Source organism: Edaphosphingomonas haloaromaticamans, assembly GCF_001853345.1.
Classification (GTDB): domain Bacteria; phylum Pseudomonadota; class Alphaproteobacteria; order Sphingomonadales; family Sphingomonadaceae; genus Sphingomonas_E; species Sphingomonas_E fennica.
Genome location: NZ_MIPT01000001.1, coordinates 618,235 through 707,376, shown reverse-complemented (window position 1 = coordinate 707,376; position 89,142 = coordinate 618,235). Strand labels below are relative to the sequence as shown.

Here is an 89,142-nt window from a genome sequence, read left to right as displayed (position 1 = left end):
AATCCACGGCAGTTTTTGGCGAAACCCCTGAATCAACGACAGGCTCAGCCGTCAAGCTAACCTGCTGATACCACTCAACTTAATTTCCGATCGGGCTCTCAGAGATACTTTCTGCTTCGCCAGCATGGCTTTGATGAACGTCCATGGGCCACCCTCATTATAGGCTAGCGTTCGGCCGACCAGATCCTGAGGAGTATGTATCTGCGACTTCGCTAGTGAAATGACGCCAACGGGATAGCGTTGAAAGCAGGCGCCAATGATCCTGAGGTCCATCCCTTGGCTGACGCCAAGAATGATGTTCCCAATATCGTTGGTGCCAAAGGTATTGGCTCCTGAGGCCACCAATGCGGCGGAATTCAGGTTTGGCCCGCCGGGCAGGATGTCGACATCGAGGCCGACTTGTCGATAAAATCCCTTCTCTCTGGCCATGATATAGCCAGCAGCCTGCGCGTTGATGAGCCAGGGCAACCGGAGCGAGATTGCTTTGCCATTCGCGCCCGATCGGACGCCGGCCATCTCGGTCGCGCGCAGCGCCAGTCCCATCGCAATCAGAAACGCCAATGCGAGGGCGGTCAGGCCGAGCTTGCGATAGCGGCTCATATCCGATGCGCCCCGCCGAGAACTTGCCAGACCATCAATCTTCCGCCTGCGCTTCAGGCCAATAGAGGCAGAGTTTTTCCGCCAGAACCACGATGTAGAAGAGGATGATCGTGGCTATGGAAGAGATCACGATTGCTGAGAAAAGCATGGTGGTGTCTTGCTGATAGCCGGCTGTGACGATTACCGTTCCGATGCCGAGATTTGCTCCTGTGAACTCTGCGACGATGGCGCCGATTACTGCGGTGCTTGAACTGATCTTCGCTGCGGCGAAGATGTAAGGGAGCGCCGCGAACCAGCGGGCATGGAAAAAACTCTGGCGTTTGCTCGCTCCGACTATGGCTAGAAACTCCATTGCCGGGCGTCCGACCGTCCTCAAGCCCTTTGCTGCGTTGACGAGAACCGGGAAATAGCATGCGATAGCCGAGATCGCGATTTTCGGTGCGAGCCCAAAACCAAGCCATATGGTAAGCAGTGGCGCAATCGCCAGGATTGGAACCGCCTTGATGATAAGCGCCCATGGGAAGAGCGCACGTTCCAGCGTCCGCGAATAGAGAAAAACCACCGCGGTCAGGATCGCTAGAAGGGTACCGATCAGGAAGCCGGCCATGCTTGCCGCCATCGTCGAAACGAGATTCTGAAAGAGCATCGCACGCGCTTCGATCATCTTCGTCAGGATCGCGCTAGGCGCCGGCAGAAGGTAGGTTGCGATATTGAAGGTGCGGACGATCAGTTCCCACGCTACGCCGACTGACAGGAACAGGGCGAACGCTGGCGCGGAACTTCGGAGTTGCGATGCAAAGCGCGGCATAAAGGCGGACTGCTCAGGCCGCATGGATCGACGCCTCGAGTTGGTCGAGCTGGGCGAGGTAGTTCTCTCCATGCTGGCCCCGTCCGCTTGCCTGACGCGGGTTGAGCACCGCCACGATCTCTCGAACCCTGCCCGGCCGTGGCGCCATGATGACGATCCGATCCGACAGATGCAGTGCTTCCGGGAGTGAATGGGTGACGAGGATGATCGTCATTGGCCGCCTGCTCCATATCCGAATCAGCTCATCATGGATTTCACGGCGCGTGAAATCGTCGAGAGCACCGAACGGCTCGTCCATGAGCAGGATCTCCGGCTCGTAGGAGATCGCCCTAGCAATCGAGATGCGCTGGCGCATGCCGCCCGAAAGCTGAGCCGGATAGTGATTGGCGAAATCGCCAAGCCGCATCATGTCAAGCAGCGATCGCGCACGATCAAGGCGTGTATGTGGCTGGCCGATTTCTGCAATGTCGAGAGGCAAGAGGATGTTCTGAAGAACGGTCTTCCATGGAAAGAGCCCGGCCTCCTGGAAGACAAAGCCGAATTTGGTATGGCGCTGATAATCCTCGGTGGTTGTTCCCATAATCGACAGGTGCCCTCCCGATGATTTAGCCAGACCACTAATGATCCGGAGCAGCGTTGACTTTCCACAGCCGCTTCTGCCGACGATAGAAACAATCTCTCTTTGCTGAATTTCGAGGTTGACTTCCGACAGCGCTTGGACGGGACCGCTGCGTCCTTCAAAGGACATCGACACATGCCTTAGCGCTACCGCAGGAACCGCCGATGAAGAAGTGGGAGCGATATTTGAGACGGAATCAGACTGCACTAGCGCCCCCATTTGTAGCTCACACACATAGCTCCGCGCGCATCGTGACCGATCCGCACTAAACATGCTCACGATAATGAAGCATTTTCGCCCTTTCGCACCAGCAGCATTTTTGCGACAAAGTGCTCGAATTTTAGCAGCGGAATGAAAGAAGGGAATCGTCGATGGCAATGATCCGAACGGCGTTGCTGTATTTCGATCAAGCGGTGAAGGATGGTTCGATCCGAAAGGCTGCGGACAACCTGCATGTCGCGTCTTCCGCCGTGAATCGACAACTTCTTCAGCTTGAACATGAACTCGGTGTTGAGCTGTTCGTACGTCTTCCGAGGGGAATAAGGGCAACCGCCGCTGGTGAGGCGGTCTTAGGATATGTCCGTCGATGGAACCGGGAGGCGATCGCGCTCAAGCAAGAGATCGGCGGGCTGCGGGGTGGTATCCGGGGTACGATCCGGATAGCGGCCGCCGAGAGCCTGACGGAGCAAGTGCTGCCCCATGCCATGAGTGCGCTCCAAGTCCGCTTTCCGCTTGTCGACTTTTCGCTTATATCGGGCGACAATTATCGGATCACATCTGAATTACTTGCCAAGGAAGCGGACATCGTTCTTGCCTATGATGCAAAGGCAAGTAGGCGCGCTGACATAATATATACTATCACGTCTGATATCGGTGTCGTAACCACACTTGATCATCCTTTGAGCAAATTAGATAGAATTTCGTTGGCGGATTGTGCCGCATTTCCAATTATTGCGCCGGGTGATGACTGGCTTCGGCATAGCGGATTGGAAGATCTCTTCGCCCAGGATGCCACGGCTCGTCGTGTAGTCGCCCGAGCCGAACGTCCGGGAATGCTGAAATCGCTTGTCAGAGCTGGCTTGGGCATTGCATTCCTATCGTCTCTTGGCGTCAAGCAAGACGTAGAGGAAGGAAAGCTTGCATGGACGCCTATGGCCCCGGGGATCGTTAAGCCCTCCATCGTGGCGCTGATGATCGCCCGGGGGAAGTCGCCGTCTATCTACACGAGTGTATTCATTGAAATTCTCAAGGAAGAGCTGAGAAATTTACAAGAAAGTTAGGCAGTGACTTCCCTCGTGCAGTCACGAAATGGCGGGGTTTCGCAGTCCTCCTCAATATAAATTATCCGCCTCCCAATGAAATCCAAGTATCTTGAATTATTTGCCGGAAGAATCCGACCCCTTCTATCTCGCTCAATTTGACTTTGATTATTTGGCTGTAAAGCGGCGGCATGCCCTGAGTTATTGCATCAATGGCCGATTGCGATATGCGAGGCACAGCGTACTGATATTGCTTCACTGTGTCGAAGGGGCCCTCCATGGTAGAGCCGTAGGCACCGAGTCCCATGTAGCTTTGGCTGGACTCGTTGGGGCTAAGGGCCGTTAAGAATCTACAATACTTCGGATGAGCGAGATATTCGAGTGGATCTTCTGGGTACTGGTCGGGATCGGCCTGATGCGCCTGATGAAGAGTGTACCTTAGCTTCGCATAACCGCGAGTGAGGATCATGAAGGCCGTCATTATCTTGCTGACATTCAAGGCCCCAGAGGTCATGAAGAGAAAGTTATCAAAGGGGTCTATAAGTGCTATGGCCTCGCCCGGCCCTCCATTGGCATGATCTTGTCGCATCGTGTCGGCCATTGCATTCGCAAATGCTACCTGATCGCGTGGCTGGGCTTCTCCATGGAATTCATATTGTAGCGCCCTTTCATCAACGTCAGAAACGGCTTTTCGAATATAGTTATCCTCTGGCAGATCGGCGATGTTTTTGAGCTTGTCGGGTGGAAGATCATGATTGATATCGTCACGCACAGTCTGCAGCGTATCATCAAAGATAACCTCGCAAAGTGCAGCGGTCTGGTCATCGATCACCCCATCGCCCACCGGGAACAAGATAGAAGCGCCTTTGCTTGGCCGGGCAAAGCAGGTCTCTCCACCGATAGCGGGGTAGGAAAATGTCGCCTTGGCTTGGGGTCGGAGTACCGATGGCAGCGTATTGAACGTATCTGAACTGTCGAAATTGATACCGGAGGTATTATCTTCGGCAACCGTAACAGCCCGAAAACCAGCGGTGAGAATTGCGCCGGTACACATGCAACACGGATCTAGGGAAGTCACTATGGTGAGATCCTCCGGCGGCGGGAGCATCACGCCACCATATATCTGCTGATAGTACCAGTCGACCATTTGCCTCTCGCCGTGCGCGGTTGGATCGTGGGGAAATCCATCGACGATTACGGCATTGTGCATCTGCTTAACGATGGTTCCATCCTTGGCTACCATGATGCCACCGACACTGAATGTGCCGCTGCAATAGGCAATGATAGCTTGTTCCGCTGAGAGCTTGGCGGCTTCATCGACTGAACTGATTGTCGCCTTCTCCGATGCCATTTCCATCTCCTCATAAATGCACGCCCAAGGGATTCCCCACAGGGCCTCCTTCCTCAAGGAGAGCAAAGGGCGCGACGGAGGGCTAGAACAGTTTTGAGCGCGACCTGCTCGAAGAAATCGACTGCTCGAAATTGTCACGCGGCGTCTATGACGTCTTAGCGCCTGACACGGAAGCTCCTAAAGCGAAGCAATATCTTACGGTTCTGGGATGCTCATGGTCAATCTTACCGCCGCCGGCGTCTCCGACAGGCCTGACGCTCAAGCGATCGTCGCGTCCGCTGCTAAACAATGGCTCTGAACCAAGCATCTATTTGCTGACGGTGCATACGACCGCACTTGCGTAGACACCGATCCGATTGACGACGTGATCTTGTACGACTTGGGGCGAGACCAACGCTGCACAAGCCGCGTTCGAAACGAGCAGATCGAAAGCGCCGCCTCATCCGTCAAAGTGCGGCATCGCTCCAACGTCAGATAGGGGATTTTACCGCTTTCCAATAGCCTACGGGTGGGGATGCAGCGCTTGATAGGCGTCGACCACTTGCGCAAGGACTGATAATGCCAGCACCCCCGGATCCCTGGCATGGGGGATCACGCCGATTGGGCCGTTGATCCGCGCGATTTCACCCAAGCCATAGCCTGCTTCGACCAATCGGCGGCGCCGCGCCTCACGCACGCCTGCTCCTCCCTGCGCTCCGATGAAGAATGCGGGCGTCTGCAGCGCCCACTTCAGCAAAGCATCTTCCCAATCGTGGTCATGGAATAGCATCACGAGAGCCGTCCAACGATCGACGCGGAGAGAGGTAGGTTCCCTTCCGAGTGCAAGGCCGGTTTCCGGGCCAAGCACGATCGCATCGATACCGAAGGCGGCCGCGAGCTTTTTAAGTGCCCAGCATTCCGGACCCGCTCCCAATATGGCGATGCGCAGCGGCGGTAAATAACATCGTGTGGTCAATAATCCCGGCGACGCATGTTCGGGAAGCGCAAGTTTGATACCCGTGACGGCCCGAGCGTCGATCCGGTCCACAGCCTCCTGCAAGGATCGTTGGTCGGGAAAAGGATCGATGAGGACATCCAGTCCGCCGCCGCAGGGCAAGCGAATATCGATGTATGGCGAGCCCCTCCCATAACGCAGCAACCGAGCTTTTCCTTCAGACCAGGCGATGCTGGCTTGGTTAGCGAGTTCGGCCTCGAGGCAACTGTCGGCGAGGCTGCCGACAATCCCGCCGTCTTGGCCGATGGCAAGTTGGGCGCCACAACGGCGGGAGAAGCTGCCGTCTATTCCGACGATCGTGCAGAGGGCGGCCGGCGCGATCGCCGCGTGCCTTAAGGCATGTTGATCATCGCCGGCTAGGTTCTCCTGTTCGTCCAGTTCGATGCGATGCCTGTCATCGAGTATGCGAGACAATCCAGTAGCCTCATGACCTTCAGTTCGACCCTTGGCGGAATTATTCTTCATGGCGTGGACATGTTCGTTCACGCCATGCCTCGTTCGGCGCGTCGCGAAGACGTCCAAGCCCTATAGACGGAATAGCTGAGGCCGGAGATAAAGACCGCCCACGCGAGCGCTGCGCCAATGATCCTGTCGATATTAGAAGAAGGAGATGTCATGATTGCGCTGCCTGAAGAAAGGTCACAGCTCTCCGTGATCTCCCTTGGGGAGGAAGTTGACTCCAACCGAGAGGGGAGAGAGCCCGAGATGGGAGGCTAGGGATTGGCCTATGTCGGCGAAGGTTTCACGCTGGCCGATATCTCCAGGCTTGATTTTTGGCCCGGTTGCTATGATCGGCACAAACTCTCGGGTGTGATCGCTTCCGGGGTATGTGGGGTCGCAGCCATGGTCCGCCGAAAGAATCAGAATGTCGTCGTCTCTCATACAAGCCAAGAGGGTAGGCAAATCTTGATCGAATCGCTCCAGGGCGCGAGCGTATCCTGGGACGTCCCGACGATGTCCAAATAGGGTGTCGAAGTCGTTGAAGTTGGCGATAATCAAGGCGCCGTCGGGCGCGCGCTGCATTTCCTTCATTAGGACGTCCAGAACGGAGGCGTTCCTTCCCGCCTTGAGAGATGTGCTAATCCCGCGATGGCCGAAGATATCACCCACCTTGCCGATCGAGATCGTTTCGTGACCGGCGGCCTGTGCCATGTCCAATAGCGTCGGACCGTGTGGGGGTGTGACGAGATCCCGGCGATTTATTGTGCGTTGGAAGCCCTGTGCGCTGCTTCCGATGAAGGGGCGAGCGATCACCCTCCCGATGTTCCATCGGTCGGCAATCGAGCGAGCTATTCCGCACACCTCGTAGAGACGCTCCAACCCGAAATGCTCTTCATGAGCGGCGATCTGCACCACGGAGTCAGCAGAGGTGTATACGATCGGACAGCCAGAGCGCACGTGCGTTTCGCCCAGTTCGGCGACAATCTCCGTGCCCGACGCATGGCAATTGCCGAGAATGCCAGGAAGGTCTGCTTCCATGATTAGGGCATCGGTGAAATCATTTGGCATCGCTGGCACAGTCTTAGGAAAGAAGCCCCAATCGAATTCCACTGGAAGGCCGAGCATTTCCCAGTGGCCGCTCGGGGTATCCTTGCCGCGGCTCAGCTCCGCGGCAAATCCGAAAAGTCCCGTAGCTTTTTTGGGTCGTTGTAGAGGCAATGGACCTCCAGCCGCTTCAGCCGCAAGGCCAAGACCCAATTCGATCAGATTGGGGATCATGATCGGTCCTTCACGGAACCCCTCTCGGTCGCCCTGCCCCGAAGAGCAGGCGCGAACAATGTGCCCGAAAGTGTTGGCACCAGTGTCGCCAAACGAGGCGGCATCCGGAGCTTCTCCTACACCCAGCGAGTCCAGGACACAGAGAATGGCGCGCATGAAATATCCCAATCCAAAGTGAGGAGGGGGGCATCCTTCTGCGACACCACCCCATGAAAGATTCGAAATCTTTACCGGAACCAGAAGCTCAGATGCCCGCCATCGCTGCGTCTTGCGTCCGTTGCCGGAGTGTTCAAATAGCCGTCGAAAATTCTGTCGATCTTTGCGATGCGGTATTTGTCGAAGACATTCCGAGCGAAAATTCCCACACGCCACGTGCTGTTGTCAGTGCAAACGCTGATATTGAGATTGGCCACCGAATAGCCTGGAATCGGCAAGTAGGGATCGACTGACGACAGCGCATGCCCCTTCCAAAACAGTTTTCCATTCAGGTCAGCGCAGTAGGCATCGACAACAGGCGGCGTACCAGCGGCTTGGAATTGGCTGTGGATGCACCCAAATCCCGGCCGGCAAGGTGCGCCTAATTTGTTAGCGACACTGGCCGAAGGAGATGAGCATATCATCTCTTCATCACCGCGATTGGAGAGCATTGATCATCATGTCCTTGAATCGAACTGGATCGATATCCTCGACGATCTCGACCAGATGCTCGCCCTGATGGGGGCGGGTCGCCTCGGGCCAGACGTGGGCGGTGCCATAGTTCATGCCGTGGTCGGTATCGACGCGCATGTAAGCCTTGGTCGAGCGGGTGATTAACGTCGGGTCGACGAAGATCGCCGCCGCCAGTTCGTCCCACAGGGGCAGGCCCTTGAGCGAATACTTCGCGTAATAGTCGGACAGAGGCGTCTTCACCGCCGTGATCCGGGCGAGCAGTTCGGGCGTCAGGCGGGTCTTGTTGGTGACGTTGCCGACGATGGTGATGCTAGGGAAGTCCGAGGTCATCACGATGTCCGCCGCTTCCGGGTCGGCCTTGAAGTTAAAGTCGTTGTAGAAATTGGCGTCGTCGGTCACCTGCTTGAGGTTGTTGTCGACCAGCCCGCCCATGATCACCAGCCGCTTCACGTTGGCAGCGAACGTGGGATCGAGGCGCTGCGCCAGCGCGAGATTGGTGAGAGGCCCGGCGGCGACGATCGACACCTGCCCTGGATGTTTGCGGACCTGATCAATCAGGAACGCGACGGCATGGCCGGGCGCGGCCTTGAGCTTGGTCTCGCCCGCGACCATCGGCTGGATGTCGTTCGGCCCGACGGCGGCATGGCCGGGCTGCGGCTCGTTCCACGCGCCCTTCCACGGGAAGATGCCGTGCAGCCGCTCCCACGCGAGGAGTTCGGACTTGCTGCGCACCAGCGGGCGGTCGGCCCCGGCGTGAACGGGAATGTCGGCGCGGCCGATGATCTCAAGGAAGCGCAGCAGGTGGGTGGTGTCGTCGGGGACGTAGCTGTCGCCGAACAGCGNCGTGATGCCNAGCACCTCGACCGAGGGATCCGTGATCGCGGGGACCGCCTGGATGCCGCTTACGGGTACACCGAAGTCGTTGTCGACGATCACCAACTGCTTGGGTGTGGCAGGCTTGGTTGCGGCTGGGGCAGGCGTTGCGACCGTCGAGAGCAGCAGCGTGGCGAAAAGGATGGAGGCAACTTTCATCGCGTGGTCTCTGCGTTCAGGGAATTACGTGTTCGGCGTCAGAAGCATCCTTGCCGAAGAAGAGGTTGAGCAGTACCGCCGAGATCGTCGTCAGCACGATGCCCGAATGGGTGATCGGCGCGAGGGCGGCGGGGACGTGCTGGAAGAAGCGCTCCGAAAGCACCGGGATCAGCCCGACCGCGATCGACACCGCGATCGTCAGCAGCCGCGCGGAGGTTATCTCGACCGAGCCGAGTATGCGCACGCCCGATGCCGCAATCATCCCGAACATGATCAGCCCCGCACCGCCCAGCACCGAGACCGGTACGGCGGCGACCACTGCCGCCAGCTTGGGACACAGTCCGAAGGCGAGCAGGATCACCCCGCCCGCCGCGCACACGAAGCGCGAACGGATACCGGTGACGCTCAGGAGGCCGATGTTCTGGGCGTAGGAGGTATAGGGAAAGGTGTTGAACACGCCGCCGATTAGCGTGCCCAACGCATCGGCGCGCAGGCCGCGCACCAGCGCGGGGCGGTCGGCGGGGCAATCGACAAGTTCGCCCGCAGCCAGGAACATGCCGAACGATTCGACCAGTACGGTCGTCATCACCAGACACATTGCCAGCGACATGGACAGATCGAAACGCGGCATGCCGAACTGGAACGGCTGGACGACGGCGAACCAGTGGGATTGCGCGACGTCGGAAAAGTCGGTCTGGCCGAAGATCATCGCGATCACCGTGCCGATCACCGCCCCCAGCAGCACTGCGCCGCTGCGCACCAAGCCCTTGCCGAAGCGCATCAGCAGCAGCACGACGACCAGCGTGGTCAGCGCCAGCAGCAGGTTGCCGGGCATGCCGTAGCCGGGATCGTTCGACTGCCCGCCTGCGGCCCAATCGACCCCCACGCGCATTAGCGAGAGACCCATCATCAGGATCACGGTCCCGGTCACCACCGAGGGGAACAGCCGTGCCATGCGTCCGACCACGGGCGCGGCCAGCAGCCCGAACAGTCCGGCGACGATCACCGATCCGTAGATCGTCGATAGCGTGATCGCCGGCGCCTGCCCCATCGCGTTGCCGCTGGCGATCAGCGCCAGCATCGGGCTGACCGAGGCGAAAGTGACTCCCATCATGATCGGCAGGCGGATGCCCACCACGCGGCCAAGCCCCAGCGTCTGGACGAGGGTGGCGATGCCGCAGGAAACGAGGTCGGCATTAACTAGCAGCGTCATCGCCTGGGCATCGAGATTGAGCGCGCGCCCGATGATCAGCGGCACCGTGATCGCGCCTGCGTACATCACCAGCACGTGCTGGAAGGCGAGCACGGCCAGCCGTCGCAGCGGCGGTATTTGATTGACGGGATGGATGAAAGCCGAAGCGATGCCGCCGGGGCGGGGAACGGCAGCGGCATCGCTCATTATGCCGTCCTCTCGCCGCCGGGGCGGAGCCTCCTCGTCGGAAAAATCAGGGGTACGGCACAGAGAGACAATGCGCCGACCCCATGCCGCCGTCATGTCAATGCACCGCCCAGGAGAACTGCACGCCGATCGTGCGCCGCGCCTCGGCGGTGGGGGTGTTCAGATAGCCGTCGGTGAAAGCATGGGTGATTTTGGCGACGAAATATTTGTCGAACAGGTTGCGGGCGAACAGGCTGAGCTTCCAGGTGCCGTCCTCCGCGCCGAAGCCGATGTTGCCATTGACGATGGTGTAGGCAGGAATAAGCGTGCCAGGATCGAGCGAGGACAGGGCCGAACTCTTGTAGAAGAGGTTGGCGTTTACCTCGATCATCTTGCCGCCGCCGACCGGACGGTTGTAGCCGCCCGCCAGCGTGTAGCTCCACTTGCCAGTCAGGGGCAGTGAAACCCCGTCCGCCTGGTAGTAGGCTGCCGAACCGCCCGAGGCGGGCACGCAACCCTGAGCCGCCGTCTGGCCGACATAGCAGGCGGCGCGATAGTCGGTGAACTTGGCATCGGTGTAGGACAGGTTGCCCGAAAGATTCAGCCCCTCGATCGGGCGCGCGGTGACTTCCAGTTCCACACCCTGTGTGCGTTGCGCGCCCGCGTTGGTCAGCGACACGATCTTGGTGACCGGGTCGAGCGCCTGGGTCTGGAAGTTGAGGAACTTCGAGTAGAACACCGAGAGGTTGGTGGTCAGCATGCGGTCGAACAGACTCGCCTTGATCCCGCCTTCGACCGACTTCACGATCTCTGGCTTGATGCGCACCAGCGCGGCATTGGTGCCCGCGAAGCCTGGCCCTTTATATCCGCGCGCATAGCTTATGTACGTCATGAGGTCCGGCGTGAGCTTGTACTGCAGCGAGCCGCGATACGAGAAGTCGTCGTTGCCGTAGCGGTCGTGATAGCCGTTCGCCGGGATTGCGGCGCCCAGCACAGTATAACCCGCAATCGGGGCTACCGAGTAGTCCGCCGAGACGGTATCATGCGTATAGCGACCGCCCGCCTCCAGGTTGAGGCCCGGCAGGATGTGCCAGGTCGCATCGCCGAACACGGCGTAGTTCTCGTTCATAGCCTGGTCGTGCTGGAGGCCGCCCGAGTAGGAGTAATACTCTGTGCCTGCAGGCAGGGTGCGGTAGAACGTGCCGTGAGTCTGGAAGAACTGCTCGCCCTTGCGATGGTAGTAGAACACGCCCCCCTGGACGTCGATCACATCGTTCTTCGGCGCCTCGACGCGCAGTTCCTGGCTAAACTGGTGTGCGTTCGACCAGTTCGGGCTGAGGCTGACCTCCAACGGGCCGCCGTCATTATCGGTCTGGTATCTTGTCTTCACCTTGCGATAGGCGGTGATGGACGTGATGGTGAAGTCGCCCGGCTTGTAGGTGAGCGTCAGTGCGCCGCCGCCGCGACGCGACGAGAAGTACGTGTCTGAATCCTGCGCGACGGTCGTGTTGTCCGCGCCGGGGGTGATGTTGTACGGGTCGGCACCCGATCCGTAGCCGTTGGCCGGGGCGCTGGGACCATAGCTGCGGAAGGTGTAGACATAGGCCGGATCGCTGCCGCTGCGCTCTTGGTAGTCGCCGCTCAGGCGTGCCTCGAAGGTCGCGCTGGGCTTCCACAGCAGCTTGGCGCGCACGGCGCGGTCGGTGTAGTCGCCTAGGCGCTTGCCGGTGTAGAGATTGTCGATGAACCCGTCCTGGTGCTGGTACGCGCCCGAAACGAGCGCCGCGACCGTCTCGCCCAGCGGCATGTTGAGGTTCGTGGCCACCCGCATGTCGCTCCGCGAACCATAGGAGATGCGCCCGTCGGTGGAGACAGCGTCGAAGGTTGGTTGCCGGGTGGTGATATTGACGAGGCCAGCGGACGCATTCTTGCCGAACAGCGTCCCTTGTGGCCCACGCAGCACCTCGATCTGCGCCACGTCGGGCAAGGCGCCAAGACCGATGTCGCTCGGCAACGCGATGGGCACGCCGTCGACGACGACACCGACTGATTGCTCCAGATAATAACCGGTGATCGGCGTGCCGACGCCACGTACCTGGAAGACTTCCGAACCGGCGCGGTTCACCTGCAGGCTGGGCGTTAGATACTGGATGTCCTGCGCATTGGTGAAACCTGACTTCTGCAACGTATTGGCCGAAATGGCGGCCACTGCAATGGGCACGTCGAGCAGTCGGGCCTCGCGGCGCTGGGCTGTGACTATGATCTCGTTGCCCCCCTCGGCCGTCCCCGCAGCCTCCTGCGCGCCCGCAGCGGCCGGAAGAATGCACAGCGAGGCAACGCCCGCACCGAGAAACCCTCTGAAATTTTTCATACCGTTAGCCCCCATTATATGTATCAGCAACGGCGCCAGCGCGCCCAGCGAAGTCTTTGATCCTGCCCGGAAATTCGCGCGGCTCGTGCAACGACGTTCAGCCGTCGGGACCGCTTCTCTCGCTGTAATTTGGGTATCGCAACGGTAGCGGCCAGAGAAGCAGCATATTGGGCGCGGATTGCGCGAATTATTAGCGCGCTGCTCCGTACGTGCGCATCTGCGGTCCCATAAGGTTCCGTCAAATCATTTGCGGTCACATGGGTAAAAAGGTGCCACGTCTCCTGCCGGAGCGCTGCTTTGAAGCGGGCGGATTCGCAGACTAGGTCCGTGCATGGCGTCACAGGCCGCGCGAAGGCGGTGACCTGCTATTCCCAGCGATATTCGGCAGTTCTAGCGTAGTAGAAGCGGCGCTTCATATTCGTCGCTTTCGTCCTGCTTGGGGCACCATTTTCCAGATAACGCTGGAAACGTCTAAGAGCTGTCCTGGGGCAACCCTCTCGGCGCGTGCACGCGCCCTCTCCCCGATCGACATTTTGATACATGCTTCGCGCGTGCGGATGGGCCAAGATCGCGTATCCGGTGGATTCGGTCGCGCGCCTGTATCGCACGTCGCAGATGTCGGCGGGCGGGCACAATCCGCGTCCGGCCGCGTTTGGAACGGGTCGGATCCCGGGAATTGGCGACGAAGATGAGGGCGGATCATGCTGGAAGCGGACGATCTGGAGCTCACGCGCAGGACCGTGCTGGTGGGTAGCGCCGCGTCCGTGGCGGCGACGGCCGTGCCCGTGACGGCGGAGGCGCAGCCGCCCGCCCCGCCTTCGCCGGCGATGGCCAGGGTGGCTTTCGTGGTGAACGGGCGCGAGCATGCGCTGGAGCTCGACACGCGCACGACGCTGCTCGATGCGCTGCGCGAGCATCTCCGCCTCGCCGGCACCAAGAAGGGTTGCGATCACGGCCAGTGCGGCGCCTGCACGGTGATCGTCGACGGGCGGCGGATCAATTCCTGCCTGACGCTGGCGGTGATGCACGAGGGCGACCGGATCACGACGATCGAGGGCCTCGGCACGCCGGAGGCCCTGCACCCCATGCAGGCGGCCTTCATCAAGCATGACGGCTATCAGTGCGGCTATTGCACGCCGGGGCAAATCTGCTCCGCCGTCGCGGTGCTCGACGAGATCAAGGCCGGCATTCCCAGCCATGTCTCGGCCGACCTCACTGCCCGCCCCAGGGCGACCAACATGGAACTGCGCGAACGGATGAGCGGCAATATCTGCCGCTGCGGCGCCTATTCCAACATCGCCGAGGCGATGGCTGAAGTCGCGGGGGTGAAGGCATGAAACCCTTCACCTACGAACGCGCCGCCACCCCCGCCGAAGCCGCCGGGGCCGCCGCGCGCACGCCGGGCGCGAGCTTCATCGCCGGCGGCACCAACCTGCTGGACCTGATGAAGCTGCAGATCGAGGCGCCGGCCCACCTGATCGACGTCAACGGTGTCGGGCTCGACCGGATCGAGCCGGCCGGAGACGGCGGGCTGCGCATCGGTGCGCTGGTGCGCAATACCGAACTCGCCGCCGACAAGAGGGTGCGCCGCGATTATGCGGTGCTGAGCCGGGCGCTGCTGGCCGGGGCATCGGGCCAGCTACGCAACAAGGCGACGACGGCCGGCAACCTGCTGCAGCGGACCCGTTGCCCCTATTTCTACGACACCAACCAGCCGTGCAACAAGCGCCGGCCGGGCAGCGGCTGCGCGGCGATCGGCGGGTTCAGCCGCCAGCTTGGCGTGATCGGGGTGAGCGAGGCCTGTATCGCGACGCACCCCAGCGACATGGCCGTGGCGATGCGGCTGCTGGATGCGACGGTGGAGACCGTGAAGCCGGACGGCACGACCCGCGCCATCCCGATCGCGGACTTCCATCGCCTGCCCGGCGACACGCCGCATATCGAGACCGCGCTGGAAGCCGGCGAGCTGATAACCGCCGTGACCTTGCCGAAGCCGCCGGGCGGACGGCATATCTACCGGAAGGTCCGCGACCGCGCCTCCTACGCCTTCGCCTTGGTATCGGTTGCCGCCGTGATCCAGCGCGACGGCAGCGGCCGCGTCGCGCTGGGCGGCGTGGCGCACAAGCCGTGGCGGGTGGAAGCGGCCGAGGCGGAACTGCCGCGCGGCGCGAAGGCGGTCGCCGCCGGGCTGCTCGCCGGTGCCCGGCCCACCCGCGACAATGCCTTCAAGCTGCCGCTGGCCGAACGCACCATCGCCGCGGCGATCGACGAAGCGAGGGCCTGAGCCATGAAGTTCGAGACCCCGGCAGGCGCCAACCCGATCGATCGCGGCAAGGTGGTGGGCCGCCCGCTGGACCGCATCGACGGCAAGCTGAAGACCACCGGCACGGCCCCTTATGCCTATGAGCGGCACGACGTGATCCCCAACCAGGCCTATGGCCATGTGGTGGGCGCGGCGATCGCCAAGGGGCGGATCGTGGCGATCGACCTGGCCGAGGCGAAGGCCGCGCCGGGCGTGCTCGCGATCGTCACCGCCGGCAATGCCGGCAAGCTCGGCAAGGGCCAGATGAACACCGCCCGGCTGATCGCCGGGCCGGAGGTGGAGCATTATCATCAGGCGGTGGCGCTGGTCGTCGCGGAGACGTTCGAGCAGGCGCGCGCCGCCGCGCATCTGGTGCGGGTGGATTATGCCCGGACCAAGGGCGCGTTCGACCTTGCGGCCGCGAAGGATGCCGCCACCATGCCTAAGGGCGACGAGGATTCGCTGGTGGGCGATTTCGCCGGTGCCTTTGCCGCGGCGCCCGTCCAGCTCGACGCCGAATATCGGACGCCTGACGAAAGCCATGCGATGATGGAGCCGCACGCCTCCATCGCCGCCTGGGAGGGCGACAGGCTGACGCTCTGGACATCGAACCAGATGATCAACTGGGGCAAGGGCGATGTCGCGCGGAACCTGGGCATCGCGCCGGAAAATGTGCGGCTGGATTCGCCCTATATCGGCGGCGGCTTCGGCGGGAAGCTGTTCGTCCGCGCCGATGCCGTGCTGGCCGCGCTCGGCGCCAAGGCGGCGGGACGGCCGGTGAAGGTGGCGCTCGCCCGGCCGATGATGGCGAACAACACCACCCATCGCCCCGCAACCATCCAGCGCATCCGCATCGGCGCGACGAAGGACGGCAGGATCACGGCGATCGGCCATGAAAGCTGGTCCGGCGATCTACCCGGTGGCGGGCCGGAAACGGCGGTGCAGCAGACGCGGCTGCTTTATGCCGGCGCCAACCGGATGACCCGGCTGCGCCTTGCGGTGCTGGACCTGCCCGAGGCGAATGCCATGCGCGCGCCCGGCGAGGCGCCGGGGCTGATGGCGCTGGAAGTCGCCATCGACGAGATGGCGGAAAAACTGGGCATGGACCCGATCGAATTCCGCATCCTCAACGATACCCAGGTCGATCCCGAAAAGCCGGAACGCCCCTTTTCCCAGCGCCAGCTCGTCGCCTGCCTGCGCCAGGGGGCGGAGCGCTTCGGCTGGAGCAGGCGCAACGCCACGCCGGGCGCGGTTCGGGACGGGCGCTGGCTGGTGGGCATGGGGGTGGCGGCGGGCTTCCGCAACAACCTGCTGCAGAAATCCGCCGCGCGGGTGCGGCTGGAAACCGACGGCCGCGTCACGGTGGAAACCGACATGACCGATATCGGCACCGGCACCTACACCATCATCGCCCAGACGGCGGCGGAGATGATGGGCGTGGATATCGGCAGGGTGGTGGTGAAGCTCGGCGATTCCGACTTCCCCGTTTCGGCCGGATCGGGCGGGCAATGGGGCGCCAACAATGCGACGGCGGGCGTCTATGCCGCCTGCGTGAAGCTGCGCGAGGCGGTGGCCCAGAAGCTGGGCTTCAACGCGGACGCGGATTTCGCGGACGGGCGCGTCACCAGCGGCAATCGATCGGTGCCGCTGGCGGATGCCGCCCGCGACGGGCCGATCGCGGCGGAAGACCTGATCGAATATGGCGATCTCCACCGCAAATATCAGCAGTCGACCTTCGCCAGCCACTTCGTCGAGGTGGGGGTCGACCGCTTCACCGGCGAGACGCGGGTGCGCCGGATGCTGGCGGTGTGCGCCGCCGGCCGCATCCTCAACCCCAAGTCCGCGCGCAGCCAGGTGATCGGCGCGATGACGATGGGGGTGGGCGCGGCGCTGATGGAGGAGCTGGCGGTCGACAAGCGCTTCGGCTTCTTCGTCAACCACGACCTTGCCGGCTATGAGGTGCCCGTCCATGCCGATATCCCGCACCAGGAAGTGATCTTCCTCGACGAGGTCGATCCCATATCCTCGCCGATGAAAGCCAAGGGCGTGGGCGAGCTGGGCCTGTGCGGCGTGGGCGCGGCCATCGCCAACGCGATCTACAACGCCACCGGCGTGCGCGTGCGCGATTATCCCGTCACGCTCGACAAGCTGATCGCCGGGATGCCCCTTTCGGTCTGACCGTCCGCGCCAACTTAGGATCGGTCGATCGCCCTTAGAACGCCTCCGCAATGCTGAAATAGAGCGCGTTGGAATGCTTGCCCACGGCGAAATCCAGCCGGAGATTCACATTGGTCTTCCGCGATGGCTGGAACCGCAGGCCGCCTCCCCCGGCGGGCAGGAACTTGGTGTCCGTAAGATGGCCGAGGCTGGGGGAGACGCCGCCGACACCGCCGAAGACGACCGCGCCGATCCGCCAGAACAGGTGCTGGCGGATCTCGGCCTGCGCCGCCCAGGTGGCGCCGTCGCGATAGCGCCCCGCCTCGTAGCCGCGCAGATCGTTGTTCATGCCGTAGAGGCACAGATCGTAGAAAGGCGTCCCCTTGGACGCCCCGCACACCGAGGCGTGGAGCGCGAGCACGGTGGTTTTCGACAGCGGCCGATAGACGTTGCCGGCAATGGTTATCTTGTCGCTGGAAAAATCGCTGCCCAGCGCCTTCACGTTGAACATCCACTGGATGTTGAACAGCTCGCCATTGCGGGGGTTCAGGCTGTTGTCGCGACGGTCATAGGTGAGGACGGGGCCGATCTGCGACAGCTTGCTGTCCGCCTCGAACGGCGGAATGTTGAGATCGGGGAAGATCGGATTGGGATTCTTGATCGTCGTCTTGAGATCGAGGAACTGGTAGCGCGGCCCGATATAGACGTTCTTCACGATCCGCATCTGCGCCTGGAGCATCGCGCCCGTGCCCTTCTCGTCCAGCTTCACGGAGACGCCGCGATCGCCGGCATGGGGGCCGATGCCGTAGAATTTGATGTTGGCATTGCCATAGCCTGCAAAGCCGGTGATCCGGAACCGATCATGGTCGAGCGACATGCTGTGGAAGGCGCCGGCTCCCCAGCTGCCGTTGCTCGTCTTCATCACGCCGACGCCGGTTATCCACGGTTCGGGCGACTGGTTGGGGTTGTAGAACATCACGCCCGCCAGCGTCAGCCCGCTGCCCAGCGTGGGGTTCGAAAGCGGGATCGGCACTACCAGCAGGTCATGCCCTCCCGCCATCGCACCCGCGGCCTTGGCGTTCTCGCTCATCTCCTTCACCGGCTCGTCCGGGGGATAGGCGCGGGCGGGAGCGGCCCAGAGGAGGGCGAGGCCGGCGATGGCGACCAGCCGCGAACATATAGTGCAGCGGGTTCCCATCGTCACCTCCGGCCGGATGCCTGGCATGTCGGGATCATAAGGCCGGGCACCGGCGCCCCATATCCGGCTTACTCGGGAGTTGGGCGCGGGGCTTACCCCTAGAAAGGGCCGATCCCGGCGTTCCATCCGCCGATCCAAGAGACTTGCCGATCCAAGAGACTTTATGCCCGCGAACCAGGGTTATCCCCGATGGCAACGGGCGGCCGCGCATTCGATCATGCGGCCGATATTCGCCCGGCCGGCGAAGATGTGGCCGATGGGAGGTCGTATGAAATCCTTGCCCCTGATCGCTCTGCTGCTCACCCTTCCCGCCGTGGCGGCGGCCAAGGACACGCCCACGAAGCAGCGCCCCCCCGCAGGCATGGCCGAAGCGGCCATGATGGCCCACGACAAGCCCAAGAGCGAATCCTGGACATATAAGAAGCAGGGCCTGAGCCTCGCCCCCTACAGCAAGATCATCATCGACAAGACGGTGATCTACAACGGGCCGGACGCCCAGTTCGGCAAGATCAGCGCCGCGGATCAGGCGCAGTTCGGCGAATATATCACCGCCGAGATCGAGATAGAGGTCCAGAAGAAATTCCCTGTGGTGCAGACCGCCGGACCGGGCACGCTGCGCCTCAGGGTGACGCTGCTCGGCGTCGAGGCCACCGCCGGCGGCGTCGCCACCGTCACCCATGTGCTGCCGATGGGGCTCGCCCTCAACGCGCTGAAGAGCGTGGCCGGCAAATCGGGCACGATGACCGGATCGCTGCTGTTCGCCGTAGAGGTATGGGATTCCCAGACCAACGAGCTGCTCTATGCCGCCGTCCGGCGCAAATCCCCCGGCGCGATGGACATACCGGCCACCGTATCGACCGGCGATACCGTGAAGGAAGTGGCCAAGGATCTGGGACGGGACATAGCCGACCGGCTGGACAAGGCGCAGCACCCGGCATCATGATCGAAGGACGCTTCATGGCGTCGATCGCCGACAGGACAAGCTGATCGAAAGGCGCAAGCGATGTTGAAGGGAACTGCCGTCCGGGTGGCCGCCTTGTGGCTTCTGGCCGCCCTGCCCGCCACCCCCTCATCGGCGGCCAAGCCGCCCGACACCTGGGATAATCTCCACAAGATCCATTCGAAGAAGATGGATTATGTCTATCTGCTGCCCGGCGCCGATTTCCGCACCTATACCAAGGTGATGCTGGATCCGACCGAGGTGGCGTTCGAAAAGAACTGGCTGCGCGACTATAATAATTCATCCGTCGCCATGACGATGCGGCTGAGCGATTCCGATGCCCAGCGCATCCTTTCGCAGGTCCAGACGGGCTTTCACGACATATTGAGCAAGGCCTATGCCAAGGGCGGCTACCAGGTGGTGAACGCCTCCGGCCCGGATGTGCTGCGGCTACGGACGGCGGTGATCAACCTTTCGGTGACGGCGCCCGATACGATGCCGGCGGGCCGGGTGCGGACCTTCTCCCGCGATGCCGGCGGCGCGACATTGGTGCTGGAAGCGCGGGATTCGCTGAGCGGGGCGGTGCTGGGCCGCGCGGTCGATTCCCGCGATATCGGCGACAGCATGCCCTATTTCCGCAACAGCGTGACCAACCGGGGCGCCTTTTCGGACGTGTTCGATCGCTGGGCGAAGATCAGCGTCGACGGGCTGGGCGAACTGAAGGCGCAATCGCCGATCGACGCCGACGGCCTCCAGAAACGCTAGGCCGGGTGGGCAACCCCCGGCCGGAACGACTACCGGATAACGAAGCGCCCCCGCGCGCCTGCCTGATGGCCTGAATGTCCGGGGAAACAGCCCCCTCCTCCGTGATTCCCGCGCAGGCGGGAATCCATTGTCTGGGGCGCTATCGACTCAATCAAGCGAGCCGCGTCCATGGATCAGCCAGGCTGGCCCGCGGCTCCCGCCTGTACGGGAATGCCGGGGCCGCTTCCTTCGGCATCATTGCGGCGGATTGACCACGATATATTGCACCGTGGTCCCGGAATATTGCGGTTGATACCAGACCGAGCCGCAACGCTGATAGGCGAAGTTGTTGACGACCACGGTGGAGCAGCCGGAGGGCAGCGCCGTCACCACCGATCCCGTCGTCACCACGGTGGTGGTGGAGTGCGATGAGGCCGCGGCCGCGCCGACCACCGCGCCGGTGACGGCACCGACAGCCAGGCCGGCGCCGAAGCTGCCATTGTCATCCCAGTCGCCACCATAATAACCGCCGCCATAATAGCCGCCATGCACGTCGACATTGACGTTGCGATTGACGTTGCGGTTCACGTTCCGATTGACGTTGTGGTTCAGGCTGACGCGCGATGAATCGCGCACGCGCAGCGTGCCGGCATTGCCGCCGCCGGGCCGGGCCACGGCCGGGCGGGCGGCGGGCCGCGCCATCGCCGGCCGCGCCGCGCCCCCGCCGCGCCTTGCGCGCTGCGGCGCCATTGCGAGCTGGGTGGGCCGTTCTATGCCGGGAGGCGTCGCCAGCGCGGGCGCGACGGGCGTCAGCGTCGTGGCTGCCAGCAGCAGGCCGGCGATCGCGCCGATACGAAACGTGCCGTTCATTGCCTTCCTCCCTTGGCGGCGCCGGGATCGACCTGCCCGAACGTGATCTGGTGGCTGCCCGCAGGCGGCGCGAAGGTGAATTGCGCATCGGTGAAGCGCTTGCCGGTCGTCCAGTCGAGCACGACCGTCGTCTGCGGTTGCGCCGGATCGTCGGTGTTGACGATGACGAGCTTGCACGGCAGCGCGGACTCCGCCTGGTCTATCCACAGCTGCCAGTCGGCGCCTTCCTGCCGGAAGGCATAATGATCGCAGGAGCGGGTGCCGATCCGATCCCATCCGGCGTAGAGCGCCTCCTCGATCCGATCGACGGGGAAATCGGGCGTGCCCCATTCGAACAGGTCGGCCAGCGGCGTTTCGAGACCGTAGCGATCGGTCGCGATCCGCAGCATCTCGCGGATCGTGGGGGGTGCGTCGAAGCTGGCATAATAGCCGGTCTTGGGGCCGAAGACGGTGAGCTTGCGCCCGTCATAATAGATGCTGCGCTGCTTGCGCGCGGAATCCACGGTGATCAGCAGCCTGTCGGGCTGGCGCACGTCCATGGTGAGCAGCGACGATCCCTGCAGCTTCTGCCCGGTTTCCAGCACGTCCTCGGTGGTGAGGTCGGCACGAAGCTCGAACGCGGTGAGGGCTCGCAGCGCCGTGCCCATCCGATCCAGCGCCTGCTTCACGCGCGGCGGGATCGGCTGGGCCTGCGCGGCTTGCGGGGCGGCGGCGGAAACCGCGGGTGCCGTTTGCGCGGCCGCCGCGCCCGGCGCGGCCCCCGGCGCGGCCATCGCCATGCAGATGGCGACGGCAACCTTGCCTGAACCAGCACGCATCTTCGTCCTCCTATGTCCTATGTCCAGGCTGCCGGCCCGCCGGTAACGCCATCCCGGAACGCAGGCCGGCAGGCGGCATGCACCGCCTTCCGCGGCCGGGGATCGGGCCGCCTTCAAGGCGCACCCGGCGGCGGCGCGACGACGAGATATTGCACCGCCGTCCCCACGAACTGGGGCTGATACCAGACGGTGCCGCATCGTTCGTAGGTGACGGCCCCGATCGGCGTCGCCACGCAACCCGCCGGCAGCACCGTAACCACCGTGCCCACGGTGCCCGTGGCGGCAGCGGGAACCACCACCGTGGTATCGGACGAGGCGGCTGCCGAGCCGATCACGGCCCCCGTCACCGCGCCAAAGGCCATGCCCGCCGCGAAATCGTCATCCCCCCAATCGTCCCAATAAGGGCCCCAGCCCCATGCCGGCGGCGGCGGTGGGGGTGGAGGCGGCGGCAGGGGCGGCCCCGGCGGGCGGGGGCCGGGACCAGGGCCGGGATGGGGGCCTGGCGATGGATCGGGATGCGGGCCGGGGCCGGGCTTCGGCGGCGGCACGCCTCCGCCGTTCCAGCCCGGATCGACGCCGTGATCGAAATGGCGGACGCTGCCGGAATCGCCGCCGGGCCGCATTCCGCCCGCCGGCCCATGCTGCGGCAAGGCCCGGCCATGCATGGCGCCACCGCCCATCCGGCCGGCGAAATTATGGCCGATCCCCATGCGGGCGAGGCGCGCTTCCGCCGCGGAACCGGCGATCGATGCCGCGACCGCCACCAGCGCGGCGCCGGCAAGGACGATCCCGCGCGCGATCATGGCCGGTCTCCCTGTTCGGCGACCGTGGACAGCTTGACCGGCGTCACCGCCGCCGTGGGCTTGAAGGTGAAATGGTCGGCCGGCAGCGCCACGCCGGGATTCCATTGCAGCAGCGCCGAGAATGCCGGCTTCATGGGATCGTTGCGCGAGGTGATGACGATCTTGCGCGGCAGGGGCTGGCTGCCGCGCTGGATCCATATCTGCCAATCGAGATCGGACTGGCGATAGAGATACTGGTCGGTATCGACGCCCGCTATGCGCGCATAGCCGACATAGACCGCTTCCTGCAGATCATCGGCGGTATCGTGGCCCGCCGCCCAATAGAAGAAATCGGGCAAAGGGAAGATGAGATCATATTTTTCCGCCGCGTCGACCAGCAGATCGCCGACCGCGCCGGTGCGGGAAATGGTGGCAAAATAGCCGTAGCGCGGCGCATATATGGTCAGCGCCTTGCCGTCATAATAAAGCCGCCGGATCATCCTGTCCGATCGCCAATCGACGAAAAGCTTGTCCGGCTTGGAGAATTCGTAGCGGACCCGGCCCGAATACTGGACCTTCAGATCATCCCCGACGACATCGTCGATCGTGGTTTCCGCCCGCAGCTCGAAGGAATTGATCTGGCGCAGATAGGCGCGGAAGGCTTCGAACGCCTTTACCGCCACCGGATCGATGCTGCCCGATCGCGCCGCCGCCGGGTCCGGAGCCGCCATCGCCGCGGGTGAAGCTGGCACCGCCAGGGCGAGAAGCGCCGCCAGGGAGGCGGCCGCAAAGGCATCTCTGGGGATCGTGATCGACATGGACGGGATCTCCGCAGCCAATGCCTGCGAACCTATCCCCCTGCCCGTCGCCAACAATCGGGAAGAACCCCGATACCGAACGGCAAAACCATGCAGGCAGGCCGGCGGCGATCCGATCCGGCCGCCGCCAGCCTCGCATGCAGCCGGCGCGCGGGCGGGCGGGGTGCGAGACCATAATATCCCCAGGCGGGCTCAGGGATTGTCCCGATGTTCAAGCGCCCCGCCCGATAGGACCATGCCGTGCCCCGCAGGAGGTGGTTCCGTCATGCCGCGCATCACGCCCCGATTTTCCATTCCCCGATTTTCCGTGCCATGCGTCGCGGCGATCGCCGCCATCGCGGCCTGCCCCCATGGCGCCCGGGCTTCGGAGGGGGGCGCCAGCCTCTATCTGCTGGGCTCGGGCGGACCGGAGACGGCGATATTGCCGCCGCTGAAGGGCGTGTATCTGGACAATGAGATCTATGTTTACGACGGCAGCTCCAGCGCCAACCGCCGCTTCATCACGGGCGGCAATATCGTGGCCGGCCTGGACGCGACGATCGTGGCCGATTTCGCCAGCACCCTCTGGGTGCCGACCACCAATTTCCTGGGCGGCACGCTGGCCGTGGGCGCGATCGTGCCCGTCGGCGCGCCGATGGTGAATGTCGACGCGGTGATCGAAGGCCCGCTGGGCAACCAGTTCAACATATCCCGCCGGGATTCGTCCCTGCTGCTGGGCGATCCGGTGGCGACGGCGATGGTGGGGTGGACGACCGGGAAGCTGCACCTGCAGTTCGCCACGCTGCTGAACGTCCCCGTGGGCCATTATCGCGAGGGCCGGCTCGCCAACCTCGCCTTCCACCGCTGGGCGGGCGACGCATCCTTCGCGGCGAGCTGGAACGATCCCAAGGCGGGCTGGGACATTTCCGGCAAGGCCGGCTTCACCTTCAACGGCACCAACAAGGTGACCGATTACAAGACCGGCACGGAATTCCACCTGGAGGCATCCGCCGAGAAGACATTTTCCCCCAAATTTTCCGCGGGCATCCAGGGATATTGGTTCAAGCAGGTGACGGGCGACGGCGGCGAAGGCGCGCGGCTGGGCAGCTACAAGGGCGAGGTTTTCGGGGTGGGCGGCACGGTGGCCACCCATCTCGTCATGGGCCGGTCGCCGGCGACCGTCCGCCTGCGGGTGCTGCGCGAATTCGACGCGACCAACCGGCTGGAGGGCACCTCCGTGATGCTGGGGCTGAGCCTGCCGCTGCACATGGAAATGCCGGCGGCGCCACCGGCGGAGTAGCTTCCCGGGGCCGATCCGCCCTCCCCGCTTCCCGCTACGCGCCCGAGGGCGCCGGGCCCTCCGCCGCCAGCCGCCGCTTTATCCATGCCTGGTAGGGCATCATGACGATCATGCCGACGAGGATGAACAGCAGCACGGCGGCCGATATGCTCTTGTCGCCATGGTTGGCGCCTGCAAGGGCTAGCGCGATGCCGGGATGCCGCATGGCCGCCGCGAAGGCGAGCGTCGCCCTGTCCCCCAGCAGCGGGCCGCCCAGCAAATGTCCGCCCAGCAGCGCGAGGACGGCGATCACGGCCATGGCGACGATCGTGCCGTCGCCCACCAGCCCGGTGAGTTCCGGCCAGACCCCGAGGATGATCGGGACGAAGGCCAGTATCACCAGCGCCATGGCGATCTTGACGATTACGGGTGCCGCGCGCCGCGCGCGCTCCGGCGCCAGCCAGCGGCCGAACAGCAGGCCGATCACCAGGGGGATGACGACGCCGATGAACACGTTGCTGGCGACGACCGCCGGAGGGAATATCGCATGGGCCGCATAAAGATGGGTCAGAATGATGCCCCATAGCGGCACGGTGATTACCGACAGCGCTGCCATCGCATTGTAGAGGCCATAGGCATAATCGTTGCGTCCGCCGAATTTCATCATCTTGCCCGGCACCAGCGGCGGGACCGGCGATATCGCCATCAGCATGATGCCCGCGCGCGTCGCATGGGAAACGGGAAAGACGGCGATCACCGCGATGGCCACCAGCACGGGGATGACGCTGACGGCCAGCAGCGCCTTCGCTAGCAGCGCCGGGCGGCGAAACACGTAAAGCAGGTCGCCTCGCGTCGATGCAGCCCCAACCGCCACCACCAGCAGGGCGAGGCTGAAGGTGAGGAGCAAGGGAACGAGTTGCTTGAGCAGTTCCATGATCGGGCCGCCTGTCTGGTTTTCCCAGCAATGGACCGGATGCGCGCGCGAGTTGATCCGGCAAATCCCGCAGAGGATTGGAGGAAACTACCGATCGGGCCGCCATCGGTAGTTCCACCGATTTACAGGCCCGGACCCCGCCAGCAACCTTGGGGCGACCAACGGGAGAAGCACGCCATGACCAGGGCGACAGCCGATCGGGGACGCCGCCGCTTTCTTTCCGGGCTGGGCGCGCTGGCCTTCATCGCGGCCGTGCCCATGGCCGCCGGGGCCCGGCCCGCCGATCCGCTGCCGAGCTGGACGGCCGGCGCCACGCGAACGGCGATCGTGGATTTCGTGCAGAGGACGACGAGCAAGGGCGACGCTTTCGTGCCGGTGGCCGAACGCATCGCCACCTTCGACAATGACGGCACGTTGTGGGCCGAACAGCCGCTATACTTCCAGTTCCTTTTCGCGCTGGACCGCATCCGCGCACTGGCCCCCCAGCATCCCGAATGGAAGGATCAGGAACCCTATAAATCGGCGCTGGCCGGCGACGTGAAGGCGCTCGCGCTGGGCGGCGAAAAGGCGCTGGGTGAAATCGTGATGGCCACCCATGCCGGCATGACCAACGATGAATTCCGGGCGACGGTGAAGCAGTGGCTGGCGCAGGCCCGCCATCCCACAACGGGGCGGCGCTATGACGAGATGGTCTATCAGCCGATGCTGGAACTGCTGGCCTATCTGCGCGCCAACGACTTCAAGACATTCATCGTATCGGGCGGCGACACCGAATTCATGCGCGCCTTTGCCGAACATGTTTACGGCATACCGCCCGAACAGGTGATCGGATCGCGGATGAAGCTGGAATATCGGCTGACCGGCGACACGCCGGCGCTGGATCGCAAGCCGGTGATGGAATTCATGGATGACGGCCCCGGCAAGCCCGCCGCGATCGGCGCGATCATCGGCCGCCGGCCGCTGTTCGCCGCCGGCAATTCCGATGGGGACCTGCAGATGCTGCAATGGACGACGCTGCGGCCCGGCCCGTCGATGGCGATCATCGTCCACCATAGCGACCGGGCGAGGGAATGGGCCTATGATCGCCAGTCCGCGGTAGGCCGCCTCGACAAGGCGCTGGACGAAGCGCCGCGGCGCGGCTGGATCGTGGTGGACATGGCGAAGGACTGGAAGCGCATCTATCCCGATGCGGCGGCAAGCGCGGCTAACGGCGCTCAGCCCGCCCCGCCGCCCGTGGCCGGCGGCTCGCCCACGCTTTCGATATCGCGTTCGAGGAAATAGCTGAGCCCGGTCCGGATCGCCGCGATGGCGGCCAGCTTGCCGATATCGTCCCAGGTAGGGGCGACGGCGGTGCGGATGATATCGGCCCCCAGCGCGAATTCGAGCGCAAGGAGTATCCAGGTCGCGAACCTGAGCCAGATCGCCCGGCGGGACCAATCCTGCGGCGCCTTGGTGGCGATGTTGGTGACGACCCGGACGGCGGCCTCGAACGCCCCGTAGGCGACCACGATCACCACCACGATCTCCAGCAGAAGGGCGGAATATGATGCAGCTAACTTTAGAGTTTCCTCCATATTGCACCCGTCTTTTTATTTCATGAACACTCCACCGCAGAACATTTGTTCCTGGCAATAATTTCATACAAATTTTAATATTGTTGATATTACATATCGTTCATAATATTCTTCCGATCATGACCCAATGCATGCCACCACGCAGGATATTGATCGCCGACGATCATGGCGCCATGCGCCGCGGCATCCGCGACGTGCTGGCGGAATGCCCGCACGGACAGATCGTCGCGGAGGCGGCGGACGGGCATCAGGCGCTGGAGATGGCGCGGGAGGCGCAGCCGCACATTGCGATCATCGATTATCTGCTGCCGCTGCTGAACGGGCGCGATCTGGCACGGGCGCTGGTTCGCGAAATCCCGAACATCCAGGTGCTGATCTACACCATGCAGGATCGCGACGACCTGCTGGCCGACATATTGAGTTCCGGCGCGCGCGGCTATGTGCTGAAATCCGATCCGTCCTGGCATCTCGTGGCCGCGGTGGAAGCGCTGGCGAACCGGCAGCCCTATTTTTCGGGCATCGCATCCGAGGCGCTGCTGCAGCATTTCCTGCGCGACACGCCGCCGGGCGCATCCGACACGCTCAATGGCCTGACCACGCGCGAGCGCGAGATCGTCCAACTCATTGCCGAGGGGAAGATCAACAAGCAGATCGCCCACCTGCTCGGCATCAGCATCAAGACGGTTGAAACGCATCGTGCCACTGCCATGCACAAGCTGAAGATACGGTCGACGGCGGAGCTGGTGCGCTACGCGGTGCGCAACAACATCACCCAGGCGTAAGCCGGATCGGCCCGTCCGCATCGCGCGGCCTGCGGATCGGCAGGGAGGCATGGACGAGCGTGCCCCTGGCGAGGCGGCGGATCTCGAACCGGCCGGCGAGGGCCTCGATCCGCTCGCGCATGCCGCGCAGGCCCACGCCCGTGCAGCAGGCGTGCGGCGCACATGCCGCCTCGTCTATGCCGATGCCGTTATCCTGCACCTCCAGCATGATCTCGCCAGCGCCCCCGCCGAGATGCACCGAGGCGCTGGCCGCGCCGGCATGGCGGACGACGTTGGACAACGCCTCCTGCGTCATCCGATACAGAGCAAGGTCGATGACATCGGAATTGGTGCGGCAGTCCGGATCGGCGGTGAAATCGATGCGCAGGCCCGTGCGGCGCGCAAAGCCCGTGGTGAACAGCTTGAGCGCGGCCGCGATGCCGTCGCAGCCCAGTTCCGGCGGGTGAAGCACGAAACTCAGCGTCCGCACCTTCTGCTGAAGCGCGATCAGCCCGGCCTCGATTTCCGAATAGGTCCGCCTTGCCCGCACCGAACGCGGCCCTTCCAGCGTGAGCAGGCTGAGCTGCATCACCGCAAGCTGTTGCGCGGTATCGTCGTGCAGCTCGCGCGCGATCCGCCGGCGCTCGTCGCCTTCCGCCTTGAACAGGAGCTGGCAGAAACGGTCGCGCTCGGTTTCCCGGCGCCGTCTGTCGGTGACATCGGCATGGCTGACGATGCAATATTCCGGGCTGATCGCCAGCCGTTGCGCATTCATGAGGTGATGCCGGAGGTCTCCGCCGACATCGAGCATATATTCATGCTCCAGGCGGGAGATGCGGCCTTCATAGAGCGCGACGAGGCCATCGCCCATCACGCGCGCGTCAGAGTTCGCATAGCCGGCCTCCCGGCACATCTCCAGATAGCTGCGGCCCATATAGGCATTGTCCGCCTCGCAGCCGGTAGCGGCCATGCGGGCCAGATTCCGCCATGCCGTGTTGACCGCGACGATCCGCATGCCGGGATCGAGGATGGCGACATATTCGGGCAAGGTATCGATGATCGTGCGCACCAGCGCCAGAAAACCGCGAGGAAGCGGCGGCGGGGAATGGACTGCGAGCTGGCTGGGAAACGTGGCGGCGAGGCCGCTCCGGTCCGGTGCGCAGGTCCGCGTTCGTATCGCTTCGCGCATGTGTTCGACTCCCCAAGCACGTCCGGTCCGGACGCAGGAACACAAGCAGAGAAACCCCCGATTATCCCTTCCCTCTTGGCCTACCCTGTTTCGCGCCCCGATCGGGCAAACCCCAGCCCGAACGAAACGCATCGTCAATATACCTAGGAGTGGGGTGTGCCGTCATTCAGTGAAAACCCCTAGGACAAAAAAGAAGTGCATCCTTTGGGCGCGACCTCCGGCAGCGACATGCAGTGCCGCCAAGTTATACCCCATCCAGCCAAGCCCTGCGTCGGCATGGGATATTTCATCCTTTTTCGCGCTTCACTTGGCATGACCGCATTCCATCGATCATGACAGCCATATTTCGATGACCGGTCCGTATTTCACCTGATTGCGCCGGGCACGCTATCGCATTCCAATCCGACACGGCCGGCGTGCCGCGACAGACGCCGGATCGGACCATGCCGAGCCCGCACACCGCCGGCACGCGCGGTCCATGAAAGGGGCGAAGATGCACCACGATCGATCGGGCCCTCGTCGCTTCCGCAACGGACTTGCCATATTGATGGTGCTGCCCGTGACGCTGGCGGGGTGCGCCACGCCGAAGCGCCTGCCTGCCGTGCCGGTCGCCCAGACGGCGCGCGCGCAGCCGGTGATCGGCGCCATCCGCTTCCTGGCCGCGCGCGATCCCGCTCCCTTCGCGGACGAGGCCATCGCCTCGATAAGGAAGGAGCAGGCCTATCTCGCATCCCAGGGCAAGACCGGGCCTTTGCCGCCCGCATCCTATCTCGCCATATCCGGCGGCGGCGATAATGGCGCGTTTGGGGCCGGCCTGCTCAACGGCTGGACGGCATCGGGCACCCGCCCGGAATTCAAGGTGGTGACGGGCATCAGCACCGGCGCCCTTTCCGCCCCCTTCGCCTTCCTGGGGCCGGATTATGACGATGAGCTGGCGCGGGTCTACACCACCATCTCCCCGCGCGACGTCTTCCGGATGCGGGGTCTGCTGAAAGGCTTCTTCGCCGACGCGATGGCGGATTCGACGCCGCTGATGCAGCTTGTAGAACGCTATGTCGACCAGGCCATGCTGGATGCCATCGCCCGCGAATATGCCAAGGGGCGGCTGCTGCTGGTGGCCACGGCGGACCTGGACGCGCTGGAGCCGGTGATCTGGAACATGACGGCGATCGCCGCCAGCAAGGATCCGCGCGCGCCGGAGCTGTTCCGCAAGATACTCGTGGCGTCGGCGTCGATCCCCGGCGCCTTCCCGCCGGTGATGATCGACGTGACCGTCGACGGCGTCCGCCACCAGGAAATGCATGTCGACGGCGGCACGATCGCCCAGGTCTTCCTCTATCCGCCGGCGGCGAAGGCCGCGCTGCACGGCCATATCGTGGCGCGCAAGCGCACGCTCTACATCATCCGCAACGCCCGGCTGGACCCGGACTGGGCAAGCGTCGAACGGCGCACCCTGCCGGTGGCCGCGCGCGCCGTCGCCTCGCTCACCCAGACGCAGGGGATAGGCGATCTCTACCGCATCTACGTGACCACGCAGCGCGACGGGATCGATTACAACCTGGCCTTCATCCCCAGCAGCTTCAACGTGCCGCACCGCCAGGAATTCGATACCGATTATATGCGCCAGCTCTTCGAGCTCGGCAGGGCGGAGGGAAGCGCGGGATATCGCTGGCAGAAATATCCGCCGGGATATGAGGCCGCCCCGATCGACCAGCGCTGACAGGCCGGATCTCCGCCGGAATCGTCAGGGCACGCACGCAACCGATACCGATCCGAACGGCAACGGGGCGAAGGCCGCTTCCGGCCTCCGCCCCGCCATTGCCGAATTCCCGCTCAGCTGGAACCGGCGGCCGGTTCCGACAGCTTGGCCAGGGCATCGCTGATCGTGAAGCTGCCCGGTTTCTGCACGCGGGGGAAATCCTTGAACGTCTGCACGAACTTGTCCGCCAACCCGTAGGCGCCGAACAGGATATAGTCGTGATAGAGGAACCATTCGTAATAGCTGTTCGACGTGATGTCGGCATATTCGTAGGGATCGGTCCGCAGGTTGAACAGCTTGGGCAGGCGGAGCGGGACGAAGGGCTCGGCCCAGACCTGCATGGTTCCGCGCACCCGCTGCTCCATGAACACGATCTTCCAATTGTCGTAACGGACGCCCAGCACGTCACCGTCATCGCTGAAATAGAAGAACAGCTTGCGCGGGCTCTCCTCTTCCTCGCCCGTGAGGTAGGGCAGCAGGTTCACGCCATCGATGTGGTTCTTGAACGTCTTGCCATTGGCCTTGTGGCCCTTCTTCAGCTTTTCCACGACATCGGGTTCGCCCGCGATGGCCAGGAAGGTGGGCAGCCAGTCATGATGCTGGACGATACCGTTGGCGACATGGCCGGCCTTCACCTTGCCCGGCCAGCGCACCAGCAGCGGCACGCGGAAGGCGCCTTCCCAATTGGTGTTCTTTTCGCTGCGGAACGGCGTGGTGCCGCCATCGGGCCATGAGTTGCGATGGGGGCCGTTATCCGTCGAATACATGACGAAGGTGTCGTCGACGATGCCGAGTTCATCGAGCAGATCGAGCATCTGGCCGACATTGCCGTCATGATCGATCATCGTGTCATGATAAGGCGATTGCCAGCGGCCGGCCTGGCCCAGGCTTTCCTTCTTGGTGTGCGTGAACATGTGCATGTGGGTGGTGTTCAGCCACACGAAGAAAGGCACGCCATCGGCATGCGCCTTCTTGATGAAGGCGCGGGCATGCTCGACGAAATCGTCGTCGCAAGTTTCCATGCGCTCCTTCGTCAGAGGGCCGGTATCCTCGATCTTCTGCTTGCCGACCTTGCCCCAGCGCGGCTCCTCGGTCGTGTCGTCCTTGTCCTGCGCAAAGCAGTGGAGAACGCCGCGCGGGCCGATGGTCTTGCGGATGTTGGGGAAATCCTTTTCCGGATAATAATCGTACATCTCCGGCTCTTCCTCGGCATTCAGGTGGTAGAGATTGCCGTAGAATTCGTCGAAGCCATGCAGGGTGGGCAGAAATTCGTTGCGGTCGCCCAGATGGTTCTTGCCGAACTGGCCGGTTGCGTAGCCATGGTTCTTCAGCAGGTCCGCGATCGTGACGGTTTCCGCCTGCAGCCCTTCGCGTCCGCCCGGACGGCCGACCTTCGACAGGCCGGTGCGATAGACGCTCTGGCCGGTGATGAAGGAGGAACGGCCCGCCGTGCAGCTCTGCTCGCCATAGCTGTCGGTGAACATCGTGCCTTCCCTGGCGAGGCGATCGATATTCGGGGTCTGATACCCCATCAGGCCGTGGGAATAGCAACTGAGGTTGCTGATCCCGATATCGTCGCCCCAGATCACCAATATATTGGGTTTACCCTTCGGCATCGCGAATCTCCGTCGCAGAGGATCGGGGAAAACATCGCAGCCGGCCGGCGGCTATCCTATCGGGACAAACCCTTCCCTTCGCGCGGATATGCCCTGGGCATGCGGGCAACGATGCATCGGAGGGAGGGCTTCAGGCCTGGACGATGTTGTTGCGCACGGCGTAGCGCACCAGCTCGGCCGTCGTCTTCAGCTTCAGCTTGTGCATGGAGGAAGCACGGTGCGTTTCCACTGTCTTCACGCTGATGTGCAGGGCGTGGCCGATTTCCTTGTTGGTCCGGCCCTCCGCGATCAGCTGCACCACCTCGCGCTCGCGCTGGGTGAGGGTGGTGCCGCTGGCCGATTGATCCGCCTCGAGGAAGCGATCGAGCAGGGTTTCCGATATCGCGCCCGAGAAATAGGGCTTGTGCACCGATAGCGCCTCGATCGCGCCCAGCAGGTGACCGCCCGTATCGGATTTCAGCACATAGCCGCGCGCGCCGGCGCGCAGCACCTCGAGGATCAGATCCTCCCGATCGTGCATGGTATAGATCAGCACCTCGACGCGCGGCAGTTCCCGCTTGAGGCGGCGGGTGAGATCCAGCCCGTTGAGGATCGGCAGCAGATAATCGACGATCGCGATGTCCGGCTTGCATTCCAGCGCCAGATCGAGCGCGCTCTGGCCGTCCGCCGCCTCGCCCACCACGATCCAGTCGGGCCGATTCTCCACGAAGGTGCGCACGCCACGACGCAGCACCTCATGGTCGTCCGCAATCAGGATGCGGCGCTGGGGAGGTCCCATGCCCACTCCGCTCAGCCCGGCCTTGCCGTGGAGCGATCCGGCGGGAAACAGCGCAGGGCCTGCATGGTCGATCGTGCTCCTCGCACCACTCCCTCCACTTGTTCCGGCCGGCTGCTCCGGCTCGCCGATTCACGAAGGATCACCCGAAGCGGGGGCGAAGACCATAGGGATTTACCCCCGCACGGGCGGCGCCCGATCCCATCCAAGGCAGGCGCGCCCGGAAGATATACGAGGCATTCCACCGGGAAAGTCCCGATGTCGCGCTCAGGCGGAGGCGGCTAATTTCCCTGCGACCATCTCGTCAGCGGGAGTTCGGATCATGCTGCGTTCCCTCTATTTCGGCGGACATCTGGCGGCGGCCGCGATCCTCCTGGCCGCGCCGGTGATCGGGTGGGCGCAGATGCGCCAGCGCGATCCGGCGGCGGCGTTCGAGCAGACCGATGCCGACAAGGACGGCAAGGTGACGCAGGCGGAATATGCGGCGGCGCGATCCCGCCATTTCGCCCAGTTCGACCATAATGGCGACGGCGTGGTCAGCCGGGCGGATTTCCCCCGCGCGTCCAACCGTCCGCAGATTGCCGCCCGGCTGGATGCGATGATCGCCGAAGCCGATCTCAACAAGGACGGGCAGGTCACGCGCGAGGAACTGGCCAAGGCGCCCATGCCGATGTTCACGCGCGCGGACACCAACAAGGACGGTGCGGTGACGCAGGCCGAGATCGCGGCCCTGCGCGCAGCCCACGGGCGCTGACCGGCAATCATCCCATGGTGAGGCGCAGCGCGGGAAGCTGCAGGAGCTGGACCAGCCCAACGATGCACGCCACCGCCGCCAGGCTGATGAGCGCCAGCCGGACCCTGGGCCGCTTGAACGTCTGGCCGATGCCGCCCAGGAACAGCGCCAGGGCCAGGATCACCGTCGCCTGGACGAAGGCGTCGCTGATATTGTTCGCCCTCTCGCCATCGGAGAACAGCCTGTCCGCCTCGCGCTCCATCCGCGCGGCCTCGTTCCGCAACGGCATCGCATAATCCGTCATCGCGAAGGGCGTGGGCGGCGCCGACAGGTTGTGGAGCGGCTTCAGCGCGATCCAGGCATCGAAGGCCGGCCGGAATGCGGGCCGGAAGCGCCGGTGGTAAAAAGCCTGCAACCTTGGCTCCTCCTGCGCCACGGCATCGAGCCATTGCGAGAAAAGGAAGAGGTCCACGGCCTCCAACTGGCCGTTCTGCATGGCAAGCCGGCTCGCCTCCACCCGGGCGGCACCGGCGCGGGTATAGGCGGCCGCCTGCTCGCCATCCCAGAGCGCCGCCTGGAAGCCCGCCCAGGAGGTCAGGAGCGCCGCCACGGACAGCACCAGCGCGGCGATGATCTCGGCCAGGTCCAGATGCCGTTCGTGGCGCCGCTGCGCCGCCTCGATCGTTTCGGCCTCTTCATCCATCGGGCGGGGACCCTTCCTCCTCCCCTTGCTTTTCGATTGCCCGCGCGCGCTTCGCCATCGGGGAAAACCCGTGCCGCGACCCGGCAACGTCCCGATCGTCCTTGCGGCGGGGCCGGCCTTCCCGCAGCGCCGGTGGCCGCCCCGCGCCATCCGGACTGATCTCAGGCGATCTCGGTATTCTTCCCGATAGGTATGGCGGCTTCCGCTGCCCCATAATGACGACAACCGGAAGCCATGGAGGGAATCGATGGCGAAGCGTTGGTTCGGCATTGCCGCCTTGCTGGTGGCGACCGCCTGTGCATCGACCCCGCGGGTCAATTACGACTCCGATCCGACGGCGGATTTCAGCCGCTACCGATCCTATAGCTGGGTATTTTCCGGCGTTCCGCAGGGGATGAACCCGCTGCTGTTCGAACGGGTGAAGGCGTCGATCGACCGGTCGCTCGCCGCCCGATCCTTCACGCAATCGGCGAACGGCGATTTCGCCATAGCCTTCACGCTCGGCGCCCGCGACAGGGTGGAAGTGACGGATTACGGCCCTTACGGCCCCTTCTTCCCCCGCTTCGGCTATGGCTGGGGCGGATATCACGATGTCGACGTGCGCAACGTGACCGACGGCACCCTGACCATCGACATATATGACGTCGCCACGAAAAAGCCGGTCTGGCACGGCACCGCGACGCAGGAGATCAACCGGAACAAGCCCGATCCGGCGATGATCGACGTCGCGGTCGACGCGGCGCTCGCCAATTTCCCGCCGCCCCCGCCCAAGGCCCGATAGCGCCGGCCCGCCGATCGGAGACGTGATATGGACGAACCACCCATTCCCCCCGGCGACGCTGATTCCCTGATCGGCGGCGATCCTTCGGAGGAACTTTCCTCCAATCGCACCGCGCTATCGCTTTTCCGCACGGAGATGAGCAGCGACCGCACGCTGATGTCGGTCGTCCGCACCTCGCTCTCGCTGATCGCCTTCGGCTTCACCGTCTTCCAGTTCTTCCAGACGCTGAAGGAGAATTATCTGAAGGACCAGATGATGAGCGCCGCGCCCCGCCGGTTCGGCGCGGTGCTGATCGCCATCGGCATGGTGATGCTGTGCCTGGGCCTTTATAATCATGTGCGCTCGATCAGGATGCTGCGCGAACGGCGCAACCGCCTCTATCGGCTGGGGCTGATCCACAACATGGCGCAATTCCAGCTATCGTCGACGACATTGATCGCCGGGGCCCTGCTGATCGTCGGCCTGTTCGCGATCCTGCGCGCCATCTTCCATATCGGGCCGTTCTGATGGCGACCGCCGGGGCCATGCCGGCCGTGGCCGATCGCGATATGGCCTGGATTCCCGCCGGCCGCTTCACGATGGGATCGGACGATCATTATCCCGAGGAGCGGCCGAGCCGCCCGGCCCGCGTGGACGGATTCTGGATCGACAGGATGCCGGTGACGAACGCGGCGTTCGCGCGCTTCATGGCCGCCACCGGGCATGTGACGGTCGCGGAGACCGCCCCGGACCCGGCCGACTATCCCGGTGCGCTTCCGGAAAATCTGGTTCCGGCATCGCTGCTGTTCGTGCAGCCTTCGGCCCCGGTCGCCCTCCACGGCCCGATCACCCAATGGTGGCAATATACGGCCGGCGCGGACTGGCGGCATCCCACGGGGCCGGAAAGCAGCCTCGACGGCCTGGACGACCATCCCGTCGTCCATGTCGCGCTGGCCGATGTCGAGGCTTATGCCGCCTGGGCCGGGCTGGCGCTGCCCACGGAGGCCGAATGGGAATATGCCGCGCGCGGCGGGCTGGAAGGCGCGGAATATGCCTGGGGCGATGTCCTGATGCCCGACGGCAAGGCCATGGCGAACACCTGGCAGGGCGCGTTTCCCATGGAAAACCAGCTCGAGGACGGCTGGCTGCGCACGTCGCCGGTGGGCACCTATCCGCCGAACGGCCACGGCCTTTACGACATGATCGGCAATGTGTGGGAATGGACGGCGGATTGGTGGTCGCTCCCCGGCGCGCGGATCGCCGCCAAAAGCTGCTGCGGCGGGGATCGGCCCCGCCCGCCGACCGAGGCCGGAAGCGTGGCGCCGGGCGATCCGATCCCCATCCCCCGCCGCGTGCTGAAGGGCGGATCGCATCTCTGCGCGCCCAGCTACTGCCGGCGTTACCGGCCCGCCGCCCGGCATGCGCATCCTATCGACACGCCGACCTCCCATATCGGATTCCGTTGCGTGTATCGGGAAGGCGCGGGGGAATAGCCGCGCCCGTCGCCGGCGCGAGGCCGCGAGCGGATTCAGCCGATGATGTCGGCGACGATGCGGCGCAGCTCGCGCTGGGAGAGGAGCGCCGATCCGGCGGCGCGGATGGCGGGATCGTAAGCCGGCATCGGCGGCCGGCGCGTTTCATTTCGTGCGTTCTTGTGATTGATGGTCTGCATTTCATTCCTGGGCGCGTTCGATCGCGCATCTTGGTTTATGGAAATGCCGGCGGCGGCGCCCATACGCTATCGGATGAAGCCACACGCGCGGCCTTGGGGCCACGGCATGTCTGGCGTTCCGGTGGATTGGCATGCCCCACCCCGCGGGGTTCGGGCGGCAGCCGGGTTCGGACGATCCCGGCGCATGGCGCACCATGTCGGCGCCCTGGATATGGGGGGCATCAGGCCCCGATCAACCCCCTGCCCGCCGCGCGGCGGCTGGTGGGCCGGGCTTTTGCCCGGAATTACCGGGCGATGGAGCCCGCCGTTCCGGCTTTCGCAGCCGGACGGCGGGTTCGCATCAGCCGCACGATCAACGGGCGGCGAAGCGGAGATCGGACTTGGCGACGGCCATCGCCATATCGGCCTTCGCCCCTTCGATCGCCTTGGCGCGGCAGCGGGCGCTCGCCACCGTGGGGACGTTGCCCGTCCGGCCGCAGATCCGGTCGGCGGCGCGGCTGACGCGGCTCTTCAAGGTGGCGACGCCGGCATCGGTCGACAGATCGAGGTCGCTGTAGGAGACCGGCTGGCTGACCGTTTCGGCGCGCAGCGGGGTGGCGGCGGCGAGGGTGACGACAGTGGCGACGATCGCACCGAAGCCGGCGAGCGAGTTGTTCTTGATGGTCATTTTCTTTCCCTTCCCTGAGTGAGGTTGCAGATGCTTTCCTACTCAGCAGGGATCGTGCCAATTTCGATTTCCCCGAAAATTCTCATATTTTTCGATTTTGCCGATATGATGTCCACCATCTATCGGCAAATTTCGCACATAGATGGCAAAATAAACCATCTCACGAAAATTCCCTTTATGGGCAATCCCCCATCTGTCCGGTTTCGGACAAAGGGCGGCGGCTGGCCCTGCCCCGGCGAAAGGCCGATAGTCGCGCCATGGACGATTCGATGACGGGCCAGAAGGCCATGCCGGCGTCCATGAGGAGGATTTGCCGATGACCGATGCGCCGACCAGCATCAGCCTTGACGCCCATCTCGCCATTGCGGGGCCGGCGGCCGAAAGCTTCGCCCGCCTGTGGCGGACATTGTGGCGACAGGACCACCTGCCGGCGGAATTGCTGGAACTCTGCCGCCTGACGATGGCCCGTCTCCACGGCGATGCCGGCGAGCAGGCCGCCGCCAATATCGAGCTGGGCGGCCATGCGCCCTCGCCCGGCCGGCGCGATGCCGTCCTGTCCGGCACGGCGCTGGACGATCCGGCCTTTTCGCCCGCGGACAAGGCGGTGCTGCTGTTCGCCGAATATTATTGGATGGACCCGCAATCCATCACCGATGAGGCCGCCGATGCGGTGAAGGCCCATTTCGGCGAGGCGGGGCTGGTGATGCTGATCGAGGCTTTGGGCTGCATCGACGGCCGCATCCGCGCCGCCCGCTGCCTGCGCGACCTGACGGCCGCCGCCCCTGTGAAGGAGACCGCCCATGTCGGCTAAGCCCCGCGCCACCGGCCCCGGCACCCAGACCGGCAATGTCATCCGCGACAGCGCGATGGGCCTGATCCCCGAAACGGTGGATGAGATCATCGCCCTCAACGGCCATGTCTGGCGCGACAGCCTGGTGCCGCCTTCGCTGCTGGAGATCATCCGCCTGCGCAATGCGCGCACGGTGAACTGCGTCTTCTGCAAATCGGTGCGCTATGACGTGGCCCGCCGCGACGGCCTTTCCGAGGATCGCGCCGAGATGGTGGCCGACGGCTATGAGGACAGCGCCCTTGCCCCCCGCGAAAAGGCGGCGCTGGCGCTGGCCGATGCCTATCTGAACTTCCCGGCCGGCATGGCGCCGGACGGCGCGGCGCGGCTTTCGTGCACGTTCCAGCCGGCCGAGATCGCATCGATGCTGGTGGCGCTGATGACCTTCAACTTCACCTCGCGCATGGCGGTGAGCATCGGCGGCATGCCGGAAGAACCGCTGCCGATCACCGAAGTCTCGCTCGCCATATCGACGAGCTGAACCGGGCACGGCGACGCGGCGTTTCCATGGCCGGGGATCGGGTATAAGCGACCCATCATGTCGATCGAATCCGAAGCCCGGTCGCGCGCCGATTTCGAAGCGGGATTGGCCGCGCTGGCGGAGCTGCTGGGCGAGCGCTTCACGCGCAACGCCGCGATCCGCGAGCAGCACGGCAAGGCCGAGACCTATCACGCCGCCCGGACGCCGGATGCGGTGATCTTCCCGCGATCGACCGAAGAGGTGGCGGCGGCGGTGGCCATCTGCGCGCGCCATGCCATCCCGATCATCGCTTATGGCGCGGGCACGTCGCTGGAGGGCAATATCACCGCCATCCACGGCGGCGTCTGCTTCGACATGACCGGCATGAACCGGATCGTCACGGTGAACGAGGCGGACCTCGACTGCACGGTGGAAGCCGGCGTGACCCGCGAGGAGCTGAACCTGCACCTGCGCGACAAGGGGCTGTTCTTTCCGATCGATCCCGGCGCGAACGCCACGCTGGGCGGCATGGCATCGACGCGCGCGTCGGGCACCAACGCCGTGCGTTACGGCACGATGCGCGAAAATGTGCTGGCGCTGAAGGTGGTGACGCCGGAAGGCCGGATCATCACCACCGCCCGGCGCGCGCGCAAGTCCGCCGCCGGTTACGACCTGACCCGGCTGTTCGTGGGATCGGAAGGCACGCTGGGCATCGCGACCGAGGTGACGCTGCGCCTTTACGGCATCCCCGAAACCATCTCGGCGGCGGTGTGCCCGTTCGAGAGCCTGCAGGGCGCCGTCGACACCGTCGTCCAGGCGATCCAGCTCGGCGTGCCGATGGCGCGGATCGAATTGCTGGACGACGTGCAGATCGACGCGGTGAACCGCTGGGCCGGCACCGAGCTTGCGGTGCGGAACACCCTGTTCTTCGAATTCCACGGCAGCGAGGCGCATGTGCGCGAGCAGGTGGAGACGGTGCGCGCGATCAGCGCCGACAATGGCGGCGGCGATTTCAGCTGGGCCTCTACCACCGAGGAGCGCAATCGCCTGTGGAAGGCGCGGCACCAGGCTTATTATGCCGCGCTCAACCTGCGGCCGGGATCGACCGGCTGGTCCACCGACGTGTGCGTGCCGATCAGCCGCCTGGCCGAATGCATCGTCGCGACCAAGGCCGATCTGGCCGGCATCGCCATGCCCGCGCCGATCGTCGGCCATGTCGGCGACGGCAATTTCCACGTCACCTTCGTGCTCGATCCCGAACGGCCGGAGGAGTTCGCCGAGGCCCGCCGCATCAACGCCCGGCTGGTGGAGCGCGCGCTGGCGATGGGCGGCACCTGCACCGGCGAACATGGCGTGGGGCTGGGCAAGATCGACTGGCTGGAGGCGGAGCATGGCGAGGCCGTGGAACTGATGCGGCGGATCAAACGCGCCATCGATCCCGCCAACATCATGAACCCCGGCAAGATCCTGCGCCTGCCGCCCGATCCGGCCTGAAGCCGGTCAGGCCCGGCGCGCGGGCCGTGGCGGAAGCGCGGTGCGGCCGGAGGCGTGGATGACCACGCGGTTGCGGCCGCCGCGCTTCGCCTCATACAGCGCCTCGTCCGCAAGGCGGTAGAGCAGCGGGAAGCTCGTCGCAGCACCGGTATCGGCAAGGCCGATGCTGACGGTGACGGGCATGTCGGCGGGCAGCAGCCCGTCATAGCCCTGGCCGGCGATGCCGATCCGCACGCGATCGGCGAATTCGGCCAGCGGCCGGCCGGCCAGCCCGCGAACGATCAGCACGAATTCCTCGCCGCCCAGCCGGCCGGCCGTGCAGATGTCGCCCTCCCACTGACGCAGGCGATCGGCGATGCGGCGCAGCACCCTGTCGCCCACATCGTGCCCGAAATGATCGTTGACCGCCTTGAAGCGATCGACATCGATCAGGAGCAGCCCGAAGGCGATATTCTCCCGCTCCGCAAGTGCCAGCGCCTCCCCGGCGGCGGCGATGAAGCCGCGGCGGTTGAGAAGGCCGGTCAGCGAATCGCGGCGGGCCAGTTCATCCAGCTCCGCCTGTGCGGCCTGCGCGGCGTCCCGCTCGATGCGGAGCCGCGCGAGGCGGCGGGTGATCGCGAAGGACAGCCATATCGTCTGGAAAGCGGATGCCATCAGCACCGCGATCTGCGCGCCGCCGCCCAGCAGCCGATCGTTGAGGTCCAAAAGCTGGGTGGCCCCCAGGGTCGCCATCGGCACCGCCCAGGCAAGCGCGAAATCGCGCGCCTCCACGCTGCCGCGCCGCCAGGCGGTGACGATCGCGGCCGTGACCGCCAGCAGATCCGCGATGATGAGAACGCCCAATATCTGCCCGATCGGCTCGATCGCGGGGCCGACGGCGAAGGCCGCCGGCAATCCGACCAGCGCCACCGCCGCGCCCAGCAGGAGAACGCCGATGCGCAGAGCGCGGGGAAGCAGCGACCGTTCGAGCGAGGTGACCGCGCTTGCGGTTGCGCAGGCGATCGCCAATGTCGAAAGGAAGGTGCAGATCTGCGAGGAAAGCGTGCCCGCGATGCCCGGCACCACCAGCAGCGCCAGCTGCGACCAGATCAGGCCCCAGATGAAGACGCAGGCCGCCCAGGCCCCGTGCCAGGCGATGAACTGCCGGCGCACGCCATGCGCCAGCGACAGGTTGTAGATCGTGCCGAGCAGCAGCAGCGTGAGCGCGCCGCCGATCAGCGGACCGACGAGCGTGCCCTCGCGATCGGCCTCGCTACCCGGCATCAGCCGCGCCCGCAGCAGATCGTGGCTCGCCAGCCGATCGAAGCGCATGGTGAGCGACGCCACGGGCACGTCGCGATCCGGCAGGCGGAAGACGATCTGGCCGCCATCGCGCCAATGCGTGCCGAAATCGCCGCGCGCGACCCCGAATGTCCGGACCGCGCCGTCCGCATAGGTGGAAAATATCGTGAGGCGATCGAAACGGGTGAGATGGACCAGCAGGGCGAGATCATCGCCGGCCGACCGGGCCTGCACCGGCATGTGCAGCCAGAGCGTGCCGGCCTGATAGCCGCGCGGCCGGCCGTGGCACCGATAATCCGCCGGGGACGGCATCTCCGCGCCGGGATCCTCCGGCGTGACGACGTAGCAGAGCGGCGCGCCGATCTTGAGCGAATCGACCGCGCCATGCGCGAACGGGGCGAATCCGCACAGCAGGAAGATGGCGATAACGGCGCCGGCCAGCCCCCTGATGCCCCTTCTCCCGCTCTGATGCCCTAGCATTCCCATGATCTTTCGGATCATATCTGTCTAGAATGATCAAAGTTTTACCGATGATGGCAGGGCTTTGCCGATTCGGCCGGCCGGCCCCTGGCGAAGGAGCAAAATCGGCGGATTACCGCAGGCAATCGTCGTTTCCATTTCCCTAACACTTTTTGTTCAAGATCATCCCGAAAGGGCAGAACAAAGCTATGGGGTCGACTCCTTTCCATATTAGCCGGTCGCGCTACGGGCCGAACCTGCGCATCCTGTGCGCGGCGCTGCTGATCGGGCTCGTCGTGGGCGCGCTTGGCCTGTTCCTGCCGGTCGAGATGGCCGCGCGGACCATCAGGGGCAAGCTGCACGCCGATCAGGCGAGCGGATCTATCGTCGTCGTCGCCGTCGACGATCCGAGCGTCGCCGAACTCGGCCCGTGGCCATGGCCGAGGGACCAGATCGGACAGATCGTGGGCAAGCTGCGCGCCGCCGGAGCAAAGCAGATCCATCTCGATATCGATCTGTCATCGCCAGGCAAGCCCGCAGAAGACGCGGCACTCGAGGATGCGTTGCGCGCCGCGAAGGGGCATGTGTCCCTCTCTTCCCGGCTGCTCGTCGACATGGTTGCCGGAACGCAGGCGGATACCAGGCCGCTGCCGCGCTTCACCCGCCATGCCACGATGGCGAACACCAATTTATGGGTGGATCGGGACAGCAAGATCTGGGCGCATCCTTATGCCCTCGAACTCGCCACGGGGGTCATGCCATCGCTGGCCAGCCTGCTGAGCGGCGTCCAGGGCAATGAAGGCGCGCAATTCCCCCTGGACTATGCGATCGACGTGCGCTCCGTCCCCGTCGTCAGCGCGCGGGATATCGCCAAGGGTCGCTGGGACAGCAAGATCGTCGCCGGGCGCAAGGTGATCGTCGCGCAGACGTCCACGGGCGCCGAACATTATTTCATGCCTGGCTACGCCCTCGTGCCGGCGGCGTTCTTCCATGTGATCGCGGCTGAAACCCTGATTGCGGGCCGCCCCATCGCCCTGGGCTGGATGCCGCCTTTGATCCTGGCCGGAATGATCGCCGCGATATTCCTGACACTGCGCAACCGGACACATGCGCGGATCGTGCTGGCGGGGGGCTACGGGCTTTTCCTGATCGGGCCGATATTCCTGGAACATCACCACATCTTCCCGGATATCATGGCGTCGCTCGTCACCATGACGGTGGTTGCGGTCGTTCATCTCTACAAGAATCTGCGGCGCGCCTATCATGTCCGGGGCACCACCAATTCCATCTCCGGCCTGCCCAATCTGAATGCGCTGCGCCAAAGGGAGGAAGCCGCGCTCGGCACCCTGGTCGTCGCGCGGATCCAGAATTTCGCCGAAATCACCACTGCCCTTCCCCAGGAATATGAGCGCGAGCTCGTCGAGCAGATCACGAGCCGGTTCAGCTTCGGCACGACGGGCGCCGCCATTTATCAGGCGGACGAGGGGATATTCATCTGGGTAGCGCAGACCCAGAATGACGAGATGCTGATCGAGCAGCTTAACGGCCTGCACGCCCTGTTCCGCAGCCCGGTGATCGTTTCGGCCCAGCTTGTCGACGTGACGGTAACCTTCGGCCTGGACAATGATTCCTCGCGTCCGCTGATGCAGCGCGTGTCGAGCGCGCTCGTGGCGGCCGACGAGGCCGCGAAGGAAGGCCTGCGCTGCGCCACGTTCGATCCGGCGACGCTGGAGGATGCGCAGTGGAAACTGTCCCTCCTCGGCCGTCTCGACCAGGCGATCGAGCGGGGCGAGATCTGGGTCGCCTACCAGCCCAAGATCGACCTCGCCAATGATCGCATCATCGGCGCCGAGGCGCTCGCACGCTGGAAGCATCCCGAGAAGGGTGAAATCTTCCCGAGTCAGTTCATCGTCGCCGCCGAGCGGAGCGGCCGAATCGAAAATCTGACCGCGCATGTCCTCGATTCGGCCGTGGGACTCGCGGCGCGGATCAATCGGTCCGGCTATCCGTTCAGCATCGCCGTGAATCTTTCGGCGCGGCTGCTCGACAAGCCAGGCCTGATCGGGATGGTGGAGCAGACGCTCGCCCGTCACGCCCTGCCGGCCGGCCTGCTGATCCTGGAAGTGACCGAGACGACGGCCATGGCCAGCCAGAGCGAATCCTTCGCGAATCTGGAACGGCTGAGCGCCATGGGCGTGCAGCTATCGATCGACGATTATGGCACCGGGCTTTCAACTCTCGAATATCTAAAGAAAATTCCGGCAGGCGAGATCAAGATCGATCGCAGCTTCGTCGGCATGCTCGATAAATCCCAGGGCGACCGGATCATGGTGCATTCGACGATCCAGCTCGCCCATTCGCTGGGTCGCAAGGTGGTGGCCGAGGGGGTGGAGAATGCCGCCACGCTCGCCGAATTGCGGCGGATGCAATGCGATTTCGTGCAAGGCTACCATACCGGCCGGCCGATGCCGGCGCCTGCCCTGATCAACCAATTGCCAGTTAACGCAAGGGAAACTGCGGCTTAATATACTTAATATCTTGTTAACCATGATTGGTAGTGATACCCCTCGTTTCGCGGGCGTCCTGAACCTGCCCGCGCAATGTGAGGGGCAATCATGGTTAAGAGCACGGGTCACAATCGCCACGCCAACCAGCCGCTGCGCTGGGACATCTGGAGCTATCTCCTGGGTGGCGGTCAGTGGCGCTGAGCGCAACGCGCTTAGCTTGACGAAAAGCCCCGCTTTCAGCGGGGCTTTTTTTATGTCTGGCCAGGCCCGCGTTACTGTCGAACGGCTTCGCTGGTCGACGGCTTCACTTCCATCCGCTGTGCGAATCATCAGGCGGCCAGGCACCGGCATTACGGCAGGCGATTCGGCCATGGCATAATCGCCAAAGAAAAAGGGCGCCCCGGCCGATGCCGGAACGCCCCTTCCCAACCCGAAAGAGACGAATCAGCCCTCCATATCTTCCAGTTCACGGCCGCGGGTTTCGTTGACCATGGCGCGGACGAAGAAGAAAGAAGCGAAGGCCGATAGCGCATAGAAGCCGTAGGTCACCGGCAGGCCGACCCCGGCCGCCAGCGCCGGGAAGCTGACGCTGATCGCGAAATTGGCGATCCACTGGGCAAAGCCGGACACCGCCAGCCCCGATCCCCGGATCTGGTTAGGGAACATCTCGCCCAGCATCACCCACATCACCGGCCCCCAGCTCAGGTTGAAGAAGATGACGTAGAGGTTGGCCGCGATCAGCGCGATCAGCCCGACCTGGTCCGACAGATGCAGGCTGCCGTCCACGAAGCCCGCCGTCGCGAAACAGGCGGCCATGGTGCCGAGCGTCACGGCCATGCCGGCGGAACCGATCAGCAGCAGCGGCTTGCGCCCGATGCGATCGATCAGGCCGACGGTGACGAGGCAGGCAAGGATCGAAAGCGTGCCGGAGAGGATGTTGATCTTCAGCGCGTCATTCTCGCTGAAGCCCACCGACTGCCACAGCACCGCGCCATAATAGAACACGATGTTGATGCCGACGAGCTGCTGGAAGATGGCGATGCCGATCCCCGCCCAGACGATCCTGCGGACCCGCCCGGTGGACTTGTCCAGCAGATCGGACAGCTTGGGCTTGTGGTGATCGGCCGCCAGCGAGGCGCGGATCTCCTCCACCTTGCGGCGCGCCTCGTGCGGGCCGAACAGGCGGGCGAGCACGGCTTCCGCCTCCGCGATGCGGCCGCGCACGACGAGGAAGCGGGGGCTTTCCGGGATGAAGAGCAGCGCCAGGAAATAGACCGCCGCCGGAATCACCTGCATCCAGAACATCCAGCGCCACGCGGGATAGCCCAGCCAGAAGGGCGCGGTGGAGCCGCCGGCCGAATGGGCGAGCGCATAATTCGCCACGAACGCGCCGGTGAGCCCGGTGATGATCATGATCTGCTGGACGCTGGACAGGCGGCCGCGGATATGGGCGGGCGTCACCTCGCTGATATAGACCGGCGAAAGCACGCTGGCCGCGCCGACGCCGATGCCGCCGATCAGCCGGGCGATGATGAACACCGCCGAGGAGCCCGCCGCGCCCGCAGCCAGCGCGCTCAGCAGGAACAGCACCGCCGCGATCATCATCACGTTGCGCCGGCCCAGCCGATCGGCCAGCCGGCCGGCGATGAACGCGCCCGCCGCGCAGCCCACCAGGATCGCGCCGACGTTGAGGCCGGTGCCCAGCTTCGAAAGATCGAAGGCGCGCTCCAGCCCGTCCTGCGTGCCGTTGATGACGCCGCTGTCATAACCGAACATGAAGCCGCCGATGGTCGCCACCGCGACGATCGCCGCGATAAACGCCATATTCACGCGCTCTAGCTGCGCCTGATACATGCCTCTTTCCTCTCCTCGAGCGCTTTTCCCGCGCCCTTTCACTGTTGACGGCAATCCCGGGTCTCAGCCGGGATGGTTTATCCTGATGGGCTGCACCGGCAGGCCCGGCGCATCGACGCGGAACGCGAACAGATCCCCCGCCAGCGGCTGCGCCGCGAGCTGGCATTCGTCGAGGCCCTTGCGCGCCGTGGTGGCATAAGCGGTGCGCAGATCATCGCCGCCGAAGGCGATCTTGGTGACGTTGGCGACGGGGAAGCGCACGGTTTCCATCAGCTCCCCCGCCGGCGAATAGCGGCGCACCGCGCCGCCGCCGAACAGGCCGATCCACAGGCAGCCTTCGGAATCCACGGTGGGGCCGTCGGGATGGCCATCGGCGGGATCGATCGTGGCGAAGAGGCGGGACGCCCCCGGCGCCCCATCATCATCCACCGCGAAAGCATGGATACGCCCGCCGAGCGTATCGACATGATAGAGCGTCCGGCCATCGGGCGCGAAGGCAGGGCCGTTGGTGATGACCACCGGATCAATCGCGGCGGCGGCCTGCGCCTGCCCGCGCGCCAGGCGGTAGATGCGCCCGGTGGCGGCATTTTCCGCATCGTCCATCGATCCGAACCATAGCTGGCCGTCGGGCGCCACGGTCGCATCGTTGAGGCGGTTGCCCGGCAGGTGCGGTTCGGGCGCCAGATGCGGATCGAATGTGCCGGTGGCCGGATCGAAACGGTGGAGCCCGCTTTGCAGGCCGACCATCAGCCCGCCATCCGCGATCGGCAATATCCAGCCCGGCTGGGACGGCGCGGGCCAGCTTTTCAGCATGCCCTGATCGGGATCGAAGCGGTGGACCCTTTTTCCCTTGATGTCGACGAACCACAAGGCCGCGTCCCGGGCCAGCCAGAGCGGGCCTTCGCCCAGCGTGGCGCCCACGGGGCAGACGCTGCGGGGGGCGGTGGCGGCCATGTCAGCGCCAGCCGGCGTCGACGAAATAATCGTGCCCGGTGCACATGCGCGCATCGTCCGACGCGAGGAACAGCACGAGGGCGGCGACATCAGCCGGCTGGATGCGCCCGTCCAGGCATTGCGCGGAGACGATCTCCGCCTCGCCTTCCGGCGTATACCATTTCATCTGCCGCGGCGTCTGCACATTGCCCGGCACGATCGTATTCACGCGGATATTGTCCCGCCCGAGATCGCGGGCAAGCGAGCGGGTGAGCCCTTCGATGCCGGCCTTGGCCGTCTGGTAGAGGATCAGGTCGGCAAGCGCGAGGTGCCAGCTGATCGATCCGAAATTGAGGATGGCGCCGCCGCCCGCCTTCTTCATCGCCGGCACCACCGCCTGGGCCGCGAAGAACATGTGGCGCAGGTTCACCGCGAAGCGCTCGTCCCAATATTCGGGCGTCACCTCGGCAATGGCATGGCGATCGTCATTGCCGGCATTGTTCACCAGCACGTCGAAACCGCCCAGTTCCTGCTCGTAACCGGCAATGACCTGGCGGAGATGGGCGACATCGGTGAGGTCGCAACGAGTGAAGCGCGGCGCATGCACGGCCTGCCCGGACAGCCGATCGACCAGCGCCCGGGACGGTTCCTCGACGATATCGACGAACACCACGCGCGATCCCTGCCGGACGAACGCCTCGACCAGCCCTTCGCCGATGCCGCTGCCGCCGCCCGTGATGAAAACGCGCTTGCCGGCGAGACTGGGGTAGATGGCGGCCTTGTCCGCCGTGATGGGGGCCTGCAACAACGCCTCAGTCTCCGACATAAACGGTTTTGATCTGGGTATAGAATTCGACGGCGGCGAAGCCCTGCTCGCGCGCGCCGTAGCTCGATCCGCGCGTGCCGCCGAAGGGCACATGATAATCGACGCCGGCGGTGGGCAGGTTCACCATCACCATGCCCGCGCGCACGTTCCGCCGGAAATCGCGGGCATGCTTCAGCGAGGTGGTGACGATGCCGGCGGACAGGCCGAAATTGCCGCGATTGGCGATTTCCAGCGCCTCCTTGTAATTCCTCGCGCGGATGGTGGAGACGACGGGGCCGAACACCTCCTCATTGTTGATGCGCATGTCCGGGTTGGTATCGGCGATCACCGCCGGGCTCATGAAATAGCCGGGCGTGGCGAGGCTGAGGCGCTCGCCGCCGGTAACGAGCCGGCCGCCTTCGCCGGTGGCGATACCGACATAGCGGAGATTCTGTTCGAACTGGCTGTCGCTGGCGGCCGGGCCGACCTGCGTCGCCGGATCGAGCGCGGGGCCGACCTTGAGCGCCTTCGCGCGTTCGGCCAGCGCGGCGACGAAGCGATCGTGGATCGCATCCTCCACGATCACGCGGCTGGAAGCGGTGCAGCGCTGGCCGGTCTGGAAGAAGCCGCCGTCGAGCGCGATCTGCACGGCGCGGTCGAGATCGGCGTCCGCCAGCACGACCAGCGGATTCTTGCCGCCCATTTCCATCTGCACGCGCGCCTGCCGCGCCATGGCGGCGATGCCCACCTTGGCGCCGACGGCCTGCGATCCGGTGAAGGAGATGCCGGCGACATCGGGATGATCGACCAGCGCCGAGCCGACGCCGCCCTGCCCCAGCACCATGTTGAAGATGCCCTTGGGCACGTTCAACGCCGCGCCGCATTCGTGGATGATGGTGGCGAGCGCATGGGCGATGGCGGGCGTCGGATTGGCGGGCTTCAGCACCACCGTGTTGCCGAAGGCGAGCGCGGGCGCGGTTTTCCACGCGGGGATCGCGATCGGGAAGTTCCAGGGGGTGATGAGGCCGTAGACGCCGACGGCCTCGCGCCAGGTGGAGGCATCGAGGCCGGGGCGGGTGGATTCCAGGGTCTGGCCGTGGCGGCGCAGCGCCTCGCCCGCGAAATATTTGAAGATGCGCGCGGCGCGCATCACCTCGCCCGTCGCTTCCGCCCGGGTCTTGCCCTCCTCACGCGCGAGAAGCTCGCCCAGCTCGGCGCCGCGCGCCATCAGGGTGGCGCCGACGCGATCGAGCAGATCGGACCGCAATTCCGGCGACGCCGCCGACCAGGCGGGAAAAGCGCCCCGCGCGGCGGCGACGGCCGCCTCCACCTCCGCCGGCCCGCCCGCCGGATAGCTGGCGACGACATCGTCGGTATTGGAAGGATTCAGGCTATCGAAGGGCGTATCCGCCGAAACCTGTTCGCCGTTGATGAAATGGGTGAGCTTCATGCCGCCTCTCCTTTCCGGACAGTCGCCGTGACGAGGCCACGATCGACAAGGTTGCGCATCAGATCGGCGATGCCGAAATTCCAGGCGGGGGCGGCCCCGGCCGTGTTGACCCGGTTCACGAGCGTGCCGATGCGCGGCGTGGAGATCGTCACCACATCGCCCACCTTGTGGGTGAAACCGCGATTGGGGACATCGCGATCCTGGGTCGGCGCGAACAGCGTGCCGAGCAGGAAGACGAAACCGTCGGGATAATGATGCTCGCTCATCGCCTGGGCCAGCAGGTCCTCCGGATCGCGGCTGATCTGCCGCATCGAGCTGGTGCCATGCAGCTTGTATCCCTCCGGCCCGTCGATGGTAAGCTCCACCACCGCGTCGCGCACGTCGTCCATGCCGAAGCGATCGTCGAACAGCCGGACGAACGGGCCGATCGCGCAGGAGGCGTTATTATCCTTCGCCTTGCTGAGCAGCAGGGCGGACCGGCCCTCGAAATCGCGCAGGTTGACGTCGTTGCCCAGCGTCGCGCCGACCGCATGGCCATGGGCGTCGGCGAGGATCGCCACTTCGGGTTCCGGGTTGTTCCAGGTGGAATCGGATCGCACGCCGATTTCCGCCCCCCACCCGACCGAGGCGAGCACGGGCGTCTTGGTGAAGATCTCCGCATCCGGGCCGATCGCGACCTCCAGATATTGCGACCACATGCCGTCGGCGATCAGCGCCTCCTTGAGGGCGGCGGCGTCCGCCGAGCCGGGGACGACCGAGCGGATGCCGGTGCCGACCTTCGCCTCCAGCCGGCCGCGCACTTCGGCGGCGAGATCGGCATCGCCGCGCGCGGCTTCCTCGATCACGCGCTCGATCGCGGAGAGGGCGAAGGTGACGCCGGCGGCCTTCACCACCTGGAGATCGATGGGGCTCAGCAGCCGGAGCGGGGCATCGGGCGCGGCCGACAGGCCGAGCGTGGCGAGATCGCCGAGCGCGCGGCCGGCGCCGGCATCGAACGCGCGATGCGCCACCAGTTCCGAAACCGTGGGGAAGACCGCCGCCATGTCATGGACGACACCGCCCTGGACCAGCACCGGGCTGGGCCCCTCGGCCGTCTGGATGCGGCCCAGGAAGCTGCCCTCGCGCCAGTCGTCGGGCAGCATGGCCGCTGCCTCGAACCGGAAGCCCGTCATCAATCCCCTCTCTCGACTCTGTGCGTTTGCGACGCTAATTGATAGCGCTACCATTGCGATGTCTGGCAGCGCTGTCAAGTTGCGCGGATGCGGGATATCGATGAGGGAAGCCGGGCCTGAGGCGCCGGCCGGGGAGGATGATATGGCTTCGATCGACCCGTCCGGGCCGGTGCTGTGCTTCGGCGAAATGCTGCTGCGCCTTTCGGCGACGGGCCGGGGCCTGCTGCTGCAGGAGGAAAGGCTGGACGCGCGCTTCGGCGGCGCGGAGGCGAATGTCGCGGTGGCGCTGGCGAAGCTCGGCCGGCCGGCGGCGATGGCGACCATCCTGCCGGACAATGCGATCGGCGATGCCGCGATCGATGCGCTGCGGCGTCATGGCGTCATCATCGACGGCATCGCCCGGCGCGATGGCCGGATGGGCCTTTATTTCCTGACGCCGGGCGCCGGCGTGCGCGCCTCCGCCATATTCTACGATCGCGCCGACAGCGTCTTTGCGCGGGCACGGCCCGGCGATTTCGACTGGCCGGCCCTGCTGGCCGGCGCCGGCCGGCTGCACCTTTCCGGCATCACCCCCGCCCTGGGGCCGGACAGCGCGGAACTGGCGCTGGAGGCGGTGCGCGCGGCCAGGGCGGCGGGCGTTCCCATATCCTTCGACGGCAATTATCGCGCGCGGCTGTGGGAGGCGTGGGACAGCGATCCCCGCGCGATCCTGACCGAGCTGATCCGCCATGCCGACCTGCTGTTCGGCAACCATCGCGACATCGCCCTGCTGCTGGGCCGCGCCTTCCACGGCGACGGGCCGGAACGGCGGCGGGAAGCGGCGCTGGCCGCCTTCGCCGCTTTTCCCAACCTGCGCCGCATCGCTTCCACCGCGCGGCATATCGAGGATGCCGACCGGCACCGGCTGACCGCGCGGATCGATACGCCCGATGCGGCGTTCGAGACCGCGGAGATCGAGGTGGCCGGCATCATCGACCGCATCGGCACCGGCGATGCCTTTGCCGCCGGCGTGCTGCACTCCCTGGCCGATGGCGAGGCCGCCGCGGCGGAGACCGGCCTCGCGCTCGCGGCGCTGAAACATTCGATCCCCGGCGATTTCAGCCTCTCCGGCCCGCGCGAGCTTGCCGCCTTCCGGGAGGGCGGACGCGACGTGAAGCGATAGGAACGCGATATGCTGCTCACCCTGGCCCTGATGGCCGCCACGCCGGCCGTGGCGACATGCATCGATCCCGACCGGGTGGTGAGCCGCCGGGCCGAAGGCGACGACGCCATCCGCTTCGTGATGCTGGACGGCACCCATTATCTGAACCGGATCGGCGCCGCCTGCCCCGGCCTGGCGCGGGCGGATGCGGCGGGCGCGCTGATCATCGAGAAGAAGGGCGCGCGCCTCTGCCGGGGCGATTTCGTGCGGGCGGCCCACCCCGGCGATCCGGGCGTGCCCTGCGTGCTCGGCAAGTTCGAAGCGGTGCCGGCCGACGGCACGGGGCGTTGAGGCGATCGGGGGGCACGGCGATCCGGCTCGGGAGCGATCGAAATTCAATTATCGTGAATGTTTGACCGCATACTTATCAAACTGGTCACGCTGAACTTGTTTCAGCATCCCTCCCTCCGCTTGCACCGACATTGGCAGTCGCACGGTGGACCCCGGAACAAGTCCGGAGTGACGATCCTTCGCGTAACCGGTCCGCCAGCCGATCCGCTCTACGCCATGGTTTCGAGCAGCGTCGGGATCGGCACGAAGGCGAAGGCGACGGAGCTGTCCGCCACGCCATAGGGCATGAACAGCAGATCGCCGTGCCGGAGCGCGCCGCAGGTGTAGACGACGTTGGGGACATAGCCCTCGCGGTCCTCGTCCGCCGCCGACAGGAGCGGCTGGATGGTGCGGCCGATGATCTTCGAGGGATCCTGCTTGTCGAGCAGCACCGCGCCGATCGAATATTTGCGCATCGCGCCGACGCCGTGGGTGAGGAGCAGCCAGCCTTCGTCCAGCTCGATCGGGGCGCCGCAATTGCCGATCTGCACCATCTCCCACGGATAGCGCGGGGTCAGCAGCAGTTCGCCCTCGTCCCAATGGTCGATCCGGTCGGAGGTGATGAGGAACAGGTTTTCGCCATCCTGCCGGCCGATCATCATATATTGGCCGCCGATCGTGCGCGGGAACAGCGCCATGCCCTTGTTGCGCGCGGCCGATCCCTCGATTGCTTCCATGTGGAAGGCGCGGAAATCATAGGTGCGCAGGAATTCGGAGCGGATCGAGCGGCCGTCATAGGCGGTATAGGTGCCGATCCATTCGACCCGGCCGTCATCATGGGTGAACTGGACGAGGCGGAGATCCTCGAGCCCGTTGCTCTGCGCGGGCGTGATCGGGAAGATCAGCGTGCCCGATATCGTCGAATCCTGCTGCCGGTGGATCTGGACGCGGCCGTTGGGCTCGGGATCGCCCGGCTCCAGCGTCGCGGTGGTGCAGAAGGGCGGTTCGGGCGCGAGTTCGAACTGCATGCCGGGGGAGAGTATCCCCTCGCGAAACGCGATCGAGCTGATATGGCCTTCGCCCACCGCACGCAGCGACAGGATCACCCGCTGCGAGCCGGCCGACAGGCCCGACTGATCGGGATGCGGCACGATGCTGGGGTTCATCAGCGCGGCGGCGGCATAGCTATATTCGTGGCAGAAATAGGCGCCGATCAGCTGCTGCTTGACCGGCGAGATGCGCATGCCGTCCAGCCCCAAAGCCAGCTCGATCTGGCCGTAGCGCTTGTTGAACATGTTGCGCGTCTGCCAGTGGCGCGCCTCGAAATCGCGCAGCACCAGCGCCAGCTCGGCCTCCGCATGGACATCATCCAGCGCCAGCACCTGGCGAACGATGCGGCCGACACGGCCGGCGGCGGGGTTCGCCGGATCGACGGGAATATGGAAAGGCCGCACCACGACGCGGGACGCATCGGCATTGAGCCGGAGCGGCGTGTGAATCAGATCGAGCTGAATGGCGCCGCACTCCTCCCCGCAGGGTGCCCGACAGGGGCGCCCTTTGCCAAGTCAGGCCGCCTTTTCCGTCCAGCCCCCGAAGGGCTGGGCGGCTCAGACGGCCACGGCCCCCGTTTCGGGCCGTTCGGGGCTGTCCGACACCAGGCCGGTCTGCGCCATGACGCAGGCGGCGAGCTGAAAGGCCAGCACCGATTCTGCGCCTGTATTAAGATTCACGCCGTCCCGCATCAATCCGTCAAAACAACTGCCGTCAGCGGCCGACGCCACCGGCTGGCCGAGATCATTGTCCCCCAGGAACCAGCGCCAGGCCCGCTGGGCCGCGGCATGCCAGCGCGGATCGCGTGTCGCGGCCCAGGCTGTCAACGCCGCGTCGATCATCGCCCAGGCTTCCACGGGCTGCTGATCGTAAGGCAGCGGCGGGGCAAAGGGGCGTTCGAAGCTTTCATTGCCGACCGCGCGGAAATGCCCGTCCTCGGCCGTCTGGATGCGATCGAGCCAGCCCAGCACCTCCAGCCCGGCGGCGTGCATCCGCTGATCGCCCAGCACCATGCCGGCGCGGATCAGCGCTTCGGGCAGGCGGGCATTGTCATACCCAAGGGTCGGTTCGAACCAGACCCAGTCGGGCCGCCGGGTTTCCGCCAGCGCCAGCGCCAGCCGGCGACCGCAGGTTTCGATGATGCGATAAGCGAGGGTGTGGCCGGGCTGGCCTTCCAGCAGCGCCTCCGCCCCCAGCATCGCGAAGGCGAGGCTGCGGTGGTTCTGCAGCTTGAGCGCGGTGGGTGCGGCTTCATCGAACAAATGCCTCGCCCAGCGGCGCAGATCGGGGCGGCGCGCCTCCGCCGCCGTGACGCCCACGGCCCAGAGCGCGCGGCCGAAGCTGTCCTCCGATCCCACTTCCTCCAGCCAGCGGCGGTCATAGGCCATGAAGTTGCGGAACATGCCGCGATCGCGATTCCAGGCGTGCTGGACGAAGCCCGCATAGATGGTGGCCAGCGCCTCGCTGCGTTCGGTGCGAGCGTCGCCCAACCGGTGCATCAGGATCAGCGCGCGGGCATTATCGTCCACGCAATAGCCATGATGCCGATCCGGCACGCTGAACACCGAATGCTGGATGATCCCGCACTGGTCGGTCAGCCGCTCGACCGCGGCGAGGCGCGGCGCGATGCGATCGCCGCGACCGGCGACCGGCAGGCGTAGCGGACGCGGCGCGATCGCGCGATCGAAGATGTCGAGATAGGCATCCGCCAGGCGCGGCCAGATCATCGTGCGACCGACCGCATAGGCCCGTTGCCGCATCGCTTCGCGCCGTTCGGGATCGGCCAGCAGCGTGTTGATCGCGCGGGCGAAGCCGTCGCTGTCGCCGAAGCCGACTTCGATGCCGACACCTTCGGCGATCAGATCGGCGGCGTGCCAATAGGGTGTCGAGACGATCGGTTTGCCGAGCGCCACCGCGTAGGACAGCGTGCCCGAGGTGATCTGCGCCTCGTTCAGATAGGGCGTGACATAGATGTCGACGGCCTCGAGATAATCGAGAAGCTGGTCCGTCTCGGTATATTCGTTGATGAAGCGGACATAGGGTTCGACGCCAAGCTCCCGCGCAAGGACGGCCAGCCGTTCGCGATAGGCCTCGCCCTGCTGGATGACGAGCTGGGGATGGGTGGCGCCGAGCACGACATAAAGCACGTCGGGATGCTCGGCGGCGATCGCGGGCAGCGCCCGGATCATGGTTTCGATGCCCTTGTTGGGGGAAAGCAGCCCGAAGGTGAGCAGCACCTTGCGGCCCTGGAAGCCGAACCGCGCCTTGGCCGCCTCGACATCGGCGATCGGGCGATCGGGCACGCCATGCGCGACCACGGCGATACGGGCGAGCGGCACGCCATGGACGCGCTGGAGCATGTTGCGCGCACGCTCCGTCATCACGATCAGGCGATCGGCGCGGCGGGCCAGCGCATCGATGACGAAGCGCTGTTCCGGGCTGGGATCCGCCAGCACCGTGTGCAGGGTGACGACCACGGGGGCTTCCACCCGATCGAGCAGGCGGAGCAGATGTGCGCCGGCGGCCCCGCCGAATATGCCATATTCGTGCTGGACGCAGACGAGGTCCACGCCGTCCTGGTTGATGCGCCGGGCGGCGGCGCGATAATCGGCCAGATCCGCCTGCCCGATCTGGCAGACGACCTGGGGGGGATAGGCATGGAGGCCGCCCGGTTCGTCCATCGCATAGACATCGGCGACCAGATCGGGCCGCGCAGCCAGCAGAGCCGCGCGGACATCGGCGGTGAAGGTGGCAATACCGCACATGCGCGGCGGATGGTTGCCGATCAGGGCAATATGGCCGGTCCGCTTCCCGTGAGCGTTCATCAGCACCTCGCTGCATTGCGAAAAAATTTGCGGTGCGCCGGGCCGAGTCGCGGCCCCGCGCAATCCAAGGGATCGTATGTCAAATGCACCGATCGACAAAAGGTTTCGGCGGGTCGCGCCGACGAATCGCGTTGCATCGCAGCAACAGGGGCTGGAATCCCTGCCGGAACAGCGCCCTCCGGCCGCTACCGCAGATTATGTGTCAATGCCCCTGGGCGAGGGCGATCAGCGCCGGAATATCGAGATGCGCTTCCAGCACGGCGGCGATGGAATCGAGCGCGGCGTCGACCGCAGCGGCCTGGTCATGCCCGCCGCCGGCCGCGCCAATACGGACGAGGAGCGTGCCGCGCAGGCCGGGTTCCGCCAGCAGGCCGTGGACATAGCTGCCCATGACGAGGCCGTCGGCCGATAGCGCGCCATCCGCGCGGCCATCGTCCAGCCGGGCGAAAGGGCGCGCGGCGGCGTCCGCTCCCCCGGTTTCGCCCATATGCATCTCGTAACCCGAGAACCGGCCGCCCAGCGCCGTGCCGGCGACCGCCTTCAGCGTCTTGGCCGGCGTGAGGACGGTTTCGACATCCAGCAGGCCAAGGCCCACGACCGATCCCGGCGGGCCTTCGATGCCGGCGGGATCGGCGATGCGCCAGCCGAGCATCTGATAGCCGCCACACAGGCCCAGCACCGCGCCGCCGCGGCGGTGGTGCGCGAGGATATCGATATCCCAGCCTTCGGCGCGCAGCGCCGCGAGGTCGGCGATAGTCGCCTTCGATCCGGCCAGCACGATCAGCCGCGCCTCGGCCGGGATCGGCCTGCCGGGCGGCACCATCAGCAGCTCGACATCGGGTTCCAGCCGCAGCGGATCGAGATCGTCGAAATTGGAGATGCGCGGCAGGATCGGGCAGGCGACGACCAGCCGGCCCCTGTCGTCGTTCCGGTGGCGCTCGAGGATCACCGCATCCTCGCTGGGCAGGCGCACCGCATCCTTGAGCCAGGGCACCACGCCGAAGCCGCGCCAGCCGGACAGGCTTTCGATCATGCGATAGCCATCGTCGAACAAGGCGGGATCGCCACGGAACTTGTTGATGATGAAGCCCCGGATCATCGCCGCGTCCATCGGATCGATCACCGCGCGGGTGCCGGCGACCGCCGCGATCACGCCGCCGCGATCGATATCGCCGACAAGGATGACGGGCACATCGGCCGCCCGCGCGAAGCCCATATTGGCGATATCGCCGGCGCGCAGGTTGATTTCGGCCGGCGATCCCGCGCCTTCGACCACCACGACATCGCATTGGGCCCGGAGCCGACGGTAGCTTTCCAGCACCTCGCCCAGCAGCGGGCGGCGCGCCTCGCGGAAATTGCCGGCGCCGATCGTGCCGCGCACCTGGCCCCGGACGATGAGCTGCGAAGTGCGATCGGCCTGCGGCTTCAGCAGCACCGGGTTCATGTCGCTATGGGGGGCCACGCGGGCCGCAATCGCCTGCGTCGCCTGGGCGCGGCCGATCTCCCCGCCGTCCACCGTGACGGCCGCGTTGTTCGACATGTTCTGCGGCTTGAACGGGCGCACCGAAAGCCCGCGATTGGCGAAGGCCCGGCACAGGCCGGCGACGAGCACCGACTTGCCGACATCCGATCCGGTGCCCTGCAGCATCAGGCCGCCCATGCGATTGCCCCCGCTATCCAGAGGAGCAGGCAGGCGCGGATGTAGATGCGGAGCGCGCGGGCGATATCCGCGGCCGTGGCCGCCGCGCGGCCGTCGCCGATCCACGGCTTGTCCTGCATGATGCCGTCATAGGCGCTCGGCCCGCCGAGCCGCAGGCCGAGCGCGCCCGCCATCGCCGCCTCCGGCCAGCCGGCATTGGGGGAGGCATGGTGGCGATGATCGCGCGCCATCACCCGCCAGCCGCCCATGCCGGCAAGGTAGATCAGCAGGCCGGCCAGCCGTGCCGGCAGGAAATTGGCGGCATCGTCGATGCGGGCGGCTGCCCAGCCATAAGCCCGCCAGCGTTCCTCGCGATGACCCACCAAGCTGTCGGCGGTGTTGATCGCCTTGTAGGTCCAGATGCCGGGCAGGCCGAGCAGGAGAAGCCAGAAGAAAGGCGCGGCGACGCCGTCGCAGAAGCTTTCCGAAAGGCTTTCGATCGCGGCGCGGGCGACGCCGGCTTCGTCCAGCGCACCGGTATCGCGCCCGACGATCATCCCCACCGCCCGGCGCGCGCCGGCAAGGTCGCCGGCCGCGAGCCGGGATGCGACCGGCCGGACATGATCGTGGAGGCTGCGCACGGCAAGGCCGGGGGCGGCGGCGGCCGCGACGCCGATCCATCCCCAGCGGCCGAGCCAAGCCCAGAGCATCTGTTCGATCGCGAGCGCGACCAGAAAGGTGCCGCCGATCAGCAGCGCCATGGCGGCGATGCCGGCGGCTCGGCGGGCGACATCGCTGCGGCCCGGCCGGTTCCAGCGCCCTTCCAGCCCGTCGATCACGCGGGCGAACAGGCCCACGGGATGGCCGATGCGGCGGTAGAGCGCGGGCGGCCAGCCGATCAGCGCATCGATCGCCAGCGCCACGCAGGCGACGCCGCTAGCCATGCGCCAGGGCCCGGTCGAGCCGATCGAATGCGGCATCGGCGGGGAGGCCGAGCCGCAGCCAGCGGGGCTGATAATCGAACGGCCGGGTCAATATGCCCTGCCGCGCCAGCCGTTCGAACAAGGCGGGCGCATCGTCGGTTTCGATCAGGCGGAAAAGCGGGCACGCGCCCCGCCCCTCCAGGCCGTGGCGGGTGAGCAGGGCATCCAGCGCATCGGCATCGGCGCGCAGCCTGCGGCGGGTGGCGGCGATCCAGGCCGCGTCGCGATAGGCGGCGGTGCCGATCGCGATCGCGGCCGCCGAGACCGGCCAGCTTCCCAGCCGCCGGTCGAGCCTTTCCAGCATGGCGGGCGGCGCGATCATGAAGCCCAGCCGCAGGCCCGCCAGCCCGAAATATTTGCCGAAGGACCGCAGCACGATCACCGGCAGGTCCGCCTCCAGCATCGGCAGGATGCCCGCTTCCGGGCAGGCATCGGCGAAGGCTTCGTCCACCACCAGCCAGCCGCCTTTTCCCGCTATCCGCCGCGCGAGATCGACCAGCGTGGCGGGCGGAAGGATGCCGCCATCGGGATTGTTGGGATTGGCGAGCAGGATCGTGCCGCCGCGCGCGGCCTCCTGGTCCAGGGCGTCGGCCGATATGGCAATGCTGCCGGCAAGCGCGTCGCCGTGCGTGCGATAGCCGGGTTCGACATGGCGGAAGGGCGCGGGCAGGCCGAGCGCCGGCAGCAGCCGCAGGCCGATCTCCGTGCCCGGCAGCGCCCGGACACGATCGGGCGCGGCGCCGAAACAGGCGGCGGCGGCCGCCTCCAGGCGCCCAAGCGCCTGCGGATCGGGCAAGGCGCGCCAGTCGATCGGCCCGGCGAGGCCCGCATCCCAGCCATGCGGATTTATGCCCGTGCTAAGATCGATCCAGGGGCGCGGCGCATCGGCATAGACCATCCGCGCGCGATCCAGCCGGCCGCCATGAAAGGTCCAGTCGTCCGACACCATCGCGCTTCGCCGCACTCCGCCCCGCCATCATCCGAGGCGCCGGCCTTAACCGGCTTTTCGCCGGCACGGAACCGCGTTGATGCCGCGCGGGTTGGGCAGCGGGAACGGGGAGGCACAGGATGACCGAGACGCTTTCGCCTGCTTTGCCGGATGACATCGAGGCGCTGGTGCACGCGGTGCTTCGCGCCGCGCGGGACCGCGATCGCACGCTCGCCACGGCGGAAAGCTGCACCGGCGGGCTGCTGGCGTCGCTGCTCACCGACGTCGAGGGCGCGGGTCATGTCTTCGAACGGGGCTTCGTCTGCTACAGCGAGGATGCCAAGTGCGAGCTGCTCGGTATCGCGCGCGAACGGATCGACAGCTGCGGCGCGGTGAGCCGCGAGGTGGCCGTGGCGATGGCGAAGGGCGCGATCCTGCGATCGCACGCCGATATAGCGATGGCGATCACGGGCTTCGCCGGCGCGGGCGGGCCGGGGGACGAGGAAGGGCTCGTCCATCTCGCCTGCGCCCTGCGCGGCGGCGCGACCACGCATCGCGAGGCGCATTTCGGCGCGATCGGGCGCGGCGCGATCCGCATCGCCAGCCTGCGCGCCGCGCTGGAGATGATGCGCGACGCCATCGGCTGACGGGCCGCCCCCGGCGCGCCTCAGCTCTGCCGCAGCACGCCGCGATAGGCGGCATCCTCCATCGCCCGGCCGGCGCCCTTGGCCACGCAGGCCAGCGCCTCATCGGCGACGGTGACGGGCAGCCCCGTCTCCTCCGCGATCAGCGCGTCGATATTCCGAAGCAGCGCGCCGCCGCCGGTGAGGACGATGCCGCGATCGACGATATCGGCCGCCAGCTCCGGCGGGGTATTTTCGAGCGCGGCCAGCACGGCGCCGACGATCTGGCTGACGGGCTCGGCGATCGCCTCCGCGATCTCGGCCTCCGTCACCACGATCTCCTTGGGCACGCCGGCGACGAGATCGCGGCCCTTGATCCGCAGTTCGGCGCCATGGCCGGGCGGCGTGGTGGCGCTGCCGATCTGCTGCTTGATCCGCTCGGCCGTCGCCTCGCCCACCATCAGATTGTGCCGCCGCCGGATCGCCGAGGTGATGGCGTCGTCCATCTTGTCGCCGCCGACCCGCACCGACGCGCTATAGGCCAGCCCGCGCAGCGACAGCACCGCCACCTCGGTGGTGCCGCCGCCGATATCGACCACCATCACGCCCACGGGATCGATCACCGGCAGGCCGGCGCCGATCGCGGCGGCCATCGGCTCCTCCACCAGCAGCACGCGCGAGGCGCCAGCGTTGGAGGCGGCGTCGCGGATGGCGCGGCGCTCCACCACCGTCGCGCCGGAAGAGATGCCGACGATGATCTCCGGCCGGCGCAGGAAGCGCTTGGTGCCGCCGTGCAGCTTGTGGATGAAATGCTTGATCATCTGCTCGGCGATGTCGATGTCCGCGATCACGCCGTCGCGCAGCGGGCGGATCGCCTGGATATGCTCCGGCGTCTTGCCCAGCATCAGCTTGGCGTCCGCACCCACGGCGCGGACCTTCTTCACGCCGTTGCGGGTCTCGATCGCCACCACGGACGGTTCGTTGAGGACGATGCCGGCATCGCGCAGATAGACGACCGTGTTGGCGGTGCCGAGATCGATGGCCATGTCATGCGACGCGAACTGAAAGAAACGCGACATTGATCTGTTCTTGCTCCCGGCTGTGACCGCATCGGTGCGATGCCCGGCGCGCCGCATCGCCGATCCGCCGGGGTTGGGGGCTGGCAAGGCATATGGTCAACCGCGCCAGCGGCCAAATGGCCCTTATCCGGGGCGACCGGGAGAATGGGCGGCGGCCCGGCGGCAAAGCCGGGCCGGAATAAGGCTTCAGGGGCGGACGGCGGGGCCGATCGGCCGGGCGACGAAGGCACGCGCCATCGCCGTGGTGCCCGCCAGATGGCCGGCGGCGGGCAGAGGCTCCTCGCCCACCAGCGTCGCCTGCGCCGTCGCCGAGGTGCCGTTCGGCACCGCGAACAAGCCGTGGCGGGCGAACCAGTCGCCGACATCGACGCGCGAGGTGAGCATCGCCGTGAAGGGCGACGCGATCAGGCCGATCGCGACCGGCAGCGCCCAGATGGCGAAGCCCGCGCCCAGCAGCAGCGGCAGCAGCAGCGCGAAACCCAGGCCGATATGCACGCGGCAGAGCATCAGGGCGTCGCGCAGCGGCATGCCATCGGCATCGCGCCGCTGCGGCATCCAGCCCACCGGGCGGCCGCGCAGGATATCGATGATCGCCATCGTCTGGTTGACCATCGTGATCGGCGCCATCGCCATGGACAGCGGCATTTCGATCGCGATCGTCGCGGCGAGCTTGCGCGCGCCGCCCATCGCCGCGCGCAGGCCATCGTCGACGCTGAGCCAGAGGACGGCGATCAGCTTCGGCCCGAACAGCAGGAGCAGCGTGAGCATCACCAGCCAGGTATCGGGCGGCGAGGAGAAGGTGGCATCCGACGCACCGACCGAAGCGGCGATGCCGAGCAGCAGCATCAGCATCCACAGCGGCGAGGTGAGGAAGGCGGACGCGCCCATCAGCAGTTGCAGGCGGTTCACCCAGTGGAAGCCGCGCGCGCCCAGCAGGCGGACATGCTGGAGGTTGCCCTGGCACCAGCGGCGATCGCGCACCGAATGATCGGCGATCGTCGGCGGAAATTCCTCGTAGCTGCCTTCCGGCAGCGAGACCATGTGGACCGACCAGCCGTTGCGGCGCAGCAGCGCGGCTTCCACCATGTCGTGGCTCAGCACATGGCCGCCGAACGGTTCCGGCCCCGGCAGGCGCGGCAGGCCGCAGCTTTCGGCGAAGGCGCGGACGCGGACGATGGCGTTGTGGCCCCAGAAGGTCGATTCCGTGCCCGACCACCATTGCAGGCCGGCGGCGGCGGCCGGGCCATAGGCGACCGCCGCGAACTGGTGCCAGCGCGCGAAGAAGGTGCGGGCGTTGATGATCGTCGGGATCGTCTGGATCAGGCCGACGCTGGGCCGTTCCTCCATCGTCGTGGCGAGCAGCGCCATGGCCGGCCCGCTCATAAGGCTGTCCGCGTCGAGGACGATCATATTCTCGTAGGCGGCGCCGAAACGGCCGATCCATTCGGCGATATTGCCCGGCTTGCGGGCGATATTCTCGGTCCGGCGGCGGTAGAACACCTTCACCGGGTTGCCGGCGCGCACGACACGCAGCGCGGCAAGCTCGCGCGCCTCCATGTCGGCGCGGGAATCGCTGAGCACAAAGATGTGGAACAGGTCCTGCCCGCCGATCGCCGCGATCGATGCGCTCATCTCGGCGATGCGGCCGAACACCGCCTCGGTATCCTCGTTGTAGATCGGCATCAGCACCGCCGTGCGCCGCTTCGGCAGGCGCAGCCGCGTGAACCAGCGCGACAGGCCCGGCCCGTTGCCCAGCAGCACGACCAGCCCGGCGAGGGCGCCGAGGAAGCCGAAGGTGATCCAGCTATAGAGGCTGAAGAAAAGGAGCGAGAGGATCACGTCGAGGAGGCTGAGCCCGTCCGCCGCGAAGGATCGCATCATCTCCTGTGTCGCGGCGATGCCCACCAGCAGGCTGCCGAGCACGAGGAACAGGCGGCGCTCCCACACGCCCTCGACCGCGATGGCGGTGGGGCCGGGCTCCAGATCGGCCAGCGACGTGGCCGTATCCAGCGATTGCACCGGCATCGCCAATGGCGCCTCATTCGGCAGCAGAGGTTCGGAAAAGGGCATGCTTTTCCGTTCGGCGGCCGACAATTGCTGTACCTTATGCAGATGCACGGTGGTCAAACCCATCTATTATGTTTCCCCCGGATCACCCTCCCCAGAACAACCGGCTCCGTTTCTTTTTTCGTTCAACCGGTTGGGCAACGATACGCTCTGCCCTTCAATACAGGAGGTAGAGAAGCGTTTCGCTTAACGCATCGCCTCCCCGCTTCAGGTAAGCGCGCAAATCACTCGGTCGGCCGTCCGACCGGTCGACATCGACGATCAACCGCCAGCGGGAGGCGGTGCCGACCACCGGATAGGCATAGGTGGCGATTACCTTGCCGCCATTGGTCGTCACCACGCCTTCAACGCCGCTTTCACGATCGAGGCCGGCCAGCCGCGCGCCTTCGAAATCCGCGACGAGGCGGCGGGCATCGGGCAGCGGATCATGGCCCGGCCGCCCGGCCACGCCCGTCCAGCAATCCACGGCGCGGGCAAGGCCCGCCGGCGCGGGATCCTCCCCGCCCCAGGTGAGGCGGTAGCCGATGTCATAACGGTTGCCGGCCCTGGCGGGTCCGGCCGGGGTCCAGAAAGCAACGATATTGTCCTCGATCTCCCGCACCGTCGGGATTTCGTAGAGCATCACCGCGCCCGGCCCCCAATCGCCGATCGGCTCGACCCACAGATTGGGGCGCTTTTCATAATAAGCGCCGTCATCCTGATAATGGACGAACTGCCGGTCGCGCTGGAGCAGGCCGAAGCCGCGCGGATTGCTGTCGCTATAGCTGCTGGTGGTGGGGTGCGGCGGGTTGCCGAGCGGGCGCCAGATACGCTCGCCCGCGCCGGTGAGCATGGCCAGCCCATCCGAATCGTGGATTTCCGGGCGCCAGTCGATCGCCTGGGCGCGATTGCCCTCGCCATACCAGAACATGCTGGTGAGCGGCGCGATCCCCAGCCGCGCGACATCGCGGCGCAGATGGAGCGTGGCGGTCACATCCTGCACCGGCCCCGCCTCCGTCTTGCGGTTGACGAAGCGGTAGGCGCCGGTGACGCTCGGCCCTTCCAGCAGCGCGAATACCGTCATCGCGTCATCCGGCCCCGGCATCAGCCAGAAGCGGGTGAAGATCGGAAACTCCTCCTGCCCGTCGATCCCGGTATCGATGGCGAGCGCACGGGCCGACAGGCCATATTGGTGGAGCTGGCCGGCGGAGCGGAAATAGGATGCGCCCTGATAGGCGAGCCAGTCCCCCCGGCCGCCGGCATTCATCAGGCGGAAGCCGGCAAAGCCCGGCGCCATCTGGAAACGGCGGCCATGCTTGTCCGGCGCGATATCATACATTGCCGGCGAAAAGGGCACGGGGAAGGCGCGGCCGCCCTCGACCCGGTTGATCTCCACCGGCGTGTTGGCGAAACGGTGGATCGGGAAGAAGCGCGTCTCCCGCTCGCCATCGCCGCGCCACAGCGCATGATCGGCGCGGAAGCTGATACGGTTCACCTCATCATAGTCGATCGCAGCGGCAGCGGCGATCGGCTCGGGCGCGTGCCAGCCTTCCCGCCCGCGATCCACGGCGAGCTGCTGCAGCCATTCCCACGAGAATGGCTGGCCGCCGCNCTTCCGCGCCGCCTGGGCACCGCCAGTGGCGAGGATGAGGCCGGTGGTGGCGATCCCCGCCAGGGCATGCCGCCGCGACAGGATGCCGGGCGCCGAAGGTTCGCGAGACGTGACAGGTGAGTTATTGGGCATTCGTCTGGATCGTTCCGTTGCTGATACGCTTGGCACAAGACGCCGGACCGGGCCTTTGGTTCAACGGGCCTTCGTTGCGCTACCGATCCATCTAACGCAGCCCCGCGCGGCGGCAAATCCCGCTCGCCCGGCGGTGCCTATGGCGCGATGAACATGAAGCCAGGCTTAAGCGGCCCGAGCGGCGAAGCGATCCGGAAACGCGCCGTGGCGGGCTTGCCGGCGGCCGGCCGATCGCCGATGGGGCGATATCGGGTTCTGGGTTATCGGCTGGTTTTCCGCATGATTGGATCGATATCGACGCTGCTGCTGGCGGCCGCCGGCATGCTTGCGCCGTCGGGCGAGGAAGCGCGCATCGCGGATTTCCTCAACGATTATCGCGCGGCGCACGGGCTGCCGCCCATCCCCTATTCGCCCGCGCTCGCCCGCGTGGCCCACGCCCATGCCCGCGATCTCGAGGATCATAATCCCGATTCCGGCACGGACGGGGACGGGCGGCGCTGCACTCTGCACAGCTGGTCCGCCGCATCGGGCGCGACGCCGGTCTGCTACACGGCGGACCATGCCCGCGCCCAGCTGATGTGGAGCAAGCCGCGCGAGATCACGCGCGGGGCCTATGGCGGCCAGGGATTCGAAATCGCGGCGCGATATAGCGAGGGGATCGACGCCGACATCGCTTTCGACCTGTGGCGCGGCAGCGCCGCCCACAATGCGGTGATCCTGGAACAGGGGCGCTGGGCCGGAACCGGCTGGCGGGCGATGGGGGTCGCGCTGGACGGGCGCTATGCCGTGGTGTGGTTCGGCAAGGTGCCCGATCCGGCGCGCTAGCCGGCGATCGCGACCGCCCTCATTCGCGGCCGTCGGCGCCGGCAAGCATCCGGATGATGCCGGAGAAATCCAGCACGCCGTTCCCGGCATTGACGAAGGCCTGGTAGAGCGCGCCGGCGGCCGCGCCCATCGGCACGGCGGCGTCGACGCCCTGCGCCGCCTCGACCGCGAGCTTCAGATCCTTGAGCATCAGCGCGGAGGCGAAGCCGCCCTGATAGCCGTTGTCCGCCGGCGTCTGCGGGCCGACGCCGGGCAGCGGGCAATAGCTGGTCATCGACCAGCTCTGCCCCGAGGCCTTGGACGAGATGTCGAAGAAGGTCTGTGGATCGAGGCCCAGCTTCTGCGCCATCACGAACGCCTCGCAGGTCGCGACCATGGTGGCGCCCAGCAGCATGTTATTGCAGATCTTGGCGGCTTGGCCGGAACCGAGCGGGCCGGCATGGATCACCGCCTTGCCCATCCTTTCCAGGATCGGCTGGGCGCGGGCGAAATGCTCCGCCGATCCGCCGACCATGAAGGTAAGCGTGCCGCCATTGGCCGCCGCTATGCCGCCCGAGACGGGCGCATCCACCATGGCGAGCCCCTTGGCCTGCGCGGCCGCGCCCACGGCGCGGGCCGAGGCGACGTCGATGGTGGAGCAATCCAGCAGCAGCGCGGTGCCGGGCACGGCGCCGAACACCTCGCCTTCATAAACGGCGCGGACATGCTTGCCGGCGGGCAGCATCGTCACCACGAATTCCGCATCGGTTACGGCCTCCGCCGCCGACGCCGCCGGCAGGCAGCCGGCGGCCTTCGCCCGATCCAGCGCATCCTGCGACAGATCGAAGGCGCGGACATCATGCCCCGCCTTGGCGAGGTTGGCGGCCATGCCGCCGCCCATATTGCCGAGCCCGATGAAACCGATGCGTGCCATGTGTCTCTCCGTAATTCCCCCTCTCTTGCAAGGAAGGGGGTTAGGGGGTGGGATGAGCCCGGGGAGGGCGCGCGATTGTTTCGCAACCGGCGTCACCCGCCCCCCGGCCCCTCCCTTGAAAGGGGAAGGAGGTTATTTGCCCGTCCAGTTGCCGGGGCGCTTTTCGACGAAGGCGGTCATGCCTTCGGCCTTGTCCTCCGTGGCGCAGAGGCCGTTGAACAGGCGGCGTTCGAACAGGATGCCCTGGGCAAGCCCGGTTTCGAAGGCGGCGTTCACCATTTCCTTGTTGGCGATGGCGGCCAGCGGCGGCATCGCCGCGATCTGCGCGGCCGTCTTCAGCGCTTCGTCGACGAGATCGGCGGCCGGCACCACCCGGGCGACCAGGCTGGCGCGTTCGGCCTCGGCCGCGTCCATCATCCGGCCGGTGAGGCACATTTCCATCGCCTTGGCCTTGCCCACCGCGCGGGTGAGCCGCTGCGACCCGCCCATGCCGGGCGCCACGCCGAGCTTGATTTCGGGCTGGCCGAACCTGGCCGTATCGGCGGCCAGGATGAAATCGGCCATCATCGCCAGCTCGCACCCGCCGCCCAGCGCGAAGCCCGCGACCGCCGCGATCCACGGCTTACGCGTGGCCGTGACCCGTTCGAAGCCGGCGAAGAAATTCTCCGCATACATGGCGGCAAAGCCCTTGGGCTGCATTTCCTTGATGTCGGCGCCGGCGGCGAACGCCTTTTCATTGCCGGTGAGGACGGCGCAGCGCTGGCCCGGATCGGCATCGAAGGCGGCGAAGGCGGCGATGAGATCGGCCAGCACCTGCGTGTTGAGCGCGTTGAGCGCCTGCGGCCGGTTGAGCCGGATCAGTGTGACGGCGCCATGGTTTTCCACCAGCAGCGTTTCATAGGTGGCCATTTCATTCGTTCCTTTCGTCATCCTGTGGTGCGGCGTCCAACCGGCTTTCATGGGTCATCCTGACGAAAGCCAGGCCCCGTTGCCGCCACGCATGAATTCCCGGCACGGCATCGATGGATGCTGAAACGGGTTCAGCATGGCGGGAAAGCCTATAGCGGCACCGGCGTCCATTCCTGATTCTCCGGCAGCGGCGCGAAGATCTGGTCGATCACATGATCGCTCACCCCTTCGGGCGTCGCCGGATCCCATCTGGGCGCATTATCCTTGTCGATGATCAGCGCGCGCACGCCTTCGATGAAATCGTGGCGCTGGCAGATGTGGGAGGCGACGCGATATTCGACGCGCATCTCGTCCGCGAAATCCGCATGGTCGCGCCCCTGCGCCAGCAGCCGCAGCGATACCTTGCAGGTGGTGGGCGATTTGGTGGCGAGCGTCGCCAGCTCCTTCTCCGCCCATTCCGATCCGTCCGCCTGGAGCGCGGCGATCACGCCTTCCAGCGTCTCGGGCGCGAACAGGCGATCGATCCGCTCGCGATTGCCGGCGATGCGCGCGGGCGGCGGCGGCACCGCGAAGCCCGCCAGGATCTGATCCACCTCGCCCGGATCGGCGGCGATCGCGGCCTTCAGCGCATCCAGCCCGTCGCTCGGCACATAATGGGTGGCAAGGCCCAGCGCGACGCATTCCGCCCCGTCGATCCGCGCGCCGGTCAGGGCCAGGAACTGGCCGGTGCGGCCCGGCAGGCGCGAGAGATACCAGCCGCCGCCGACATCCGGGAACAGGCCGATGCCGCTTTCGGGCATGGCATAGACGGTGCGTTCGGTGGCGATGCGATAGGCCGCCGGCTGCGAGATGCCGACGCCGCCGCCCATGGTGATGCCGTCCATGAAGGCGATCACGGGCTTGGCATAGGTGAAGAGCAGGTGGTTGAGGCGATATTCGCGGAAGAAGAAATCGCGCGCGCCGACGCCATCGGTGGCGCCGCTTTCCGCGATCATGCGGATATCGCCGCCGGCGCAGAAGCCGCGCCCTTCGGCATGGTCGATCATCACCATGCGGATCGCGGGATCGGCGCGCCAGGCGAGCAGCCGTTCGATCATCGCATCGCACATCGCCGTGTTCAGCGCGTGGATCGCCTTGGGCCGATTGAGCCGGATGCGCCCGACCGCGCCTTCGACCGCGAAAATCATCTCGTCCGTCATAGCTGTCCTTCGATACGGGCCTTCGACTGGGCTCAGTCCCTACCCAGGATGAGCGGGGAGAAGAAGCGAGGGATCACTGCCGCATCATCTCCCGCGCGATGATGACGCGCATGATCTCGTTCGTGCCTTCCAGGATGCGGTGGACGCGCAGGTCACGATAGAAGCGCTCGATCGGATAATCCTGCAGATAGCCGTAGCCGCCATGGAGCTGGAGCGCGCGATCAACCACAGCCGAGCCGGTATCGGTGGCCAGCCGCTTCGCCATGGCGGCGAACCTGGTTCGATCATGTGCGCCCGCCGTGACCTTCGCCGCCGCCGCGTAGAGCAGCATGCGAGCGGCTTGAAGCTCCGTCTCCATATCCGCCAGCACGAACTGGGTGTTCTGGAAATCGAGGATGCGCTGGCCGAACTGGCGGCGTTCGGCCGTGTAGCGCAGCGACTCGTCCAGGCAGCGCTGCGCGCCGCCCAGCGAACAGGCGCCGATGTTGAGGCGGCCGCCGTCGAGGCCCGCCATCGCGATCTTGAAGCCTTCGCCTTCCTTGCCGAGCAGATTTTCCACCGGCACGCGCACGCCATCGAAATTGACCTGCGCGGTCGGCTGCGATCGCCAGCCGAGCTTCTTTTCCTGCGCGCCGAAGGAGACGCCGGGCATGTCCTTTTCGATCACCAGGCAGGAAATGCCCTTCGGCCCGTCCTCCCCGGTGCGTACCATGGTGACGTAGAGATCGTTCTCGCCGCCGCCGGAGATAAAGGCCTTGGCCCCCGTCACCACATAATGATCGCCGTCGCGCACCGCCTTGGTCTTGAGCGCGGCGGCATCCGAGCCCGAGCCCGGCTCCGTCAGGCAGTAGCTCGCGATCTTCTCGCACGGCACGAGTTCGGCCAGATATTTCGCCTTCACCGCATCGCCGCCGAAGCGATCAATCATCCACGCGGCCATGTTGTGGATCGAGATGAAGGCCGAGGTGGAAGGGCAGCCATAGGCCATTGCCTCCATGATCAGCGCCGATTCCATCCGGCCGAGGCCGATGCCCCCGGATTCCTCCGAAACATAGATGGCGCCGAAGCCGAGCTCGGCCGCCGCCTTCACGACATCGCGGGGGAAATGATGATCCTCATCCCACCGCGCGGCAAAAGGCGTGATCGCATCGGCGGTGAATTTCCGCGCCATTTCCTGGATGGCGCGCTGGTCGTCGGTAAGATCGAACTGGGTCATGCATGGATCCTATCGTCATCCTGACGAAAGTCAGGATCCATTGGCCGCCGGCCCGAAAGGGCGCGCAGCGCACACGGATGCTGACTTGCGCCGGCCTGACGGGCTAGCGTGGGGAAATGGAACGCAATCCCTGCGTCTACATATTGGCCAGCGGCAGGCACGGCACGCTCTATATCGGCGTCACCTCCGAACCGATGAAACGCCTTCACGCGCATCGCAGCGGCAGCGTGCCGGGCTTCACCGCGCGCCATGGTGTCAGACGCCTCGTTCATTTCGAGACGTTCGGCGACATGGTTTCGGCCATCGCCCGCGAGAAGCAGTTGAAGGCGTGGCGCCGCGACTGGAAGGTCGCCCTGATCGAGGCGGCCAATCCCTTCTGGGAGGACCGGGCGCTGGAATGGGGCTTCCCTCCGCTTTCCCCACCCTGACGAAAGCCAGGGGCCATTGCCGTTACGCCGGAAATATCAGCGGAGCGGCAATGGATGCTGACTTTCGTCAGCATGACGGCAGGAGAAACCTCCATCCCCACCATCACCCCATGGTGGGAATGACGAAGGCGTTGCCGCCGTCGGCCGAACCGTCCGGCCAGCGGGCGGTGACGGTCTTGATCTTGGTCCAGAACTTCACGCCTTCCATGCCGTGCTGGTTGGTATCGCCGAAGGCGGAACGCTTCCAGCCGCCGAAGGTGTGATAGGCGACCGGCACCGGGATCGGCACGTTGATGCCGACCATGCCGACGTTCACGCGGGCCGCGAATTCGCGCGCGGCGTGGCCGTTGCGGGTGAAGATGGCGACGCCGTTGCCATATTGGTGCTTCGACGGCAGCGACACCGCTTCCTCGAAATCCTTCGCGCGGACGATCTGGAGGACGGGGCCGAAAATCTCCTCCTGATAGGTGCGCATGCCCGTCTTCACATGATCGAACAGCGTCGGCCCGACGAAGAAGCCGTTTTCATGGCCCTGGAGGGTGAAGCCGCGGCCGTCGACCACCAGCTCCGCGCCCTCGTCCACGCCCATCTGGATATAGTTTTCGATGCGCGCCTTGTGCTGGGCGGTGACGACGGGGCCGTAATGCGCCTCCGCATCGGTCGACACGCCGACGCGGAGCGCCGCGATCGCCGGGATCAGCTTTTCGCGCAGGCGGTTGGCGGTATCCTCGCCCACCGGCACCACCACCGGCAGCGCCATGCAGCGTTCGCCGGCCGATCCGAAGGCCGCGCCCGAAAGATCGTTCACCACCTGATCGAGATCGGCGTCCGGCATGACGATGCCGTGATTCTTGGCGCCGCCCATCGCCTGCACGCGCTTGCCCGCCGCGACGCCGCGCTGGTAGACATAATGCGCGATATCAGACGAGCCGACGAAGCTGACGGCCGCGATATCGGGATGGTCGAGGATCGCGTCCACCATCTCCTTGTCGCCCTGCACCACGTTCAGGATACCGTCGGGCAGGCCCGCTTCCTTGAACAGCTCCGCCAGGCGGACGGGGACGGAGGGATCGCGTTCCGACGGCTTCAGGATGAAGGCGTTGCCCACCGCGATCGCCACGCCCGCCATCCACAGCGGAATCATGCCGGGGAAGTTGAACGGCGTGATGCCGGCGCCGATGCCGAGCGGCTGGCGCATCGAATAGACGTCGATGCCGGGGCCGGCGCCCTGGGTATATTCACCCTTCAGCACGTGCGGGATGCCGCAGCAGAATTCGATCACCTCCAGCCCGCGCTGGATATCGCCCTTGGCATCGGCGATCACCTTGCCATGTTCGGACGAGAGCAGGTGGGCGAGTTCCTCCATATTCTGCTCGACCAGTTCCTTGAACCGGAACATCACCCGCGCGCGGCGCTGCGGATTGGTGGCGGCCCAGGCCGGCTGCGCGGCCTTGGCGGCATCCACCGCCTTCTGCAGCTCCGCAGCGCCGCCCAACGCGACGCGCGCCTGCACCTGGCCCGAATTGGGATCGAAGATGTCGCTCTGCCGGTTGCCGCCGGCGGCCGCGGCGCCTGCGATGAAATTCTCGACGATGCGCATGATCGGCATTCCTCTCTAATCTGTCCCCGCCTCCCTTCACCATCGGGGAATTGCACGCAAGGGCGCATGCGTGCAGGGATGGCCTGCATTTTTGCAGGATCAACCGGCGGGGACGAGGCAGGCGATGTTCGACTGGGACGATCTGCGCATCTTCCTGGCGGTGGCGCGCGCGCGGAAGATCGCGCCCGCCGCCCGCATGCTGGGGATCGACGCCACCACCATCGGCCGCAGGATGAGCCGGCTCGCCGCCAGCCTCGGCGCGCCGCTGTTCGAGACGATCGGCGGCGAGCGGCGGCTGACCCCGCGCGGCGAGGCGCTGTTCGCCCATGCCGAGACGATCGAGAGCGCGGCGCTGGCGGCGATGGGCGAGGTGGCCGGCGACGCGCGCAGCCTGTCCGGCCAGGTGCGCCTCAGCGTGGCGGAGGGCTTTGCGAGCTGGGTGCTGGCGCCCGCGCTGCCCGCCTTCCACGCCGCCAACCCCGATATCCGCATCGACCTCGTCACCGCATCGGGCTTCCTCAACCCCTCCAAGCGGGAGGCGGACATGGCGGTGATGCTGGCGCGGCCGCGCACCGGGCGGCTCGTCGCCGCCAAGCTGGGCGACTATGCGCTCGGCCTTTATGCGGCGCGCGCCTATCTGGCGGATCATGCGGCCCCGCGCCGGGTGGAGGATCTCCACGCCCACAGCCTGATCGGCTATGTGCCCGAATTCATCTACGCGCCCGAGCTCGATTATCTGGGCGAGATCGGCGGCGGGCTGGAGGCGCGCCTCCGATCGACCAGCATCAACGTGCAGCACAGGATGGTGGCGGCCGGCGGCGGCATCGGCGTGCTGCCCGCCTTCATCGCCGATCGCGATCCCGCGCTCGCACCCGTCCTGCCGGCCACCACCATCCGCCGCAGCTTCTGGCTGGTGACGCACAGCGACGTCCGCCGGCTGGCCCGGATCGCGGCGGTGGCGGCGTGGCTGAAGGCGTGCGTGGCGGGATTGCGGTAAAGCGCGAAACGGGTCGCCCCGGACGTTTGCAACCGGGCCATGCGCCGGGAAAAACGGCCGGAAGGCGCGATCGCCGCTGTGGGTTCGGAAATGCCGTGCGTCTTAGCTGGATGACGTGCCTTGCGTGGAAGGCGCCGCGGCAGATGGCGTCGCGGCGGCCGGGCGATGGGGGATCAGGCCGGGGCCGCAACCTGAATCCACCTATCGCCCGACCTTCCGGCAAGGCATGTTCGCGCGGCGGGCACGGTCGGGCCTTCGGACGGCAAGGCCCGCCACAAGACACGATCGAGAGGAAATACCGACATGGCGAATGCTGACGGACAGTGGGATTGCGTGACCAAGACGCCGATGGGCGAGCAGAAGTCCGTCTTCACCATCGTGACGAACGGCGACACCTTCACCGGCTCCAATGACGGCCCGACCGGCAAGGTCGACGTGATCGACGGCAAGATCGAGAACGGCGTGCTGACCTGGAAGATGAAGCTGAAGATGCCGCCGATGACCATGGATGCCACCGCCACCGTCGACGGCGACACGCTGAACGGATCGGTCAAGGTCGGCCCGCTGGGCACGATGACAATGATCGGCCAGCGCCGCGCCTGAGGCCGGCCGGCGAACCGATATCCAGATACGAACCGGGGCGGCCTCCGTGCGGACGGAGCCGCCCCGATGCTTTTGGGGCGGCCCGGCCGGATCGCCTTTTATTCTGCGCTATCTCCCAGAGATCATCGCGCGACAGGCTTCGAAGCCTGAAGGCCTTGCGCCGATCTTCTTTGGATATGGCCCCGGATCGATTTCGCGCCGACTGAATTTTTGCGCCGCGCGCCGCGCCTAGCATGTTGCTCGATGCCGATCCGCCCTGCGTGGAGGCTCAGCTTGCATCAGCGCCGATGGGGAAGCCGGCAACGCGCCGTTCCATGGAAAAGCAGCCTGCCCGGCTGCCTCCCTTCGTCATTCCCGCGTAGGCGGGAATCCATTGTGTCGGGCGCCATCGACTCAAGAGAGCCCACCATAGCCATAGGTTCCCGCTTACGCGGGAATGACAAAGCGAGAGAGGTGACGAAAAACCCTTCTCCCCGATGCCCCGGTCATAAGGCAGGCCCACGCGGCCTAACGAATCCGCAGCATGATTTCGGACTGGCAGAAGAAAGCAACGCAACCCTTTACCTCAAGCGTGTCGGCGTCCTTCAGCGTCAGGAAGCCGTTGCTCGTGCCCCAGCCGCTTTCGGGGTCGTAGAGTGATCCGCCCGCATATCGGGTGGGACCGCCGGTGAAGCCGTCGAATATGCGCAGACCCTTCACCGGGCGGGTGCGCAGCGCCTTGTCGCCATTCTTGACGTCCCGCAGGTCGGGGTTGGCGCGGAGCGTGGGGCCGTCGAGGATGCGGCCGCAGACCGCCGGCCCGCAATTGTAAAGCTCGATGGTGCCGCCGCGATCCTGCGAGCGCCAGAGGCCGAGTACCGAGGCGGCGGGCGTGGCCGCCGCCGCCGCCGCCGGGCCGAGCGCCGCCAGCGCTGCGATGGCGACCGCCACAAGCGCGCGCGAACGGCAGGAGATATGCGGATGGGATCGCAGCGACGGACGACGGTTCATGGCATTCCCCACTCTTCTGTTATTGGATCAGTTGTTCGCGCGGCGGGCCGGCGGCGAAGCGCAATGCTCGGCCGATCGCCTTGCCGGACGGAATTGGGGCGGCGGATCGAGGCCGGAACGGCCCGCGCGGTCAGCCGCCGCGACGGAGCAGCAGCATGCCGGGCTGGCGATCGATGTGGACGGGGTGCAGCGCCGCCACGCCTTCCAGAAACGCCTCGGTATCGCCGGCGTTGAAGGTGCCGACGATGCGATAATTGGCGATGGCGGAATCGGCGATCACCAGCTTTTCCTTGGCGCTGCGGTTGATGCGCTCGACCGCGAGCGCCAGCGGCTCGCCTTCAAAGCTGAGCTGCCCATTCTCCCAATCGAGCGAGCGGGCGACATCCGTCTTGGCGACGCGCACCTGCGTGCCTTCGGTCGAGGCGACGAGTTCCTTGCCGGGCACGAGCGCGGCGTCGGCATCGGCACTGGCGGTCCGGGTGAGCAGGCTGGTTTCGCGGCCGCGATCGGCCTGCGCCAACACCTCCACCTTGCCTTCGTAGAGGACCACCCGCATCTGGCGCGGCAGCAGCTCCACGCTGAACGAGGTGCCGGTGGCGACGGTGAGCCGGTTGCGCGCCAGCACGCTCAGCGGGCGCAGCGGATCATGCGCGACATCGAACTTGGCGCGGCCGTTGACCAAGGTGAGGCGCCGGCGATCGGCGTCCATCCGTACCTCGACGCGGGTCGCCCCGTCCATGGTGAGCCGGGTGCCGTCCTCCAGCGTGGCGATGCGGCGTTCGCCGATCCCGGTTTCATAGACCTGGACGGGATGGCCGAAGATCTGGATGCCGAGCACGAATATCATCGCGAAGCAGGCCGCAAGAGCCGCGACCCACGGCCGGCGCGGCGCCGGCCCGCGCGACCAGCGGCGCTCGTTGGTCCGGCGCAGACTTTCCACCGCCTCCGCCCGATGGGCGATCATTTCCGGCGCGTCCTTCACCCAATCCACGCCCTGCCACAGCACCACGACCTCCTCGAAGGCGGCGGCATTGGCGGGATCGGCCGCGATCCAGGCATCGAAGGCATCCTGCGACGCCTGATCGAGCGGCGAGGCCGCCAGCCGGACGCACCAGAAGGCGGCTTCCTCGGCCCGCTCGAAGGCGGCCTCTTCATCCGCCGGCATCATTGCTGCTCCCTCCGGGCCTGCAGCGTCAGATGGGCGAGCGCGCGCGTCACATGCTTTTCCACCGCACTGGGCGAGATGGAGAAGCTTTCGGCGATCATGCGCTTGTCGATATTCTCTACGCGATACAAAACGAAAATCGTCCTTGTCCTTTCGGGCAGCTCGGCCAGCCCGGCGGCGAGCCGCGACAGCGCGTTGCGCGCCGTCGCCAGCTTTTCGGGATCGAGCCATTCGATCCCCTGCCCGTAGAGCGTGTCGAGCACGTCCTGATGATCGGTTCGGACCTTCTGCCGCCGCGCGCGATCGCGCAGCAGATTGGCTGCGATCCTGAAGATGTAACCCGAATGGAAGCCGCTTTCGGCCGCGGAGGCATTGAACACGCGGGCGAAGGTTTCCTGCGTCAGGTCCTCCGCCTCGGCATGATCATGCACCCGCTTCATGAAATAGGACATCAACGCCGGCCGCCAGCGCCGGTAATGTTGTGTCAGCTCGGCTTCCTGCTCGGGTAACAGGGGACGCATCCTTTCGAAAAATGCGCTTCTTCGTCGAGTAATACGCGCAGCCTTTCAAATCCCACAGCGATTTGCAAATCACCGGCGACGGAATCGACACGTTTCCGACATGATCGGCGGGGGCCGGATATTATGCCGGCCGGCCCGAAGATTTGCCGATTGGGACGACGCCCGCGATCAAGCCATCGAAAGCCGGGACTAAGCAGCTAGGAAATCGGGATTTCCCCGTTGAACGAAACGCCGGCTGCATTTCTTTCCCGGATGAGGCCGATCAGCGCGCGCAGGCCCGCCGGCACATGGCGGCGGCCGGGATAATATAGGCAAAGACCGGGATAAGGCGGGCTGCAATCCTCCAGCACCGGCACCAGCCGCCCCGCCGCGATATGGCCGGCGACCGACCATTGGCTGAGATAGGCCAGCCCCACGCCCGCCAGCGCCGCTTCCAGCATCAGCGTCATCTCATCCAGCACCAGCCGGCCGGGAGCATCCACGGCGATCGCCTGCCCGCGACATTCGAACTCCCACCGCCAGATGCTGCCGCTGGCCATGCGCGCGCGGATGCATTCGTGGCCCAGCAGGTCATCGGGCACCTGCGGGCGCGGGCTATCGCGGAAATAGGAAGGCGCGCCCACCACCAGCATCCGCTGATCGCCGCCGATCGGGACCGCGATCATGTCGTTTGGAACCGCCTCGGCAAGGCGGATGCCGGCATCGAAACCCTGGCCGACGATATCGACGAGCTTGCCTTCGGTGACGATCACCACGTTCATTTCGGGATAGCGGCGGAGATATTCGAGGACGATGGGGGCCAGGATCATCCGCGCGGCCCCGGCCGATGTGTTGATCCGAAGCGTGCCGGTCGGGGTTTCGCGATGGCTGTTCACCGCCTCGACCGCCTGGCCGATCTCCCCCAGCGCGGGCGCGATGCGCGCGATGAACTGATCGCCGGCATCGGTGGGCGAGACGCTGCGCGTGGTGCGGTTGAACAGGCGCACGCCCAGCCGCGCCTCCAGCGCCGCCACGGCATGGCTGAGCGCCGATGTCGACATGCCGAGTTCCACCGCCGCCGCCCGGAAGCTGCCGAGCCGCGCGACGGCCACGACCGCCTCATATTCCGCAAGACCGCTTCGCGTGCGCGCCATTATCCTGATTTCCGCATCACCGCATGCCGGTTTGTCCGGCTAATCCAATCAATCCTACGCCCTAGATGCGGTTCATCAAATCCCAATCCGAAAGGACCGCCCCATGGAGACCATCGACCAGATCTATGTCGACGGCGCCTATGTGACGCCGCACGGCACCGAATTGTTCGATCTCCACAATCCGGCCACGGGCGATATGATCGGCCGCGTGCGGCTGGGCGACGAGACGGACGCGCGCGCCGCGATCGCCGCCGCCAAACGCGCGTTCCCGGCCTTCTCGCAGACGAGCAAGGCGGATCGCATCGCCATGCTGCGCCGGATGCACGATGCGGTCACGGCGCGGGCCGACGCGCTTACCGAGGCCGTGATCCTCGAATATGGTGCCCCGGCCAGCCGCGCTCGCTGGATGGCGGAATATGCCGCCAGCGTCCTGGCCGATGCCGCCCGCACGCTGGAGGATTATGATTTCACCCGCCGGATCGGATCGGCCACGGTGACGATGGAGCCGCTGGGCGTGGTGGGCATCATCACGCCCTGGAACAGCAATGCCGGCTTCATCTGCAGCAAGCTCGCCATGGTGGTGGCGTCGGGTTCCACCTGCGTCATCAAGCCGAGCGAGATGAGCGCCATGCAGACGCGGATCGTGCTGGAGGCGCTGCGCGAAGCCGGCCTGCCCGCCGGGGCCTTCAACATCGTCAACGGGCGCGGCGACACGGTGGGCGCGGAATTCAGCACCCATCCCGATATCGCCAAGGTGAGCTTCACCGGATCGACCGCCACCGGCCGCGCGATCCTGAAGGCGGCTTCCGACACCTTCAAGCGGGTGACGCTGGAACTGGGCGGCAAATCGCCGATGCTGATCCTGGACGATGCCGATTTCGCCGAGGCCGTGCCGTTCGCTTTGCAGGCGGGTTACATGAACAGCGGACAGGCATGCATCGCCGGCACGCGCATCCTGGTGCCCGAGGCGCGGCTGGCGGAATTCGAGGCGGCGATCGCGGCGGGCGTGGCGACGATCAAATCCGGCGATCCGCGCGATCCCGCGACCGCCATCGGCCCGATGGTGAGCGAGAAGCAATGGCAGCGCGTGCAATCCTATATCCGGCGCGGGATCGAGGAAGGGGCGACGCTGCTGGCGGGTGGCGAAGGGCGCCCCGAGGGGGAGACGGGCGGCTGGTTCGTCCGCCCGACGATCTTCACCGCCGTTCGCAACGACATGGCCATCGCCCGCGACGAGATATTCGGCCCGGTCCTGTCGATCATCGCCTATGGGAGCGAGGAGGAGGCGATCGCCATCGCCAACGACACCAGCTACGGCCTGCACGCCTATGTCGCGTCGGCCGATCCCGCCCGCGCGCGCAAGGTGGCGGGCCGGCTGGTNGCGGGCCGGGTGATCATCAACGGCGCGCCGATGGAGCCGCTCGCCCCCTTCGGCGGGTTCAAGCATTCGGGGATCGGCCGCGAGAACGGCGTGTTCGGGCTGGAGGCCTATCTGGAACCCAAGGCGGTGATGGGCTGACGTCCATCGCGGCGGGCGGGCGCGACAGGCGGCGCACCCACCTCGCGGGGGACTATGCCCGCGCGCTTTCCCCCAGGCCGCCCTTGGCCAGCCTGTCGAACGCGCGGAGCGTTTCGAGCAGCGCCGGCATTTCGCCCAGCGGCACCATATTGGGTCCGTCGCTGGGGGCGCTGTCCGGGTCCTGGTGGGTTTCGATGAAGACGGCGGCGACGCCGATCGCCACTGCCGCGCGCGCCAGCGTCGGCACATATTCGCGCTGGCCGCCCGATCGATCCCCCTGCCCGCCCGGCTGCTGCACCGAATGGGTGGCATCGAACATCACCGGATAGCCGGTTGCCGCCATGATCGGCAGCGCGCGCATGTCGCTGACCAGGGTATTGTAGCCGAAGCTCGCGCCGCGTTCGCACAGGATGATCCGGTCGTTGCCGGCGGCCGCGATCTTCGCGGCGACATTCTTCATATCCCAGGGCGCCAGGAACTGGCCCTTCTTCACATTCACCACCCGGCCGGTGCGGGCGGCCGCGACGAGAAGGTCGGTCTGGCGGCAGAGGAAGGCCGGGATCTGGAGCACGTCCACCACCTCCGCCACCGGGGCGCATTGCGCGGGCTCGTGGACGTCGGTGAGCACGGGACAGCCGAAGCGCTCGCGAACCTCGGCGAAGATCGCCAGCGCCTTTTCCAGGCCGATGCCGCGCGGGGCGGCGATCGAGGTGCGGTTGCCCTTGTCGAACGAGGATTTGTAGATGAAGCCGATGCCGAGCCGGGCGCACAGCGTGCTCAACGCATCGGCCATCTCCAGCGCATGATCGCGGCTTTCCATGGCGCAGGGGCCGGCGACCAGCACGAACGGCTTGTCATTGGCGATCTCGACGGTTCCGACGGACAGGCTTTTCAACGAACGCTCCATGAACAGGTGGCCGCGACCATAAGGATTCGCCCGCGCTTGGCCAGAGCCCGCCAGACATCGCCGTCCGGTCCGGCCCCGTCCCGCCCCCGGCGGAACATCGTTGCTGCGCCGTCATCAGTGATGATGCGGCCGGCCATCCTCAATCATGATCTCGATCGCGCATGCGTATCGGCAAAGTGTTGCGCATGCGTATTCGGGGAATGGGCATCGCAGGAACGTAACAAAACGAAAGCATAGGCAGTCCCGATGCACGCAAGGCGCGAACTCCTCCGGCAAGATACGCAATTTCTTGCAAACAGGACGGAAACAAGCGCGGTCGACATGTGGCTGGACTGCAACGACCCGCTTTAGCTTGCCTCCTTAATAAAAATTCATGCCGATGAACATGGAATCATGTGGATTCATGGTGTAGGGGAACCGCAGCCGACGAATTTTTCCAAAGCAAACAATCATCGGCCCCGGGAGCATAGAATGACTACGGACCTGCAGAGGACCCTTATCGAAATTACGGCCGATATCGTTTCGGCGCATGTATCCAATAATGTCGTGAGCAACGGCGACGTGCCGCAACTGATCCAGTCGGTGCACGATGCTCTTGCCAAATTGGCATCGCCGGACGCATCGGCCACCGAAGAATCTTCTGGAGACAAGCCGGTTGGAGCGGTCGGCGTCCGCAAATCCACGGCAAATCCTGATTTTATCCTCAGCATGATCGACGGCAAGCCGTATAAGAGCCTGAAGCGCCACATCGGTCGTCATGGCTATACGCCGGAAAGCTATCGCGAAACCTTCGGCCTCCCCGCCAACTATCCGCTGGTGGCGCCGGCCTATAGCGAGCATCGCCGCGCCGTCGCCAAGCAGTTCGGGCTGGGCCGCAAGAAGGCCGAGCCGGCGGAGGCCCCGGCCAAGCGGACGCGCAGGGCGGCCAAGGCCGGCGCCTGACGGTATCGAGGCGGGCGGGCGGCAGGCAGGGACCGGCCGCCCGTTCCGTCCCCGCTATCGCCAGAAGGGGCGGATGGCGAGCAACGCCAGGCGGGCATCCTCGGCATCGCCGATGGCCGATCGCAGCGCGGGCTCGCCCGTCCCGGCGGGGCGCGGCAGGCCGAGATCGGCGATCAGCCCCGGTTCGGTGACGATATCGTTGAGCACGCCCAGCCGATCCGACAGCGTGGCCAGCGCGCGCAGAAAATCGCGCCGGGCCTTATGCGGGCCTTCGAACAGCGGCGCGAACATGTCGCTCGCATAGCGCAACTTCTTCACGGCGATCCGCACCTTGTGCCGGCCGGCATCGTCGAGCGCGTCCAGCGGGCCGGCCCGCTTGATCCGCCGCCGGAAGCGGCGAAGGCCGTGGCGGATGACGGCGCGGGCGTCCATCAGATCGGAGGGCGCATCCGAAAGCGGACGGCGCCAGGCCCCGATCGAAATCCATTCGGCGAGGTCCAGCAGCAGCGCGCGGCTTCGCGCGCCGGCCAATGCGCCGATCGCCGCGACATAGGCCGCCTCGCGCTGCTCCAGCACGGATCGGCGGAGCATGTCGTCGCCATGGCGCGCGATCAGCACGTCGATCGCGCGGGCGCGGGCCATGGCGCCGGCCAGCCACCTCAATTCCCCGTCGAGATGCGCGGGCAGATGATCCGCCAGCATAGGCCGGAACAGGGCGATGGTGGAACGCAGCCGGCGGAGCGCGACCCGCGCCTGATGCAGCGCCCCGGCATGCCAGTCCGCCATCACCAGCGGTTCGTTGAGGCGGAACTGCCGCAGGCATGCGCCGGCCGCCGCGCCGAACGCCTGCGCGGCGGTCGCGTCGTCGGCAAGCGCCAGCGGCTCCGCCTTGGCCGGTCCGGCATCCCGACCCGCGATCAGGCGATAGCCGCGCTCGGCCTTGCTGGACACGCCGACGCGGACCGGGGCGATGCCGTCCAGCAGCCGCGCGAGATCGAACAGCGCGGCGGGCGATCCCGATTTCAGCTCCAGTTCCACCTCATCGAATGCGCGGCTCGCGCCCGCCACCGAAATCTCGCCGCTATCCAGCGACGCCTCGATCCGTGCATCGCCATGGATGACGTCATGGAGCCGCCGGACGACCCGGATTTCGAACAAAGGCGCGAGCCCCGCATTCAGGCCCGGCAGCAGCGCGCGGACGGGTGGCTCATCCAGCGCGGCCTCCTCGCCCCCGGCCAGCGGCCACGACCATTCGCCACGGGCGAACAGGCCCGCGGCCGACCCGCCCGGCAGCTTCAGCGTCTGGAGGGGGACGCCCTCGCCATGGCGGATGCGCAGCGACGCGCCGGCCGCGCCGAGATCGCGGTCCGGCGTATCATAATAGATCGCATGGAGATGCTGCTCGCGCGAGGCCGGGTCCCGGAGCATGGGCAAGGCGAGGAACGACGCCATCGCCGCCGCATCGACATCCAGCTTCAGCTCCACCTCTTCCTGGCCGGCCATGAGGCGATGCTCCATCCATGGTTCCGTCCGCGACACGCCGGCGAACCGATCGGCAATCGATCATCCGGGCATGGAACACGAACGGAACATCATCATTCCATACCGACAAATCGAGCAATATATCGATCAAGACGACGAAAAATCATAGTCTACAAGAGATTCACAGTGTAGAATTCCTTGGATATCGATCAATGCGATCGAATCTCGGCAGCATCTACACCGGAGTGTGAATGATGGACGACCGGAACACAGCGCTCATCGAACTCACCGCCGATATCGTCTCGGCGCATCTGGCGAACAACAATGTTGCCGCGAACGACGTGCCGATCCTGATCCGCTCCGTCCACGATGCCCTTGCCAAGGCGGCCGGCGGCGGCGCGCAAACCTCCGCGAGCGGCGCGGGCAAGCCCGCGCCGGCGGTGGGAATACGCAAATCGCTGTCCGATCCCGAATATATCGTCAGCATGATCGACGGAAAATCCTACAAGAGCCTGAAGCGGCACATCACCCGCCACGGCTATACGCCCGAAAGCTATCGCGAGGCCTTCGGATTGCCGGCCAGCTATCCCATGGTGGCGCCGGCCTATAGCGAACGCCGCCGCGCCGTCGCCAAGGAACTGGGCCTCGGCCGCAAGAAGGGCGAACGCCCCGCCCCCCGGCCGGCCGCCGCCAAGCGCCCGCGCAAGCAGGCCCCCTGATCCGCGCGGATTGATCCACGTGGGCTGATCCGCGCCCGATCACCTTATCATCCCCGTCCGCAAGCGGCCTCACCCGCCGCCTGCCTTGGTGCATGTCCACAGGTTCGCATCGTGCAATTCCCGGATTGGGAAAAGCGGTGGCGCGCGATATGCCTGATGGCATCGGACGGACGGCAAAGGGAATGGGGATGCGTTTGAGGCTGGCTTTGTTCGCGGCGGTGGCCGTCGCTTTTCCGGGCATCGCCCACGCACAGGGCGCGCAGGCCAGCTCGCCGCCCGAATTCGCCCGCCGGATCGATCAGCTGAAGCCCGGACAATGGGTGTGGGCGCCGCAGGTGGCGCCGAACGGCCCGGTGCTGATCTATGTCGATCTCTCCCGGCAGATCGCCATGGTCTATCGCAACGGCGTCCGCATCGCCGCGACCACGGTTTCCACCGGCAAGGCCGGCCACGCGACGCCGACCGGCGTGTTCACGATCCTGCAGAAGGATGCCAAGCACCGGTCCAGCAAATATAATAATGCGCCGATGCCCTACCAGCAGCGGCTGACATGGGACGGCGTGGCGCTGCATGCCGGCGGACTGCCGGGCTATCCCGAAAGCCATGGCTGCGTGCACCTGCCCTATGGCTTCGCGCGCGAGCTGTTCGCGCTCACCGACCTCGGCGTCACCGTGGTGGTGCAGGGCGATGCGCAAAACCATGTCCGCACCAGCGAGAACAGCCTGCTGGCCCCCTTCAACGACAAGGGCCAGCCGGTCGAGCACCAGGCGCTGGCCGAGGGCGAGGAATATCGCTGGACCCCGGAGCTGGCCGGCGCCGGCCCGCTTTCCATCATCATCTCCAAGAGCGACCAGCGCGTCGTGGTGATCCGCAACGGCACCGAGATCGGCCGCAGCGTCGCCCGGATCGACGACAGCGATCCCGGTTCCCACGTCATCACCCTGATCGAGCAGGCCGGCCGGCCGCAATGGGTCTATGTCGGCCTGCCCGGCCATGACGAGGATGCCGGCCATGTGCTGGACGAGGCGACGATCAACCGCGTTCACATGCCGCGCCCCTTCTACGAGGCGGTGAAGGCGCAGCTGAAGCCGGGATCGACGATCCTCGTCACCAACTCCGCAGTGGGCGCCAAACCGCTCGAGCGGCTGACGATCATGGACGCCGTCGTGCCCCGGCCCTGACCGGTATCAGGCGAGCTTGGCCGCGTAGATCATCCGGCCTTCGCCGAGATGGTCGAACAGCTGCTGGATCCGGCTGTCGCCGACCGCGAAGCAGCCCTGGCTCCGCCCCAGCTTGCCGTGGCCGCGGATCATGTCCGGCTCGGCATACCAGGCGCCATGCACTACGATGGCGCGGGCCAGCGCATTGCTGTTGGTGGGATCGAGCCCGGTCAGCCGCTGGGAGCGGCCATGCTTGCCGACATAATAATCGCCGGTCAGGAAGGCGCCCTCGCACGAGGCGTTGGACCCCGGCTGGTTGGAGAAGCGCTCCACCCAGCCGCAATGATCGGGATCGGAACCGGAACCGTGCGAAACCAGCAGCGGCAGGTTCCGCCCACCGGCGAGATCGACGAGGTGGAAGCGCGGCTGCGACGAGGCAGCGGCGAAATCGACGATCGCCATCCGGTCCCGCTTCACCGCCGGGCCATGCCGCTCCAGCGCGGCCAGCGCGGCGGCGAACAAGGCCGGCCGGATGCCATCGGGCGCCCTTGCGGACGGGGTGGACGGCGCGGCGGGCGCGTCGTCCCGCGCGATCGGCCGGGCCGGCACCGGGGCCGGGGCGTTGGGTTCCGCGGATAGCTTGTCCGCCAGGGGGCCGAGGAGAGTCGAGCCGGCGATGGCACCGCCTGCCAGCAGGATGTTTCTGCGACTATAATTCATAGGGTGCGTCGGATACCTTCGGTCGGCAAGCAAAGTCTTGATCGGAATTGGCCGTGAATCGCATTGTCCTGCGGCCGGGCAGCCATAGCCGGAGATCCATGGCCCATGGGAGCGCCCCTGTGAAACATCCGTCCGTCTCACGCATGTCCAGCGCCGCTTATCGCGATGCCGTCGCCCAGATCATCCGGCGGGTGCAGAAGGATCATGGGCTGAACGACGGGCAGCTCGCGACGCGGCTGGCCTGTTCGGCCAGCACGATCCGCAACGCGCGGACGGGCGCGACGAATCTCGATGCCGCGATCCTGATAAACATCGAACGGCAGTTCGGCCCCGGCGCGATCGATCCCTATCTGGCGCTGGCCAACGCGCGCGCCATCCCGATCGAGCCGCCCGCGCTGGATGCACCCCCGACGCTGGCCATCGTCGAGGCGCTTCATCGCCTGATCGAAACCCAGACGCCCGACAGCGACGGCGGCGGCAGCACCACCCCGCGCGAGCTGCTCGCCATCCTGAAGGAATTGCGCGGCGCCCGCAGCGCCTTCGACGCGCTGATCCTGATCGCCGATCCGCCGCCGGCAAGCGGCGAGAAAGGCTTCCGGCACAAGAATCCCAAGCGCCTTGCCGTCGTCCGCACCGAGGGCGACGACGTGGCACATGCCCGCATCTTCGAAAGCCGCGCCGGCCTGGGGCAATAAGCGCGGTCCGGCATAAGCGGCCGCACCCGGATTGACGGTATATGCATCATCATGCATATACATGCTCATGCAACTAGACACGTTCCAGGCCTTAGCCGATCCGACGCGCCGGCGCGTCATCGATGCGCTGAGCCGGGGCGAGCGGCAGGTCAACGACCTCGTCGAGGAAGTGGGTATCCACCAGTCGGGCGTGTCCCGGCATCTGCGCATCCTCCACGAAGCCGGGTTCGTGGCGATGCGGCCGGACGGGCAGCGGCGGCTCTATTCGCTGAAGCAGGCGCCGTTCCGCGAACTGGAGGACTGGCTCGCCCGGTATCGCGGGCTGTGGGAGGCGCGGCTCGACCGTTTCGGCGCCGCGCTGGAAGCCGGGCAAGGCCGCCGCGAAACGCTGGAGGAACGCTGAGAATGCGCGAGAGGATGAAGGCGAGCATCGTCGTCGAACGCACCTACAAGGCGCCGATCGAGGAATTGTGGGCTCTGTGGACGACGAAGGAGGGCTTCGCTTCCTGGTGGGGACCGCAGGGTTTCCGCGCCGACGTCCACATGCTCGATGGGCGGCCGGGCGGCGCGCTGCATTACGACATGGTCGCGGATACGCCCGAGATGGTCGCGGCGATGCGGGAAATGGGCGAATCCCCGTCGCACGAGACGCGCGGCACCTTCACCGAGTTCAAGCCGCACGAGCGCCTCGTCCTCACCCACATCATCGATTTCCTGCCGGGCGTGGAGCCCTATGAAAACGAGATCGTCGTGCAATTCTTCCCCGTCGCGGACGGCCAGGTGCGGATGGTGGTGACGCTGTCGGCCATGCACGATCCCGAATTCACCAGGATGCAGCAGGAAGGCTTCGCCAGCCAGCTTTCGAAGCTGGACCAGCGCTACGGCTGGCGGGGATAAGGCGGTCCGGTGGCGGGCGGACGATCCGCCGATCCTTACGGATCCGCGTGATTCCCGCTGTTTGGGGCCGTGGATTTTCCCGAAGTTCGGGTAGAGTCCGGCCCATGGACGATTCGGCCTGAACGAAGCGCGACGCCCGCCTCACCTGTCGGGCGTCGATGCCTCCGGCCCTTTTCCCGCACGATAGCCTGCGGGCCGGGATCGGGCGCCGCGCGGGAAAAGGAGCATAGGGTCTTGCGAGGCTGGATTCTGTTTCATCGCGAGCTTGATCCGGCGCTTCCGGAAGTGCCCGAGATATTCCGCTTCCAGGAAGCCGCCGCCGCGATGGGAATCGATCTCGACGTGCTCAATCCGCACAGCTTCGACCTCATCGTCGGCGCCGACGACGGCTGGTCCGTCAAATATCAGGACCGGATGATGGAGCGGCCCGACTTCATCATCTGTCGCACGGGCGCCGAAACCGATTATTTCACGCTGGCGCTGCTGCGGCACTTCGAACGGCGCGGCGTGCGGCTGATCAACGGCCCGACCACCATCGAGCTGGTTTCCGACAAGCTCCACACGCTCCAGCAGCTGATCAGGGCGGGCCTGCCGATTCCCAGGACGATCCTGGGCAAGTTTCCGATGGATGCCGCTTTGGTCGAACGCGAGCTGGGCTTTCCCCTGATCGTCAAGACGCTGAAGGGCACCCGGGGCGCCGGCGTGCTCAAATGCGAGAATCGCAGCCAGTTCGAGGATTTGGCCGGCCTGCTGGAAAGCGCGGAGGCGCAGGCGGACTTCATCCTCCAGCATTATGTGCGGGCCAGCCATGGCCGCGACGTGCGCATCCTGGTGGTCGGCGGGCGCGTCGTCGCCGCCATGGAGCGGCGATCGCTGACCGGCGGCTTCAAGTCCAACGTCTCGCTGGGCGGCGTCGGCGTCGCCTATAATCCGCCGCCCGAAATGGCCGAGCTTGCCGTGCAGGCGGCCGACGCGCTGGAGCTGGACGTCACCGGCATCGATATCCTGTTCGACGAGGACGGCTATCGGATCTGCGAGGCCAATTCCGCGCCGGGCTTCCAGGGCCTGGAGCGCGCCAGCGGGTTCGACGTGCCCACCGCCATCCTCGAATGGATCGTGGCGACCCAGGATGCGCCCCGGCAGGCGCCCGTCCCGGCCGAAAGCACGGCGCTGGCCGAGCTGGTTTTCGGCGGGCGATCGGGGCTGCGGGCGATCAGCGACCGCAACACCAGCTATCGGGGCTTCGCCCGCGCGGTCGGCCTGCGCATGATCGCCGCCGGCCTCGGATCGATCGTGCACGCCCTCCTGCCCGGGCCGCTGATAGACAGGAAGGGCCGCATCAGCCTCGGCCTGCAGACCTTGTTCGAAGGCCGGGTCCGAACCAATCTGTCCAGCCTCGACGATGCGGAGCAGGAGCGCACCTTGCTGGTGGTGCTCGGCGTGGCGATCTGGGCCGCGATCCTGCCCTGGCTCGCCGGCGCGGAGGCGATGCTGAGCGGCTTCCTCTCCGTGCTGGCGTTGGCCTTTCCGCTGCTGTTCCTGCTCACCGCGCCCGCCGGTCGCGTGGGCAAGTCGGTTTCCTCGCTCCTGAAAACCGACGCTCCATGATCGATCTGGCATCGATCCCCTGGGCCGATCTCGCCCCGTTCATCCTGATCGGGTTTTTCGCGCAACTGGTGGACAGCGCGCTGGGCATGGCCTTTGGCGTGATCTCGAATTCGCTGCTGCTGTTGCTCGGCCTTCCGCCCATGGCGGCCTCCGCGGCCACCCATACGGTCGAGGGGCTGGCAAGCGGCACGTCCGGCGCGGCCCACGCGCTCCAGCGCAATGTCGATTGGCCGCTCTTTGCGCGGCTTGTGCTGCCCGGCATCGTCGGCGGCCTGATCGGCGTCTGGGTGCTCACCTTCGTCCACACCGACATCGCAAGGCCGGTCGTGCTGGTCTATCTGGCCGCGATCGGCGCCTATCTCATCTGGCGGGCGCCGCGGCGGCCGCAGGCCTACAGGCGGATGCGGCTGGTGGGCCCGCTCGGCTTCATCGGGGGGTTTCTCGACGCTTCAGGCGGGGGCTGGGGGCCGATCGTGACGGGCAACCTCCTTGCCCAGGGCATGACGCCGCGCAT

83 protein-coding genes are annotated in these 89,142 nt (G+C 66.0%); 34 read left to right on the top strand and 49 right to left on the bottom strand.

Annotation, left to right across the window (positions count from 1 at the left end):
• Positions 1–51: 51 nt before the first annotated feature.
• Genes BHE75_RS03230 through BHE75_RS03220 form a run of 3 tightly spaced genes read right to left on the bottom strand, consistent with a single transcriptional unit; the run spans position 52 to position 2,156 of the window.
• Positions 52–600, bottom strand: coding sequence for an ABC transporter substrate-binding protein (locus BHE75_RS03230; protein WP_070932363.1), 549 nt, complete (start codon positions 598–600; stop codon positions 52–54).
• Between the two features lie 34 nt (positions 601–634).
• On the bottom strand, positions 635–1,432 hold the full coding sequence (locus BHE75_RS03225) for an ABC transporter permease (RefSeq protein ID WP_191225138.1): 798 nt from the start codon (positions 1,430–1,432) through the stop codon (positions 635–637).
• Positions 1,422–2,156, bottom strand: a complete 735-nt coding sequence (locus tag BHE75_RS03220; RefSeq protein WP_191225137.1) for an ABC transporter ATP-binding protein — start codon at positions 2,154–2,156, stop codon at positions 1,422–1,424. Before BHE75_RS03220 ends, BHE75_RS03225 begins: the two co-directional genes overlap by 11 nt.
• A 242-nt stretch (positions 2,157–2,398) precedes the next feature.
• On the opposite strand from BHE75_RS03220, the gene BHE75_RS03215 reads away from it, so the two are divergent.
• Complete coding sequence (locus BHE75_RS03215) at positions 2,399–3,307, top strand: LysR family transcriptional regulator (RefSeq protein ID WP_070932360.1); 909 nt, start codon at positions 2,399–2,401, stop codon at positions 3,305–3,307.
• 61 nt (positions 3,308–3,368) lie between these two features.
• Here BHE75_RS03215 and BHE75_RS03210 read toward each other — a convergent pair whose 3' ends face one another.
• The 7 genes from BHE75_RS03210 to BHE75_RS03180 form a co-directional block, all read right to left on the bottom strand.
• Entirely contained in the window at positions 3,369–4,637 is a 1,269-nt protein-coding gene (locus tag BHE75_RS03210) for a nucleoside deaminase (RefSeq protein WP_191225136.1), read from the bottom strand.
• A 502-nt stretch (positions 4,638–5,139) separates the two neighbouring features.
• Positions 5,140–6,117: an XdhC family protein gene (locus BHE75_RS03205; protein WP_139181622.1), complete on the bottom strand. Its 978-nt coding sequence runs from the start codon at positions 6,115–6,117 to the stop codon at positions 5,140–5,142.
• A gap of 153 nt (positions 6,118–6,270) precedes the next feature.
• Positions 6,271–7,506: a phosphopentomutase gene (locus BHE75_RS03200; protein WP_070932356.1), complete on the bottom strand. Its 1,236-nt coding sequence runs from the start codon at positions 7,504–7,506 to the stop codon at positions 6,271–6,273.
• A 71-nt stretch (positions 7,507–7,577) separates the two neighbouring features.
• The gene (locus BHE75_RS23885; protein ID WP_139181621.1) at positions 7,578–7,997 is read right to left on the bottom strand and encodes a hypothetical protein; all 420 of its coding nucleotides are present in this window, start codon (positions 7,995–7,997) and stop codon (positions 7,578–7,580) included.
• Positions 7,978–9,051, bottom strand: coding sequence for a nucleoside hydrolase (locus BHE75_RS03190; protein ID WP_070932352.1), 1,074 nt, complete (start codon positions 9,049–9,051; stop codon positions 7,978–7,980). Before BHE75_RS03190 ends, BHE75_RS23885 begins: the two co-directional genes overlap by 20 nt.
• 16 nt (positions 9,052–9,067) lie before the next feature.
• Positions 9,068–10,450: a nucleobase:cation symporter-2 family protein gene (locus BHE75_RS03185; RefSeq protein WP_070932350.1), complete on the bottom strand. Its 1,383-nt coding sequence runs from the start codon at positions 10,448–10,450 to the stop codon at positions 9,068–9,070.
• Positions 10,451–10,547: 97 nt separating this feature from the next.
• On the bottom strand, positions 10,548–12,800 hold the full coding sequence (locus BHE75_RS03180; protein ID WP_191225135.1) for a TonB-dependent receptor: 2,253 nt from the start codon (positions 12,798–12,800) through the stop codon (positions 10,548–10,550).
• Positions 12,801–13,501: 701 nt separating this feature from the next.
• Between BHE75_RS03180 and paoA the strand changes: the two genes are divergently transcribed.
• From paoA to paoC, 3 genes are read left to right on the top strand one after another with little or no spacing between them, the layout of a single operon-like run.
• Entirely contained in the window at positions 13,502–14,137 is a 636-nt protein-coding gene (gene paoA / locus BHE75_RS03175) for an aldehyde dehydrogenase iron-sulfur subunit PaoA (RefSeq protein ID WP_070932346.1), read from the top strand.
• Positions 14,134–15,084, top strand: coding sequence for an FAD binding domain-containing protein (locus tag BHE75_RS03170; RefSeq protein ID WP_070932344.1), 951 nt, complete (start codon positions 14,134–14,136; stop codon positions 15,082–15,084). Before paoA ends, BHE75_RS03170 begins: the two co-directional genes overlap by 4 nt.
• Positions 15,085–15,087: 3 nt before the next feature.
• Positions 15,088–17,280, top strand: coding sequence for an aldehyde oxidoreductase molybdenum-binding subunit PaoC (paoC, locus tag BHE75_RS03165; protein ID WP_070932342.1), 2,193 nt, complete (start codon positions 15,088–15,090; stop codon positions 17,278–17,280).
• Between the two features lie 34 nt (positions 17,281–17,314).
• On the opposite strand, the gene BHE75_RS03160 is transcribed toward paoC, so the two are convergent.
• Positions 17,315–18,484 carry a BamA/TamA family outer membrane protein gene (locus BHE75_RS03160; protein WP_191225134.1) on the bottom strand — a complete coding sequence of 390 codons (1,170 nt, stop codon included), beginning with the start codon at positions 18,482–18,484 and terminating at the stop codon, positions 17,315–17,317.
• A gap of 241 nt (positions 18,485–18,725) precedes the next feature.
• Here BHE75_RS03160 and BHE75_RS03155 point away from each other — a divergent pair, with 241 nt between their 5' ends.
• Together BHE75_RS03155 and BHE75_RS03150 are read left to right on the top strand one after the other, a co-directional pair.
• On the top strand, positions 18,726–19,400 hold the full coding sequence (locus BHE75_RS03155) for a DUF3313 domain-containing protein (RefSeq protein ID WP_191225133.1): 675 nt from the start codon (positions 18,726–18,728) through the stop codon (positions 19,398–19,400).
• 60 nt (positions 19,401–19,460) lie between these two features.
• Positions 19,461–20,162 (top strand): DUF3313 family protein, encoded by a 702-nt coding sequence (locus BHE75_RS03150; RefSeq protein WP_070932338.1) that lies wholly within the window; start codon positions 19,461–19,463, stop codon positions 20,160–20,162.
• Between the two features lie 234 nt (positions 20,163–20,396).
• Here the strand turns inward: BHE75_RS03150 and BHE75_RS03145 are convergent, their stop codons facing one another.
• From BHE75_RS03145 to BHE75_RS03130, 4 genes are all read right to left on the bottom strand, one after another.
• Positions 20,397–21,011, bottom strand: coding sequence for a hypothetical protein (locus tag BHE75_RS03145; protein ID WP_070932336.1), 615 nt, complete (start codon positions 21,009–21,011; stop codon positions 20,397–20,399).
• Positions 21,008–21,829 (bottom strand): DUF2092 domain-containing protein, encoded by an 822-nt coding sequence (locus tag BHE75_RS03140; RefSeq protein ID WP_191225132.1) that lies wholly within the window; start codon positions 21,827–21,829, stop codon positions 21,008–21,010. Before BHE75_RS03140 ends, BHE75_RS03145 begins: the two co-directional genes overlap by 4 nt.
• 113 nt (positions 21,830–21,942) lie before the next feature.
• Positions 21,943–22,632 carry a hypothetical protein gene (locus BHE75_RS03135; protein WP_070932334.1) on the bottom strand — a complete coding sequence of 230 codons (690 nt, stop codon included), beginning with the start codon at positions 22,630–22,632 and terminating at the stop codon, positions 21,943–21,945.
• The gene (locus tag BHE75_RS03130) at positions 22,629–23,429 is read right to left on the bottom strand and encodes a DUF2092 domain-containing protein (RefSeq protein WP_070932332.1); all 801 of its coding nucleotides are present in this window, start codon (positions 23,427–23,429) and stop codon (positions 22,629–22,631) included. Before BHE75_RS03130 ends, BHE75_RS03135 begins: the two co-directional genes overlap by 4 nt.
• A 265-nt stretch (positions 23,430–23,694) precedes the next feature.
• Between BHE75_RS03130 and BHE75_RS03125 the strand changes: the two genes are divergently transcribed.
• Positions 23,695–24,708 (top strand): SphA family protein, encoded by a 1,014-nt coding sequence (locus BHE75_RS03125; RefSeq protein ID WP_070932330.1) that lies wholly within the window; start codon positions 23,695–23,697, stop codon positions 24,706–24,708.
• A gap of 34 nt (positions 24,709–24,742) precedes the next feature.
• Here BHE75_RS03125 and BHE75_RS03120 read toward each other — a convergent pair whose 3' ends face one another.
• Positions 24,743–25,621 carry a Na+-dependent transporter gene (locus BHE75_RS03120; RefSeq protein WP_070932328.1) on the bottom strand — a complete coding sequence of 293 codons (879 nt, stop codon included), beginning with the start codon at positions 25,619–25,621 and terminating at the stop codon, positions 24,743–24,745.
• Between the two features lie 177 nt (positions 25,622–25,798).
• Between BHE75_RS03120 and BHE75_RS03115 the strand changes: the two genes are divergently transcribed.
• Complete coding sequence (locus BHE75_RS03115; protein WP_070932326.1) at positions 25,799–26,902, top strand: HAD family hydrolase; 1,104 nt, start codon at positions 25,799–25,801, stop codon at positions 26,900–26,902.
• Here the strand turns inward: BHE75_RS03115 and BHE75_RS03110 are convergent.
• On the bottom strand, positions 26,836–27,138 hold the full coding sequence (locus BHE75_RS03110) for a DUF1622 domain-containing protein (RefSeq protein WP_254684347.1): 303 nt from the start codon (positions 27,136–27,138) through the stop codon (positions 26,836–26,838). The two genes, BHE75_RS03115 and BHE75_RS03110, sit on opposite strands and share 67 nt — an antisense overlap.
• A 188-nt stretch (positions 27,139–27,326) precedes the next feature.
• On the opposite strand from BHE75_RS03110, the gene BHE75_RS03105 reads away from it, so the two are divergent.
• Positions 27,327–27,977 (top strand): response regulator, encoded by a 651-nt coding sequence (locus tag BHE75_RS03105; RefSeq protein ID WP_070932322.1) that lies wholly within the window; start codon positions 27,327–27,329, stop codon positions 27,975–27,977.
• Here BHE75_RS03105 and BHE75_RS03100 read toward each other — a convergent pair.
• Positions 27,964–29,145, bottom strand: coding sequence for a sensor histidine kinase (locus BHE75_RS03100; protein ID WP_191225131.1), 1,182 nt, complete (start codon positions 29,143–29,145; stop codon positions 27,964–27,966). The genes BHE75_RS03105 and BHE75_RS03100 overlap by 14 nt on opposite strands.
• Before the next feature lie 493 nt (positions 29,146–29,638).
• Here BHE75_RS03100 and BHE75_RS03095 point away from each other — a divergent pair, with 493 nt between their 5' ends.
• A complete protein-coding gene (locus tag BHE75_RS03095; RefSeq protein WP_191225130.1) occupies positions 29,639–30,865 on the top strand; it encodes a patatin-like phospholipase family protein in 1,227 nt (408 codons plus the stop codon).
• A gap of 113 nt (positions 30,866–30,978) precedes the next feature.
• On the opposite strand, the gene BHE75_RS03090 is transcribed toward BHE75_RS03095, so the two are convergent.
• Both BHE75_RS03090 and BHE75_RS03085 read right to left on the bottom strand, forming a co-directional pair.
• Positions 30,979–32,520: an arylsulfatase gene (locus BHE75_RS03090; RefSeq protein WP_070932319.1), complete on the bottom strand. Its 1,542-nt coding sequence runs from the start codon at positions 32,518–32,520 to the stop codon at positions 30,979–30,981.
• Between the two features lie 130 nt (positions 32,521–32,650).
• Positions 32,651–33,298: a response regulator gene (locus BHE75_RS03085; RefSeq protein ID WP_015459291.1), complete on the bottom strand. Its 648-nt coding sequence runs from the start codon at positions 33,296–33,298 to the stop codon at positions 32,651–32,653.
• Positions 33,299–33,617: 319 nt separating this feature from the next.
• On the opposite strand from BHE75_RS03085, the gene BHE75_RS03080 reads away from it, so the two are divergent.
• Positions 33,618–34,049 (top strand): EF-hand domain-containing protein, encoded by a 432-nt coding sequence (locus BHE75_RS03080; protein WP_070932317.1) that lies wholly within the window; start codon positions 33,618–33,620, stop codon positions 34,047–34,049.
• 7 nt (positions 34,050–34,056) lie between these two features.
• Here BHE75_RS03080 and BHE75_RS03075 read toward each other — a convergent pair whose 3' ends face one another.
• The gene (locus tag BHE75_RS03075; protein ID WP_070932315.1) at positions 34,057–34,731 is read right to left on the bottom strand and encodes a hypothetical protein; all 675 of its coding nucleotides are present in this window, start codon (positions 34,729–34,731) and stop codon (positions 34,057–34,059) included.
• A gap of 247 nt (positions 34,732–34,978) precedes the next feature.
• Here BHE75_RS03075 and BHE75_RS03070 point away from each other — a divergent pair, with 247 nt between their 5' ends.
• From BHE75_RS03070 to BHE75_RS03060, 3 genes are read left to right on the top strand one after another with little or no spacing between them, the layout of a single operon-like run.
• Complete coding sequence (locus BHE75_RS03070) at positions 34,979–35,512, top strand: DUF4136 domain-containing protein (RefSeq protein ID WP_015459288.1); 534 nt, start codon at positions 34,979–34,981, stop codon at positions 35,510–35,512.
• Positions 35,513–35,539: 27 nt separating this feature from the next.
• Positions 35,540–36,019 (top strand): YidH family protein, encoded by a 480-nt coding sequence (locus BHE75_RS03065; protein WP_070932313.1) that lies wholly within the window; start codon positions 35,540–35,542, stop codon positions 36,017–36,019.
• The gene (locus BHE75_RS03060) at positions 36,019–36,984 is read left to right on the top strand and encodes a formylglycine-generating enzyme family protein (RefSeq protein ID WP_191225129.1); all 966 of its coding nucleotides are present in this window, start codon (positions 36,019–36,021) and stop codon (positions 36,982–36,984) included. Before BHE75_RS03065 ends, BHE75_RS03060 begins: the two co-directional genes overlap by 1 nt.
• A gap of 35 nt (positions 36,985–37,019) precedes the next feature.
• Here the strand turns inward: BHE75_RS03060 and BHE75_RS03055 are convergent, their stop codons facing one another.
• Positions 37,020–37,226, bottom strand: a complete 207-nt coding sequence (locus BHE75_RS03055; RefSeq protein WP_015459285.1) for a hypothetical protein — start codon at positions 37,224–37,226, stop codon at positions 37,020–37,022.
• A 289-nt stretch (positions 37,227–37,515) separates the two neighbouring features.
• A complete protein-coding gene (locus tag BHE75_RS03050; protein ID WP_070932311.1) occupies positions 37,516–37,830 on the bottom strand; it encodes a UrcA family protein in 315 nt (104 codons plus the stop codon).
• 316 nt (positions 37,831–38,146) lie between these two features.
• Here BHE75_RS03050 and BHE75_RS03045 point away from each other — a divergent pair, with 316 nt between their 5' ends.
• Genes BHE75_RS03045 through BHE75_RS03035 form a run of 3 tightly spaced genes read left to right on the top strand, consistent with a single transcriptional unit; the run spans position 38,147 to position 40,631 of the window.
• Complete coding sequence (locus tag BHE75_RS03045; RefSeq protein WP_070932309.1) at positions 38,147–38,641, top strand: hypothetical protein; 495 nt, start codon at positions 38,147–38,149, stop codon at positions 38,639–38,641.
• The gene (locus tag BHE75_RS03040; protein WP_070932307.1) at positions 38,631–39,158 is read left to right on the top strand and encodes a carboxymuconolactone decarboxylase family protein; all 528 of its coding nucleotides are present in this window, start codon (positions 38,631–38,633) and stop codon (positions 39,156–39,158) included. The genes BHE75_RS03045 and BHE75_RS03040 overlap by 11 nt, the downstream gene beginning before the upstream one ends.
• Before the next feature lie 57 nt (positions 39,159–39,215).
• Positions 39,216–40,631 (top strand): FAD-binding oxidoreductase, encoded by a 1,416-nt coding sequence (locus BHE75_RS03035; RefSeq protein WP_070932305.1) that lies wholly within the window; start codon positions 39,216–39,218, stop codon positions 40,629–40,631.
• Positions 40,632–40,637: 6 nt separating this feature from the next.
• Here the strand turns inward: BHE75_RS03035 and BHE75_RS03030 are convergent, their stop codons facing one another.
• Positions 40,638–42,392, bottom strand: coding sequence for a sensor domain-containing diguanylate cyclase (locus tag BHE75_RS03030; protein WP_070935423.1), 1,755 nt, complete (start codon positions 42,390–42,392; stop codon positions 40,638–40,640).
• Positions 42,393–42,580: 188 nt separating this feature from the next.
• Between BHE75_RS03030 and BHE75_RS03025 the strand changes: the two genes are divergently transcribed.
• The gene (locus BHE75_RS03025) at positions 42,581–44,896 is read left to right on the top strand and encodes an EAL domain-containing protein (protein WP_139181618.1); all 2,316 of its coding nucleotides are present in this window, start codon (positions 42,581–42,583) and stop codon (positions 44,894–44,896) included.
• A 426-nt stretch (positions 44,897–45,322) separates the two neighbouring features.
• Here the strand turns inward: BHE75_RS03025 and BHE75_RS03020 are convergent, their stop codons facing one another.
• The 5 genes from BHE75_RS03020 to BHE75_RS03000 all read right to left on the bottom strand — a co-directional run bounded on the left by BHE75_RS03020 (position 45,323) and on the right by BHE75_RS03000 (position 51,092).
• A complete protein-coding gene (locus BHE75_RS03020; protein WP_070932301.1) occupies positions 45,323–46,732 on the bottom strand; it encodes a sugar porter family MFS transporter in 1,410 nt (469 codons plus the stop codon).
• Positions 46,733–46,795: 63 nt separating this feature from the next.
• Positions 46,796–47,686 (bottom strand): SMP-30/gluconolactonase/LRE family protein, encoded by an 891-nt coding sequence (locus BHE75_RS03015; protein WP_070932299.1) that lies wholly within the window; start codon positions 47,684–47,686, stop codon positions 46,796–46,798.
• A gap of 1 nt (position 47,687) precedes the next feature.
• Positions 47,688–48,491 (bottom strand): SDR family NAD(P)-dependent oxidoreductase, encoded by an 804-nt coding sequence (locus tag BHE75_RS03010; RefSeq protein ID WP_070932297.1) that lies wholly within the window; start codon positions 48,489–48,491, stop codon positions 47,688–47,690.
• On the bottom strand, positions 48,478–49,920 hold the full coding sequence (locus BHE75_RS03005) for an aldehyde dehydrogenase family protein (RefSeq protein WP_070932295.1): 1,443 nt from the start codon (positions 49,918–49,920) through the stop codon (positions 48,478–48,480). Before BHE75_RS03005 ends, BHE75_RS03010 begins: the two co-directional genes overlap by 14 nt.
• On the bottom strand, positions 49,917–51,092 hold the full coding sequence (locus tag BHE75_RS03000; protein ID WP_070932293.1) for a fumarylacetoacetate hydrolase family protein: 1,176 nt from the start codon (positions 51,090–51,092) through the stop codon (positions 49,917–49,919). Before BHE75_RS03000 ends, BHE75_RS03005 begins: the two co-directional genes overlap by 4 nt.
• Before the next feature lie 142 nt (positions 51,093–51,234).
• On the opposite strand from BHE75_RS03000, the gene BHE75_RS02995 reads away from it, so the two are divergent.
• Both BHE75_RS02995 and BHE75_RS02990 read left to right on the top strand, forming a co-directional pair.
• Positions 51,235–52,254, top strand: coding sequence for a sugar kinase (locus BHE75_RS02995; protein ID WP_070935422.1), 1,020 nt, complete (start codon positions 51,235–51,237; stop codon positions 52,252–52,254).
• Positions 52,255–52,263: 9 nt separating this feature from the next.
• Positions 52,264–52,584 carry a hypothetical protein gene (locus BHE75_RS02990; protein WP_070932291.1) on the top strand — a complete coding sequence of 107 codons (321 nt, stop codon included), beginning with the start codon at positions 52,264–52,266 and terminating at the stop codon, positions 52,582–52,584.
• A 209-nt stretch (positions 52,585–52,793) separates the two neighbouring features.
• On the opposite strand, the gene BHE75_RS02985 is transcribed toward BHE75_RS02990, so the two are convergent.
• The 5 genes from BHE75_RS02985 to cobD all read right to left on the bottom strand — a co-directional run bounded on the left by BHE75_RS02985 (position 52,794) and on the right by cobD (position 60,009).
• The gene (locus BHE75_RS02985; RefSeq protein ID WP_084652880.1) at positions 52,794–54,020 is read right to left on the bottom strand and encodes a glycoside hydrolase family 130 protein; all 1,227 of its coding nucleotides are present in this window, start codon (positions 54,018–54,020) and stop codon (positions 52,794–52,796) included.
• Positions 54,021–54,170: 150 nt separating this feature from the next.
• Positions 54,171–56,438, bottom strand: a complete 2,268-nt coding sequence (locus tag BHE75_RS02980; protein ID WP_070932287.1) for a glycosyltransferase family 4 protein — start codon at positions 56,436–56,438, stop codon at positions 54,171–54,173.
• A gap of 202 nt (positions 56,439–56,640) precedes the next feature.
• Entirely contained in the window at positions 56,641–58,098 is a 1,458-nt protein-coding gene (locus BHE75_RS02975) for a cobyric acid synthase (RefSeq protein WP_070932285.1), read from the bottom strand.
• Positions 58,086–59,021, bottom strand: coding sequence for an adenosylcobinamide-phosphate synthase CbiB (gene cbiB / locus BHE75_RS02970; protein ID WP_070935420.1), 936 nt, complete (start codon positions 59,019–59,021; stop codon positions 58,086–58,088). Before cbiB ends, BHE75_RS02975 begins: the two co-directional genes overlap by 13 nt.
• A complete protein-coding gene (gene cobD, locus BHE75_RS02965) occupies positions 59,014–60,009 on the bottom strand; it encodes a threonine-phosphate decarboxylase CobD (protein ID WP_070932283.1) in 996 nt (331 codons plus the stop codon). The genes cbiB and cobD overlap by 8 nt, the downstream gene beginning before the upstream one ends.
• Before the next feature lie 119 nt (positions 60,010–60,128).
• On the opposite strand from cobD, the gene BHE75_RS02960 reads away from it, so the two are divergent.
• Positions 60,129–60,635 (top strand): CinA family protein, encoded by a 507-nt coding sequence (locus tag BHE75_RS02960; RefSeq protein ID WP_070932281.1) that lies wholly within the window; start codon positions 60,129–60,131, stop codon positions 60,633–60,635.
• Positions 60,636–60,655: 20 nt separating this feature from the next.
• Here the strand turns inward: BHE75_RS02960 and BHE75_RS02955 are convergent, their stop codons facing one another.
• From BHE75_RS02955 to BHE75_RS02945, 3 genes are all read right to left on the bottom strand, one after another.
• The gene (locus BHE75_RS02955; protein WP_015459265.1) at positions 60,656–61,690 is read right to left on the bottom strand and encodes a rod shape-determining protein; all 1,035 of its coding nucleotides are present in this window, start codon (positions 61,688–61,690) and stop codon (positions 60,656–60,658) included.
• Between the two features lie 186 nt (positions 61,691–61,876).
• Positions 61,877–63,823 carry a glucans biosynthesis glucosyltransferase MdoH gene (gene mdoH / locus BHE75_RS02950; protein ID WP_254684346.1) on the bottom strand — a complete coding sequence of 649 codons (1,947 nt, stop codon included), beginning with the start codon at positions 63,821–63,823 and terminating at the stop codon, positions 61,877–61,879.
• A gap of 91 nt (positions 63,824–63,914) precedes the next feature.
• Positions 63,915–65,480: a glucan biosynthesis protein gene (locus tag BHE75_RS02945; protein WP_070932279.1), complete on the bottom strand. Its 1,566-nt coding sequence runs from the start codon at positions 65,478–65,480 to the stop codon at positions 63,915–63,917.
• A gap of 279 nt (positions 65,481–65,759) precedes the next feature.
• On the opposite strand from BHE75_RS02945, the gene BHE75_RS02940 reads away from it, so the two are divergent.
• Positions 65,760–66,305 (top strand): CAP domain-containing protein, encoded by a 546-nt coding sequence (locus tag BHE75_RS02940; RefSeq protein ID WP_254684345.1) that lies wholly within the window; start codon positions 65,760–65,762, stop codon positions 66,303–66,305.
• A gap of 19 nt (positions 66,306–66,324) precedes the next feature.
• Here the strand turns inward: BHE75_RS02940 and mmsB are convergent, their stop codons facing one another.
• The 4 genes from mmsB to BHE75_RS02920 form a co-directional block, all read right to left on the bottom strand.
• A complete protein-coding gene (gene mmsB, locus BHE75_RS02935) occupies positions 66,325–67,218 on the bottom strand; it encodes a 3-hydroxyisobutyrate dehydrogenase (protein ID WP_070932277.1) in 894 nt (297 codons plus the stop codon).
• A 132-nt stretch (positions 67,219–67,350) separates the two neighbouring features.
• A complete protein-coding gene (locus tag BHE75_RS02930; protein WP_015459260.1) occupies positions 67,351–68,127 on the bottom strand; it encodes an enoyl-CoA hydratase-related protein in 777 nt (258 codons plus the stop codon).
• Between the two features lie 149 nt (positions 68,128–68,276).
• A complete protein-coding gene (locus tag BHE75_RS02925) occupies positions 68,277–69,326 on the bottom strand; it encodes an enoyl-CoA hydratase/isomerase family protein (protein WP_070932275.1) in 1,050 nt (349 codons plus the stop codon).
• 73 nt (positions 69,327–69,399) lie between these two features.
• Complete coding sequence (locus tag BHE75_RS02920; RefSeq protein ID WP_070932273.1) at positions 69,400–70,542, bottom strand: acyl-CoA dehydrogenase family protein; 1,143 nt, start codon at positions 70,540–70,542, stop codon at positions 69,400–69,402.
• Between the two features lie 116 nt (positions 70,543–70,658).
• Here BHE75_RS02920 and BHE75_RS02915 point away from each other — a divergent pair, with 116 nt between their 5' ends.
• Entirely contained in the window at positions 70,659–70,970 is a 312-nt protein-coding gene (locus BHE75_RS02915; protein WP_070932271.1) for a GIY-YIG nuclease family protein, read from the top strand.
• Between the two features lie 103 nt (positions 70,971–71,073).
• Here the strand turns inward: BHE75_RS02915 and BHE75_RS02910 are convergent, their stop codons facing one another.
• Positions 71,074–72,570 carry a CoA-acylating methylmalonate-semialdehyde dehydrogenase gene (locus BHE75_RS02910; protein WP_015459256.1) on the bottom strand — a complete coding sequence of 499 codons (1,497 nt, stop codon included), beginning with the start codon at positions 72,568–72,570 and terminating at the stop codon, positions 71,074–71,076.
• A 124-nt stretch (positions 72,571–72,694) separates the two neighbouring features.
• Here BHE75_RS02910 and BHE75_RS02905 point away from each other — a divergent pair, with 124 nt between their 5' ends.
• Both BHE75_RS02905 and BHE75_RS02900 read left to right on the top strand, forming a co-directional pair.
• On the top strand, positions 72,695–73,567 hold the full coding sequence (locus BHE75_RS02905) for a LysR family transcriptional regulator (RefSeq protein WP_070932269.1): 873 nt from the start codon (positions 72,695–72,697) through the stop codon (positions 73,565–73,567).
• A gap of 303 nt (positions 73,568–73,870) precedes the next feature.
• Entirely contained in the window at positions 73,871–74,170 is a 300-nt protein-coding gene (locus BHE75_RS02900; RefSeq protein ID WP_015459254.1) for a hypothetical protein, read from the top strand.
• Positions 74,171–74,677: 507 nt separating this feature from the next.
• Here the strand turns inward: BHE75_RS02900 and BHE75_RS02895 are convergent.
• The 4 genes from BHE75_RS02895 to BHE75_RS02880 form a co-directional block, all read right to left on the bottom strand.
• Positions 74,678–75,160, bottom strand: coding sequence for a DUF2147 domain-containing protein (locus BHE75_RS02895; protein ID WP_084652878.1), 483 nt, complete (start codon positions 75,158–75,160; stop codon positions 74,678–74,680).
• A gap of 130 nt (positions 75,161–75,290) precedes the next feature.
• Entirely contained in the window at positions 75,291–76,325 is a 1,035-nt protein-coding gene (locus BHE75_RS02890; protein WP_191225128.1) for a FecR family protein, read from the bottom strand.
• A complete protein-coding gene (locus BHE75_RS02885) occupies positions 76,325–76,846 on the bottom strand; it encodes an RNA polymerase sigma factor (RefSeq protein ID WP_015459251.1) in 522 nt (173 codons plus the stop codon). Before BHE75_RS02885 ends, BHE75_RS02890 begins: the two co-directional genes overlap by 1 nt.
• A 197-nt stretch (positions 76,847–77,043) precedes the next feature.
• Entirely contained in the window at positions 77,044–77,979 is a 936-nt protein-coding gene (locus BHE75_RS02880; RefSeq protein ID WP_070932264.1) for a LysR family transcriptional regulator, read from the bottom strand.
• A 103-nt stretch (positions 77,980–78,082) separates the two neighbouring features.
• On the opposite strand from BHE75_RS02880, the gene BHE75_RS02875 reads away from it, so the two are divergent.
• A complete protein-coding gene (locus tag BHE75_RS02875; RefSeq protein WP_070932262.1) occupies positions 78,083–79,498 on the top strand; it encodes an aldehyde dehydrogenase family protein in 1,416 nt (471 codons plus the stop codon).
• Positions 79,499–79,550: 52 nt separating this feature from the next.
• Here the strand turns inward: BHE75_RS02875 and kdsA are convergent, their stop codons facing one another.
• Positions 79,551–80,405, bottom strand: coding sequence for a 3-deoxy-8-phosphooctulonate synthase (kdsA, locus tag BHE75_RS02870; RefSeq protein ID WP_070932260.1), 855 nt, complete (start codon positions 80,403–80,405; stop codon positions 79,551–79,553).
• A gap of 471 nt (positions 80,406–80,876) precedes the next feature.
• On the opposite strand from kdsA, the gene BHE75_RS02865 reads away from it, so the two are divergent.
• Complete coding sequence (locus BHE75_RS02865) at positions 80,877–81,347, top strand: MucR family transcriptional regulator (RefSeq protein ID WP_070932258.1); 471 nt, start codon at positions 80,877–80,879, stop codon at positions 81,345–81,347.
• A 54-nt stretch (positions 81,348–81,401) separates the two neighbouring features.
• On the opposite strand, the gene BHE75_RS02860 is transcribed toward BHE75_RS02865, so the two are convergent.
• The gene (locus BHE75_RS02860) at positions 81,402–82,865 is read right to left on the bottom strand and encodes a CYTH and CHAD domain-containing protein (RefSeq protein WP_084652876.1); all 1,464 of its coding nucleotides are present in this window, start codon (positions 82,863–82,865) and stop codon (positions 81,402–81,404) included.
• A 215-nt stretch (positions 82,866–83,080) separates the two neighbouring features.
• Here BHE75_RS02860 and BHE75_RS02855 point away from each other — a divergent pair, with 215 nt between their 5' ends.
• Entirely contained in the window at positions 83,081–83,548 is a 468-nt protein-coding gene (locus BHE75_RS02855; RefSeq protein ID WP_070932256.1) for a MucR family transcriptional regulator, read from the top strand.
• Positions 83,549–83,736: 188 nt separating this feature from the next.
• Positions 83,737–84,729, top strand: coding sequence for a L,D-transpeptidase family protein (locus BHE75_RS02850; RefSeq protein WP_139181617.1), 993 nt, complete (start codon positions 83,737–83,739; stop codon positions 84,727–84,729).
• Positions 84,730–84,735: 6 nt separating this feature from the next.
• On the opposite strand, the gene BHE75_RS02845 is transcribed toward BHE75_RS02850, so the two are convergent.
• Positions 84,736–85,428 (bottom strand): murein L,D-transpeptidase catalytic domain family protein, encoded by a 693-nt coding sequence (locus BHE75_RS02845; RefSeq protein ID WP_070932252.1) that lies wholly within the window; start codon positions 85,426–85,428, stop codon positions 84,736–84,738.
• Positions 85,429–85,547: 119 nt separating this feature from the next.
• Here BHE75_RS02845 and BHE75_RS02840 point away from each other — a divergent pair, with 119 nt between their 5' ends.
• The 5 genes from BHE75_RS02840 to BHE75_RS02820 all read left to right on the top strand — a co-directional run.
• Entirely contained in the window at positions 85,548–86,123 is a 576-nt protein-coding gene (locus BHE75_RS02840; RefSeq protein WP_084652874.1) for a hypothetical protein, read from the top strand.
• 67 nt (positions 86,124–86,190) lie between these two features.
• On the top strand, positions 86,191–86,526 hold the full coding sequence (locus BHE75_RS02835; RefSeq protein WP_041865395.1) for an ArsR/SmtB family transcription factor: 336 nt from the start codon (positions 86,191–86,193) through the stop codon (positions 86,524–86,526).
• 2 nt (positions 86,527–86,528) lie between these two features.
• Complete coding sequence (locus tag BHE75_RS02830) at positions 86,529–87,020, top strand: SRPBCC family protein (protein ID WP_070932248.1); 492 nt, start codon at positions 86,529–86,531, stop codon at positions 87,018–87,020.
• 234 nt (positions 87,021–87,254) lie between these two features.
• Entirely contained in the window at positions 87,255–88,628 is a 1,374-nt protein-coding gene (locus BHE75_RS02825; protein ID WP_070932246.1) for an ATP-grasp domain-containing protein, read from the top strand.
• The coding region (locus tag BHE75_RS02820) for a sulfite exporter TauE/SafE family protein (protein WP_070932244.1) at positions 88,625–89,142 on the top strand (518 nt) is incomplete at its 3' end. The genes BHE75_RS02825 and BHE75_RS02820, both read left to right, overlap by 4 nt.

Coding starts and splice junctions, on each gene's coding strand:
- BHE75_RS03230 (WP_070932363.1), bottom strand. CDS start 600: ATGAGCCGCTATCGCAAGCTCGGCCTGACCGCCCTCGCATTGGCGTTT.
- BHE75_RS03225 (WP_191225138.1), bottom strand. CDS start 1,432: ATGCGGCCTGAGCAGTCCGCCTTTATGCCGCGCTTTGCATCGCAACTC.
- BHE75_RS03220 (WP_191225137.1), bottom strand. CDS start 2,156: ATGTCCTTTGAAGGACGCAGCGGTCCCGTCCAAGCGCTGTCGGAAGTC.
- BHE75_RS03215 (WP_070932360.1), top strand. CDS start 2,399: ATGGCAATGATCCGAACGGCGTTGCTGTATTTCGATCAAGCGGTGAAG.
- BHE75_RS03210 (WP_191225136.1), bottom strand. CDS start 4,637: ATGGCATCGGAGAAGGCGACAATCAGTTCAGTCGATGAAGCCGCCAAG.
- BHE75_RS03200 (WP_070932356.1), bottom strand. CDS start 7,506: ATGCGCGCCATTCTCTGTGTCCTGGACTCGCTGGGTGTAGGAGAAGCT.
- BHE75_RS23885 (WP_139181621.1), bottom strand. CDS start 7,997: ATGCTCTCCAATCGCGGTGATGAAGAGATGATATGCTCATCTCCTTCG.
- BHE75_RS03185 (WP_070932350.1), bottom strand. CDS start 10,450: ATGAGCGATGCCGCTGCCGTTCCCCGCCCCGGCGGCATCGCTTCGGCT.
- BHE75_RS03180 (WP_191225135.1), bottom strand. CDS start 12,800: ATGAAAAATTTCAGAGGGTTTCTCGGTGCGGGCGTTGCCTCGCTGTGC.
- paoA (WP_070932346.1), top strand. CDS start 13,502: ATGCTGGAAGCGGACGATCTGGAGCTCACGCGCAGGACCGTGCTGGTG.
- BHE75_RS03170 (WP_070932344.1), top strand. CDS start 14,134: ATGAAACCCTTCACCTACGAACGCGCCGCCACCCCCGCCGAAGCCGCC.
- paoC (WP_070932342.1), top strand. CDS start 15,088: ATGAAGTTCGAGACCCCGGCAGGCGCCAACCCGATCGATCGCGGCAAG.
- BHE75_RS03160 (WP_191225134.1), bottom strand. CDS start 18,484: ATGCCAGGCATCCGGCCGGAGGTGACGATGGGAACCCGCTGCACTATA.
- BHE75_RS03155 (WP_191225133.1), top strand. CDS start 18,726: ATGAAATCCTTGCCCCTGATCGCTCTGCTGCTCACCCTTCCCGCCGTG.
- BHE75_RS03150 (WP_070932338.1), top strand. CDS start 19,461: ATGTTGAAGGGAACTGCCGTCCGGGTGGCCGCCTTGTGGCTTCTGGCC.
- BHE75_RS03145 (WP_070932336.1), bottom strand. CDS start 21,011: ATGAACGGCACGTTTCGTATCGGCGCGATCGCCGGCCTGCTGCTGGCA.
- BHE75_RS03140 (WP_191225132.1), bottom strand. CDS start 21,829: ATGCGTGCTGGTTCAGGCAAGGTTGCCGTCGCCATCTGCATGGCGATG.
- BHE75_RS03135 (WP_070932334.1), bottom strand. CDS start 22,632: ATGATCGCGCGCGGGATCGTCCTTGCCGGCGCCGCGCTGGTGGCGGTC.
- BHE75_RS03130 (WP_070932332.1), bottom strand. CDS start 23,429: ATGTCGATCACGATCCCCAGAGATGCCTTTGCGGCCGCCTCCCTGGCG.
- BHE75_RS03125 (WP_070932330.1), top strand. CDS start 23,695: ATGCCGCGCATCACGCCCCGATTTTCCATTCCCCGATTTTCCGTGCCA.
- BHE75_RS03120 (WP_070932328.1), bottom strand. CDS start 25,621: ATGGAACTGCTCAAGCAACTCGTTCCCTTGCTCCTCACCTTCAGCCTC.
- BHE75_RS03115 (WP_070932326.1), top strand. CDS start 25,799: ATGACCAGGGCGACAGCCGATCGGGGACGCCGCCGCTTTCTTTCCGGG.
- BHE75_RS03105 (WP_070932322.1), top strand. CDS start 27,327: ATGCCACCACGCAGGATATTGATCGCCGACGATCATGGCGCCATGCGC.
- BHE75_RS03100 (WP_191225131.1), bottom strand. CDS start 29,145: ATGCGCGAAGCGATACGAACGCGGACCTGCGCACCGGACCGGAGCGGC.
- BHE75_RS03095 (WP_191225130.1), top strand. CDS start 29,639: ATGCACCACGATCGATCGGGCCCTCGTCGCTTCCGCAACGGACTTGCC.
- BHE75_RS03090 (WP_070932319.1), bottom strand. CDS start 32,520: ATGCCGAAGGGTAAACCCAATATATTGGTGATCTGGGGCGACGATATC.
- BHE75_RS03085 (WP_015459291.1), bottom strand. CDS start 33,298: ATGGGACCTCCCCAGCGCCGCATCCTGATTGCGGACGACCATGAGGTG.
- BHE75_RS03080 (WP_070932317.1), top strand. CDS start 33,618: ATGCTGCGTTCCCTCTATTTCGGCGGACATCTGGCGGCGGCCGCGATC.
- BHE75_RS03075 (WP_070932315.1), bottom strand. CDS start 34,731: ATGGATGAAGAGGCCGAAACGATCGAGGCGGCGCAGCGGCGCCACGAA.
- BHE75_RS03070 (WP_015459288.1), top strand. CDS start 34,979: ATGGCGAAGCGTTGGTTCGGCATTGCCGCCTTGCTGGTGGCGACCGCC.
- BHE75_RS03065 (WP_070932313.1), top strand. CDS start 35,540: ATGGACGAACCACCCATTCCCCCCGGCGACGCTGATTCCCTGATCGGC.
- BHE75_RS03060 (WP_191225129.1), top strand. CDS start 36,019: ATGGCGACCGCCGGGGCCATGCCGGCCGTGGCCGATCGCGATATGGCC.
- BHE75_RS03055 (WP_015459285.1), bottom strand. CDS start 37,226: ATGGGCGCCGCCGCCGGCATTTCCATAAACCAAGATGCGCGATCGAAC.
- BHE75_RS03050 (WP_070932311.1), bottom strand. CDS start 37,830: ATGACCATCAAGAACAACTCGCTCGCCGGCTTCGGTGCGATCGTCGCC.
- BHE75_RS03045 (WP_070932309.1), top strand. CDS start 38,147: ATGACCGATGCGCCGACCAGCATCAGCCTTGACGCCCATCTCGCCATT.
- BHE75_RS03040 (WP_070932307.1), top strand. CDS start 38,631: ATGTCGGCTAAGCCCCGCGCCACCGGCCCCGGCACCCAGACCGGCAAT.
- BHE75_RS03035 (WP_070932305.1), top strand. CDS start 39,216: ATGTCGATCGAATCCGAAGCCCGGTCGCGCGCCGATTTCGAAGCGGGA.
- BHE75_RS03030 (WP_070935423.1), bottom strand. CDS start 42,392: ATGCTAGGGCATCAGAGCGGGAGAAGGGGCATCAGGGGGCTGGCCGGC.
- BHE75_RS03025 (WP_139181618.1), top strand. CDS start 42,581: ATGGGGTCGACTCCTTTCCATATTAGCCGGTCGCGCTACGGGCCGAAC.
- BHE75_RS03020 (WP_070932301.1), bottom strand. CDS start 46,732: ATGTATCAGGCGCAGCTAGAGCGCGTGAATATGGCGTTTATCGCGGCG.
- BHE75_RS03015 (WP_070932299.1), bottom strand. CDS start 47,686: ATGGCCGCCACCGCCCCCCGCAGCGTCTGCCCCGTGGGCGCCACGCTG.
- BHE75_RS03010 (WP_070932297.1), bottom strand. CDS start 48,491: ATGTCGGAGACTGAGGCGTTGTTGCAGGCCCCCATCACGGCGGACAAG.
- BHE75_RS03005 (WP_070932295.1), bottom strand. CDS start 49,920: ATGAAGCTCACCCATTTCATCAACGGCGAACAGGTTTCGGCGGATACG.
- BHE75_RS03000 (WP_070932293.1), bottom strand. CDS start 51,092: ATGACGGGCTTCCGGTTCGAGGCAGCGGCCATGCTGCCCGACGACTGG.
- BHE75_RS02995 (WP_070935422.1), top strand. CDS start 51,235: ATGGCTTCGATCGACCCGTCCGGGCCGGTGCTGTGCTTCGGCGAAATG.
- BHE75_RS02990 (WP_070932291.1), top strand. CDS start 52,264: ATGCTGCTCACCCTGGCCCTGATGGCCGCCACGCCGGCCGTGGCGACA.
- BHE75_RS02980 (WP_070932287.1), bottom strand. CDS start 56,438: ATGAACGCTCACGGGAAGCGGACCGGCCATATTGCCCTGATCGGCAAC.
- BHE75_RS02975 (WP_070932285.1), bottom strand. CDS start 58,098: ATGGGCGGCCTGATGCTGCAGGGCACCGGATCGGATGTCGGCAAGTCG.
- cbiB (WP_070935420.1), bottom strand. CDS start 59,021: ATGGCTAGCGGCGTCGCCTGCGTGGCGCTGGCGATCGATGCGCTGATC.
- cobD (WP_070932283.1), bottom strand. CDS start 60,009: ATGGTGTCGGACGACTGGACCTTTCATGGCGGCCGGCTGGATCGCGCG.
- BHE75_RS02960 (WP_070932281.1), top strand. CDS start 60,129: ATGACCGAGACGCTTTCGCCTGCTTTGCCGGATGACATCGAGGCGCTG.
- BHE75_RS02955 (WP_015459265.1), bottom strand. CDS start 61,690: ATGTCGCGTTTCTTTCAGTTCGCGTCGCATGACATGGCCATCGATCTC.
- mdoH (WP_254684346.1), bottom strand. CDS start 63,823: ATGGGTTTGACCACCGTGCATCTGCATAAGGTACAGCAATTGTCGGCC.
- BHE75_RS02940 (WP_254684345.1), top strand. CDS start 65,760: ATGATTGGATCGATATCGACGCTGCTGCTGGCGGCCGCCGGCATGCTT.
- mmsB (WP_070932277.1), bottom strand. CDS start 67,218: ATGGCACGCATCGGTTTCATCGGGCTCGGCAATATGGGCGGCGGCATG.
- BHE75_RS02930 (WP_015459260.1), bottom strand. CDS start 68,127: ATGGCCACCTATGAAACGCTGCTGGTGGAAAACCATGGCGCCGTCACA.
- BHE75_RS02925 (WP_070932275.1), bottom strand. CDS start 69,326: ATGACGGACGAGATGATTTTCGCGGTCGAAGGCGCGGTCGGGCGCATC.
- BHE75_RS02920 (WP_070932273.1), bottom strand. CDS start 70,542: ATGACCCAGTTCGATCTTACCGACGACCAGCGCGCCATCCAGGAAATG.
- BHE75_RS02915 (WP_070932271.1), top strand. CDS start 70,659: ATGGAACGCAATCCCTGCGTCTACATATTGGCCAGCGGCAGGCACGGC.
- BHE75_RS02910 (WP_015459256.1), bottom strand. CDS start 72,570: ATGCGCATCGTCGAGAATTTCATCGCAGGCGCCGCGGCCGCCGGCGGC.
- BHE75_RS02905 (WP_070932269.1), top strand. CDS start 72,695: ATGTTCGACTGGGACGATCTGCGCATCTTCCTGGCGGTGGCGCGCGCG.
- BHE75_RS02900 (WP_015459254.1), top strand. CDS start 73,871: ATGGCGAATGCTGACGGACAGTGGGATTGCGTGACCAAGACGCCGATG.
- BHE75_RS02895 (WP_084652878.1), bottom strand. CDS start 75,160: ATGAACCGTCGTCCGTCGCTGCGATCCCATCCGCATATCTCCTGCCGT.
- BHE75_RS02890 (WP_191225128.1), bottom strand. CDS start 76,325: ATGCCGGCGGATGAAGAGGCCGCCTTCGAGCGGGCCGAGGAAGCCGCC.
- BHE75_RS02885 (WP_015459251.1), bottom strand. CDS start 76,846: ATGCGTCCCCTGTTACCCGAGCAGGAAGCCGAGCTGACACAACATTAC.
- BHE75_RS02880 (WP_070932264.1), bottom strand. CDS start 77,979: ATGGCGCGCACGCGAAGCGGTCTTGCGGAATATGAGGCGGTCGTGGCC.
- kdsA (WP_070932260.1), bottom strand. CDS start 80,405: ATGGAGCGTTCGTTGAAAAGCCTGTCCGTCGGAACCGTCGAGATCGCC.
- BHE75_RS02865 (WP_070932258.1), top strand. CDS start 80,877: ATGACTACGGACCTGCAGAGGACCCTTATCGAAATTACGGCCGATATC.
- BHE75_RS02860 (WP_084652876.1), bottom strand. CDS start 82,865: ATGGAGCATCGCCTCATGGCCGGCCAGGAAGAGGTGGAGCTGAAGCTG.
- BHE75_RS02855 (WP_070932256.1), top strand. CDS start 83,081: ATGATGGACGACCGGAACACAGCGCTCATCGAACTCACCGCCGATATC.
- BHE75_RS02850 (WP_139181617.1), top strand. CDS start 83,737: ATGCGTTTGAGGCTGGCTTTGTTCGCGGCGGTGGCCGTCGCTTTTCCG.
- BHE75_RS02845 (WP_070932252.1), bottom strand. CDS start 85,428: ATGAATTATAGTCGCAGAAACATCCTGCTGGCAGGCGGTGCCATCGCC.
- BHE75_RS02835 (WP_041865395.1), top strand. CDS start 86,191: ATGCAACTAGACACGTTCCAGGCCTTAGCCGATCCGACGCGCCGGCGC.
- BHE75_RS02830 (WP_070932248.1), top strand. CDS start 86,529: ATGCGCGAGAGGATGAAGGCGAGCATCGTCGTCGAACGCACCTACAAG.